At 65.3% G+C, this 115343-nt stretch carries 99 protein-coding genes (2 of these 99 running past the window's edge); 43 read left to right on the top strand and 56 right to left on the bottom strand.

Features of this window, described 5'->3' with window-relative positions:
* Positions 1 to 101, top strand: the final stretch of a protein-coding gene (locus PMO31116_RS04975) for a LysR family transcriptional regulator (protein WP_150565742.1). Its footprint begins 808 nt before the window's first position; 101 of the gene's 909 nt are visible here — the last part of the coding sequence; the start codon falls outside the window, past its left edge; the stop codon is at positions 99 to 101.
* Positions 102 to 163: 62 nt separating this feature from the next.
* Here PMO31116_RS04975 and PMO31116_RS04970 read toward each other — a convergent pair whose 3' ends face one another.
* A complete protein-coding gene (locus tag PMO31116_RS04970; protein WP_150565741.1) occupies positions 164 to 1480 on the bottom strand; it encodes an MFS family transporter in 1317 nt (438 codons plus the stop codon).
* 193 nt (positions 1481 to 1673) lie between these two features.
* On the opposite strand from PMO31116_RS04970, the gene PMO31116_RS24250 reads away from it, so the two are divergent.
* Positions 1674 to 1802 carry a hypothetical protein gene (locus tag PMO31116_RS24250; protein WP_281350098.1) on the top strand — a complete coding sequence of 43 codons (129 nt, stop codon included), beginning with the start codon at positions 1674 to 1676 and terminating at the stop codon, positions 1800 to 1802.
* A gap of 170 nt (positions 1803 to 1972) precedes the next feature.
* Here the strand turns inward: PMO31116_RS24250 and PMO31116_RS04965 are convergent, their stop codons facing one another.
* Positions 1973 to 2845 (bottom strand): LysR family transcriptional regulator, encoded by an 873-nt coding sequence (locus PMO31116_RS04965; protein WP_150565740.1) that lies wholly within the window; start codon positions 2843 to 2845, stop codon positions 1973 to 1975.
* Between the two features lie 190 nt (positions 2846 to 3035).
* On the opposite strand from PMO31116_RS04965, the gene PMO31116_RS04960 reads away from it, so the two are divergent.
* The 6 genes from PMO31116_RS04960 to PMO31116_RS04935 are packed head-to-tail and all read left to right on the top strand — an operon-like array spanning position 3036 to position 7448.
* The gene (locus tag PMO31116_RS04960) at positions 3036 to 3896 is read left to right on the top strand and encodes a transporter substrate-binding domain-containing protein (RefSeq protein WP_150565739.1); all 861 of its coding nucleotides are present in this window, start codon (positions 3036 to 3038) and stop codon (positions 3894 to 3896) included.
* A 29-nt stretch (positions 3897 to 3925) separates the two neighbouring features.
* The gene (locus PMO31116_RS04955) at positions 3926 to 4597 is read left to right on the top strand and encodes an amino acid ABC transporter permease (protein ID WP_150565942.1); all 672 of its coding nucleotides are present in this window, start codon (positions 3926 to 3928) and stop codon (positions 4595 to 4597) included.
* Positions 4587 to 5249 (top strand): amino acid ABC transporter permease, encoded by a 663-nt coding sequence (locus PMO31116_RS04950; RefSeq protein ID WP_150565738.1) that lies wholly within the window; start codon positions 4587 to 4589, stop codon positions 5247 to 5249. The genes PMO31116_RS04955 and PMO31116_RS04950 overlap by 11 nt, the downstream gene beginning before the upstream one ends.
* A 33-nt stretch (positions 5250 to 5282) precedes the next feature.
* Positions 5283 to 6242 (top strand): agmatinase, encoded by a 960-nt coding sequence (locus PMO31116_RS04945; RefSeq protein WP_150565737.1) that lies wholly within the window; start codon positions 5283 to 5285, stop codon positions 6240 to 6242.
* Positions 6243 to 6256: 14 nt separating this feature from the next.
* The gene (locus tag PMO31116_RS04940; protein WP_150565941.1) at positions 6257 to 6985 is read left to right on the top strand and encodes an amino acid ABC transporter ATP-binding protein; all 729 of its coding nucleotides are present in this window, start codon (positions 6257 to 6259) and stop codon (positions 6983 to 6985) included.
* 49 nt (positions 6986 to 7034) lie between these two features.
* Positions 7035 to 7448 carry a RidA family protein gene (locus tag PMO31116_RS04935; protein WP_150565736.1) on the top strand — a complete coding sequence of 138 codons (414 nt, stop codon included), beginning with the start codon at positions 7035 to 7037 and terminating at the stop codon, positions 7446 to 7448.
* Between the two features lie 154 nt (positions 7449 to 7602).
* Here the strand turns inward: PMO31116_RS04935 and PMO31116_RS04930 are convergent, their stop codons facing one another.
* The 5 genes from PMO31116_RS04930 to PMO31116_RS04910 all read right to left on the bottom strand — a co-directional run bounded on the left by PMO31116_RS04930 (position 7603) and on the right by PMO31116_RS04910 (position 11855).
* Positions 7603 to 8193, bottom strand: a complete 591-nt coding sequence (locus tag PMO31116_RS04930; RefSeq protein WP_150565735.1) for a hypothetical protein — start codon at positions 8191 to 8193, stop codon at positions 7603 to 7605.
* Between the two features lie 265 nt (positions 8194 to 8458).
* Positions 8459 to 8794 carry a DUF6587 family protein gene (locus PMO31116_RS04925; RefSeq protein WP_150565734.1) on the bottom strand — a complete coding sequence of 112 codons (336 nt, stop codon included), beginning with the start codon at positions 8792 to 8794 and terminating at the stop codon, positions 8459 to 8461.
* Between the two features lie 17 nt (positions 8795 to 8811).
* Complete coding sequence (gene feoB / locus PMO31116_RS04920; RefSeq protein WP_150565733.1) at positions 8812 to 10674, bottom strand: ferrous iron transporter B; 1863 nt, start codon at positions 10672 to 10674, stop codon at positions 8812 to 8814.
* A gap of 5 nt (positions 10675 to 10679) precedes the next feature.
* A complete protein-coding gene (locus tag PMO31116_RS04915; protein WP_150565732.1) occupies positions 10680 to 10916 on the bottom strand; it encodes a FeoA family protein in 237 nt (78 codons plus the stop codon).
* Between the two features lie 204 nt (positions 10917 to 11120).
* The gene (locus PMO31116_RS04910) at positions 11121 to 11855 is read right to left on the bottom strand and encodes a PA3715 family protein (protein ID WP_150565731.1); all 735 of its coding nucleotides are present in this window, start codon (positions 11853 to 11855) and stop codon (positions 11121 to 11123) included.
* 238 nt (positions 11856 to 12093) lie between these two features.
* Between PMO31116_RS04910 and PMO31116_RS04905 the strand changes: the two genes are divergently transcribed.
* Both PMO31116_RS04905 and PMO31116_RS04900 read left to right on the top strand, forming a co-directional pair.
* The gene (locus tag PMO31116_RS04905; protein ID WP_150565730.1) at positions 12094 to 13413 is read left to right on the top strand and encodes an MFS transporter; all 1320 of its coding nucleotides are present in this window, start codon (positions 12094 to 12096) and stop codon (positions 13411 to 13413) included.
* Positions 13414 to 13552: 139 nt separating this feature from the next.
* Positions 13553 to 14536 carry a M14 family metallopeptidase gene (locus PMO31116_RS04900; RefSeq protein WP_150565729.1) on the top strand — a complete coding sequence of 328 codons (984 nt, stop codon included), beginning with the start codon at positions 13553 to 13555 and terminating at the stop codon, positions 14534 to 14536.
* A gap of 119 nt (positions 14537 to 14655) precedes the next feature.
* On the opposite strand, the gene PMO31116_RS04895 is transcribed toward PMO31116_RS04900, so the two are convergent.
* From PMO31116_RS04895 to PMO31116_RS04885, 3 genes are all read right to left on the bottom strand, one after another.
* On the bottom strand, positions 14656 to 16104 hold the full coding sequence (locus PMO31116_RS04895; protein WP_150565728.1) for a GntP family permease: 1449 nt from the start codon (positions 16102 to 16104) through the stop codon (positions 14656 to 14658).
* On the bottom strand, positions 16105 to 17223 hold the full coding sequence (locus PMO31116_RS04890; RefSeq protein WP_150565727.1) for a patatin-like phospholipase family protein: 1119 nt from the start codon (positions 17221 to 17223) through the stop codon (positions 16105 to 16107). It lies immediately after the preceding gene.
* Between the two features lie 112 nt (positions 17224 to 17335).
* Positions 17336 to 17785, bottom strand: a complete 450-nt coding sequence (locus PMO31116_RS04885) for a winged helix-turn-helix transcriptional regulator (RefSeq protein WP_246185148.1) — start codon at positions 17783 to 17785, stop codon at positions 17336 to 17338.
* A 171-nt stretch (positions 17786 to 17956) separates the two neighbouring features.
* Between PMO31116_RS04885 and PMO31116_RS04880 the strand changes: the two genes are divergently transcribed.
* Positions 17957 to 18958, top strand: coding sequence for an LLM class flavin-dependent oxidoreductase (locus PMO31116_RS04880; protein ID WP_150565726.1), 1002 nt, complete (start codon positions 17957 to 17959; stop codon positions 18956 to 18958).
* A 191-nt stretch (positions 18959 to 19149) separates the two neighbouring features.
* Here PMO31116_RS04880 and PMO31116_RS04875 read toward each other — a convergent pair whose 3' ends face one another.
* Positions 19150 to 20418 (bottom strand): NAD(P)/FAD-dependent oxidoreductase, encoded by a 1269-nt coding sequence (locus tag PMO31116_RS04875; protein WP_150565725.1) that lies wholly within the window; start codon positions 20416 to 20418, stop codon positions 19150 to 19152.
* An 83-nt stretch (positions 20419 to 20501) separates the two neighbouring features.
* Positions 20502 to 21335 carry an aldo/keto reductase gene (locus PMO31116_RS04870; protein ID WP_150565724.1) on the bottom strand — a complete coding sequence of 278 codons (834 nt, stop codon included), beginning with the start codon at positions 21333 to 21335 and terminating at the stop codon, positions 20502 to 20504.
* A 579-nt stretch (positions 21336 to 21914) separates the two neighbouring features.
* On the opposite strand from PMO31116_RS04870, the gene PMO31116_RS04865 reads away from it, so the two are divergent.
* Entirely contained in the window at positions 21915 to 22487 is a 573-nt protein-coding gene (locus PMO31116_RS04865; RefSeq protein ID WP_150565723.1) for a cytochrome b, read from the top strand.
* Positions 22488 to 22655: 168 nt separating this feature from the next.
* Here PMO31116_RS04865 and PMO31116_RS04860 read toward each other — a convergent pair whose 3' ends face one another.
* From PMO31116_RS04860 to PMO31116_RS04830, 7 genes are all read right to left on the bottom strand, one after another.
* Positions 22656 to 24746, bottom strand: coding sequence for a TonB-dependent receptor family protein (locus tag PMO31116_RS04860; RefSeq protein ID WP_150565722.1), 2091 nt, complete (start codon positions 24744 to 24746; stop codon positions 22656 to 22658).
* 253 nt (positions 24747 to 24999) lie between these two features.
* Positions 25000 to 25497 (bottom strand): DUF2946 family protein, encoded by a 498-nt coding sequence (locus PMO31116_RS04855; RefSeq protein ID WP_150565721.1) that lies wholly within the window; start codon positions 25495 to 25497, stop codon positions 25000 to 25002.
* 225 nt (positions 25498 to 25722) lie between these two features.
* Positions 25723 to 26415: an OmpW/AlkL family protein gene (locus tag PMO31116_RS04850; RefSeq protein WP_150565720.1), complete on the bottom strand. Its 693-nt coding sequence runs from the start codon at positions 26413 to 26415 to the stop codon at positions 25723 to 25725.
* Positions 26416 to 26555: 140 nt separating this feature from the next.
* On the bottom strand, positions 26556 to 27185 hold the full coding sequence (locus PMO31116_RS04845; protein ID WP_150565719.1) for a LutC/YkgG family protein: 630 nt from the start codon (positions 27183 to 27185) through the stop codon (positions 26556 to 26558).
* Positions 27182 to 28627 (bottom strand): lactate utilization protein B, encoded by a 1446-nt coding sequence (locus tag PMO31116_RS04840; protein ID WP_246185147.1) that lies wholly within the window; start codon positions 28625 to 28627, stop codon positions 27182 to 27184. Before PMO31116_RS04840 ends, PMO31116_RS04845 begins: the two co-directional genes overlap by 4 nt.
* On the bottom strand, positions 28624 to 29391 hold the full coding sequence (locus PMO31116_RS04835) for a (Fe-S)-binding protein (protein ID WP_150565718.1): 768 nt from the start codon (positions 29389 to 29391) through the stop codon (positions 28624 to 28626). Before PMO31116_RS04835 ends, PMO31116_RS04840 begins: the two co-directional genes overlap by 4 nt.
* A gap of 72 nt (positions 29392 to 29463) precedes the next feature.
* Positions 29464 to 31161: a lactate permease LctP family transporter gene (locus PMO31116_RS04830; protein ID WP_150565717.1), complete on the bottom strand. Its 1698-nt coding sequence runs from the start codon at positions 31159 to 31161 to the stop codon at positions 29464 to 29466.
* 278 nt (positions 31162 to 31439) lie between these two features.
* Between PMO31116_RS04830 and PMO31116_RS04825 the strand changes: the two genes are divergently transcribed.
* From PMO31116_RS04825 to PMO31116_RS04815, 3 genes are all read left to right on the top strand, one after another.
* Positions 31440 to 32201, top strand: coding sequence for a FadR/GntR family transcriptional regulator (locus PMO31116_RS04825; protein WP_425494763.1), 762 nt, complete (start codon positions 31440 to 31442; stop codon positions 32199 to 32201).
* Positions 32202 to 32355: 154 nt separating this feature from the next.
* Positions 32356 to 35004 (top strand): penicillin-binding protein 1A, encoded by a 2649-nt coding sequence (locus PMO31116_RS04820; protein ID WP_246185163.1) that lies wholly within the window; start codon positions 32356 to 32358, stop codon positions 35002 to 35004.
* 156 nt (positions 35005 to 35160) lie between these two features.
* A complete protein-coding gene (locus tag PMO31116_RS04815) occupies positions 35161 to 36015 on the top strand; it encodes a class I SAM-dependent methyltransferase (RefSeq protein WP_150565715.1) in 855 nt (284 codons plus the stop codon).
* Between the two features lie 221 nt (positions 36016 to 36236).
* On the opposite strand, the gene PMO31116_RS04810 is transcribed toward PMO31116_RS04815, so the two are convergent.
* The gene (locus tag PMO31116_RS04810) at positions 36237 to 36956 is read right to left on the bottom strand and encodes a glutathione S-transferase N-terminal domain-containing protein (protein ID WP_150565714.1); all 720 of its coding nucleotides are present in this window, start codon (positions 36954 to 36956) and stop codon (positions 36237 to 36239) included.
* A gap of 410 nt (positions 36957 to 37366) precedes the next feature.
* Between PMO31116_RS04810 and PMO31116_RS04805 the strand changes: the two genes are divergently transcribed.
* The gene (locus PMO31116_RS04805) at positions 37367 to 38194 is read left to right on the top strand and encodes an alpha/beta fold hydrolase (RefSeq protein WP_150565713.1); all 828 of its coding nucleotides are present in this window, start codon (positions 37367 to 37369) and stop codon (positions 38192 to 38194) included.
* A gap of 69 nt (positions 38195 to 38263) precedes the next feature.
* On the opposite strand, the gene PMO31116_RS04800 is transcribed toward PMO31116_RS04805, so the two are convergent.
* From PMO31116_RS04800 to hppD, 3 genes are all read right to left on the bottom strand, one after another.
* On the bottom strand, positions 38264 to 39463 hold the full coding sequence (locus PMO31116_RS04800; RefSeq protein WP_150565712.1) for an amino acid aminotransferase: 1200 nt from the start codon (positions 39461 to 39463) through the stop codon (positions 38264 to 38266).
* Positions 39464 to 39705: 242 nt separating this feature from the next.
* Positions 39706 to 41091 carry an amino acid permease gene (locus PMO31116_RS04795; protein WP_150565711.1) on the bottom strand — a complete coding sequence of 462 codons (1386 nt, stop codon included), beginning with the start codon at positions 41089 to 41091 and terminating at the stop codon, positions 39706 to 39708.
* A 190-nt stretch (positions 41092 to 41281) separates the two neighbouring features.
* A complete protein-coding gene (hppD, locus tag PMO31116_RS04790; protein WP_023597628.1) occupies positions 41282 to 42355 on the bottom strand; it encodes a 4-hydroxyphenylpyruvate dioxygenase in 1074 nt (357 codons plus the stop codon).
* A 369-nt stretch (positions 42356 to 42724) separates the two neighbouring features.
* On the opposite strand from hppD, the gene PMO31116_RS04785 reads away from it, so the two are divergent.
* A complete protein-coding gene (locus PMO31116_RS04785; protein ID WP_150565710.1) occupies positions 42725 to 43198 on the top strand; it encodes an Lrp/AsnC family transcriptional regulator in 474 nt (157 codons plus the stop codon).
* A gap of 349 nt (positions 43199 to 43547) precedes the next feature.
* The gene (gene leuA / locus PMO31116_RS04780; protein ID WP_150565709.1) at positions 43548 to 45260 is read left to right on the top strand and encodes a 2-isopropylmalate synthase; all 1713 of its coding nucleotides are present in this window, start codon (positions 43548 to 43550) and stop codon (positions 45258 to 45260) included.
* A 182-nt stretch (positions 45261 to 45442) separates the two neighbouring features.
* On the opposite strand, the gene pcaF is transcribed toward leuA, so the two are convergent.
* The 3 genes from pcaF to PMO31116_RS04765 form a co-directional block, all read right to left on the bottom strand.
* A complete protein-coding gene (gene pcaF / locus PMO31116_RS04775) occupies positions 45443 to 46645 on the bottom strand; it encodes a 3-oxoadipyl-CoA thiolase (protein WP_150565708.1) in 1203 nt (400 codons plus the stop codon).
* 74 nt (positions 46646 to 46719) lie between these two features.
* A complete protein-coding gene (locus PMO31116_RS04770; protein WP_023597624.1) occupies positions 46720 to 47370 on the bottom strand; it encodes a CoA transferase subunit B in 651 nt (216 codons plus the stop codon).
* Positions 47371 to 47394: 24 nt separating this feature from the next.
* Entirely contained in the window at positions 47395 to 48072 is a 678-nt protein-coding gene (locus PMO31116_RS04765) for a 3-oxoacid CoA-transferase subunit A (protein WP_023597623.1), read from the bottom strand.
* 351 nt (positions 48073 to 48423) lie between these two features.
* Here PMO31116_RS04765 and PMO31116_RS04760 point away from each other — a divergent pair, with 351 nt between their 5' ends.
* Positions 48424 to 49224, top strand: a complete 801-nt coding sequence (locus PMO31116_RS04760; protein WP_150565707.1) for an IclR family transcriptional regulator — start codon at positions 48424 to 48426, stop codon at positions 49222 to 49224.
* Between the two features lie 97 nt (positions 49225 to 49321).
* Here PMO31116_RS04760 and PMO31116_RS04755 read toward each other — a convergent pair whose 3' ends face one another.
* From PMO31116_RS04755 to PMO31116_RS04745, 3 genes are all read right to left on the bottom strand, one after another.
* Complete coding sequence (locus PMO31116_RS04755) at positions 49322 to 49540, bottom strand: DUF2783 domain-containing protein (RefSeq protein ID WP_150565706.1); 219 nt, start codon at positions 49538 to 49540, stop codon at positions 49322 to 49324.
* A gap of 66 nt (positions 49541 to 49606) precedes the next feature.
* Positions 49607 to 51340: an FAD-dependent oxidoreductase gene (locus PMO31116_RS04750; protein WP_150565705.1), complete on the bottom strand. Its 1734-nt coding sequence runs from the start codon at positions 51338 to 51340 to the stop codon at positions 49607 to 49609.
* Between the two features lie 120 nt (positions 51341 to 51460).
* Positions 51461 to 52420, bottom strand: a complete 960-nt coding sequence (locus PMO31116_RS04745; protein ID WP_023597619.1) for an MBL fold metallo-hydrolase — start codon at positions 52418 to 52420, stop codon at positions 51461 to 51463.
* A gap of 257 nt (positions 52421 to 52677) precedes the next feature.
* On the opposite strand from PMO31116_RS04745, the gene PMO31116_RS04740 reads away from it, so the two are divergent.
* From PMO31116_RS04740 to PMO31116_RS04715, 5 genes are all read left to right on the top strand, one after another.
* Complete coding sequence (locus tag PMO31116_RS04740; protein ID WP_150565704.1) at positions 52678 to 53505, top strand: IclR family transcriptional regulator; 828 nt, start codon at positions 52678 to 52680, stop codon at positions 53503 to 53505.
* Positions 53506 to 53546: 41 nt separating this feature from the next.
* On the top strand, positions 53547 to 54380 hold the full coding sequence (locus PMO31116_RS04735) for an IclR family transcriptional regulator (protein ID WP_246185162.1): 834 nt from the start codon (positions 53547 to 53549) through the stop codon (positions 54378 to 54380).
* A 230-nt stretch (positions 54381 to 54610) separates the two neighbouring features.
* Positions 54611 to 56119 (top strand): histidine-type phosphatase, encoded by a 1509-nt coding sequence (locus PMO31116_RS04725; RefSeq protein WP_150565702.1) that lies wholly within the window; start codon positions 54611 to 54613, stop codon positions 56117 to 56119.
* Between the two features lie 232 nt (positions 56120 to 56351).
* The gene (locus PMO31116_RS04720) at positions 56352 to 57389 is read left to right on the top strand and encodes an alpha/beta hydrolase family protein (protein ID WP_174970861.1); all 1038 of its coding nucleotides are present in this window, start codon (positions 56352 to 56354) and stop codon (positions 57387 to 57389) included.
* The gene (locus PMO31116_RS04715; RefSeq protein ID WP_246185146.1) at positions 57386 to 57856 is read left to right on the top strand and encodes a MarR family winged helix-turn-helix transcriptional regulator; all 471 of its coding nucleotides are present in this window, start codon (positions 57386 to 57388) and stop codon (positions 57854 to 57856) included. The genes PMO31116_RS04720 and PMO31116_RS04715 overlap by 4 nt, the downstream gene beginning before the upstream one ends.
* A 24-nt stretch (positions 57857 to 57880) precedes the next feature.
* Here the strand turns inward: PMO31116_RS04715 and PMO31116_RS04710 are convergent, their stop codons facing one another.
* The 3 genes from PMO31116_RS04710 to PMO31116_RS04700 all read right to left on the bottom strand — a co-directional run bounded on the left by PMO31116_RS04710 (position 57881) and on the right by PMO31116_RS04700 (position 61839).
* Positions 57881 to 58306, bottom strand: coding sequence for a hypothetical protein (locus tag PMO31116_RS04710; protein WP_150565700.1), 426 nt, complete (start codon positions 58304 to 58306; stop codon positions 57881 to 57883).
* A gap of 263 nt (positions 58307 to 58569) precedes the next feature.
* Positions 58570 to 59949: an MFS transporter gene (locus PMO31116_RS04705; RefSeq protein WP_150565699.1), complete on the bottom strand. Its 1380-nt coding sequence runs from the start codon at positions 59947 to 59949 to the stop codon at positions 58570 to 58572.
* 342 nt (positions 59950 to 60291) lie between these two features.
* Positions 60292 to 61839 (bottom strand): glucan biosynthesis protein G, encoded by a 1548-nt coding sequence (locus PMO31116_RS04700; RefSeq protein WP_281350106.1) that lies wholly within the window; start codon positions 61837 to 61839, stop codon positions 60292 to 60294.
* A 295-nt stretch (positions 61840 to 62134) separates the two neighbouring features.
* On the opposite strand from PMO31116_RS04700, the gene bglX reads away from it, so the two are divergent.
* Positions 62135 to 64462, top strand: a complete 2328-nt coding sequence (gene bglX, locus PMO31116_RS04695) for a beta-glucosidase BglX (RefSeq protein WP_150565938.1) — start codon at positions 62135 to 62137, stop codon at positions 64460 to 64462.
* Positions 64463 to 64540: 78 nt separating this feature from the next.
* On the opposite strand, the gene PMO31116_RS04690 is transcribed toward bglX, so the two are convergent.
* On the bottom strand, positions 64541 to 65449 hold the full coding sequence (locus tag PMO31116_RS04690; protein WP_150565937.1) for a LysR family transcriptional regulator: 909 nt from the start codon (positions 65447 to 65449) through the stop codon (positions 64541 to 64543).
* 115 nt (positions 65450 to 65564) lie between these two features.
* On the opposite strand from PMO31116_RS04690, the gene PMO31116_RS04685 reads away from it, so the two are divergent.
* Positions 65565 to 66674, top strand: coding sequence for a tartrate dehydrogenase (locus PMO31116_RS04685; RefSeq protein ID WP_063598924.1), 1110 nt, complete (start codon positions 65565 to 65567; stop codon positions 66672 to 66674).
* A 42-nt stretch (positions 66675 to 66716) separates the two neighbouring features.
* Here PMO31116_RS04685 and PMO31116_RS04680 read toward each other — a convergent pair whose 3' ends face one another.
* Positions 66717 to 67640, bottom strand: a complete 924-nt coding sequence (locus PMO31116_RS04680; RefSeq protein WP_023597607.1) for a LysR family transcriptional regulator — start codon at positions 67638 to 67640, stop codon at positions 66717 to 66719.
* Positions 67641 to 67797: 157 nt separating this feature from the next.
* Here PMO31116_RS04680 and PMO31116_RS04675 point away from each other — a divergent pair, with 157 nt between their 5' ends.
* On the top strand, positions 67798 to 68904 hold the full coding sequence (locus PMO31116_RS04675; RefSeq protein ID WP_150565698.1) for an NADH:flavin oxidoreductase/NADH oxidase: 1107 nt from the start codon (positions 67798 to 67800) through the stop codon (positions 68902 to 68904).
* Positions 68905 to 68956: 52 nt separating this feature from the next.
* Here the strand turns inward: PMO31116_RS04675 and PMO31116_RS04670 are convergent, their stop codons facing one another.
* The 4 genes from PMO31116_RS04670 to PMO31116_RS04655 all read right to left on the bottom strand — a co-directional run bounded on the left by PMO31116_RS04670 (position 68957) and on the right by PMO31116_RS04655 (position 75118).
* The gene (locus PMO31116_RS04670) at positions 68957 to 70207 is read right to left on the bottom strand and encodes a sensor domain-containing phosphodiesterase (RefSeq protein ID WP_150565697.1); all 1251 of its coding nucleotides are present in this window, start codon (positions 70205 to 70207) and stop codon (positions 68957 to 68959) included.
* A 272-nt stretch (positions 70208 to 70479) separates the two neighbouring features.
* Positions 70480 to 71811 (bottom strand): MFS transporter, encoded by a 1332-nt coding sequence (locus tag PMO31116_RS04665; RefSeq protein WP_150565696.1) that lies wholly within the window; start codon positions 71809 to 71811, stop codon positions 70480 to 70482.
* 254 nt (positions 71812 to 72065) lie between these two features.
* Positions 72066 to 73397 carry an MFS transporter gene (locus tag PMO31116_RS04660; RefSeq protein ID WP_150565695.1) on the bottom strand — a complete coding sequence of 444 codons (1332 nt, stop codon included), beginning with the start codon at positions 73395 to 73397 and terminating at the stop codon, positions 72066 to 72068.
* A 50-nt stretch (positions 73398 to 73447) separates the two neighbouring features.
* Positions 73448 to 75118: a GMC family oxidoreductase gene (locus tag PMO31116_RS04655; RefSeq protein WP_150565694.1), complete on the bottom strand. Its 1671-nt coding sequence runs from the start codon at positions 75116 to 75118 to the stop codon at positions 73448 to 73450.
* Between the two features lie 351 nt (positions 75119 to 75469).
* On the opposite strand from PMO31116_RS04655, the gene PMO31116_RS04650 reads away from it, so the two are divergent.
* Positions 75470 to 76342 (top strand): IclR family transcriptional regulator, encoded by an 873-nt coding sequence (locus tag PMO31116_RS04650; protein ID WP_150565693.1) that lies wholly within the window; start codon positions 75470 to 75472, stop codon positions 76340 to 76342.
* 4 nt (positions 76343 to 76346) lie between these two features.
* Here the strand turns inward: PMO31116_RS04650 and PMO31116_RS04645 are convergent, their stop codons facing one another.
* On the bottom strand, positions 76347 to 77135 hold the full coding sequence (locus tag PMO31116_RS04645; RefSeq protein ID WP_048806823.1) for an IclR family transcriptional regulator: 789 nt from the start codon (positions 77133 to 77135) through the stop codon (positions 76347 to 76349).
* Positions 77136 to 77347: 212 nt separating this feature from the next.
* Between PMO31116_RS04645 and PMO31116_RS04640 the strand changes: the two genes are divergently transcribed.
* Positions 77348 to 78334 carry an AAA family ATPase gene (locus tag PMO31116_RS04640; RefSeq protein WP_150565692.1) on the top strand — a complete coding sequence of 329 codons (987 nt, stop codon included), beginning with the start codon at positions 77348 to 77350 and terminating at the stop codon, positions 78332 to 78334.
* Positions 78331 to 80070 (top strand): cobaltochelatase CobT-related protein, encoded by a 1740-nt coding sequence (locus tag PMO31116_RS04635; protein ID WP_150565691.1) that lies wholly within the window; start codon positions 78331 to 78333, stop codon positions 80068 to 80070. Before PMO31116_RS04640 ends, PMO31116_RS04635 begins: the two co-directional genes overlap by 4 nt.
* 13 nt (positions 80071 to 80083) lie before the next feature.
* Here the strand turns inward: PMO31116_RS04635 and PMO31116_RS04630 are convergent, their stop codons facing one another.
* The 5 genes from PMO31116_RS04630 to PMO31116_RS04610 form a co-directional block, all read right to left on the bottom strand.
* A complete protein-coding gene (locus PMO31116_RS04630) occupies positions 80084 to 80851 on the bottom strand; it encodes a sulfite exporter TauE/SafE family protein (RefSeq protein ID WP_150565690.1) in 768 nt (255 codons plus the stop codon).
* Positions 80848 to 81888 (bottom strand): phosphate acetyltransferase, encoded by a 1041-nt coding sequence (pta, locus tag PMO31116_RS04625; protein WP_150565689.1) that lies wholly within the window; start codon positions 81886 to 81888, stop codon positions 80848 to 80850. The genes PMO31116_RS04630 and pta overlap by 4 nt, the downstream gene beginning before the upstream one ends.
* 74 nt (positions 81889 to 81962) lie before the next feature.
* On the bottom strand, positions 81963 to 83795 hold the full coding sequence (gene xsc, locus PMO31116_RS04620; RefSeq protein WP_425494762.1) for a sulfoacetaldehyde acetyltransferase: 1833 nt from the start codon (positions 83793 to 83795) through the stop codon (positions 81963 to 81965).
* Positions 83796 to 83971: 176 nt separating this feature from the next.
* On the bottom strand, positions 83972 to 84361 hold the full coding sequence (locus tag PMO31116_RS04615) for a nuclear transport factor 2 family protein (RefSeq protein ID WP_023597594.1): 390 nt from the start codon (positions 84359 to 84361) through the stop codon (positions 83972 to 83974).
* Positions 84362 to 84396: 35 nt separating this feature from the next.
* Positions 84397 to 85830, bottom strand: a complete 1434-nt coding sequence (locus PMO31116_RS04610; RefSeq protein WP_023597593.1) for an NAD(P)/FAD-dependent oxidoreductase — start codon at positions 85828 to 85830, stop codon at positions 84397 to 84399.
* Between the two features lie 300 nt (positions 85831 to 86130).
* On the opposite strand from PMO31116_RS04610, the gene PMO31116_RS04605 reads away from it, so the two are divergent.
* From PMO31116_RS04605 to PMO31116_RS04575, 7 genes are all read left to right on the top strand, one after another.
* On the top strand, positions 86131 to 86331 hold the full coding sequence (locus PMO31116_RS04605) for a DUF3311 domain-containing protein (RefSeq protein WP_023597592.1): 201 nt from the start codon (positions 86131 to 86133) through the stop codon (positions 86329 to 86331).
* Positions 86332 to 86451: 120 nt separating this feature from the next.
* Positions 86452 to 87870: a sodium:solute symporter family protein gene (locus PMO31116_RS04600; RefSeq protein WP_150565688.1), complete on the top strand. Its 1419-nt coding sequence runs from the start codon at positions 86452 to 86454 to the stop codon at positions 87868 to 87870.
* A gap of 98 nt (positions 87871 to 87968) precedes the next feature.
* Positions 87969 to 89564, top strand: a complete 1596-nt coding sequence (locus PMO31116_RS04595) for an amidohydrolase (RefSeq protein WP_246185161.1) — start codon at positions 87969 to 87971, stop codon at positions 89562 to 89564.
* Between the two features lie 5 nt (positions 89565 to 89569).
* A complete protein-coding gene (locus tag PMO31116_RS04590; RefSeq protein ID WP_246185145.1) occupies positions 89570 to 90592 on the top strand; it encodes a CobW family GTP-binding protein in 1023 nt (340 codons plus the stop codon).
* Positions 90593 to 90712: 120 nt separating this feature from the next.
* Positions 90713 to 91867 carry a hypothetical protein gene (locus PMO31116_RS04585; RefSeq protein WP_150565687.1) on the top strand — a complete coding sequence of 385 codons (1155 nt, stop codon included), beginning with the start codon at positions 90713 to 90715 and terminating at the stop codon, positions 91865 to 91867.
* Positions 91868 to 91986: 119 nt separating this feature from the next.
* Complete coding sequence (locus tag PMO31116_RS04580) at positions 91987 to 93282, top strand: hypothetical protein (protein ID WP_150565686.1); 1296 nt, start codon at positions 91987 to 91989, stop codon at positions 93280 to 93282.
* Positions 93279 to 94490 (top strand): hypothetical protein, encoded by a 1212-nt coding sequence (locus tag PMO31116_RS04575; RefSeq protein WP_150565685.1) that lies wholly within the window; start codon positions 93279 to 93281, stop codon positions 94488 to 94490. The genes PMO31116_RS04580 and PMO31116_RS04575 overlap by 4 nt, the downstream gene beginning before the upstream one ends.
* Here the strand turns inward: PMO31116_RS04575 and PMO31116_RS04570 are convergent.
* From PMO31116_RS04570 to tauA, 4 genes are all read right to left on the bottom strand, one after another.
* On the bottom strand, positions 94432 to 95835 hold the full coding sequence (locus PMO31116_RS04570) for an amino acid permease (protein WP_150565684.1): 1404 nt from the start codon (positions 95833 to 95835) through the stop codon (positions 94432 to 94434). The genes PMO31116_RS04575 and PMO31116_RS04570 overlap by 59 nt on opposite strands.
* 250 nt (positions 95836 to 96085) lie before the next feature.
* Complete coding sequence (locus tag PMO31116_RS04565; RefSeq protein WP_150565933.1) at positions 96086 to 96901, bottom strand: ABC transporter permease subunit; 816 nt, start codon at positions 96899 to 96901, stop codon at positions 96086 to 96088.
* Between the two features lie 123 nt (positions 96902 to 97024).
* A complete protein-coding gene (locus PMO31116_RS04560) occupies positions 97025 to 97849 on the bottom strand; it encodes a taurine ABC transporter ATP-binding protein (protein WP_150565683.1) in 825 nt (274 codons plus the stop codon).
* Between the two features lie 80 nt (positions 97850 to 97929).
* Entirely contained in the window at positions 97930 to 98988 is a 1059-nt protein-coding gene (gene tauA, locus PMO31116_RS04555; RefSeq protein WP_150565682.1) for a taurine ABC transporter substrate-binding protein, read from the bottom strand.
* A gap of 297 nt (positions 98989 to 99285) precedes the next feature.
* Here tauA and pdxR point away from each other — a divergent pair, with 297 nt between their 5' ends.
* Complete coding sequence (pdxR, locus tag PMO31116_RS04550; RefSeq protein WP_150565681.1) at positions 99286 to 100821, top strand: MocR-like pyridoxine biosynthesis transcription factor PdxR; 1536 nt, start codon at positions 99286 to 99288, stop codon at positions 100819 to 100821.
* 47 nt (positions 100822 to 100868) lie between these two features.
* On the opposite strand, the gene dkgB is transcribed toward pdxR, so the two are convergent.
* Positions 100869 to 101675, bottom strand: coding sequence for a 2,5-didehydrogluconate reductase DkgB (gene dkgB / locus PMO31116_RS04545; RefSeq protein WP_150565680.1), 807 nt, complete (start codon positions 101673 to 101675; stop codon positions 100869 to 100871).
* Positions 101676 to 101837: 162 nt separating this feature from the next.
* Between dkgB and PMO31116_RS04540 the strand changes: the two genes are divergently transcribed.
* Both PMO31116_RS04540 and PMO31116_RS04535 read left to right on the top strand, forming a co-directional pair.
* Positions 101838 to 102764 carry a LysR family transcriptional regulator gene (locus tag PMO31116_RS04540; protein WP_150565679.1) on the top strand — a complete coding sequence of 309 codons (927 nt, stop codon included), beginning with the start codon at positions 101838 to 101840 and terminating at the stop codon, positions 102762 to 102764.
* 171 nt (positions 102765 to 102935) lie between these two features.
* Entirely contained in the window at positions 102936 to 104429 is a 1494-nt protein-coding gene (locus PMO31116_RS04535; protein WP_150565678.1) for an alpha/beta hydrolase, read from the top strand.
* A gap of 96 nt (positions 104430 to 104525) precedes the next feature.
* On the opposite strand, the gene PMO31116_RS04530 is transcribed toward PMO31116_RS04535, so the two are convergent.
* Genes PMO31116_RS04530 through PMO31116_RS04515 form a run of 4 tightly spaced genes read right to left on the bottom strand, consistent with a single transcriptional unit; the run spans position 104526 to position 107992 of the window.
* Positions 104526 to 105272, bottom strand: coding sequence for an ABC transporter permease (locus PMO31116_RS04530; RefSeq protein ID WP_150565677.1), 747 nt, complete (start codon positions 105270 to 105272; stop codon positions 104526 to 104528).
* 12 nt (positions 105273 to 105284) lie between these two features.
* Positions 105285 to 106055, bottom strand: coding sequence for an ABC transporter permease (locus PMO31116_RS04525; protein ID WP_150565676.1), 771 nt, complete (start codon positions 106053 to 106055; stop codon positions 105285 to 105287).
* Positions 106056 to 106088: 33 nt separating this feature from the next.
* Complete coding sequence (locus PMO31116_RS04520; RefSeq protein ID WP_217424716.1) at positions 106089 to 107006, bottom strand: ABC transporter ATP-binding protein; 918 nt, start codon at positions 107004 to 107006, stop codon at positions 106089 to 106091.
* Positions 107003 to 107992, bottom strand: coding sequence for an ABC transporter substrate-binding protein (locus PMO31116_RS04515; RefSeq protein WP_150565675.1), 990 nt, complete (start codon positions 107990 to 107992; stop codon positions 107003 to 107005). The genes PMO31116_RS04520 and PMO31116_RS04515 overlap by 4 nt, the downstream gene beginning before the upstream one ends.
* Positions 107993 to 108480: 488 nt before the next feature.
* Between PMO31116_RS04515 and yddG the strand changes: the two genes are divergently transcribed.
* Positions 108481 to 109404: an aromatic amino acid DMT transporter YddG gene (gene yddG / locus PMO31116_RS04510; RefSeq protein ID WP_150565674.1), complete on the top strand. Its 924-nt coding sequence runs from the start codon at positions 108481 to 108483 to the stop codon at positions 109402 to 109404.
* A 92-nt stretch (positions 109405 to 109496) separates the two neighbouring features.
* Here yddG and PMO31116_RS04505 read toward each other — a convergent pair whose 3' ends face one another.
* Positions 109497 to 110942, bottom strand: a complete 1446-nt coding sequence (locus PMO31116_RS04505) for an NAD-dependent succinate-semialdehyde dehydrogenase (RefSeq protein WP_150565673.1) — start codon at positions 110940 to 110942, stop codon at positions 109497 to 109499.
* Positions 110943 to 111043: 101 nt separating this feature from the next.
* Entirely contained in the window at positions 111044 to 112183 is a 1140-nt protein-coding gene (locus tag PMO31116_RS04500; RefSeq protein WP_150565672.1) for an iron-containing alcohol dehydrogenase, read from the bottom strand.
* Between the two features lie 121 nt (positions 112184 to 112304).
* Here PMO31116_RS04500 and PMO31116_RS04495 point away from each other — a divergent pair, with 121 nt between their 5' ends.
* Both PMO31116_RS04495 and PMO31116_RS04490 read left to right on the top strand, forming a co-directional pair.
* On the top strand, positions 112305 to 113243 hold the full coding sequence (locus tag PMO31116_RS04495; RefSeq protein WP_150565671.1) for a LysR family transcriptional regulator: 939 nt from the start codon (positions 112305 to 112307) through the stop codon (positions 113241 to 113243).
* A 176-nt stretch (positions 113244 to 113419) separates the two neighbouring features.
* The gene (locus PMO31116_RS04490; protein WP_150565670.1) at positions 113420 to 114763 is read left to right on the top strand and encodes an MFS transporter; all 1344 of its coding nucleotides are present in this window, start codon (positions 113420 to 113422) and stop codon (positions 114761 to 114763) included.
* 100 nt (positions 114764 to 114863) lie between these two features.
* Here the strand turns inward: PMO31116_RS04490 and PMO31116_RS04485 are convergent, their stop codons facing one another.
* Positions 114864 to 115343: the 3' portion of a LysR family transcriptional regulator gene (locus tag PMO31116_RS04485; protein ID WP_150565669.1), read on the bottom strand. 405 nt of this gene lie beyond the right edge of the window; 480 of the gene's 885 nt are visible here — the last part of the coding sequence; its start codon lies beyond the right edge, outside the window; its stop codon occupies positions 114864 to 114866.

Raw genomic sequence — 115343 nt, 5'->3', positions numbered from 1 at the left:
TCGGGTTCGACATCGCGCTTTATCGCCGCGCTCACCAGCCGCACAACGTGCTCGACGCCATCTGGCAGAGCGCCCGACAGGTGTCAGGCGAGGACGCCTGACACCGCCAGCGAGCCAGCGAGCGCAAGGCCGGAGCAGCGAGCGCTCGCCCCGGCTAATGCGATCAGTGCTCGTGGTGCAGGTACTTCGCCTGACGGGGCAGGCGCAGGCTCACGAGGAACGCCACGATCATCATGCCGGTGACGTACCAGTAGAAGGTCGGCTCCATGCCGGCCTTCTTGAGGCCGAGGGCCACGTATTCGGCCGAACCGCCGAAGATGGCGTTGGCCACCGCGTAGGCGAGGCCCACGCCGAGCGCGCGGACTTCGATGGGGAACATCTCGGCCTTCACGATACCGCTGATCGACGTGTAGAAACTCACGATCGCCAGCGCCAGGCAGATCAACAGGAATGCGGCGGTCGGGCTTTGCACGGTCTTGAGCGCGGTCAGGATTGGCACCGTGGCGATCGCGCCGAGCGCGCCGAACAACAGCATGTTGTTGCGGCGACCGATCTTGTCCGAGAGCATGCCGAAAATCGGCTGCATGCACATGTAGACGAACAGGCAGCCGGTCATCACGTAGCTGGCCGTCTTGATCGGCATGCCGGCCGTGTTCACCAGATACTTCTGCATGTAGGTCGTGAACGTGTAGAAGATCAGCGAGCCGCCCGCGGTGTAGCCGAGCACCGTGAAGAACGCCGCCTTGTGATGACGGAACAGACCCGCGAGCGTGCCCGCCTCGCTGTTGCTGCGGCTCGCTTTCGTCGACGTCTCATGCAGCGTGCGACGCAGCATCAGCGCCACGACGGCCGTGACCGCGCCGACCACGAACGGAATGCGCCAGCCCCACGCCCTGAGCTCGGCGTCGGACAGCAACTGCTGAAGAATCACGACCACGAGCACGGCAAGCAACTGTCCGCCGATGAGCGTCACGTACTGGAACGAGGAGAAGAAGCCGCGGCGGCCCTTGAGCGCCACTTCGCTCATGTACGTGGCCGTGGTGCCGTACTCGCCGCCCACCGACAAGCCTTGCAGCAAGCGTGCGAGCAGCAGCAGCGCGGGCGCCCAGGTGCCGATACTGGCGTAAGTCGGCAATGCCGCGATCAGCAGCGAGCCGAAGCACATCATCATCACGGAGATGACCATCGAGTTCTTGCGGCCGTTGCGATCCGCGATACGGCCGAAGAGCCAGCCGCCGATGGGGCGCATCAGGAAGCCGGCGGCGAACACCCCGGCGGTGTTGAGCAATTGTGCCGTGGGATCGGCGCTCGGGAAAAATGCGGGGGCGAAGTAGATCGCACAGAACGCATAGATGTAAAAGTCGAACCACTCGACCAGGTTCCCGGACGATGCCGCAACGATCGCGAAAACGCGTTTGCGAACTTCTTCGGGGGTGGGTGGCGTGTCGATTCCGGCGGGGGTTGTCGCTGTGTCTCTCATTTCTACTGGCGATGGGGCATCGCGTTAATTACTGCGTTTGCAACATGACGCACCGGCGGTTCGCCGCATCCAGCCCATATATACATTTCATATATGAAGGAGGCAGGCGCCGACGCGTCGCGGGGGCGGGGCCACTATAGCGGGTCGGAACGGGGACAGACAATGCCCGCAGTGCGTTTCGATTATTGTGAATATGGAAACAATCGTCTCGATTGTTGCGTTGCAGCATGGTGATGGCGCCCGCCGGGCGGGCGTTCGCGTGATCGTGGCGCTTGTTTCGGTGACCGCGACGGGCAAGCAGAAAACACCAAAATATTTTTGATCGCATACCCCCGCCGGCTCAGCCGCCGTCGTCTTCCTTGGCGAACTGAAGCGCGACGGTAGAGCCGTCGGCGACGGCCACCCGCGCTGATGCGTCGCCGGGATCGATCTTGGGGCACGCGGGGCTCGCCTGTCATCCTCCGAGGGGCGGGCAAAAGACAACTTGCCCATTTACACCGGCCGATGACACTGTGCCAGAAGGTCGAGAAAGAGATCCAGCGCCCGCGTTCTCGGGCGCGACGCTTCGGTAATCGCGCTGATGGCATTTTCGTACTCCGGCCCGCCGGGCACGCGCACGAGCGCATGGCGCTTCGCGAACGACGCGGCGTAGTACTGCGGCAACAGGCCGACGTAATGGCCGGACAGCACCAGCATCGCCACCGCTTCGAGCCCCGAGGCCATGGGCCCGCGTGCGAGGCCGAGCGCGTTGAGCGCTTCGTGCACGAACGGCTGCGTCCGATAGACGAGCGGCAGTCCGGCGGCCTCCTTCAGACGGTGCCGCGCGACATACAACTGGTGACGTTCGATGAACAGCGGCTGGTAGCGAAATCCGGCCTCGCGCCGGTACATGCCGCGAATGGCAATCTGCACGCGGCGTTCACGTAGCGCGAGATCCAGTTCGTTGAACGTCATGACGGTCAGTTCCACTTTCACGTCCGGCGCCTGCGCCTTGAGCTCTGCGAGCGCTTCCGGGATGTGGCAGCCGACGTCCGACACGATGTGCTCGACCATGCCGATGGACAGCGTTCCGGAGAGCACGCCGCGCACGGCGTCGATCTCGGGCCGAATCCGCTCGAGCGACTTCAGTGCGTCGCGTGCCAGTTCCAGCGCGACCTTGCCCGCATGCGTGAGCACGAATCCCGAGGGCCCGCGTTCGCACAAACGTGCCCCAAGGGTCTCCTCGACGTCCCGGATGTGGCGACTGATCGACGCCTTGGACATGTTCAACTGCTTTTCCGCCGCAGCGAATCCGCTGGCTTGCGCCACGGCGCAGAAGATGCGCAACGAGCGCAGGTCGCGCTCATTGAATTCCCGATTCGCCACGATCCGCTCCCCGGTCGGCAGGCGCCGGAGACCGGCCGGGCGGCGCATGCGCAAAAGGTTTCGTTTTTTGAAACCATACCAATAAAAAAATCATTTTTCATGCTCTTTTTGCCCGCATACATTGGGTTCACGAGGCCCGTCGCGACGATGCGCCCGAACGACTCGAAACCCACACCACGCGAGGCAAGCGATGAAGACCTGCTCCAGACGATCCTTTGTAAAGGCGACGCTCGTATCGGGCGCCGCACTGGCCCTCCCGGCCGTTTCCTCGCGGGCCTTCGCCGAAGGCGGCACGCTCGCCGACATCAAGAAGCGCGGCAAGCTCGTCGTGGGAACCGAGGCGGCCTACGAGCCGTTCGAATTCGTGGAAAACGGGCAGGTGGTGGGGTATGGACACGACGTGCTCGAGCTGATGGCCGCCAAACTCGGCGTTCGGCTCGAACAGATGAACCTGCCGTTCCAGGGGTTGTTGCCCGGCCTCATGTCGCACAAGTTCGACTTCGTGGCCACGAGTGTGGGTATCACACCCGAGCGCGCCAAGCGCTTTGCGTTCAGCCAGCCGGTCGGCGTGGTGCGCTCGGTGCTGATGGTGCGGGCGGACGACGCGGCCATCAAGCAGGACATGGACATCGCGGGCAAGACCATCGGCACGCAGATGGGCTCGTCGTCGCAGCCGGTAGCCGACGAATTCGAGAAGGAACTCAAGGCGAAGACGGGCAAAGGCTATGCCGGTACGCGCCTGTTCCAGGCCTATCCGGACGTATCCAACGCCTTGGCGAACAAGACTATCGACGTCGCGCTCATGCCCTCGAACATTGCGGCCGTCCAGATGCGTCGGCAGCCCAATGTCTTTCGCATCGCGGGAACGATCGGGCAGCCCAAGCTGCTCGCGTGGGTCGCCAATCCGAACGATCTCGAGATTCGCAAGTTCATCAACGACTCGTTCGACGAATTCCGCGCGAGCGGCAAGCTCGCGGCACTGCAGAAGAAGTGGTTCGGTGCGCCGATGGAGACGCCGCACGACAACTATCTGCCGCAGGGGGCGATTTGACGGCGGCGGCGCTGATCGACGGGCTCGGCATGGGCAGCATGGCGGGCGTGATGGCGCCATTCCTCGATGGCGTCGTATCGGGCACGGCGATCACGCTCGCGGCGTCGGCCGCGGCGTTCGCGATCGGCCTGGCACTCGGGATCGTGCTGCTGCTCATGCGCATCTCGTCCATCGCACCGCTGCGTGCCGTGGCGGTGCTGTGGGTGAGTCTGATCCGCGGCACGCCGGCGTTGATTCACATGCTGATCGCGTACTACATGGTGCCGGCGCTGTTCGATATCTCGATCTCGCCGATCACGGCCGGCATTGCGGCGCTTGCGTGCAACACGAGCGCATACATCGTCGAGATCCTGCGCGGCGCGCTCGGCACGCTCTCGCACGGGCAGCGAGCGGCGGCGTACGCGATGGGCATGCGCGCAACGCAGGTCTGGCGCCATGTGCTCCTGCCGCAGGTCATCTACCGTGCCATTCCGCCGCTCACCAGCGAGTTCACGATCCTGCTCAAGGCGTCGTCGCTGATGTCGATCATCGCGGTGCCCGAGCTGGCCACGGTGGCGCGCAACGCCACCTTGCAGACCGACATGCCGCTACAGGTGTTCGCGATTACTGCCGCGGTGTATTTCATTGCGCTGTTCTGCATATCGGCCGTCTCGCGCGCATGCGAGCGCCGAGTCTCGAGGATGCTGCCCCATGGCCATTGATTTTTCCATCGTGAGGGAAGCGGTCCCGGTGCTGCTCGAAGGACTGCGCGTGACGGCGCTCGTGAGCGTCATCGGCATTCCTCTGGGGATCCTGATCGGCATCGTTGCCGCGTATTCGGCGCAGTCGCGCACGATCCTGCGTCCCGTCGCGCTGGGCTACGTCGAACTCGTGCGCAATATCCCGTACCTGATCCTCGTCTACCTGTCGTTCTTCGGTCTGCCGAAGCTAGGCGTGAGCGCGTCGGCCATGGCCGTGGCGGTGGGCTGCACGGCCTTCTACACCGGCGGATATTTCTGCGAAATCCTCCGGGCCGCGTTGAGAAGCGTCGCGCGAGGGCAGACCCACGCGGCGCTCTCGCTCGGCATGACCTATTGGCAGACGCAGCGGCATATCGTCGCGCCGCAGTTGTTCGGCTTTCTCATTCCGCCGACGACCAGCCTGGTGATCATGATGTTCAAGGACTCGGCGATCTTCTCGGTGATGAGCCTGCCGGAGCTGACCTACCAGAGCAATCTGCTTACCGCAAACACGTTCGCCTACGTCGAAGTGCTCGGCACGACGGCGTTGATCTACTGGGCCAGCAGCGTCTTGCTGGCCGGCGTGGGGCGGCGTCTCGAGAACGTGGTCGGGCGACGTACCCGGCACGTATGACGCCTGCCCGGAATTTCACCAAAGGACACTGACATGACGACTTATACCGTGGCACCCCGAACCGGCCATCCGACGCTGCTGTACTCGGAGCTCGATCTGGACATCGACAACCTCAGGGCCGACATCGCCGTGCTGGGCATGCCTTACGGCGCGCCCTACGCCGCGTCGGACTTCAGCAACGATCAGACCAACGCGCCGTCGGCCATCCGCCAGGCGACCGATCGCGTGGTGCGTCGCCCGGGGCACTACGACTTCGACATCGACGGCCCGCTGCTGCAGGGGCGCACCGACATCCGGTTCGTGGACTGCGGTGACATCATTCCCGATCTGACGCAGCCCGGCGAGCACTACGCGCGCGCCGAGGCGGCGGTGCGCCGGATCGCGGCCGGCGGCGCCATGCCGATCGTGCTGGGCGGCGATCACGGCATCACCACGCCCGTGCTGCGAGGGCTCGATCACAAGGGACCGATCACGCTCGTGCACATCGACGCGCACCTGGACTGGCGCGACGAAGTCAACGGCGTGCGGGAGGGATTGTCGAGCCCGATCCGGCGCGCCTCGGAGATGGCGCACGTCGAAGGTATCGTGCAGATCGGTCTGCGCGCCCAGGGCAGCGGGCGTCCGGAGGAGCTTGTGGCGGCGCGCGCGTACGGTGCGCAGATCGTAACCGCGTACGAGTTGCACGACATCGGCATGGACGCCGTGTTGGCGCGCATTCCCGACGGCGGCAATTACTACCTCACCATCGACGCCGACGGCCTCGATCCGTCGACCATGCCCGCCGTGGCCGGCCCCGCGCCGGGCGGCGTGACGTTTGTACAGGCGCGCAAGCTGATTCACGGGCTCGTACGCAAGGGCCGGGTCGTGGGGATGGACATCGTGGAGATTCAGCCTGCAAAGGACGATGCGAACCAGATCTCCTGCATCACCGCCGGTCGATTGATTCTCAATCTCATCGGCGCATCGATTCGCGCGGGACACTTCGACAAATGAGTACCGCGCAACCCATCATCGAGATACGCGACGTCGACAAGTGGTACGGCGCGCATCACGTGCTCAAGCAGTGTTCCACGCAGGTCGCGAAAGGCGAGATCGTCGTGGTGTGCGGGCCGTCCGGGTCGGGCAAGTCGACGCTGATCAAGACCGTCAATGCGCTGGAGCCGATCCAGAAGGGCGACATCGTCGTGGCGGGCATTTCACTGATGGCGGCGTCCACGAATCTGCCGAAGCTTCGCAGCAAGGTGGGCATGGTCTTTCAGCATTTCGAACTGTTCCCGCACCTGGATATCACGCGCAATCTCACGCTGGCCCAGCAGATCGTGCTCGGCCGGGACGCCGGGACCGCGCGCGCCAAGGCGCGCGCGCTGCTCGACCGCGTCGGCCTGTCGGCACATGCCCACAAGTATCCGGGGCAGCTCTCGGGTGGCCAGCAGCAACGTGTGGCGATTGCGCGGGCCTTGTCGATGGATCCCATGGCGATGCTCTTCGACGAACCGACCTCGGCGCTCGACCCGGAGATGGTCAACGAAGTGCTGGACGTGATGGTGGAGCTCGCCCGCGAGGGCATGACGATGATGGTCGTCACGCACGAGATGGGCTTTGCCCGCCGCGTGGCGAATCGGGTCGTGTTCATGGAGGACGGCGCCATCATCGAAGACAGTCCGACCGACAGTTTCTTCAACGACGCGGCGAGTCCCGCCGCCAAACGTTTCCTTTCCAGGATTCTCGCGCACTGAATCGCAGCGCGCGGCATATGACGTTCAACCGATAACCTGACGAGACACCATGATGCACACCCGAATTCGCAAGTTCAATACACGCGACACTTATCCCGAGCAGAACCTCGACAACGACCTTTGCCAGGCCGTGATCGCCGGCAACACGATCTATCTGCGCGGACAGATCGGCCAGGACCTCGATACCCGCGAGTCGGTCGGCATCGGCGATGTCGCCGCGCAAACCGAAAAGGCAATGGCGAATGTCGCCATGCTGCTCGACGAGTGCGGCAGCCGGCTCGCCGACATCTGCAAGGTCACGGTCTATATCGTGGACCCGCGCTATCGCGAGGCGGTCTACAACGTCATGGGGCGCTGGCTCAAGGGCGTTTTCCCGGTGTCGACGGGTATCGTCGTGCAGGCTTTGGCGCGGCCGGAATGGCTCGTCGAGATCGATGTGACGGCCGTGAAGCCGGCGGCTTGAGCCCGGGCGAAATGCGCGATGTGGTGTGCGGAATACGTGATGCGCAACGCGCAGTACGCCGTGCAAAGCGCCGGGTGGCGGTCACGCGTGGACCGTGCCGTGCGCCTGTCGGCATGTCGGGGCGGGGGACGAATGCGGGCGCCCGGGCCGGAGGTCAGAACCGTCGTTTGACGTAGACGGTAGCGCCGATGGCACGCTGGCCGAGCAGCGGGATACGCGCGGTCGCGGAGACGGTCCAGGCGTCGGTCTTGAGTGCCAGCCCCCGCTTCGGGTCGGACCCCAGCTTGTCGTCGGCGTTGTTCCATTGCACGAACGACAGTGTCGGCGACGAGGACGGGCCGATGAAAAGATAATGCTGCGTCGCTTGCGCGGCCGTGGTTTCGTTCGGCGCGCCGATCCAGTCGGCGAGGTGGTTGTCGTGGCCCGCGATGGCACCGTTGAGCGCGTCGATGCGCGTGTAGAGCAATGCGCTGTCGTCGGCGAAGCGGGTCGCGTCGACGCGATCGCCGCTGGCGGCGATGTCCTCGCCGGCGCGCCCGAACGGATAGACCGTGACGGGCACGGGCGGCACCACGGCGACGGAGACCGGCGCGGGTGGGGCGGGGACGTGGATCGGCAGGGGCGCCGGGCCAAGATTGGCCAGCATCATCTGTTCGGATGACCCCGGGGTGGCGCCATCAGCGATCGCCACGCTGCTCAGCGTGACAACGCAAGCGCCTATCATCCATTTGTTCAGGCACGTCATGGACATGCCTCCCATAAAGGAATGGCAACGCTAAGTCGCTGGCCCCACTTTGTCTGCGCATGACGCGCTTCGCATTACAAACTTTCTGAAATCCCTGCACCGTCTTGTGCGGTGTTTGCGCGCCGTATGCATTTAGGAAGTGTAGTCAGACATTTGCGTCCCGCCACCCTTATTTGCACCGAGTGTGATCGGGCGCAAATGCACGCTCGCGCACAGGCCCGCCGGAGCGGGCCCGGCGGACGTTCCATGGCGCGCGCTCTCGGGTTTATCCTGAGGGCGGCTGATGGCGCACCGAATCCGCGGTTCGCTCGGTCCTCGCCCGTCCTGCCATGTCGCGATGCACCGTGACCGTGACCGTGGACGTCCGTTCCGGCGTGGCGCATTGCGACGTGGAGCAACCGCCACAACCGCTCGCGCATCCGGAGGCGGGCGCGGGGGCCTGTCGCCACTTGCGCGGCACGGGCACGCCTCGTCGCGCCAGGGCGTCGAAAAGTCGGCGGCCGACCGCCCGGGTCTGACGCGGCAACAGATGCCGCAGCACCGACAACGCACTGGCCGCGACGATCACGGCGACGACGACGTATTGAACGGCAGGGGACATGGGGGTGGCTCCTTGTCTCAGATCAGCCAGAGCGCAAGGCGATACGTGACGAACGACACGATATAGGCCAGGGCGAACATATAGCCGAACGAAATCAGCACGTAGCGCCACGACTGCGTTTCCCGGCGGATCATCGCGAGCGTCGACATGCACTGCGGCGCGAAGGCGAACCACGCGAGCAGCGACAGGGCTGTGGCTACTGAAATGTTGGACGACAGCGCGCTCGCCAGTCCGGCCGCGTCCTCGGCGCCGCCGGCGACCGCGTAGACCGTCGCGAGCGCGGTCACCGCCGTCTCGCGGGCCGCGAAGGCGGGAACGAGGGAGAGGCTGATCTGCCAGTTGAAGCCCAGCGGCGCGAAGATGACCTGAAGCGCCCGGCCGATGTATCCCGCGAACGAGTAGTCGATGGCCGGCCCGGTGGCGCCCGCTGGCGGCGACGGGAACGTCGAGAGGAACCACATGAGGACCGTGAGCGCGAGGATCACCCCGGTCAGGCGCCGCACGAAGATCCAGCCGCGCTCCCAGAGACCCAGTGCCAGATTGCGGACCTTCGGCATGCGATACGACGGCAGTTCCATGAGCAGTGCCGGCTGCGAGCGTGCACCGCGCAAGCGTCGGGCAATCCATCCCACAGCCATCGCCCCGAGGATGCCCGCGGCGTACATCGCGAAGAGCACCAGCCCCGGCAGCTTGAAGACGCCCAGCACGGGCCGGTCGGGAATGAACGCGCCAATGAGCAGCGCGTATACCGGCAGGCGCGCCGAACAGGTCATCAGTGGCGCGACAAGGATCGTGGTGATTCGTTGACGAGGATCGGCGATGCTGCGTGTGCCCATGATGCCGGGAATCGCGCACGCGAAACTCGACAGCAGGGGAATGAACGAGCGGCCGGTCAGGCCGACCTTGACCATCATCCGATCGAGCAGGAAGGCCGCGCGTGGCAGATAGCCCGATTCCTCCAGCACGAGGATGAAGAAGAACAGCACCAGAATCTCGGGCAGGAAGCCGAGTACCGTGCCCAGGCCACCGAAGAGGCCGTCGACGACCAGACTTCGCAGCGGACCGTCGGACAGCCCGGCGCCGACCTGCTCGCCCAGCCAGCCGAATCCGTCGCCGATGGCGTCCGTCATGGGTTTGCCGATGAAGTACACCGCCTGGAATATCAGGAACATCACAGCAGTGAGCACGATCATGCCGAACACCGGATGCAGCGCGATGCGGTCCAGGCGTTCGTCGACGCCGTCAGTCATCGCGAGCGCGCTCACCGACGACGCCATGATTCGACGGACGTCGGCGTGAAGGTCGCGGTCCGCAAGATCGATCGTTGCACCGCGACTTGCCCTTGCGTCGCCCGCAACGTCATTTCGGGTGAAGTCGTCCAGTGCCTCGATCAGCGCGCGCACGCCGGTGCGGGCAATCGCCACCGTCTCGACGACGGGAACGCCCAATTCGCGCGCGAGTGTCGCCACATCGATTTCGATACCCCGTCGACGGGCTGCGTCCATCATGTTCAGCGCCACGACGGTCGGGCGCCCCAGCGCCAGCACCTCGAGCACGAAGCGCAAATGCAGGCGCAGATTCGTGGCGTCGACCACACACACGATCAGTTCGGGAACCGTCTCGCCCGGGTAGGCGCCGTGCAGGACGTCGTGCGTGACCTTCTCGTCGAGACTGGTGGCCGAGAGGCTGTAGGTGCCGGGCAGGTCGAGCACGCGGATCGTTGTCCCCGCGGGCGAGACGAACGCGCCTTCCTTGCGCTCGACGGTGACGCCGGCATAGTTGGCGACCTTCTGGCGCGCGCCGGTCAGGCGATTGAAGAGTGCGGTCTTGCCGCAGTTGGGGTTGCCGACGAGGGCGATGCTGAGCGTGGTCGATGGCATGCGGTTCACCCCAGCCGGACCTGAACGCGCGCGGCTTCGTCGCGGCGCAGTGCGAAGCGCGTCGCGCCGACCTGCACGACCATCGGGTTGCCGCCCCATGGGGCCAGCGCAACCACGCGCACCGGTTCGCCGGCCACGAAACCCAACTCGCGCAAGCGATGCGCGATGGCATCGGGTTGCCTCTGATCGACGACCGAAACCACGGTCGCGGTACTGCCCTTCTTCAACGCCGACAACTGCATGGTACGAATAAGACGCGAACGATAATTATTCGCAGTATAAGCAGGGCCGATGTCATTCCGAAGGGCGGGATAGGGGCGGAGGGGCGCGCTTCTCCGCCCGCGGTACGCCGGATCTCAATGCTGTCGGGGTGTTCGGGGCGATACCGTTCGCGGCGTCTTCCTCAACTGCGGCCATATGCCGCACCCGGCCCCCACCCTGGCGCATCAACCGCCGGTCAGGGCCTTCGGCACGACGTAGCGCGTGCCGTCGTAATCGAGGGTGACGTTCGCGCCTCGCGAGGTGCGTTCCTTGCTCGCGCAGTCGTTGCGGGTCGGCTTGTTCGTCGTGGTCGTGGTCTTTTCGCTGACGACGAGGCTGGCGTAGCCGTCCTTTCCCGGCGCGCCGACGGAAACGATGCGCGAGGTGTCGGTGAAGCTTCCGGCGCAGTTGCCGTCCCATTCGCCGCCGCTCGACTGCGTGGCGAGCCCGTCGACGACCTTGCGCAGCGTGGCGCCGTCGACGACATACAGGCTGAGCGTCGTTTGCGAGAAGGGATTGACGCGCGACGATCCTTCAAGCGTCGTGCGTGTGCCAAATGCTGTTACTTGAGGTGTCAGGCGCCACGCTGCCGTATCGAGCGCGAGTTCGCGCAGCATGATGGCATCCGAGGTGATGGCGGCCTTCTCGAAACGGTGCGCGACGATCTTGCCGCTCTGGCTGTCGGCGACGAGCACTTCCACGTCATAGACCCGGTCCTCGTCGGTGCCGCCGGGTTGCGGCAAGGGGAGCACGGCGAGCGTCCGGGCGGGATTCGCGGGCCAGACCTTGCAGGTGGCGAAGTCGGTGTCGAGCGTGCGACCGGGCTGGAGCGTCTTCGTCCAACCGGTCAGGCGATCCTTGCAATCGGCATGGGCAAGCAACGGCAGGCACAACAGGGCGGCGGCGAGGACGTGGCGCATGGAGGTCGGGACAATGGCCTGAGTGTAGGTTCGCTCATTCTACCGATGGGCTTCGGTTCGAGGCGCGGCCCCATCGCTCCAATCAGCACTTCTGCGTGCCGAAACGGCACGGAGCCGGAATTTCTGCCGCCTACACTCCGCTTCCTGAGACTGGCAGGGGGTCCGGGGCGCGCATCGAGTGCGTGCCGCGCGACCGCCAGACATTTCCAACGCCAGCAGTAATCCAGAGGAGCAGGGCATGACAGGCAACACCCAACCCCACAACCCGTGGCGTGAGATCTGCGCCGCGAGCATCGGCAACGCACTCGAGTTCTACGATCTGCTGATCTACGGCTACTTCGCCATCGTGATCGGTCAGTTGTTCTTCCCCGCGCACGATGCCACGACGTCGCTGCTGCTGGCCGTCGGCACCTTCGGTATCTCGTTCGTCACCCGCCCGCTCGGCTCGATCATTCTCGGCAGCTACGCCGACCGCGCCGGCCGCAAGGCGTCGCTTACCGTGTCCATCGGTCTGATGATGCTCGGCACGGCCATGATCGCGTTCGCACCGACCTATGAGCAGATCGGCATCGCCTCGCCGCTCATGATCATCGTCGCGCGCATGCTGCAGGGCTTTTCCACGGGCGGTGAGTTCGGCGCCGCCACAGCCTTCATGGTCGAGCACGCCGACGCCAAACGGCGCGGCTTTTTCGCGAGCTGGCAGATGTCCACCCAGGGTCTCGCCACGGTGCTCGCCGCCGGTGTCTCCGCGCTGCTGAGCCTGCTGCTGAGCGCCGACCAATTGAGCGCGTGGGGCTGGCGCGTCGCGTTTGCCGTCGGTCTGCTCATCGGTCCGGTCGGTCTCTACATCCGCCGTAACATCGACGAGACCGCCGACTTCAAGAAGCTGGGCGAGAAGCAACGCGAGACGTCGCCGCTGCGCGAAGTCTTCGGCCGCGACCGCGCGAACATGCTGCTCGGCGCCGGCGTCGTGGCCGCTGCCACGGCGTTCAACTACGTTCACAAGCTTTATATGCCGACGTACGCGGTCAAGCAACTGCACATTCCGGCCACGTCGTCGTTCATCGGCGCCGTGGTCACCGGCGTGATGCTGATGATCGCCGCGCCCGTGGTCGGGCACCTCTCGGATCGCTTCGGTCGCATTCGCGTAATGCTCTGGGCACTGATCCTCGTGGGCGCGACGACCTACCCGTTGTTCGTGTTGCTCAACAAGTACCCCACGTTCCAGACGCTGCTCATGGTGCAGGCGCTGGTCGGTTTGCTCATCGCCGTGAGTCTCGCGCCGCTGCCGGCACTGCTCGCCGACATCTTCCCGACGAGTACTCGCGGCACCGGCCTCGCCCTGTCGTACAACTTCTCGGTGACACTCTTCGGTGGCTTCGCGCCGCTCATCGTGACCTGGCTGATCGACGCCACCCACAACAAGCTCGCGCCGAGCTTCTACGTGATGGCCACTGCCGTTCTGAGCATCGCCGCCGTGATCTCGCTGGGCCGCCGCGTGCGGGCGGGCAAGATCGCGGGCGTCACGCACGGCGGCGCGCGCACCTCGAAAGCCTGATCGCCCGCGGACGATCCTGCACGAGGCCAGTCCAGCCACCAGGATTTCACCGCGGTTCTGTTTTCCGCCGCAAAGACGACGTGCGCCGTACTCGCGGTAACGCCGTCGTCTTTTTCGGCACCCTTGCGGAGCACTACTCATGACCACGCTCGAAGCGATTCGCGCCGCCCTGCCGGCGTACCCCATCGAAGTCCCGTTCCCGGATATCGCCCGCTGGCGCGAAGGCAACACCGGCGTCGACTACCTGCACACGTTCGACAGCGGCAAGCCCGGCAAGCACGTGATGATTCTCGCCCTCACGCATGGCAACGAAGTGAGCGGCGCCATCGCTGTCGACACGCTGCTCGCCGCCGGACTGTGTCCCACCTCGGGCCGCCTGTCGCTGGGCTTCGGCAACGTCGGCGCCTATGAGCAGTTCAGTGCGGAGAATGCCGATGCCACGCGCTTTCTCGACGAGGACATGAATCGCGTGTGGACGCCCTCGACGCTCGACGGTGAGCGCCAGAGCCGCGAGCTGGCGCGCGCGCGCGCGATGCGTCCGTTCATCGACACGGTCGATCTGCTGCTCGACATCCACTCGATGCACGAAGCATCGGCGCCGCTGATGATGACCGGTCCGCTGGAAAAGGCCGTTGCACTCGCCGCCGAACTCGGCACGCCCGAACACGTCATCATCGACAAGGGCCACGCGAACGGCACGCGCATGCGCGATTACGGCGGCTTTGGCGACGCAGCGAGCCCGAAGAACGCCCTGCTCATCGAGACGGGACAGCATTTTGCTGCGAGCGCGCGCGACGTGGCGCTCGACAGCGCCGCGCGCTTCCTGCTGCATGCGGGCGTGGTTGCGCAGGCCGACGTCGCGCGGTTCCTGACGCAGACGCCGCCCGCCCGGCAGAAGTTCGTCGAGATTACGCAGCCAGTCGTGGCCCGCTCGATGGATTTCCGTTTCTCGCAACCCTTCACGGGGCTGGAAGTCATCGAGAAGGCGGGCACCGAGATCGCTCGCGACGGCGACGAGGTTATCGTCACGCCTTACGACAACTGCGTTATCGTGCAGCCGTCGATGCGCCACCTTGGTGTGAATGTCACGATGATGCGCCTGGGTCGCCTGCTCGATCGTTGATCGACGCGGGGCGTTGCCGCCGACGCGGTCGGCGGCCCAGGACACGAGCGCACGGGCCGGCGGATCGCAAGATCGACGGCCCGTGCGGCTTCCGGGGCAGGGCGCACGGGCGCGGCGCGCTAGAAGGTGCCGACCAGCGAGCCGACGACGATGACGGCCACGAGCGCAATCAGTGCGCTGACGATACTCGCCATGACGATGTCGAAATAACTCTCGCGATGCGTGCTCCCGCACACGGCGAGCAGGGTCACGACGGCGCCATTGTGCGGCAGGCTGTCGAGTGTGCCTGATGCGATCACCGCCACCCGGTGCATCAGCGCCGGGTCGATGCCGTGCTGCGCGGCGAGGCTCACGTAGGCAGGGCCGAGCGCGTCGAGCGCAATCGTCAGTCCTCCCGAGGCCGAGCCGGTGATCGCCGCGAGCAGATTCGCCGACAGGGCCAGCGAGACGAGCGGCCCGCCGTCGATGGACAACACCCAGTCGCGCACGACTTCGAAGCCCGGAAGGGCAGCGATCACACCGCCATAGCCCACGAGACTGGCCGTGCACATGATCGGCAGAACCGACGCGTTCGCGCCGGCGTCCATGGTCTTGCGCAGCGCAGGCAGGCGCGGCCATTGCAGGGCGATGAGCGCCACGATCGCGCAGGCCAGCGCGATGCACACGCCCCACACGCCCGCCACGCTTTGCAGCGTCATGCCGCCCCATCTCGGTTCGGCAAGAAAGCTCGCGTCGAGCCTCGGGAAGACGATCACGTTCATCACGAAGTTGCCGCCGATCACGACGAGCAGCGGCAACGCGGCCGTGAGGATGCCCGGCAGTTCAGTGCTGCGATGTCCATGCTCGATTTCCGCCGGATCGAATTCCCGCGCGACGCTGGCGCGCTCGCGAACGACTGTCGGGTCGGGGGCCTTGTCCCAGACTTCGTGCTCCGCGTAACCATGTCCGGCGCGGCGCGCCTGCGCCTCGCGCCACGACAGCCACCACAGTCCCGCCCCGAGCATGATGGCGGAGGCCATCAGCCCGAGGCCCGGAGCGGCGAACGGCGTGGTGCCGAAAAAGGGCATGGGAATGGCATTCTGAATGGACGGCGTGCCGGGCATGGCGGACATCGTGAAGGTCGATGTGCCAAGCGCGATCGCGGCGGGCATCAGGCGCACGGGGATATCCGCCTCGCGAAACAGCGCATGCGCCATCGGTGCGAGCACGAAGAACGCCACGAACAGGCTGACGCCGCCGTACGTCACGAGCGCGCCGCCGAGCACCACGGCGAACATCGCCCGGCGAGCGCCGAGTTTGTCGGTGAGAAACGCGGCGATCGCGCGAACCGCCCCGCTGTCTTCCATCAGCTTGCCGAACAGGGCGCCGAGCAGGAACAGTGGGAAGAACTGCGCGACGAAGCGCGCGGCGTTCTGCATGAAGGTGTGTGTCCAGTGCGCAAGCATCGGCTCGCCGGAAAGCGCGGCGGCGAGCATGGCGGCCGCGGGCGCGAGCAGCAGCACGCTCCAGCCGCGGTACGCCAGCCAGACGAGCAGCCCAAGACCGATCAGGATGCCGGCGAGCTCCATTCAGATCGTCTCCTGAAGGGGGGCGAGATCGAACGACGCGCGCCGACCGAGATCGGTGCCGTGGGTTTGCAGGAATTGCTCGGCGCAACGTCGGCCCTCGTCGCGCAGCATCGCGAGGAATTCCCATTCGGCCGAGAGCTTCGACGAGTAGCCCAGCGTGGTCATCATGTCGCTGGCGATGCGGTGCATGCGCATCTGTGCCCAGCGTCGGCCTTCGCAGCTGCCCGCGTCCACGACCTGGCGCAGCACTGAGATCATGCGCAGTTCCTTGAGCAGCGTGGCATTGAACGAGACTTCGTTGACGCGGTTGAGGATTTCGCGCGCCGAACGGGGAACTTCCGCGCGTTCCACCGGGTTGACCTGCACAAGTATCGTGTCGCACGACGACGTTTCACGAATCAGCGGCGTGATCGTCGGGTTGCCCGCGTAACCGCCATCCCAATAAGGTTCGCCGTCGATCTCGATGGCGCGATACAGCATGGGCAGGCAGGCCGAGGCGAGCAATACGTCCGCCGTCATCTCCGCGTTCCGGAAGACGCGGCCGCGCCCGGTTCTCACGTTGGTCGCGGTGATGAACAATTGGATCGGGCAGGCTGCGATGCCGTCGAAGTCGATGTGATCGGCGAGCAGGCGCCGCAGCGGGTTGAATTCGAGCGGCGCGAGGTCGTACGGCGAGACGACCCGCGCGGCCAGATCGAAGAACGTGAAGAACGGGGAGTTATCCAGTGACCACCGCCCGAGCATGATGTCGAGCGGCGTGCGGCGCAAGGGACTGAATCGCCCCGCATGTGCGACGTCACGCCAGAATTGCTCAAGCGCGTTTCGTGCGCCCTCGGGGCCGCCGTGCGCGTAACCGGTGGCGAGCACCGCAGCGTTCATGGCACCCGCTGACGTACCGGAGATGCCTTCGATGTGAAAGGGGCCCCTGCTGGCGATGGCTTCGAGCAGCCGGTCCAGTACGCCCCAAGTGAAGGCGCCATGGGCGCCACCCCCTTGCAGCGCAAGGTCGACGGGCAGGGTGCCGGGCGCGGCCCGACTGGCGGTGGCAGGGGCGTCGGCGGCCGTACGGCTGGCAGCGCTGGCGCGTGGCCGGCGTGGATTGCGTTGAATGCGTGGCATGATCCCTCGGCGATGCGACGCGGCTCCGGCAGGGGCCGGCCGCGGGGGGCGTTACGAGAGTACGCTTGCAGGCGGCACGCAAGTTGCGCTGCAACATGACCACTGTCTCAGATTAAGAAGAAATCGGCAACCTTGCGCGGCGATCGCCGCGCTTTCCCTGATTTTCCTGACCGTCCTGATCATCCTGATCGGCGGTCGGCGATGGCTTGCCGCGTCGCAGGCTCAGTTGCGCGAGCACGTCAGCGTGCTCGTTGCCCCAGCGGTAAAGCATTTCGATCGGTTCGATGAACAACTCGCCGAGCGGTGTGAGCGAATACTCGACCTTGGGAGGCACCACGGCATAGACCTCGCGGTGAATCAGCCCGTCGCGTTCGAGTTCGCGCAGCGTCTGCGTGAGCATCTTCTTGGAAATGCCGGGCAACCGGCGCTGCAATTCGCCGGTGCGCGTGGTGCCGCATTGCAACGCGTAGAGGACCATGCTTGTCCACTTCACGCTGAAGAGTTCGAGTACGCGGCGCGGCACGCAGGTCTCTTCGAAGACGAACGGCTCGGGCTTGTTCATGGTAACCAAATGGTGACTATCTAACGAAAGGGTGCCTACTGGGGATTTCGACCCTTCGTCACTATACTTTGTGGCGATAGTGCGCGTCACCCGAAAGCGCCATTCCGGCCGCGCGGCGGATTGCCGGAGGTGCGCCCCGGACATGACGCGCGCAGACCAATGGAGAATCCCATGAGCAGTTTGTCGAAGACGGCCATCTCGATGCTGGACCTGGTGCCGGTGCGTGCCGGCGGCACGGTGGCCGAGGCCCTGAAGCAATCCACGGAGCTCGCGCAACACGTCGAGCGTCTCGGTTTCACGCGTTTCTGGCTGGCCGAGCACCACAACATGGACGGCATCGCGAGTTCCGCGACCGCATTGCTGATCGGCCACATCGCGGGCAAGACGTCGCGCATTCGTGTCGGGTCGGGAGGCGTCATGCTGCCGAATCATCCGCCGCTCGTCGTGGCAGAGAATTTCGGCACGCTGGCCGCGTTGTATCCCGGCCGTATCGATCTGGGGCTGGGGCGCGCTCCGGGCGCGGATCAGACGACGATGCGTGCATTGCGCCGAGACCGGCTTTCCAACGGCGACGACTTCCCGGAGCAGGTTGCCGAGCTGCGCGCGTTGCTGGCGCCGGCTCAGCCCGGTCAGCGGCTGGTGGCGACGCCGGGCGCCGGCAGCGAGATTCCTGTCTGGCTGCTGGGCTCGTCGCTGTTTTCGGCGCAGCTTGCCGCCCATCTGGGTCTGCCCTACGCCTTTGCGTCGCATTTCGCGCCGCGGTTCCTGTTCGATGCGATACGTCTGTATCGCGATCTTTTCCGCCCGTCGGCCGTCCTCGACAAGCCGTACGTGATGGTCGGCGTACCGGTTGTGGCCGCGCCGACCGACGAGGAAGCGAGGTTCCTCGCCACGTCGTCGCAGCAGAAGATTCTTGCGTTGATGCGCGGTCAGAGCCTGAAGCTCCAGCCGCCGGTGACCGACATGGACGAGCGCTGGGATCCGGCCGAGCAGCATTCGGTGGAAGCCTTCCTCGGGGTGGCGGTGGTTGGCGGGCCCGAGCGCGTGAGGGCGGGGCTGTCGGATCTCGTCGAGCGCACGCAGGCTGACGAGCTGATGCTCGTGACCGACATCTACGACCCCGCACTGCGGTTGCGTTCGTGCGATATCGTGGCCGCCGTCTGCAAGGACTGACAGCGCGCGGCGCGCGGTGCCCTCGAGCGGGCGCCGCACCTTGCATGCCGTGGAATGTCGTCGCGGGCGCTTGCCCGAACGCGCGTCCCACGGACGGACGGCAGTGGTTCCGGCGGCGATTGGGGGGGGCGGTGCACCAGCTCCGGAGGCGTGAGCCTGGGGCTGGGGCCTCGGGGCAAAGGCCCAGCCGACTATCGGAAGCGACCGATGGAGAACGGCGACAGGTCGATCCCGGGACGTTCGCCCGACACCAGAGCGGCGATCGTGCGACCCGTGGATGCCGCGGCCGTCAGACCCACGTGTCCATGGCCGAAGGCATAGAACGCATTCGGCACTTTCGATGCGGCGCCGACGACCGGCAGCGAGTCGGGCGTGCTCGGCCGGAATCCCTGCCAACGTGCGCCGTCGACCGATTGGGACGGCTTGGCGCCCGCCACGGCGCCGGGGAACATCTTGTGCAACTGATCGAGGAGCAGGTCGGCGCGTCGCCAGTTCGGCGGCGCTTGCAGTCCGGCCAATTCGACCGTTCCTGCGCCGCGAAGCCGCCCGTTCATCGGCGTGGCGAACAACTTTCCCTCGGCCCACATGACCGGTCGCGAGGGCATCGTCTGCGGCGACGCGATCTCCACGTGGTAGCCGCGCTCCGTGTCGAAGACGATGCGGTCGCCCAACTGCCGGGCGAACGGGGCGGACCATGCGCCCGCGGCCACGACGACCGCGCTGGCCGCCTCGCGCCCCGCGTCCGAATGCACGGCCACCGCGTGTGCGCCGTTGGTCTCGATCGCCGTTGCGCTGGCGTCGACGACGCGTCCCCCGCGCGCGATCACGTGCGCGGTCAACCGCGCCAGCAGGGCGCCGGGATCCAGCGTATGTCCGGTCTCGTCGATATATCGGGCACCGATGAAATCATGTGAAAGCGTTGGCTCGAACTCGCGCAGCGCCGCGGCATCGAGGGTTTCAATGTGCACGCCGTTCTCGCGGCGCAGCGCCATGCCCCCCTCGTCACCGCGCATGCCGCGCTCGCTCGAGTAGGCGATCAGATAGCCGCGTCGCGTGACCAGATCGTTGGCCTGTGCATCATCGAGCAACGGCTGGTAGGCGTCGAGCGCCGGGCCAAGCAGCGCCCGCAGTGCGTGCGCCTGAGCCGAGACGCGTGCAGGCTGACTCGCCGCGACGAAGCGCATCAGCCAGGGAACCATGCGCGGCAGGTAGGACCAACGCAGCACGAGCGGGCCGTCTGGTTGCATCAACCATCCCGGCACCTGCCACAGCACACCCGGCATGGCAATCGGCACGACCGACGACCCGTTGATGCAGCCCGCATTGCCCAGCGAGGCCGCCTGGCGCGCGGACTGCCGATCGACGATCACCACGGCATGCCCGGCGCGTTGTAGATAGGCGGCGGTACACACGCCGACCAGACCGCCCCCGATGACGACGACGGGACGTGAATCGTTCATAAGGCGTCCTGCGGAATTCGAAAGCGCCTAGTGTACTGTGTTGCGCGTGGGCGACCGAGCACCTTCAAAATTCCCGGACGGCCTCAGATCATCTCGAGCGGACGCTTTCGTGAGGGCGCTTCGAAATGATGGTCGAGCAACGCCAGCTCCTGCTCGGTGAGTACGATATCGTGAGCGGCGCGATTGGCCCGCACGTGCGCCTCGGTGCCCGCCTTCGGAATGGCGATGACGCCCGGGCGGCTCAGTACCCAGGCCAATGCGATCTGCAGCGGTTCGACGTGGCGGGCCCGGGCGATGTCGCCAAGCACGCCCTTCGTCGGCAATCGGCCCTGCTCGATGGGGGAGTAGGCCATCATCGGCAAACCGTGCCCGGCGAGCCACGGCGCAAGATCGTACTCGGGGCCGCGTCGAGACAGGTTGTAGAGCACCTGGTCGGTGGCGCATGCGTTACCACCGGGCGTGGCAAACAATTCGTCCATGTCGTCGGTGTCGAGATTGCTCACGCCCCAATGGCGGATCTTTCCGGCCTCGCGCAAAGCCTCGAAGCCTGCGATGGTTTCCTCGAACGGTTCGTCGCCGCGCCAATGCAGCAGATAAAGGTCGAGTCGATCGGTGCGAAGGCGCTTCAGGCTGCGCTCGCACGCAGCCACCACGCCGCGTCGCGAGGCGTTGTGGGGATACACCTTGCTCACCAGGAAAACCTCATCGCGAAGCCCGTCGAGCGCCTCGCCGACAAGCGTTTCCGTCGCGCCCTCGCCATACATTTCTGCCGTATCCACAAGCGTCATGCCGAGCGATACGCCAAGACGCAATGCCGCGATTTCCTCGTGACGCCGCTCCGGCTTCTCGCCCATCATCCATGTGCCCTGACCGAGCACCGGCACGGTGTCGCCTTGGGGAAAAGAGATGCTTCGCATGATGTGTCCTCCTGGATTTTTGCTTCCATTATCGGCCCCCGAGTCGACCGATGACCAGCGGAGTGAGGGCTTCGCGCAACACTTCGCGGCGCGCGCCTACGTTTCGGGACAGACTCGTCCTAACCATGGATCGGACAGGCCCGCTATTGCGTTCGTACGGTGATTCTCTCGGATAGTTCACAGGCCTTTGCGAATGTCCTCGCGATAAGCTGGATTGACCGATGCGCACGGCGAATGTTGCTCTGCAGCGAGACGGCTCAGTGACGGCGCATGCCGTGTGCATCGGCCCGGCGACGAAGGCCGGTGAGCGATCGATTTCGTCGCGGACAAAAAGAAGCCCCGCGAGCGGGGCTTGAAGGCCGACCTGGCGAGCGTCGGCCAAGGAGGTGTGTTAGCGGGGGGCATAGGGCCACGGGACGGCTGTGCTCCGTATTGTCGACACGGGGCAAAGACGGTGGGGAAGGAGGAGTCCGAATATCGAACGGAAACCTGGAGTAACAAATGTGACAATTTCCGACCTTTTCGCGTAACGGAGCGCGAGGGATAATGGGGCGCCCCATAAAAAACAGGAAGCCGTCAATGGATGACGCGATCAAGTTTCGCTCCCCTGGAGCTTCGTTGTCGCCGCCGAGCCGCTACGCGCCGCCGGCGATCTTCTTTCACTGGGCGGTGGCACTGCTGATCGTGGTGGCCTACGCGGCGGTCATCACCAAGGGGTACCTGCCCAAGGGCAGCGCGTCACGCGCGCTTTCGATGACGGTTCACGAATGGGCTGGCGTGGCAGCGCTCACGCTCGCGGTGCCGCGCCTCCTGTGGCGGTTGATCAAAGGATCGCCGGGCGCGCTGCCGGGGCAGGCGTGGGTGGTTCGCGCGTCGTCCTCGCTCGTGCATCTGCTGCTGTATCTGTTCATGTTCACGCAGCCGGTGCTTGGCTATCTGGCGCTCAACGCGGGGGGGCACGTGCTCACGATTCCCGGGCTGGATATCGCGTTGCCTCAACTTGTCGGACAGGACGACGCGCTTCGCAGCTCGATCAAGGAGATTCACGAGACGATCGGTAATGCGTTCTATTGGGTGATCGGGCTGCACGCGCTGGCCGCGCTGTGGCATCACTATTTCCGCCGCGACGATACGTTGCGTCGCATGCTTTGAACTCGCGAATCAGGGGCGAGGGTCAGGGCCCGCGCCGGCCCGAGCGCGCCGTCGGCTGCCTATGCGCGACGCTGTCGCGAAGGCGCCGAGTCCAGGGTGAACCTGCGCGGCGCATGAGCGATGCGCCGCGCGCCGAAGGCGGGCGAAATACCCACCCAGCGGATGCGGTCAGAACGCGAACCGAACGCCCGCGAACACGCTACGGCCGTCTCCCGGATAGAAGACGGCGGTGTTGGCGGTGCGCGCGTCGGTCACCGTGCTGAAGTCGGTAACGTAGCGCTTGTCGGTCAGATTGCGCGCGTCGACATAGACCGTGACACCACGCTGCACCTGATAAGACGCCTGCACGCCGACCAGCGTGTAGCCGGGCACGCGCATGGTGTTCGCGTAATCGACCCATGCGCCGGTCGGTACCCAATCGAGCGATGCGGCGATCTGCAATCGGTTCGACACGGCATAGCCGAGTGTCGTGCGCAACACATGGGTGGGAATGCCGGCAATGCGATTGTTGCCGTACTGGGGATCGTCTCGGAAGCGGAAGTCGCTGTAGTTCCAGAGTTGTGACAGCGTGATGCGATCTCCGGTGGCGGCGAGGTTCCTGAAGAGGTCGACCGACGCGCCGATCTCCACACCCTGGAGCACGGTCTTGTTGGCGTTGAAAGTCGACGCGGGGATGTCGGCGGACGTGGTGTACTGAAGCAACTGGTCGCGCACCAGCGATCGGAAGGCGGTCACATCCCATGCCACGCGATCGACTTTGCCTCGGGTGCCAGCCTCGATCGTCCAGGCGTGCTGCGAGGCGAGTGGCACGAAGCGCGAAGTGGCGCCGAACGTCTGCGACAGGTCGGTGAAGTCGGGGACGTCGGCACTGCGTGTGACATCGACGAATGCCTGAAGGTCCTTGCCGGGCTCCCAAAGCAGGCCGATCTTCGGGTTCACCCCCGAATAGGCCGCGCTCGTCGACCGGTAGTTGGGGTCGCCGGCCAGACCGCCGTAGTCGAAGTATTGTCGCTCGTCTCGAAAAGCCTTGGCGCCCACCATCAGGCCGAGCGTCGGCAGGAAAAACCACCGGTTCTCGAAGTAGGCCTCGTAGTTGTACGCGCTCTGGCGGGCGTCGAGCGTCTGGGCGCCGCGATTGCCGTTCACGTTCACGTACTGGTTGGCGCGCGTGTTGCCGCCGAAGAAGCGCGCGCCCACGATCAGGTCGTTACGCATGCCCGCGAGCGTGAGGTTGGCGGTGTAGCGAGGGGCCACGCCATATGTCCAGCCGTCCTGATCGATGACCTGAAAGATCGGGTGATAAAGGCTCTTGTGGATCACCCACGAAGCGATGTCGAGTTGGCCGGTCGCGAAGCGAACCGTCGTCAGGTTACCCAGCCGTTCGGTGCGCGTGTTGCGTGCCTGATCGCCGGAGACGGCCGATGCGGCTGCCTTCGTCGGGTGGTTCATGGCATCGAACAGCGACAGCGTGCCCGGAAGTTTCTGGTCGACGACGTAGGCGCCGAAGAAAAAGCGGGTTTCGACGCGCGGCGAGAACTGGTAGCCGACATTGGCGTTGATCTGGGCGTAGTTACCCCTGTCGTGATCGCGATAGCCGTCGGCGCGATTGACGGTCACAGTCGCGAGCGCATCGAGGGGGCCGAAGACGCGCGACATCTGACCGCTCACGCGTGCAGTGCCGAAGCTGCCGCCATCGACGCGCAACTGGTTGGGCGCTTCCGCGGTATAGGCGGTGGGCGTGACGAAGTTGAGCGCGCCGCCCAGCGTGGTCGCACCGTAGGTCAGACCGTTGCCGCCCTTGTAGACCTCGGTCGAGCGCAGGCCCAGCGGATCGATCTGGTAGTAGTCGCCACTGCCGTCCGCGGCGTTCGTTGGAATGCCGTCCTGCAGGATCTCGAGTCCGCGAGCATGATAGCCGCGGGCGATCCCCGAGCCGCGAATCGAGACACGCATTTCCTGCCCATAGCGGTTCTGCACGTAGACACCGGGGCTGTCCTTGAGAATGTCGCGCAGATTGAAGGCGTAGGTGTTCTGGTACGCGTCGGCGTCGACGAAGCCGACGGCGCCGACCGTCTGGAACAGGTCGGCTTTTTGCACTTCCACGCTCGGTGAAGTGAGTGATTCGGGCGGAGCGGTCACTACGGTCACGGGCAACGTGGCCTCGGGGGCGGTCGTCAGTGCGTGCGCTGCACTGCCGAGGGAGGCAAGGGCGAGCGCGATGGCCGTTTGCAACGGCTTCTGCGTCTGGAAACGCGACATGGAATTCTCTCTCTCGTGCGACCGCGCCGGGCGGTCGCCTGATGTACGTGTACGGCCGCACGCGCATTGTGCGAAGTCTTGTCAAATGCCGGGTGCGGTGGACGCACGGCGCGTTCGTTGCATCGTGAGAGACGCAAGGCGACGGGCGACGGGCGACGACGTGCGTCGTCGCGCAGCGCGCGAGCGATCGCACGAACCGGCCAGGCATGGCGCGTTCGGCAAGCTTTACCGGTCGAGACCGGCTCGTGAAGGATCAGGCGGCGCCGACTGGCGGTGCGCGCGCGAGGGCGGCGCGAAAGCCGGTGCGCGGGTAGTACGGCACCCGTACCCGGGGGGGCGGGTCGATGTTTGACTGCGCGGCGCGCGGGAGGGTAAGAACGTCGGTCGTGACGAGCGGCTGGTGCGCCCAGAGCGTGCAGTAGCCGCACTTCTCCCAGTGGTCGGCCGATGCGAGCGAATGATCGGCACCACCGTGAAGGCCGTGTTGCTCAGTGGCGCGAGACGGCGCGGGCGGTGCCTGTGCGTCGTCGTGTCCGGAGTGGCCGTCGTGGGCGGGTGCTCGCTGTGCATCGGCGCGCGCTGCCGTGTTCGTGCCGAGCGAGGCCTGCGTGCCTTGCGCCGTGCAGTAGATCGCGAAGGGGTCCTGCTGAACGGCGGCCCGCCACTGCGCGATCGCAGGCATGAGCGCCGCCAGCAGGATCGCCAGCAAGGCGATCCCGATTGCGACGCGTTGCTGTCGGAGCTTGCGCATGCCTGGGCCGGGGGAGTGACGACGTGAGATTCACGGAACCAGGCATTGTAGGCGGGGTCTTCGGGCAACGTAAATGCTTTGCGTTCTCATGTAGGGAGGACGCGACAATTTGACGCATCGCCGGACGTCACGTGCGTGTTGCCAACGTGGACTTGCAGCAGCCCGGACACTCATGAAAAGGGAGCGCCACCGCCCGACAGGCATCAGTGGCGGTCCACATCGGAATCAGAACTTCATGCCGAGGCCGACGCCCACGATGAGCGGGTCGATGTGAAGCGTGCCGAGATCGGCGCCGGCAAGCGAGGTGTCGGTCTTCATCCAGATCTTCTTGATGTCGACGTTGAAGAAGAGGTTCTTCGTCATCTGGATGTCCACGCCGGCTTGCAGTGCGGGACCGACGCTGTGGTTCTTGATCGAGATCGGTGTGCCGCCCGCATTCAGGCTGCTGTTCCAGAAGCGCGTGTAGTTGACGCCCGCGCCGACGTAAGGCCGAACCTTGCCTGCGTGGTTGAAATGGTATTGCAGCAGCAGCGTCGGCGGCAGTACGTTCACACCCCCGAGATGTCCGAGGCTCGACGTGAGCTGATGACGGGACATGCCGAGAATGAGCTCCACGCCCACGTTGTCGAGAATCATGTACGTGAAGTCGAGTTCGGGCACGATGGCATTGTTGACGGTCACCCCCAGCGTCGGCAGCACGCTGCCGCTTGCATGCGAGTCCGGCATGATGCCGATGGCGCGCACGCGCGCAAGGATGTCGCCGGCGTAGATCCCCTGTGAGCTGTCCTTGATGAAGCCGAAGGTCTTCTGCGCTTCGGGCGCCCCTTGTGACGATTGCGCGTTGGCGCAAGTGCTGGAAAAGGCGATGCCGGTGAGCAGTGCGGCGGCGATCGCCGTGGCGCCGAGAGAGTGCTTCATGATGTTGTCCAAAGTCGTGAGTGAGCACGGACGATGGTAGAAGCGGGGCGCGCAGGCGTACTTGATGCGCGTCAAGCGCGGGGAAACACGAGCGCGTCATGCGACAAACTGTCGCGCGCTCGCGTGGCATTCCGATGCAATCAGTCTCGCGGCAGCAACACGACGGTGAGCGAGCGAACGCCTTGCGCGCCCTGAATGAGTACCCCTTCGATATCGGCGGTGGCCGAAGGCCCCGTCACCAGCACTGCATATCGCGCCGACGCGAAATCGGGCAGCCGGTAAATGTCCTGCAGGCCGTCGACGATGTCGCGCGGGTCGAGCAGCACGACGAGGTGTTGCACGAGATAGCCGAGCGCATTCACGCCGTACTCCTGCTCAGAGAGCCAGACCGAGCCGGTTTCAGCCACACCGAAGCGGGCGCGAACCACACCGACCTCAACGTCGTGCAACGACGCCGGCGCGCGCCTCGCGTCGAGCGGCTGCGCACCTCGGGCCTGCGGCGTCGCCGTGACCGGCGTGATGCCGGGGAAGCGTTCGGCAAGCCAGCCGGCCAATGCCGGTGCGTCGTCCAATGTCACGAGCTTGCCGCCCATGGCGACGAGTTGATGGCCGAAACGTTCGCGGCGGTCGCCGGCAGGCGTCTCGAAGACGGGGAGCGCCGGCAGGGGGAAGGGCTCGCGGCCGCCGTCGGTCGGGTGGTCGTCGTCGCGCAATGCCACACGTTGTGCGGCGCGCACGCGAACGAGGAATGCTTCGCGGGACGTATTCACAGGGTCTCCCCGGGGCTCGGTTGATCGGGATCGCTCGCCGCCGCTTCCGATACCGGATCGAGCGTGGGGCGGTTGGCGTCGTACCAGTCGCGAAACGTTTGCGACGGCGCATCGGGAAGGTCACGGCCCTTGCCCCACGTATTGAGCGGGTTATAGAGCAGCAGGTTTGGCAACCGGTGCAACGCGGCGTTCATCGACTTCACCGACGCCCGGTACAGCACCGGATTGGCGAGCAGCTTGCCAGCGACCTTGATCAGGCCGCGCTTGACGGGCGGCAGCTCGCCTTCCTCGGCCACGATCTGGCGCCACTTGTACAGCTGCTCGTGAATGTTGATGCGCACCGGGCAGACGTTCGAGCAACTCCCGTTCATCGTGGATGCGAACGGCAGCGCGCTGTAACGTTTGAGGTCGTATGCGGGGTTGAGGATGGCGCCGATCGGCCCGGCGTAGGTGCTGCCATACGACAGCCCGCTGCTGCGACGGTAGACGGGGCACGTGTTCATGCATGCGCCGCAGCGGATGCACTTGAGCGAGTACCAGAAGTCGTCCATTGCCAGGCGGGCGGTGCGGCCGTTGTCGACGATGACGAAGTGCATTTCGGTGCCCGGACGAGGCGCACGGAAATGCGAGGTGTACTGCGTGATGGGAGAGCCCAGCGCGCTGCGCGAGAGCAGGCGCACGAACACGCCGAGATCGGCCATGCGCGGAATGAGTTTTTCGATGCCGAGCGACACGATGTGTACCGGCGGCACGTTCGCCGACAGATCGGCGTTGCCTTCATTGGTGCAGACCACGACGGTGCCGGTCTCGGCAATGGCGAAGTTGCAGCCGGTCATCCCGGCGCCCGCCTCGAGAAAGGCGGGGCGTGTCGTGCGGCGCTGGCTTTCCGCCAGATAGTGCACATCGTCGTTGTTGGGGTCGGTGCCGAGGGTGCGCCCGAACAACTGTGCCACGTCGCCGCGCAGCTTGTGCACGGCTGGCACGACCACGTGCGACGGTGGCTGCCCGTCGAGTTGCTGGATGCGCTCGCCGAGATCGGTCTCCATCACCCGGATGCCGCGCGGTTCCAGGTATTCGCGAAGCTCGCACTCGTCGGTCAGCATGGACTTGCTCTTGACGAGCGTCTTGACGTCGTGCGCGGCCAGAATGCCGTGCACGATGGCGTTGTGCGCGGCGGCATCGAGCGCCCAATGCACTTTCACACCGTTGGCTTCGGCCCGCGCGGCGAACTGTTCGAGATAATCCCCCAGCCGGGAGAGTGTGTGTTCCTTGATCTGCGAGGCGAGTGTGCGCAGCGTCTCCCATTCGTCGATGGATGCCGCTTGCGCGTCGCGCTTCATGCGCAGGTCCCAGAGTCGCTTGTCGTGGAACGCCACATGTTCCGTCTTGGCGAGAAACGCCTCCGCGTTTTTCGCGTGATCGACGCGTGTCGTGCCGCTCATGCCGGGACCTCCTCGCGCGCGCCGCCGTCTACCCCATTGAGGATCTGTGCGATATGCAGGAAGCGCATGTGGGTTCGGGTGCGGGCCGCGCAGCCCTTCTGATGCATCAGGCACGACATGTCGGCCGAGACGATGAACTGCGCGCCCGCGTCGAAATGGTCGCGAACCTTGTCCTGCCCCATCTTGACGGAGACGGCCTGCTCCGACACCGAAAACGTGCCGCCGAAGCCGCAGCACTCGTCCGGTCGGCGCGGGGCGGCGAAGCGGATGCCGGGCACGCCTTCGAGCAGCGTGCGCGCCTTCGACCAAGGCTCGCCGGGAATCTCGCTCGCCGAGGCCGCATGCAGGTGACGGATGGCGCTGCAGCTGTTGTGCAGCCCCACCGTGTGAGGGAAGTGGGCCCACGGGAAGTCGCGGACTTGCAGAATGTCGTGCAGGAATTCCGTGAGTTCGTACGTGTTGGCGCGAACCGTCGCAACGCGCTCCGACTCGCCTGCCGCGCTCAGGTGCTTGCGCACGTGATGCACGCAGCTCGAAGAGGGCGACACGATGCAGTCGTAGCCGGCGAAGTTCTCGACGAAGAGCGCTTCGGTCCCGGCTGCGTCGGCTTCGCAGCCATTGTTGGCGAGCGGTTGCCCGCAGCAGGTCTGACGGCGCGGGTAATCGACTGTCACACCGAGTTTCTCGAGCAGTTCCAGGGTGGCGATGCCCACTTCGGGGAACAGCGCATCGATGAAACAGGGAACGAACAGGGCCACTTTCATGGGGGTCTCCTACGGGGGACGACACGTCCGCCGCCGTGTGGCCGGCGACGGACGCTGCTACGGGAAATGGCTTCAGTGCACCAGCATCCCCGTGAGCCAGTAAGCCTGCACGAGCGTGATCAGGCCGGCGAGCACCACGAACATGAGGCTGTGCCAGACCGTGAAGCGGAACAGATCGGCTTCCTTGCCAATCAGCCCGGTTGCCGCGCACGCCACGGCGATCGACTGCGGGGAAATCATCTTGCCGGTCACACCGCCAGTGGTGTTGGCGGCGACGAGCAACGTGTTGGATACGCCGATCTGCTGCGCGGTGGTGCTTTGCAGGCCGGAAAAGAGCGCATTGGACGAGGTGTCCGACCCCGTCAGGAACACCCCCAGCCAGCCGAGTAGCGGCGAGAAGAACGGAAAGGCCGCGCCGGTATGGGCGAGCAGTAGCGCCAGCGTCGTCGACATGCCCGAGTAGTTCATGACGAACGCGAACGCGAGCACCAGACCGATGGCCAGCACGGGCTTTTTCAGCTCGGCGACCGTTTCGAAGAAGCTTTTCACGCCGTCGGTGGGCTTCATGCGAAGCAGGGCCATGGACAGCAGCGCCGCGATGAAGATGGCGGTGCCAGTGGCCGAGAGCGCGTCCCATTTGAAGAGGGCGTCCATCGGCGTGGGGTTGGCGACGATCGGCGCCGCCTTGGCAACCAGGCGATCGAGACCGGGCACGTGCAGGGCCGGCACCGTCCAGGCGAGCACGGCACCCTTGGCGAAGAGTGCCTTGAACGCAGGCAGGCTCCAGATCGTGACCATGCCGGTGAGAATCAGGAACGGCGACCATGCGCGCAGAATCTGGGCGCCGGTGTATGGCGAGGGTTGACGGCTGCGCGGCGTGCCGCCGCCGAAGCCACCCAGCGTCGCGGCGCCACCCGAGGTCGTGACGGTCGCCCCGCCGCGCGCGGTCGACGTCTTCGGCTGCCAGACTTTCAGGAAGCTGGCCAGGCACACGAGCGAGAACAGCGACGAGATGATGTCCGGCAATTCCGGTCCGATGTGATTCGACGAGAAGTACTGCGCCACGGCGAAGCTGCCGCCGGCCACGAGCGCGGCGGGCCACGTTTCCTTCACGCCACGTTTGCCGTCCATGATGAACACCAGCCAGAACGGCACGAAGGCGGAGAGCAGGGGCAACTGACGCCCGGCCATGGCGCCGATGTGGAACGGGTCGATGCCGCTCACCTGGCCGGCCACGATGATCGGAATGCCCATCGCACCGAACGCCACCGGCGCGGTATTGGCGATCAGGCAAAGACCGGCCGCGTACAGCGGCTGGAAGCCCAGCCCGACAAGAAGCGCGGCGGTGATCGCCACCGGGGCGCCGAACCCGGCCGCGCCCTCGAGGAATGCGCCGAACGAAAAGCCGATCAGCAGCATTTGCAGCCGCTGGTCGTCGGTCAGCGAGACCACCGAGCTCCGAATGATCTCGAACTGCCCGGTCTTGACCACGACCCGGTAAAGGAAAACCGCCGTCACGATGATCCATGCGATAGGCCACAGGCCATAGGCAAAGCCGTACACGGCCGACATCGCGGCCATGCGCGCCGGCATGCCGAAATACGCCACGGCGATGAGCAGCGCGAGCGCAACGGTCACCGCACCCGCGACATGCGCCTTCATGCGCAGCCCTGCCAGCCCAACGAAGAAAACGACAATCGGTAACGCGGCCATAAGTGCCGCAATCCATAGCGTGCCGCCCGGCACGTAGTTCTGAACCCACACTTCCACTTACGTCTCCTCGATTTGGTGATCGATGCTTTGATGCCCGTTCGGGCTGTATGCCGTGCGCGCGTGCGCGCTCTGATGGCGGCAGGGGCACGACGGTCGGCTCGGACGTGATGTCCGGCTGCCGCGATGATCGACACCCGGGAAACGTTCGGGCAAACTGGTCGTACCAGTTGTCACGGGTGACGGCCGACGGGGCAAAATCACGGCGTGCCCGGAACATGCGCCGACGGCGTACACGGGAACGGCGACATGCGTTTGCCTCGCGATCCGTGCCACGCATGGCCGATATCAACCGCATTGGCAACGTCGCAGGAGACGTCATCGTGAGCGGTCCCAATCTGACCGAGCGCATCACGCGCGAGCTCGAAACCCGATTGATCGAAGGCGTCTGGTCGCCGGGCGAACGCATCCCCAGCGAACGCGCGCTCGCGACGGCGCTCGGCGTGGCGCGCTCGACGGTGCGCGCCGCGCTTCAGCGACTGATTGCGCGCGGGCTGCTCAAGACACGCGCAGCGTCGGGCGTCTATGTCTCGGATCGGTTGCAGACGGGCTTGATTTCACCGTGGCGGCAACTCGTGGGCGATCACCCGGAGTTGCGCCCCGACATGCTGGAATTCCGGCTGATGCTCGAAGGCACCACGGCCTACCTGGCAGCGGTACGGGCCACCGATGAGGACCTCGCGCGCATAGGCGAGCTGGTCGACGGATTGGTCGAAGCCCACGCACGGGGCGACACCGTGCTCGAATCGCGCCTGGACGGCGACTTCCATACGGCGCTTGCCAATGCGTCGCACAACGCCATGCTGCGTCATTTGCAGGGCAGTGTGGTCAAGATGCTCTACGAGCACATCTCGCTCAACAATGCCGGACTGACCGAGTTGCGCGAGCAGGCCTCGGAGACCATTCTTGCGCAGCACCTCGCGCTTTGGGAGGCGATCCGCACGCGTCAGCCGGACGAGGCGCGGCGCATCATGCGCGAGCACATCGGCTTCGTGTGGCGCAAGCTGGAGCCGGAATCCCCGGTGCCGATCGTACCCTGACCCCACCCGTGGTTAATCGCGCACGCCTGTGCGCCGCCCGCGCCGCACCCGCCGCACCCGCTGGTTTTGGTAGGATGCGGACTTTGCCACGCGTTCCCCCATCGTGAAGCGCCTGATTTCGTCGTTGTTCCTGCTGTTCCAGCGTGTCGTCGCCCTGGCAGGGCGGTTCGGCCGGCACCTATGGCAACGCCTGCAGCCACATGCCGCGCGCGCGTGGCATCACGTCCGACACCCCACGCGTCGGGGTGTGCTGATCGCCATTGCGGTGCCGCCAGGCCTGCTCATCGCCTACACGTTGATCCTGATTCCGTTCACGCCGGGCATTCGCGATATTCGTCGCGCGAAGATCGACCAGCCCGCACAGGTCCTGTCGGCCGACGGCAAGCTGCTCGCCGAGTTTCGCCCGTCGAATCGCGAGTGGGTGGCGCTCAAGGACGTGTCGCCGAATGTGGTCAAGGCGCTCATCGCCACTGAAGATCACCGCTTCTATGAACATCACGGGATCGACCTGAAGCGTACGGCCGGGGCGGCGCTGCACACGTTTTCCGGCGACCGGCAGGGCGGCTCGACGCTCACCCAGCAGCTCGCCCGCAACCTGTATCCCGATGAAATCGGCCGCGCGCCCACGCTCACGCGCAAGCTCAAGGAGGCGATCACCGCGCTCAAGATCGAGGCCCTGTACACGAAGCCCGAGATTCTCGAGACGTATCTGAACACTGTGCCGTTCCTGTACAACGCCTACGGTATCGAGATGGCGGCGCGCACGTACTTCGACAAGTCCGCCGACCAGCTTGACGTGGTCGAGGCCGCCACGCTCGTGGGCATGCTCAAGGGCAACAGTTACTACAACCCGGTGATCAATCCGGAGCGCGCGCTGCAACGACGCAACACCGTGCTCGCGCAGATGGTGAAATTCGGCGATCTGGATGCGTCGAAGCTTGCTGCCCTGCAAAAGCGTCCGCTGCGCATCGACTTCGAGCGCCAGACCGAAGCGCCGGGTCCCGCGCCTCACTTCGCGCAGCAGTTGCGCAAGTGGCTCATCGGCTGGGCGGATCGCAACGACTACAACATCTACTCTGACGGCCTCGTGGTGCACACCACCATTGACTCGCGGCTGCAGACGATGGCCACGCAGGCGCTTACGCGTCAGGCGAATCAGCTGCAGGGCATCGCCGACGCGAACTGGTCGGCGCGCGGTGGCTGGCGCGACAGCACGGCGCTGGTGCAGTCGTTCGTGCGCGAGTCTGCGGAGTACCGCAACGCGGTGGCAGCCGGCGAAGCACCGGAGGCGGCAATGAAGCGTCTGCTTGCCGACAGGACTTTCATGCAGAATCTGCGGGCCACGAAAACACGTGTGCAGGCGGGCTTTCTCGCCATCGATCCGCGCACCGGCGAGATTCGCGCCTGGGTCGGTAGCCGCGATTTCACGATCGATCCGTTCGATCACGTGCAGCAGGCCCGGCGTCAGCCCGGTTCGACATTCAAGCCGTTCGTCTATGGCGCGGCCTTCGCCAAGGGGCGCAAGCCGGATGACACCATCGTCGATCAGGTCGTCGACATTCCTCTTGCGGGCGGCGAGATCTGGCGCCCCAGCGACGATTCCGCGCCGACCAACAAGCCCATGACGCTGCGTGATGCGCTCGCGCAGTCGCGTAACACCGTGACGGCACAACTCATGCAGGACGTGGGGCCTTCGCGTGTGGTCGGATTGGCGCGCGCGATGGGGGTGCGCGAAAGCAAGCTCGATCCGGTGCCGTCGCTGGCGTTGGGTACGAGCCCCGTCTCGCTCAAGGAAATGGTTGCCGCCTATGGCACGATCGCCGACGGCGGAGAGTATCGCGAGCCGACCATGGTCACCGAGATCACGAACGGCGAAGGCGAAGTGCTCGCCAGGTTTTCTCCCGCGCGTCCCGAGCGCGCGCTATCTCAGGCCGACGACTACACGTTGCTCGACACGATGCGCGCTGTCGTCAACCGGGGCACCGGGAGTGCGATCCGTACGCGCTTCGGCATTCGCGCTGACGTGGCGGGCAAGACGGGCACGACGCAGGACAACGCCGACGGCTGGTTCATCCTGATGCAGCCGCAACTCGTGGCGGGCGCCTGGGTCGGCTTCAACGACAGCCGCATCACACTGCGCAGCGACTACTGGGGGCAGGGCGCGCACAGTGCGCTGCCGATCGTCGGCGATGTGTTCTCGCGGGCGCTGCGCGCCAGGTTGATCGATCCGAATGCAAAATTCGAGGCGCCCGACAACCACCATTGGTACAGCGATTGGTGGACGAGGGCGTCGGATTGGGTGACCTCGCTTTTCGCGAAGTCTCCGGAACCGGCGTCCAGGCGCAAGGCGCCCGTGAAGCGGCCCGCCGCACCCGCGCCGTCCACCGCGTCGGTGCCCGGGCCGGAGGCGGCGAGCGACGGCGGACCGTTGCCGGTGCCCGTGGCGTCCGCGGTGCTGGCGCAGCCGGAATATGCGTCGCCTGCGAGCGTACCGCCAGCCTCGGGGGTGTCAACCGGCGCCCCATCTTCCGCGCCCTCCACGCCCTCTACACCCTCTACACCCTCTACACCCTCGCAGACGACCCCCGGCGCGCCGCACGGCAACACGATTCCCGGCGTGCCCGGCGAGTGGAACGGGCCGGGCGGGGCGGGGCCCGCGCTGAACGGCAGCCCGACGTCGCCGGGCCGCGCGGGCGCGGGAAGTGCGGGAAGTGCGGGAAGTGCCGGCACACCGATCTTCTCACTGCCCGGGTCTTCCGGTTCGACGCCATCCTCGCCGCCCACTTCCGCGTCGGGGCAATGATTGCGCCGCAGGCGTGCATTCTCGATGCGAAAAAGGTTTGACCTGAAGTCGACTTGAGTTGGCGCACTGGATAATGTGCGCAACGCCGACCGGATTGCAGGACATCATGGGGATCTATCGCGATTCGGCCCGCATACACCTTCAGGAGGTTTTCCAATGACCGCATCCGCCAACCACGATCAAGCCGAACTCTGGAATGGCCGCTCGGGCAGCGTCTGGGTGGACGAGCGCGTCGCGCTCGATCGGATGTTCGCGCCGCTCGCCAGTTTCCTCGTCGAAAAAGCTAGCCATGTGGCGAAGGGATTGCCCTCCGGGTGCGTGCTCGACGTCGGCTGCGGTACAGGCGGAACGACGCTCGCGCTGGCCGATATGCTGGGCGAACGATGGCAGGTCACCGGCGTGGATATCTCGGCCCCGATGATCGCGGAGGCTCGCTCGCGTGCCGCGCATGCTCGCAAGTCCGTCGCATTTCTGCGTGCCGACGCACAGACGCATGCGTTGCCGGGGGCGCAATTCGATCTCGTCGTATCTCGTCTTGGCGTGATGTTTTTCGATGACCCGGTCGCGGCATTTGCGAATCTGCTGACGTCGGCCAGACGCGGTGCCTCGCTGCATGCGCTGGCGTGGCGCAGCCCTGCGGAGAACCCGTTCATGACGGTGGCCGAGCGGGCCGCGGCGCCAATGCTCGACGCGATGCCAGCACGTGTGCCTGGCGCGCCCGGACAGTTCGGGTTCGCCGACGCCGCGCGCGTGGAGCGAATCCTGGGCGACGCCGGCTGGCGCGACGTCGTGCTGAGCCCCGTACAATTCGATTGCGCGCTCGCGCTTGCCGACCTGCGCACGTACGCTTCCCGTCTCGGGCCTGTCGGACTGGCGCTGACCCGGCTGGCGACGCACGAAAGAGAACGCGTGATCGACAAGGTCGTCGACGCCTTCGCGCCGTTTGTGTCCGGCAACGACGTGCGCTTTGCCGCCGCCTGCTGGCATCTCTCGGCACGTGCCCCGGCCTAGTGTCCCGTCTGGCCAGGGCGTCGAACTCACCACAGGGAACCGTATCGCGCCGCCAACGCCGCTTGAGGCGACAGGTCCCGCCGATCATCCGATCGACCGGCACGATCTTCTCGTCCAGCTCGCCGCAACGTTCATTGGCCTGAATGCGGCGACGCCGTCCGCCTCACGTGACTTCGCGCTCAACGGCCGGGCATCTCATCGATGCACCGGCCATTTCTCCCTCAGGCGGGACGCTTGGGAATGTCGAGGCCGCGAATCACCGCAGGGCGCGCGACGAAGGCATTGAGCGCGCGTTGCACGTTGCGGAATTGCTCGAAGCCCACCAGCTCGCCCGCTTCGTAGAAGCCGACAAGGTTGCGGATCCACGGGAACGTGGCGATGTCGGCAATGGTGTACTCGTCGCCCATGATCCACTCGTGCGTTTCCAGACGCTTGTCGAGCACCGCAAGCAGGCGTTTGGACTCATTGACGTAACGATCGCGAGGACGCTTGTCCTCGAACTCCTTGCCGGCGAACTTATGGAAGAATCCGAGCTGACCGAACATCGGTCCCACGCCGCCCATCTGGAACATCACCCATTGCAGCGTTTCATAGCGCGCCGCCGGGTCGGCGGGCAGCAGCTTGCCGGTCTTCTCTGCCAGGTACCAGAGAATGGCGCCCGATTCGAACAGCGGCAGCGGCTTGCCGCCGGGGCCGTTGGGGTCGAGGATTGCCGGGATCTTGTTGTTCGGATTGAGCGACAGGAATTCCGGCGAGAGCTGATCGTCGGTCTGGAAGCTGACCAGGTGCACTTCATAAGGCAGCCCGATTTCCTCCAGCATGATCGATACCTTCACGCCGTTGGGGGTGGGCAGCGAGTAGAGCTGAAGACGTTCGGGATGCGTGGCCGGCCACTTGCGCGTAATCGGAAACGAGGACAAATCGTGGGACTGATCGGACATGGGGATCGATGCAATCGGAATGAGCGGCCAAACGCACCGCGGGACACCCAATATAACGCCAAGTGCGCTGGCGTGCTGACGCACGCACCGTCGCCAGTCATGCATGCACCGCGATCGTGCGTCGAGGTGCCGCTGCGGCTTTCATGACAGCCTTGCGGCGTGTCGTGTGAATCCGGCTCATGCGCGCATCAAGCAAACTCCACTTGAACGTGCGCTCATCGCGGCATTAAATAGAGTTCCTTCGCGTGGCGCGTCATCGCCGCCCCGCGAAGTGCTGTCGCTGCGGCGGGCGCCCTGCGCAGCGCCGCGTTCCTGTCGAGACGCGGCATCCCCCGCCATGACGGCGTTGCGTCTCGTTCTTCCTCCTCCTCGTTCTTAGTTCTTATCGCGCATTGCGCAAGGATCGAACCATGAGCACGTTCAAGACGAAAGACGGCACGTCGATTTATTACAAGGACTGGGGCTCGGGCCGCCCCGTGGTGTTCTCGCATGGCTGGCCGCTCAGTGCCGACGCCTGGGACGCCCAGATGCTGTTTCTGGTGCAGCACGGCTACCGAGTGATCGCGCACGACCGTCGCGGGCACGGCCGCTCGGACCAGCCGGGTCAGGGCAACGACATGGACACCTACGCCGACGATCTCGCGGCCCTGGTCGAGCATCTCGATTTGCACGACGCCACGTTCGTGGGCCATTCGACCGGCGGCGGCGAGGTGGCACACTACCTCGGACGCCACGGTACGAAGCGCGCGGCGCAGGCCGTCCTGATCGGTGCCGTGCCGCCGGTCATGGTGAAGTCCGATAAGAATCCGAACGGATTGCCCATCGGTGTGTTCGACGAAATTCGCGCCAACGTCGCCGGCAATCGTTCCCAGTTCTATCGTGACCTCGCCGTGCCGTTCTATGGCTACAACCGGCCGAACGTCAAACCGTCGCAAGGCGTGATCGATGCCTTCTGGCTTCAGGGCATGTGGGGATCGCACCTCGGGCAATACCTGTGCGTAAAGGAGTTCTCCGAGGTCGATTACACCGAAGACCTGAAGAAGATCGATGTGCCAACGCTCGTGTTGCACGGCGACGACGACCAGATCGTGCCGATCGACGATTCGGGCAAACTGACCGCACAGATCGTCAAGAACGCCACGCTCAAGGTCTACCCCGGTGGCGCGCACGGCATGTGCACGATCGAGGCCGACAAGGTGAACGCCGATCTGCTGGCATTCCTGCGCACGGCGTCGTAGGCGGCGCGAGAAAACAAAAAAGGGACGGCATGCCGTCCCTTTTTCATGGCGTCGGTCAAGCGGTAGCGCTTAGCCGTTCTTGAGCACCTTGGCGATGCTGTCCGCTACCACGGCAACGTTCTTCTCATTGAGGCCAGCCACGCACATGCGGCCCGAGCGGATCAGGTAGACCCCGTACTGCTCGCGCAGCACGTCGACCTGCGCCGCCGACAGACCCGTGTACGTGAACATGCCGCGCTGCTCCAGGTAGCGCGAGAGCATGTTCTCCGGCACGTGAGCGCGCAACCCTTCGTGAATCGCGCCGCGCATGCGCGTGATGCGCTGGCACATTTCCGAGAGTTCGGCTTCCCACGCCTTGCGCAATTCCGGGGTGCTCAGCACCTTGGCCACGATCTTGGCGCCGTGCGTCGGCGGGTTGCTGTAGTTCGAGCGAACGGCACTCGTCAACTGACCCAGCACGCGATCGGCCGCTTCCGACGATTCGCAGATCACCGACAGGCCGCCGCAACGCTCGCCATACAGCGAGAAGTTCTTCGAGAACGAATTGGCGACGAACGCCGGCACGCCCTGACGCGCGAGTTCGCGAATCACGAACGCATCGGCGTCGATGCCCGAACCGAAGCCCTGATAGGCCATGTCGACGAACGGCAGCAGTTCGCGCTTTTTGAGCACGTCGATCAGTTGCACCCATTGAGCGTCGTTCAGATCGACACCGGTCGGGTTGTGGCAGCACGCGTGCAGCAGTACCACGCTGCGGGCCGGGAGCTTGTCGATGGCGTCGACCATCGCTTCGAACTGCAGACCGCCGGTGGCTTCGTCGTAATACGGATACGTATTCACGGTGAACCCGGCACGCTCGAAAATGAAGCGATGGTTGTCCCACGTCGGGTCACTTACCCACACCTGCGAGTTCGGGAAGTAACGCTTGATGAAGTCGGCGCCGACCTTGAGCGCCCCGGAGCCGCCGAGCGTCTGCACGGTGGCGATGCTGCCATTGGCGCGGGCAGGCGAGTCGTCACCGAAGACCAGCGCCTGCACGGCGTCGCGGTAGTTGGCGAAGCCCGCCATCGGCAGATACGGCTTTGGCCCGACTTCGGCCAGCAGCAAGGCTTCGGCCTCGCGTACGGCCTGCATGACCGGGAGACGGCCAGCTTCGTCGTAATAGATGCCGATGCTCAGGTTGACCTTGTTGGTACGCGGATCCTTGGCGAAATTCTCGTTGAGCGAGAGGATCGGGTCGCCGGGATAGGCATCGATATGTTCGAACATGGCAGTTCCTGAAAAAACGATAGAGATTCGTGACGATGTCGCTGACGCAGGCCCGGATCAGCGCCACGCCGCCGGGCGCACCCGGTGGCAAACGCTTGATGATACCGCTAGTGAGGTATCCCCGGGGATTGCCGGAATGACCGGAATTGCGGAGATGACGATTGACGCGGCAGTCGGCAGTCGGCGGGGGGCGGGGCCGCTCGCGTCGTTCGACGCGCGACCGCCCCGCCCCGCGGCCCGCGTCAGCGCGTTGCGCTTACGGGCACCGGCGCCGCGCCGCGCTTCTGGCGCAGACGATAGCCGACGCCCAGCACGACCAGCCACACCGGAATCAGGTAGACCGAGATGCGCAGATCCGGGATCAGGTACATCACCACCAGGATGCCGCCGAGGAACGCCAGGCACAGGTAGTTCGTAAGCGGATAACCGAGGCTCTTGAACAATGTCGTTTCCCCGGCGCGCGCCTTGGCGCGGCGGAATGCCAGGTGGATCACACTGATCATCGCCCAGTTGATGATCAGTGCCGAAACGACCAGGCCCATCAACAGTTCGAACGCCTTGCCGGGCATGAAATAGTTGATCACCACGCAAATGGCGGTGGCCGCCGCCGACACGCCGAGGGCCGCGAGCGGAATGCCACGGGCGTTGACCTTGAGCAGCGCGCGCGGTGCATTGCCCTGGCCGGCCAGGCCGTAGAGCATGCGGCTGTTGCAGTACACGCCGCTGTTATACACGGACAGCGCGGCGGTGAGCACCACGGCGTTGAGCACATTGGCCACGAAGTTGCTGTTGAGTTCGTGGAAAATCAGCACGAACGGACTGCCGCCGGTGACAACTTTCTCCCACGGGTAGAGCGAGAGCAGCACGCCGAGCGCGCCCACGTAGAAAATCAGAATGCGGTAGATCACCTGATTGGTCGCGCGAGGGATGGTGCGCGACGGATCGTCGGCCTCCGCGGCCGTGATGCCGACGAGTTCGAGCCCGCCGAACGAGAACATGATGACGGCCATCGCCATGACGAGGCCTGACACACCGTTCGGGAAGAAGCCGCCGTGTTGCCACAGGTTGGCCACGCTCGCCTCGGGGCCGGCGTTGCCGGAGAAGAGAAGGTAACCGCCGAAACCGATCATGCCGACGATGGCAGCGACCTTGATGATGGCGAACCAGAACTCCATCTCGCCATACGACTTCACGCTGGTGAGGTTGATGGCGTTGATGATGCCGAAGCACACGAGTGCCGAGACCCAGGTGGGAATGGCGGGCCACCAGTACTGGACGTAGATGCCGACCGCCGAGAGCTCGGCCATCGACACGAGCACATACAGCACCCAGTAGTTCCAGCCCGACACGAAGCCTGCGAATTGCCCGCAATACTTGTTGGCGAAGTAACTGAAGGAGCCGGCGACGGGCTCGTCGACGACCATTTCACCGAGCTGTCGCATGATGAAGAAGGCGACGATGCCGGCAATGGCATAGCCCAGCAGAACTGAGGGGCCGGCGGTCTTGATGGTTTGGGCGATGCCGAGAAAGAGGCCTGTGCCGATCGCGCCACCCAGCGCGATCAACTGGATGTGACGATTCTTCAGGCCGCGATGAAGCGAGCCTTCGTGTGCTGCATTGGCGGACATGTCTGTTCCTTACCCTGACTTCGATACCTTGCGACGCGGTCCTCTGCTCTCGTGCTTTCGGCACGAACCGGGACCGTTGAGCCGCCACGGTACGGCGCTCGTGACGCCGTTGCCGTGTCCTTTGGGACCCTCTTGCGAGAGAGGGTCATGCGCCCGGCAGCCCGCGGGCCGCCGAGTGTCTCCCCTGGACTCAGACCTTGAGCGTGCCCCGCTCGATCTGGTCGCGTTCGAGCGATTCGAACAAGGCCTTGAAGTTGCCTTCGCCGAAGCCGTCGTCGCCCTCGCGCTGGATGAATTCGAAGAACACGGGGCCGAGCAGCGTCTTCGAGAAAATCTGCAGCAGCAGGCGCGGCTTGCCGCCCTCGGTCGTGCCGTCGAGCAGGATGCCGCGCGACTTCAGTTCGCCCACCGGCTGCCCGTGGCCCGGCAGGCGGGTCTCGAGCGCATCGTAGTAGAAGTCGTTCGGGGCCGTCATGAGATCGACACCCGCCATTTGCAGGTTGTCGATGACCTGGATCAGGTTGTCCGTGAGGAAGGCGATGTGCTGAATGCCCTCGCCATTGAAGGCCATCAGGAATTCTTCGATCTGGCCGCTGCCCTTGGCCGATTCCTCGTTCAGGGGAATGCGGATTTTACCATCGGGCGCAGTCATCGCCTTGGACGTGAGGCCCGTGTATTCGCCCGAGATGTCGAAATAGCGAATCTCACGGAAGTTGAACAGCCTCTCGTAGAAGTTGGCCCAGTAGGCCATGCGGCCGCGGTAGACGTTGTGCGTCAGGTGGTCGATCAGCTTCAGGCCGTGGCCGACCGGATGGCGGTCGACGCCTTCGATGAATTCGAAGTCGATGTCATAGATCGACTTGCCTTCCTCGAAGCGGTCGATCAGGTACAGCGGCGCGCCGCCGATGCCCTTGATGGCCGGCAGACGCAATTCCATCGGCCCGGTCTCGATTTCGACCGGCTGGGCGCCGAGCGCCAGCGCGCGGGCGTAGGCCTTGTGCGAATCCTTCACGCGAAAGGCCATGCCGCAGGCGCTCGGGCCATGCTCGGCGGCGAAGTAGGCCGCTTCGCTTTTCGGCTCGCGATTCACGATGAAGTTGATGTCGCCCTGACGGTACAGCACGACGTCTTTCGAGCGATGGCGCGCCACCAGCGTGAAGCCCATCTGCTCGAAAATCGGTTCGAGAACATTCGGCGTGGGCGAGGCGAATTCCACGAATTCGAAGCCCATCAGTTGCATCGGGTTGTCAAAGAGGTCGGCCATGTTCGTCTCGGCGAAGTGAGGTGATTTGTGAGGTGGCGGACTCGACGAATCCGGCGAATCCGGTACAGCAGGTCAATCCGGCGCATCCGTTGGACGCTTGCACTGGAAAGTGGTTGTCACGCATCGGAGACGACGGAGCTTTTGGGAATGCAACAAAATTGTGGTTTGCTGACCGCTGGGTCGGGAAATCGACCACTGCCAGTTCCATCCGCCGGAATCCTTGCGATGACAAGCATTTCGCGTGCATTTACGATACTTTCCGGCGGTCAGTGTAAGTGCGGTGACGCAAAATAGGATTTCGTAACAACGGTAGGGAAACCCTAATTTGTGAATTAAAATTTCGTCACTCGGATTATTTTGGAAATTAAAGTGCAAAACATCGAGATTGATCGGATTGACGTACGCTTGTTGGGGATTTTGCAGTCCAATGGCCGAATTTCGAATCTGGAACTGGCCGAGGCGATCAAGCTCTCCCCGGCGCAGACACTGCGGCGCCACCGCCGGCTCGAGGAGATGGGCGTGATCAAGGGCTACGACACGCGTCTGGACGCCCAGCGCCTGGGATTCAGCGTGGTGGCGTTCGTCCACGTGACGATGGAGCGGGGGCATATCCGTGATCTGTCGAACTTCAAGGGGCTGGTCGCCGAACTCGCGCAGATTCAGGAGTGTTTCTCCGTGACGGGCGATATCGATTACGTGCTCAAGGTCGTCGCACGCGATCTGAAGGCGCTTTCCGAATTTCTGCTCGACACGCTCATGCGCATTCCCGGTGTGAGCGCCGTGAAGTCGAGCGTCTGCCTCGACGAAATCAAATGCACATCCGCGGTGCCCCTGACGGGCTGATGGCGCGCCGCTCGTTCCATCGGTGGCCCCGCCACGTTGGGAAGCGCATCGACGGGCACAACGAGAATCGCGAGGCGACACATCATGGTTGACAGCGTCGGAAAATCTGTGATCTCATGTGAAGCATGATCACCGCGCAATTCACCCTCTCGCTACGACTACTAGCCCGCTCCACCGGGCTTGGTCCGTTGCTGCGCGCGTGCATCGTCTGAATTCCTCACTGAAGCACCGCTGATTTTCCCCAGTTACGCCGACCTGAGCCCCGGTTCATTCAACCGGAGGTCGTAGCTTATCTGCGCCTGCATGCGTCGTCCGGTTGTCACTTTTTGCCGACCCACGAGACAACGCCATGCTGAAGAATCCCGCTACGAAGTACCGTCCCTTCACTCCGGTCAACATACCGGACCGACAGTGGCCGAGCCGCACCATCACGCGAGCGCCGATCTGGATGAGTACCGATCTGCGCGACGGCAACCAGGCCTTGTTCGAGCCGATGGACGCCCAGCGCAAGATGCGCATGTTCAAGGCACTCGTGGCCATCGGTTTCAAGGAAATCGAGGTGGCGTTCCCCTCCGCGTCGGATACCGATTTCAACTTCGTGCGCGAATTGATCGAAGGCGGTCATATTCCCGACGACGTCACCATCGAAGTGCTCACCCAGGCGCGCGACGATCTCATCGAACGCACGTTCGCCGCCCTCAAGGGCGCCCCGCGCGCCATCGTTCACCTCTACAACGCCACGGCGCCGGAATTCCGCCGCATCGTCTTCAATCTCGACCAGCCGGGCGTGAAGGCCCTTGCCGTGTCTGCCGCAAGGACGATCAAGCGCTGCGCCGACGCCGCGCCCGAGACGCAGTGGACGCTGCAGTACAGTCCGGAGACGTTCACCGGCACGGAGCTCGAGTTTGCGAAGGACGTCTGCGACGCCGTGTTCGACGTCTGGCAGCCGACCCCCGAGCGCAAGTGCATCGTGAACCTGCCCGCCACGGTGGAAATCGGCACCCCGAACTATTACGCCGACCAGATCGAGTGGATGCACCGCAATCTCGCGCGTCGCGATTCGCTGATCCTGTCCGTGCACCCGCATAACGATCGCGGCACGGCGGTGGCGGCCGCCGAACTCGCCGTGATGGCAGGCGCCGATCGTATCGAAGGCTGCCTCTTCGGCAATGGCGAGCGTACCGGTAACGTCGATCTCGTCACGCTGGCGCTGAACCTCTACACGCAAGGTGTGGACCCGGGCCTGGACTTCTCGAACATCAACGAGATCGCGCGTACATCGGAAGAATGTACGCAGTTGCCGGTGCATCCGCGGCATCCGTACGTCGGTGATCTGGTGTTCACCGCGTTCTCCGGCTCGCACCAGGATGCCATCAAGAAGGGTTTTGCCGCGCAAAAGGCCGACGCAATCTGGGAGGTGCCGTATCTGCCGATCGACCCGAGCGATCTCGGTCGCACCTACGACTCGATCATTCGCGTGAACAGCCAGTCGGGCAAGGGCGGCATTGCGTATCTGCTCGAGCAGGCCTACGGCGTGCAAATGCCGCGCCGTCTGCAAGTCGACTTCAGCTCGGCCGTACAGCGCTACACCGACGAAACCGGCGCCGAAGTCACCGCGTCGCAGATCTGGCAACTGTTCCAGAAGGAATACGTGAGCGCGGCCGAACCGGTTGCCTACATCGGTCACACCCTCTCGGAGCGCGATGGGCGCCAGCATATCGCCGTGACGGTCGACATCCATGGCCAGCGCACGACGGTGTCGGGAGCGGGCAACGGTCCGCTCGACGCGCTGATGAATGCGATGCGCACGCCTGTGCGCGTGCAGCACTACGAGGAGCGTGCTCTCACTCAAGGCGCGGATGCGCGCGCCATCGCTATCGCCGAAATGGCGGGCGAGGCGATTGTGGGCAGTGCGTTCGGTGTCGGGATCGACGCGAACCTGACCACGGCGTCGATCCGCGCGGTCATCAGCGGCATCAACCGCGCCTATGCCCGCAGCGACGCGCAGGCGCAGGCCGAATTCTTCGGTGGTGTGATGCGCGACGTCGCCAAGGCGGTCTGAGCGCCGCAGGATTCAGAGCAGGAGAGTACAGGAGACATTGGGCAGACGAGTCCCGCGCCGCACCGATCGTGCGGGCGGGACCCCGGGTGCGGCAGGGTGGGACTTATCCGGTTCCACATGCGCGCCCGGCCCGAAGACATCGGCGGGGGGACGGGCGTACGGGGCGTACGAACGTACGCGCGTTACACCGCTTCGATGGCGATAGCGATGCCTTGGCCGACCCCAATGCACATCGTACACAGCGCGAAGCGGCCACCGGAACGCTTGAGCTGATACATCGCCGTCGTGACCAGACGTGCGCCGCTCATGCCGAGCGGATGGCCCAGTGCAATGGCGCCACCGTTCGGATTGACGCGCAGGTCGTCGTCGGCCACGCCGAGCTGTCGCAGCACGGCAAGGCCCTGGCTCGCGAATGCCTCGTTGAGTTCGATGACGTCGAACTGATCGAGCGACATACCGAGCCGCGCGAGCAGTTTTTGTGTTGCGGGAGCCGGACCGATGCCCATGATGCGCGGTGCCACGCCTGCCGTCGCCATGCCCAGGATCCGGGCGCGCGGCGTCAGGCCGAAGCGCGCCGCGCTCGCCTCGTCTGCCAACAGCAGTGCGCAGGCGCCGTCGTTGACGCCAGAAGCGTTTCCGGCGGTCACGGTCCCATCAGGGCGTACCACGCCCTTGAGTCTGGCAAGCGCTTCCATGCTCGTGGCGCGCGGGTGTTCGTCGCGATCGACGACGATCGCCTCGCCCTTTTTCTGGGCGATGGACACCGGCGTGATTTCCTCGGCCAGCGTGCCGTTCGCTTGCGCGCGTGCGGCCTTCTCCTGCGAGCGCACGGCGAAGCGGTCCTGATCCTCGCGACTGATGCCGAACTCGGTCGCCACGTTCTCGCCCGTCTCGGGCATCGAATCCACGCCGTACTGCGCCTTCATGAGCGAATTGACGAAACGCCACCCGATGGTCGTGTCGTAGATTTCCGCCTGACGCGAAAATGCGCTTGCCGCCTTGCCCATCACGAACGGGGCGCGGCTCATGCTCTCCACGCCGCCGGCGATCATCAGTCCGGCTTCGCCCGCCTTGATGGCGCGCGCCGCGGTGCCGATGGCGTCCATGCCCGAACCGCACAGGCGGTTGAGGGTGGCGCCGGGCACGTCCTGCGGCAGGCCCGCGAGCAGCGATGACATGCGCGCCACATTGCGGTTGTCTTCGCCGGCCTGATTGGCGCAGCCGAAGATCACATCGTCGATCTGCGTCCAGTCCACGTTCGCATTCCGCGCCATGAGCGCCTTCAGGGGAATGGCGCCGAGGTCGTCGGCACGTACGGAAGACAGTGCGCCGCCGTAGCGGCCGATCGGGGTGCGAATCGCGTCGCAGATAAAGACTTCACTCATGCTGGAACCTCATCGGATGGAAAATCGCCGGGTCGCATCGAAAGGATGGCCCGGCGAGGGTGTCGTGCGAAGTGTCAGGCAACGGCCGGCGAGGGCAGCAGCGTCACACCGGTGATTCGCTGCAGCTCGTCGAAGGACAGGCCCTCGACCATGTCGATGACGCGCAGACCTTCGGGTGTCACGTCGATCACGGCGAGATCCGTATAGATGCGCGTGACGCAGCCCACCCCCGTGAGCGGATACGTGCACTGCTCGACGATCTTGCTCTCGCCCTGCTTCGTCTGGTGCTCCATCATGACGAACACCTGTTTGGCGCCGCTTGCGAGATCCATCGCGCCGCCCACGGCGGGTATCGCGTCGGGCGCGCCCGTATGCCAGTTGGCGAGATCGCCGGTCTTCGAGACCTGGAACGCACCCAGCACGCAGAAGTCGAGGTGTCCGCCTCGCATCATCGCGAACGAGTCCGCGTGGTGGAAGAACGCGCCGCCCGGCTTGAGCGTGACGGGTTGCTTGCCGGCGTTGATGAGGTCCTCGTCCTCTTCGCCCTTGGCCGGGGCAGGGCCCATGCCGATCACGCCGTTCTCGCTCTGGAGAATGATCTCCTTCTCTGCGGGAAGGTGGTTGGCGACGGCCGTCGGCAAGCCGATGCCGAGGTTCACGTAGGCGCCGTCGGGGATGTCCTGGGCGACGCGGGCGGCCATCTGGTCGCGGGTCAGTCGGTTCATGTCTTGCTCCGGTTCAGATGGGGATCAGGCGCGCGCGGCCGGCGGCACCGCCACCACGCGCTGCACGAAGATGCCAGGCGTCACCACGGCTTCCGGATCGAGCTCGCCGAGCTCGACGACTTCGCTCACCTGAACGATGGCGCATTTGGCCGCCGTGGCCATGATCGGGCCGAAATTGCGGGCGGTCTTGCGATACACGAGGTTGCCCCAGCGGTCGCCCTTGAGCGCCTTGATCAACGCGAAGTCGGCGTGAATCGGCAGCTCGAAAACATACGGCTTGCCGTCGATCACCCGCGTTTCCTTGCCTTCGGCGAGCAGCGTGCCGTAGCCGGTTGGTGTGAAGAAACCGCCGATGCCGGCGCCCGCCGCGCGAATGCGCTCGGCCAGATTGCCTTGCGGCACCAGCTCGAGCTCGATCTTGCCTGCGCGATACAGTGCGTCGAAGACCTGCGAATCGGTCTGGCGCGGAAACGAGCAGATGATCTTGCGTACGCGTCCGGCCTTGAGCAGCGCGGCAAGACCGGTCTCGCCGTTGCCGGCGTTGTTGTTGACGATGGTCAGGTCGCGCGCACCCTGTTCGATCAGCGCGTCGATGAGCGCCGAGGGCATGCCGGCATTGCCGAAGCCGCCAATCATGATCGTGGCGCCGTCGTGGACGTCGGCGACCGCGCTGGCGAGCGAGTCGTAAATCTTGTTGATCACACGTGCCTCCTGGGCAGTTCCATGGCCAGGCGGGTAAGGTTCGCAATACGCGTGCGTGATGCGCGCATCGTTCGCGTCGTTCGCGATGTGCCTCGTTCGCCCCGGCCCCGGTGGGGTGTCGCCCGACACGAATGTCTTGTCAGGCGGCATCGTCTGGGTCACAATGTTCTTATAGCGAACAAATATTCGCTATAAGAACAGCGTAAGCCTTCCATTGTCGGGCGTCAAGCGAGGCGATGCCCGACGGGCCCGTGCGTTGGCGTGTGCCGCAAGGTAGAACCGGCGGCGCAAATCCATTACGCTTGCCGTTCACCGCCCGCCAGCCTTTCCAAACGGACTCCAGCATCTCCCATGACCTCTGTGCCGAACGACGCTCCCGAACCGACCGACAAGAAGCCGGGCGACTCCTACGTGCAGTCGTTCGCGCGCGGGCTGGCGGTGGTCAAGGCGTTCAATGCCGCCCGACCGGCACAAACGCTCTCGGAAGTCGCGCAGGCGTCGGGACTCACGCGTGCGGGCGCGCGCCGCATTCTGCTCACGCTCGAAGCGCTCGGCTACGTGCGAAGCGAGGGGCGTCTGTTCCGGCTTACGCCGCGGATCCTCGACCTGGGGTTCTCCTATCTGACGTCGATGCCGCTGTGGAATCTGGCCGAGCCGTTCATGGAGGCGCTGGTTCAGCAGGTGCAGGAGAGCAGCTCGGCCTCGGTGCTGGACGGCGACGACATCGTCTATGTGCTTCGCGTGCCGGTGCGCAAGGTGATGTCGATCAACCTGTCGATCGGCAGCCGTCTGCCGGCCTGGTGCACGTCGATGGGACGCGTCATGCTCTCGGCGTTACCGGACGACGAGCTCGAGGCCGCCTTGCGGCGTGCCGACATTCGTGCGCACACGCGCCGCACGGTGACGGACATCGATGCATTGCGTGAACGGATTCTCGCCGTGCGTGCGCAAGGGTGGGCGTTGGTCGACCAGGAACTGGAGGAGGGGTTGATCTCGATTGCCGCACCGATTCGCAACCGGGCGGGGCAGGTGATTGCCGCGATGAACGTGAGCGGTCAGGCCAACCGGACGTCGGCGGCGGAGATGGAGGCGAAGTTTCTCGCGCCATTGCAGCAGGCCGCGCAAAAAATCTCGCAGATGGTGGTCGTGTAACGCATTTTCCTGCGGTTGCGCGTCGCGCCGAGGCAGGAAAAACAACGGGGCGCCCGATGTCGGGGCGCCCCGTTTGTCACGCGCGGTTGCGGCGTCGTCAGACCGCCGGATTGGCGGCGCTGCCCAACGCGCCCGCACGTGCCAGTCGAATGGCGGAGATCAGCGTCTCCTGGTCGCCGATCTGGTTGGCGAGCAGCAGAATCAGTTGCGCGTTGGCGGCCTGACTCTGCGCGTCGTCGAGATCGCGATGCATGTCGATCAGGGCTTCATAGAAGTCGTCGGGATGCGTGAGGCGCGGTTGGGTATCGAGGGCCATGAGTCTCTCCTTGCTGCGAATACGGTGTGATCTGAACGATGGCGGGCGCTGACCCCGGGCGAGGCATCAGGCCGCGCATTGCATTGGCGCGAGCTCCGGGGCCGTATGGCCGATGGCGCGTTCGCGCGCTGCGGCGATCGCTGCGGCGTCGACATTGCGCCAACGGGCGCACACGTGCTGGTCCGGACGAATCAGGTAGACCGTACCGGGCGCCGCATCGTAGCGCTGTGCGGCCAGCCCCTGGGCGTCGTGCCAGACACTGTATTCGTCGTGCGTGTCCTCGGCGGCTTCGGCGTCGGGTGTGACGAATACCGGCACGACCGGCACGCTGTCGCGGGCGAGCGCGTCCAGCGCGGCGAGGGCGGATGCGTCGAGCGACGACGGCGCACCGAACACGAGCGCGACGAAGCGTCCGCCCAGGCGCGGCAGCAGCCAGCCGTCCTGCCCCTGACGCGAGAGCGGCGCATCGACGCAGGCCGTGCCCGGCACCATGCGTGCGGCGAACGCATCGCATTCGGCGGTGTTGAGTGTGGAGTCGTGCAACACGGCGGGCACCGACAGGCGACCGCTGTTGACCAACTGGCGCGCGAAGGCGTGATCGCGAGCGAGCGTGAGTACGGCGTCGCGGAATACCCGGGACACGGGACTCTTCGGTGTGATGAAATCGGTGGAGCGCGTCGAATTGCGAATGTTCTCGTCGGCCGCGTATTCCCGCTCGCGCGCGTAAGTGTCGAGCAGGGCATCGGGCGCGTGGCCGGCGAGCACCAGGGCGAGCTTCCACGCGAGATTCTCGGCATCCTGCACACCGCTGTTGGCGCCGCGCGCACCGAACGGCGACACCCCGTGCGCCGAGTCGCCGGCAAACAGCACGTGGCCGTGACGGAAGTCGTCCATGCGCAGGCACGAGAACGTGTACACGCTGACCCACTCGAGCGTGAACTTGGCGTCCGGGCCGAGCAGCGCCTGCACGCGAGGGATCACCCGCTCGGGGGCCTTCTCCGCCACGGGATCGGCGTCCCATCCCAGTTGGAAGTCGATGCGCCAGACGTCGTCCGGCTGGCGATGCAGCAACACCGATTGATTCGGATGGAACGGCGGATCGAACCAGAACCAGCGCTCGGTCGGGAAGTCGGCCGTCATCTTCACGTCGGCGATGAGGAAGCGGTCCTTGAACGTACGGCCGTGGCTGTCCACGCCGATGAGCTTGCGCACGGGACTGCGCGAGCCGTCGGCGGCGACCACGTAGCGCGCCGTCGTTCGGTATTCGCCGTCGGGCGTCTCGACCGTGAGCGTCACGCGCGCGTCAGGCGTGCCCGGCGTGCCTTGTTGCTCGAGACCGACGACCTTGTGCTTCCAGCGAATCTCGATGTTGGGCAACTCTCGCGCGCGATCGAACAGGTAGCCCTCCACGTAATACTGCTGAAGGTTGATGAAGGCGGGACGATGGTGCCCGGCCTCGGGCAGCAGATCGAAGTTGTAGACCTCCTGATCGCGCAGGAACACACGACCGACGTTCCAGCGCACGCCCTTTTGCACCATGCGCTCGCCGCAGCCCAGACGATCGAAGATGTCGAGCGTGCGCTTGGCGAAGCAGATGGCGCGCGAGCCGGTGGACAGCGTGCAGTCGTCGTCGAGGACGACCACGGACACGCCCTGCTGCGCGAGGTCGATGGCGGTGGCCAGCCCGATCGGGCCGGCGCCGACCACGATGACCGGATGCGTGACCTGCGCGCCGCTATTGCCCTGTTCCGCGCACGGGCGATAGTCGAACGTCAGGCGCTGGTAATCGATGCTGCTCATGCAATGTCTCCATCGTCGACACCGCGCCGGCGCTCAGGCGCCGGCGGGTTTCGTTTATTGTTATTGCGATTTGCAACGGGTGCCGCAGTGACTGCCGCACCCGGGAACGACGTGTCGCGCTCAGTCCTGCAGCGCGGCCCACATTTCCTTGTCGCGCTGTGCCGTCCAGATGCGCGGGTGCGTAATGCCGCTGGCCTCGTCGAAGGCGCGCGTCACGTCGAACGGCAGGCAGTGTTCGTAAATGAACACGTGGCCAAACTTCGGATCCATCTGGCTGCGCGTGAGTGCCATGGCGCCCTTCAGATCGAGCTTCTGTTCGACGGCCTGCTTGCCCGCTTCGAACAGCGTCGTCACGAAGTCCTTGGTGTAGGCGAGGCCCTTGGCGACTTCGTCCGGCGTGGTCAGGGCCGGGCCGCGTCCGGGCACGAGCTTCTCGGCGCCCAGGGCCGCGAGCGCATCGAGCGTGGCCGGCCATTCGGCGAGCTGCGCGTCGCCGGTGTAGCAGGCGGCGTCGTACTCGACGAGGTCGCCCGAGAACAGCACTTTCTGCGACGGCAGCCACACCACGGTATCGCCCTTCGTGTGACCCGACCCGAGGTGCGCGATTTTCACTTCGAGCTTGCCGAGGAACAGCGTGATTTCCTTGTCGAAGACGAGCGTCGGCCACGTGAGGCCGGGCACCGTTTCCACGCCGGCGAACAGACGCGGGAAGCGCTCGATCTCCGACTTCATGTCGGCCTCGCCGCGCTCGACGATCATCTCGTAGGTGCCGCGGCTCGCAATGATCTGCTGGGCACCTTCGGCGAAGTAGGCGGACGCGCCCAGCACGCGCACGGCGTGGTAGTGGGAGAGCACCACATACTTGATCGGCTTGTCGGTAATCGTGCGGATCTTCGCGATCAGGTCCTGTGCCATGGCCGGCGTGGCCGTGGTGTCGACGATCATCACACCGTCGTCGCCGATGATGACACCGGAGTTCGGATCGCCCTCGGCGGTGTAGGCCCAGGCGTTTTCCGACAGTTGGGTGAACGTGACCTTCTTGGCTTCCAGGTCGGCTTGCGAGGCGAATGCTTTGGCCATGCTTGTCTCTCTCTTTATCTCGTCTGCGGGGAAGGATGCTGCGGATGAAGGCATCTTACGAAACGCCTCAATTATTTGTCAATGACAAATCTTATTGTTATTTGCTAATGTTGCGGCGAGATCGATCGGCGCGTGTTTTGTGCGGGTCGAAGTGCCGGGTTTACCCTGTGGCAATACCGGGTTGGCGCACCAGGCGAGACGCCGACATGTATAGAATCTAGGCCATTTTCATTGAGGAGCCGGGCTCCCGAAATCGCATGAACCGAATTCCGAAGGACGGCGCTGCCGACGTGAGCGGCCAACCGGGCCGGGCCTCGCGCGGCGTGCAGAGCGTGGACGTCGCCGCGCGTCTGCTCCAGGCGCTGGCGCACGCGCGCCGGCCGCTGGGGCCGGGGGACCTGGCCGCGCTCGCGGGGCTGCCGGCCGCACAGGCGCATCCGTATCTGGTGAGCCTGACGCGGCTTGGCCTGCTCAAGCGCGACCCGATGTCGGGGGACTACGCGCCGGGTCCCATGACGTTGCGTCTTGCACTGCTGCATCTCGAAAACGATCCGGCGTATCGGGCGGCGGTGCCGCGCGTCGTCGCGCTGGCGCGGGAGACCGGCTTCTGCGTGGCGATCTGCGCGGCGGCGCCGCAAGGCCCGCTCGTGGTTCATTTCGAGCGGGCGGCGTTCCCGTTGCACGTGAACCTGCATGTGGGGTCGGTGATGTCGCTCACGACCACGTCGACCGGGCGCGCCTTCTGTGCCTTCACCCCCGACGCGCAATGGCCGCAGCCCTGGCGCGAACAGGTGCCGGCCGTTGCCGACGAACGCGCGCGATTCGAGGCGTTGCTGGATGAAACGCGCCGGCACGGCATGGCGCGCAGCGTGAACACGCCGAGCCCGTCGGTGAGCAGTCTGTGCGCGCCGGTGTTCGATGCGAGCGGTCGTCTGCGCCTTGGGCTGACGGCCATCGGCCCGACGGCGGCGCTCGACGTGGCTTGGGAGGGCGAGGCCGCTACCGCATTGCGAGCGACGGCGAGCGGCATCGCCGCACAGGTGAATGCGGACGAGGGCCGCGGCAGGGAAGGAGAGGACGCATGAGCGCGACGCGACATCGCACCGAAGACGTGACGATAGCCGGGATGACGCCGGACGACGCGGGCGCCACGTCCAGGCCGCAGCGCGGCATCCAGGCGCTCGAGAGTACCGGCGCATTGCTCGAGGCGCTGGTGAGCGCGGGGCGCTCGCTGCCATTGAACGCACTTGCGCGCGAAGCGGGCATGGCGCCGGCAAAGGCCCATCCCCACCTTGTGAGTCTCCAGCGCGCGGGCCTGCTCGCGCGCGACGCGAACGGCAATTTCGAGGCGGGCGTCCTCGGCCTGGAGCTCGGGCTGATGGCGCTGCAACGGCTTTCCCCAACGGGAGAGGCGGAGCCGGAGATCCTCGCGCTCGCGCAGGCGACCGGCCTGTCGGCGGCGATGTCGGTGCTCGGCCCCGTGGGACCGACGGTGGTCCGCCTGGAGGAGGCGATGCGACCGCAGCACGTGAGTTTGCGCATCGGCACGGTGCTTTCGCTGGTGAACACCGCGATTGGACGCACGTTCGCCGCTTTCCTGCCCGAGGCGGTGCTGGGCGGCATGCTCTCGCAGGAACCCGTGCGAATGGCGGGCATGGGGGCGGAAGGGCGCGCATCGACGCCGCCTTCGGACTATGCCGCCCGCCTTCGAACGATTCGCGAACAGCAGTTCGATACGGCACTGAGCAATCCCGTGCCCGGTATCGATACGATGGCGGTGCCGGTGTTCGACCATACGGGGGAAGTCACGCTGGTGCTGGCGCTCATGGGGTCGGCGGGCAGCTTTGAGACGGCGTCCGACGCCGCGCCCGCGCAGGCGCTCGTGGCCGCGGCACACCGATTGTCGTGGCGCTTCGGCGCGATCGGTCGCGCACCGACGGCAACCTCGCAAGCCGCATAAGCCACATAAGCCGCATAAGCCGCATAAGCCGCATAAGCCGCATAAGTCGCTCCAGGTGCATGAGCTGCGCGATTGTGGGCGTATCCGGCGCCGTGCGCGTATGGACTCGCCGGTGCGCGCCGCGCGATGCATTGGCGCTCCGGCGGCGCTTCGTCTTGGGGATGTCGGACGCGCACGGTAAGATGGATGTCGATCCCGTACCCCGCCGTCTCCGTCACCCCGATTTGCCCATGACATTTGCCATGCTCCGCGTGATGACCCGTGAAACCGTTCGCACCCGCATCGCTGCGCTCGCCATGCGAGCGTGCCTGGCGCCTCTGTTGCCCGCCCGACAGATTCGACTTGGGCGACGCGGCATGCGATGGCGGGCTGGCGCGGCGACACTTGCCGTGGCCGGCGTACTGAGTGCTTGCACGACGGCCACGCCGCCCGCACCGGGGGCGGCGAAGCCACCGGAGTCGGCCGCGCGCATCGACGGCATGCCTGCCGACTGGACCCTGGTCTCGACGGTGATCGTGAGCCGACACGGCGTGCGCGCGCCAACGCATGCGCATCCTCCGCTGGACAAACTGACGCCCGATGCCTGGCCGGGGTGGCCCGTGCCGGCTGGCTACCTGACGGCGCGCGGTGGCTCGCTGGCCGAGCGCATGGGTCGCTACTATGGCGACTGGTTGCGCGCACGTCGCGTGTTGCCCGACAACGCGTGCCCCGCACCGGGCACGGTGTACGGATGGGCGGACATCGACCAGCGCACACGCGAGACGGGCAACGCGCTGCTCCAGGGCATGGCGCCGGGATGCGAGATGCGTACGGCACACCAGGCGGATCTCACGACCTACGACGCGGTCTTCTCGCCGATGGCCGCGGGCGATTGCCCGCTGGATCCGGGGGCGGCGCGCGGCGCGATCGAGGCGCGGCTCGCACCCGACGGCGTTTCCGGGCTCAACAAACGCTATGTCGCGACGCTCGCTCGCATGAGCGAAGTGCTCGACTACGGACAGAGTCCGGCGTGCGGTGCGCAGGGCGGATGCAAGCTCGAAGACGAGCCGACCCGGCTGCGCGTGGAGGGCGACGGCAGCGGCGTGACGCTGCGCGGGGCGCTGGGCAGTGCCGCGACGGCTGCGGAAGTCTTTCTGCTGCAATATGGCGAGGGCTTGCCCGACAACGACGTGGCATGGGGACGGATTCGCGACGAAAAGGACTGGGCGCTCCTGCTCGAAGCCCGCAATGCACGACGGGACCTGCTCAATCGCACACCTTATCTCGCGGCCACCAACGGCACGCCGTTGCTTGCCGTGGTGCTCGACGCCCTGACGCGCGCCGAGCAGCAAACGGGGGCGCCGCCGCCCGCGCCGGTCCATGGACCGGTGTTGCCGGTGGGCAATCGCGTCTACGTGCTCACCGGTCATGACACGAACGTCGCCAATCTGGCCGGCATGCTCAAGCTGGACTGGCAGTTGCCCGATCAGCCCGACAACACGCCGCCCGACGGCGCGCTCGTCTTCAGTCTCTGGCGTAGCCCGGCGGGCGAGCCGTTCGTGCGGGTCGAGTTCGTCTACCAGTCGATGCATCAGATGCGCCATCTCACCACGCTCTCGCTCGACGAGCCCGCCCGGCGCGTCACGCTTTCCGTCCCCGAATGCACTGACGGCCCGGATGCCAAAGCCTGCCGCTGGCCCGCTTTCGCGCGGCGCGCGCGGGCGGCGCTCTTGCCGGCGTGTCTGGACGGCGTTCGATAGGCGTCAGGCCTCGAACGCGAACCCATGCGTGGCGCGCCGGGGCGAGGCGAGCCGCCCGTGAGCGCCACGCCATCCACCTTCGCTTCCCCGCTCTCGTAGTGCGCCTCTAATTTATTTCGTGCACGAAATAAATTGGCGGATATACTTCGTGTGCGAAATAAATTTCGAAGCTGTCTAACCGACAGGCGCCGTGCATCTTCCTTTGGGAGGGCGAGCGCCGGGGAGTTGTGTCATGTCGTCGTTTGCCGTCGAAATTCCAGCGGTCGACGGGTATCCGCTGGGGGGGCACGTCTGGTATCCCGAATCGTTGCCAGCACTTGGCGTCGTGCTCGTGCATCCGGCTACCGCCGTTCCCGAGCGCCTCTACTTCGCGTTCGCGCAATACATCGCGCGTCGGGGCCTGATCGCCGTCACTTACAGTTATCGCGGAGTCGACGGATCGCGACCGCCCAGACTGCGCGGCTTTCGGGCGCGCATGCGCGATTGGGCCGATCTGGATGTGGAAGGCGTGACACGCTGGGCGACATCGGCCTATCCGTCGTTGCCGTGCTACGCGGTCGGCCATAGTTTCGGCGGCCACGCGATCGGGTTGTGCGAGAGTTCGAACCGGCTGGTCGCCGCGGTACAGGTCGCGTCGCATGTCGGCGCGATGCGCGTGGTGAGTCATCGCCCCGAGCGACGACGCATCACGCTCCTGATGCACTGGATCGCGCCACTGCTCACGCGCCTTGCCGGGTACATGCCGGGCAGCAAGTTGGGCATCGGCGAGGATCTTCCCGCGGGCGTTCTGCTCGAGTGGAGTCGCTGGACCCGCCTGCCGAACTACTTTTTCGACGATCCGACACTCGACGCGGACGCGCGCTTCGCCCGCGTGCGCACGCCGATCCTGTCGCTCGGGTTCGACGATGACCTGTGGGCCACGCCGATGGGCATCGCACTGCTGGTGTCGCGCTTACGCAATGCCCCCGTGACACGCCGCGAGATCGCGGCGGTTCGTTCGGATTCCGGATCGATCGGGCATATGGGATACTTCCGGCAACGTTCCGGAGGGTTCCTTTGGCCCGAAACCATCGACTGGCTGTTGTCGGCGGGATCGGCGCAAACCTGGGCGGGCTCGCCCCACTCCGGCATGCCGGGAACCTCGTGGTCATCCACGTCGGCCGACCTGGCTGCGGCGATGCGATCTGCCGCCACAATGCAATCACCACGATCCGACCAGACCGAATGCCAAAACGCCAACCGTCCGCCGCCCCTGCCGAGCCCACCGTGACTGCCGGAGAGCCGCGCAAGGGCAAAGTCAGGGGGGAGGCCGCCGACCGCCGGCTGTACTTCCTGCTCACCGTCGGCCAGCGCCGCGTGCAAAGGTGGATCGATGCGCACGCGGGCGACTCCGCAAGCGTGAGTGCCGCGCAGGCAGGCGTGCTGTTCTACCTGCTGCGTCACGAAGATGCCCTGGTGGGGGAAGTGGGGGCGGCATTGCAGCTCTCGCCGTCGTCGATGACGGGGCTGGCCAATCGCATGGTCAGCGCCGGGCTGTTGACGCGGCGTGCCGACGCGGAGGACGGGCGTGCCACGCGATTGCGGATCACGGCAGCCGGGCACAAGGCGGTCGCCCGCGCCCGTGACATTCTTGCCGAGCTCAACGCATTGCTGCACGACGACTTCACCGAAGCCGAATTGAACGTCGTCGCGCGCTGGCTCTCCAACTTGCAGAACCGCTTTCCGGCGGATATCTGAATCGATCCCGCGCCGGGCGGGCGCTCAGTGAATCGCGAGTGCGTTTGCCTGAGCGTTGGCGGCGCCTGCCACCACGTTCACCCCGATATTGCCCGATGCACCCATCAACGCGCGCTCGCCGAGCGATGCGCTGGTGGCGCCCGTCACGCTCGCCGCGTTGCGAATCGTCTGACGGGTGTCGACGCTCACATGCGATGCGGTCGCCAGCACGAGCTGGTTCGACTGCATATTGAGCGCACCGGCGGCCACGTTCGCACCGAAGTTGCCGTGGGCATTGCGCAAGGCGTCGTTGCCGAGGGTGGCGACGGGTGCGCCGCCGAAAACAGCGGTACCGGTCGCGACTTGAAGGGTGGAGAGTCGAACGACGGTGGCGTCATTCGGTTGGCCGGCGAGGGCCGATGCGCTGACGGCAGCCAGCATGAGAGAACTCAGCAGAGCAAGGCGCGGCATAGGGGAGGGTCTCCAGACGTTCCGTTGGGACGGGACGGATATCTGGTTAACGGCGCCTGAGGCGCTCGGGTTGAATGATTTTTCGTGTGTCGCGCATGCATCAGGCGATGTCGGTCTGCCCCCGCCCCGACGCATCGCTTCACCGAAAGCCGCCGTCTTTCCCATGACGGCCGCGGCGCGAATTCTCTCACGGCGGCGCCCCCTTTGCGCCGCCGTGTCATCGCTACGCCTCTTACGGTTTCAGACGGTCTTGACGCGCGAGATCACGCAGGTTCTCCCGCGCCCTTCGCGAATTGCGCCGAGGTGTCGCGCGATTGCGCCGCCGCTTGCTGCTGTACAGTGGCCGACTTCTTGTGGTCGATGAGCAACACGGCGATCACGGCGATGACCGCCGGAATGGCGATCGCCATAAAGTTTTGCTGCAACGGCAGCGACATGCTCACCAGCACACCGATCACGATGGGCGCGAGAATGGCGCCGCTGCGTCCCACGCCCGAGGCCCAGCCGATGCCGGTGCCGCGCGCGGCCATCGGATAGAACTGACCAGCGTAGGCATAGGTGACGATCTGCGTGCCGATGGTCGAAGCGCCGGCCAGCCCGACCAGCACGAACAGCACCGGTGTGGGCACTTTCACCCCAAGCAGGGTGATCGACACGGCAGCGAGGGCGTACATGCCGACGAGCACGTATTTGATGTTGAAGCGGTCGGCGAGCCACCCGCCGCCAATGGCGCCGAGCATCGCGCCGAAGTTCAGCACCAGCACGAAGGTGAGTGCGGAGCCGAGGCTATAGCCCGCGCTGGCCATGAGCTTGGTGAGCCACGAACTGAGCGCATACACCATGAAGAGGCACATGAAGAAGGCCACCCACAGCATGACTGTGCTGAAGCCCCGGCCGTCCTGGAACAGGCGTGAGAGCGGGGCGGCCTGTTTGCGGTCCGTTGCAGGCAGGGCGAACTGGTCGCCGGGCTGCGCGGCATAGGCAGGGGCGAGTCGCGCGAGCACTTGCTTGAGGGCGTCGTGGCGACCGGTGCGAATCAAGAACGGCATGGACTCCGGCAATGCCTTCATCGCGAACGGCACGAGCAGCGCCGGCAATGCGGCCGCGAAGAAGACGGACTGCCATCCGTACGACTCGATCAGCCCCTTGCCCAGCAACGCCGCGAGCATGCCGCCGACCGAATAGCCCGAGAACATCAGCGTGACGAGGGTGCCACGAAGCTTGCGCGGCGAGTATTCCGTCATCTGCGCGACCACGATCGGCATCACGCCGCCGATGCCGACACCGGCGAAAAAGCGCGTGACGGAGAAGCTGATCGGCTCGTGCGTGAGACCGGCCGCCGCGGTGAAGAGCGAGAACATCAGCACGCAAATCGCAATGGCTTTGCGTCGCCCGATGCTGTCCGCGACCATGCCCATGACGATGGCGCCGAACATCATGCCGAACAGCGCCGAGCTGACCATGAAGCCGGCGCTCGTGGCGTCGACGTTCATCGCTTTCATGATCGACGGCAAGGCAATGCCAGCGACCGCGAGGTCGTAGCCGTCGAAGATGATGATGAGTGCGCACCAGAGCAGAATGCGGCCGTGATAGCCGTTGAAGCGCGCTTCGTCGGCCAGATGATGTACGTCAATGTGTCGCATGCGGAGTCTCCATAACGTATCCGCCCTCCGTCGAAACGCGGAGAGTCTTGGGATGCCTTGACCGACACCGGCGCCACTTGGCCGAGCCTCACGGGCGGGGCTCGGCGGCCGCGTCCCATGAAACCAACCTCCGCTTTCCGGTTGGAAAGGGGGTTGCTTATGCAATATTGTGCATGCAGTAAACGCGAAATGATCGTCGACTGCAAGCGCAAATTGCAGGTGCTAGGGTTTTACATGAGAAAACACGTCACGTAAGTGGCTGTTTAATTGGGGGGATTCCGGCGTGAGGAAGAGGGTGTGCGGCGACCGAACGCCGCCGCACGCTTCAGGCAGGGGTGCAACTTATTGCTTGGCAACCGAATACGGCGGGAGCTGATAACTCCATGTCTCGCTGACGGCCTTGCCGCCGGAGATCAGCGCGGCACGCAACTCGGTGACCTTGGCCGGATCCTTGACCATTACGCGGAGGTTCAGGCGCAGGCCGTGTGTCACGGGGTTGGGCTGCAGCGTCTGCTCGAGGATCGTGGCGTTGTCGCTCGCACTCACCTGGGGGGTGACCGATCCGGCCGGCAGCGACGCCAGCGGACCGCCGTCGAAGTCCACGATGAGGCCGGTGCTGCCGTCAAAGTGCCGGATGAGATTGGCTTGCGTGATCTCGCCGGCGGTGCGCAGCGTCTGCTTCACCCATGCCAGTCGTCGGTCGATGATGCCGCGCTCGTTCATGGTCCAGCGAATCGAATAGTCGGCCTTGAGCGGCGTGCCCTTGGGCGGCAACTGATCGGGCGTCCAGAACGCGGCGATGTTGTCGTTGGTTTCGTCGGGCGACGGAATCTCCACGAGTTCGACATGCCCCTTGCCCCAGTCGCCTTGCGGCTCGATCCACGCGCTCGGGCGCAGGTCGTAGCGGTCCTTCAGGTCTTCGAATTTCGAGAAGTCGCGCCCGCGCTGGAGCAGGCCGAAGCCGCGCGGATTCGTCACCTGGAACTGGCTGATAGCGAGATTGCGCGGATTGTTCAGCGGGCGCCAGATCCATTCGCCGTTGCCCGCGTGAATCGCGAGGCCGTTCGAATCGTGCAGCGCCGGACGGAAGTTGTAAGGATCGCGCTGCTGGTTCGGTCCGAAAAGGAACATGCTGGTGAGCGGTGCGATGCCGAGTTTGGTCACCTTGTCGCGCATGAACACGCGCGCCTGCACTTGCAGCACGGAGTCATCGCCGGGCGTGAGATCGAAGCGATAGGCGCCCGTGGCGCGCTTCGAGTCGAGCAGCGCGTAGAAGACCAGGTGTTTGTCGCCCGCGTTCGGGCGTTCGATCCAGAACTCGCGAAACGCCGGGAATTCCTCCGCGATCGGCAGGCCCGTGTCGATCGCCAGGCCGCGCGCCGACAGACCGTAGACCTGGCCCTTGCCGATCACGCGGAAGTAGCTGGCACCGAGCACGCTCATGATTTCGTCGAGCTTGCCGGGTTCGTTGATCGGATACAGTACGCGAAAGCCGGCATAGCCGAGATTTTGCGTGGCACTGCGGTCCAGTTTGAGGTCGCCGAAGTCGAAGCGATGGCTGTCGTACTTGATTTCGTCGATTTTCGCGTTGCTGCCGCTGCCGACGATTTCGTTGATTTTCACGGGCGTGCTGAACTGCATGCCCTGATGATAGAAGCCGAGCCTGAAGGCCGTGGGCTGATCGTTCCATTCGAACGCGTCGCGCCGCGGCTGGATCTTGATGTAATCCCCGAACTGCATCTTCGCGAAGGCAGGTGTGAGGTTGCTCACCGGCGCTGTGTAGGGTTTGTCGGCGAGCGCCCTGGCGCGAGCGGTGACGTCGTCCAGGGAGAAGGCGTTGGCATGCGCGGCGCCTAGCAGGGCGACGCCCGCCACGAGTGCGGGGGCCAGGGCGCGCACGCGTCGATGCCACGATGCAGCGAAAGGAGCAACTGAAAGCGAAACCACAAATCTCTCCAAAATGAGGGGGCGCAGCAGGTTTGAGATACGGTTTGTTGCACTTTTGGCGCGCGAATTCCGCAAGCGACCCCGACGCATTGTGGCAAAGTATCGCATTTCGCGTCGTTCACCTGGCGAATGCCCGCGTGCTCGGCACCAATCGACATGACGGCGGGGCAGGCCGGTCGAATCACACCGTAATTTCCGTGCCCGTCGTCGCGCCACATTGGATCGCTATCCCATGAGAATGTTCTCTGCACTGGCCGTCGCCGCCAGCCTCGCCTGTCTGAGTGCCGCTTCGGCCTTCGCCGCCACCGATGGCGCGGGCAACGGCAACCCGGCCGTGGCCATGCCCTCCGCATCCGCCAAGCAGGCCTTCATCGACAACCTCATCCGGCGCATGACGCTCGACGAGAAGATCGGGCAACTGCGATTGATCAGCATCGGGGCCGACATGCCGGCGCCGAAGCTCATGGAGGAGATCGCCGCGGGCCGCGTGGGAGGTACGTTCAACTCGGTCACGCGGGCCGACAACCGTCCGCTGCAGGACGCTGCCGTCAAGCACAGCCGCCTGAAGATTCCAATCTTCTTCGCCTACGACATCGTGCACGGTCACCGCACTGTGTTCCCGATCAGCCTCGGCCTGGCGTCGAGCTGGGACATGTCGGTCGTGAAACACGCCGCGCGCGTGGCCGCCGAGGAAGCCAGCGCCGACGGCCTGGACGCTACATTCGCACCGATGGTGGACATCTCGCGCGATCCGCGCTGGGGGCGCACGTCGGAGGGTTTTGGTGAGGACCCCTATCTGGTTTCGCAGAGCGCGCGCGCCAGCGTGCAGGGATTCCAGGGATCGTCGCCGGCCAATCCGGACAGCCTGATGGCGTTCGTGAAGCACTTCGCGCTGTATGGCGCCGTGGAGGGCGGGCGCGACTACAACGTGGTGGACATGAGTCCGATGCGCATGTACCAGGACTACCTGCCACCGTATCGCGCCGGGATCGACGCCGGTGCGGGGGGCGTGATGATCGCGCTCAACTCGATCAACGGCACGCCGGCCACGTCCAACAAATGGTTGCTGCGCGATCTGCTGCGCGACGAATGGGGATTCAAGGGCGTGACGGTGAGCGACCACGGCGCGATCGAGGAACTGATGCGTCATGGCGTGGCCAGGGACGGTCGCGAGGCGGCGAAGCTGGCCATCGAGGCGGGCGTGGACATGAGCATGGCCGACGTGCAGTACCTTAAGCAGTTGCCGGATCTCGTGAAGTCGGGCGAGGTGCCGATGCGCGACATCGACGGCGCGGTGCGGGAGGTGCTCGGGGCGAAGTACGACATGGGGCTGTTCGCTGACCCGTATCGCCGCATCGGCGCTGCCGCGCAAGACCCGAAGGATGTGAATGCCGAGAGTCGTCTGCATCGCGATGCCGCGCGCGACGCCGCGCGCAAGTCCATCGTGCTGCTCGAAAACCGGCACGACACGCTGCCGCTCGCGAAGACGGGCAAGGTCGCCGTGATCGGTCCGCTGGCGGACGCGAAGATCGACATCATGGGCAGCTGGTCGGCCGCGGGCGTGGCGGGGCAGGCGGTCACCCTGCTGCAAGGCGTGCGCGACGCGCTCGGCGCGAATGCTCAGGTCACGTACGCGCGCGGCGCGAACATTACCGACGACCCGCGTGTGGTCGAGTACCTCAACTTCCTCGACTGGGACAATCCGGAGGTCGTGCAGGACAAGCGCACCCCGCAGCAGATGATCGACGAGGCGGTGCAGGTCGCTAGGAGCGCCGACACACTCGTGGTTGCCGTGGGCGAGTCGCGCGGCATGTCGCACGAGGCGTCGAGCCGCACGAGCCTGTCGCTGCCGGGCAGCCAACTGGCGCTGCTGCAGGCGCTCAAGGCCACGGGCAAGCCGCTGGTCGTGGTGCTCATGAACGGTCGCCCGCTCGATCTGAACTGGCCCAAGGCCAATGCCGACGCCATGCTCGAGACCTGGTACACCGGCACGGAAGGCGGCCATGCGATCGCGGACGTGCTGTTTGGCGACTACAACCCGTCGGGCAAGTTGCCGATCTCGTTTCCGCGCTCCATCGGCCAGATTCCCACGTACTACAACCAGTTGCGCATCGGCCGTCCGTTCACGCCGGGCAAACCGCCGAACTACACCTCGCAATATTTCGAAGAGGACTCCGGCCCGTTGTATGCGTTCGGTTACGGCCTGAGCTACACCACATTCGACGTCTCGAAGGTCAACCTGTCGGCCGGCACGCTCGCACGCGGCGGCAAGCTCGATGCGAGCGTGACCGTGCGCAACACCGGCAAGCGCGAGGGGGAAACCGTGGTGCAGTTGTATTTGCAGGACGTGGCGGCCTCGATCGTTCGGCCGGTCAAGGAACTCAAGGGTTTCCGGAAGATTGCGCTCAAACCGGGCGAGTCGCGCACCGTGCACTTCACCATCGACGAGGGCCTGCTGAAGTTCTACAACGCCAAGCTGCAATACGTGGCCGAACCCGGCGATTTCAACGTGCAGATCGGACTCGATTCGCAGCACGTCGGCCAGGCGACGTTCACGCTGAAGTAAGCGGCAAGCGTTTCGCTGCGGTGCCCACGGCGCTCGCAGCGAAAACTCTCTCGGCAGGCGCCTGTCCCATCGTCCGCGTCACGCCTGCGTTCGGTGCGTTCGGAATTCCCCGGCAAGGAATTCCACGCAGGCGCGCACCTTCGCCGATGCCGCCACACGAGACGGGTACACCGCCCAGACGTTGGCCGGCTGGGTGACGTCGGGTAACACCTGTATCAGCGCTCCGCGCGCGATCAGCGCGCCCACATCCCACATCGAGCGCAACACGATACCTTGCCCGTCGAGCGCCCACTGCACGGCCACTTCCCCGTGATTGGTCGACAGCGGCCCCGTCACCTTGAGCGAGACGGCCTCGCCGCGCTGTTGCAGGCGCCACATGCCGAACGGGTGATCGCGTTCCTTGATGACGATGCACGCATGCCCGGCGAGATCGCTCAGCTGACGCGGCGTACCGTGCGCGTCGAGATACGCCGCCGACGCGCACAGCACGCGATGGTTGTCGGCAAGCTTGCGTGCGATCAGATGGGGTGCGATGTCGTCGCCGATGCGCACGTCGAGGTCGTAGCCCTCGGCCGCCACGTCGACGATCCGGTCGAACAGATCGAGCCTCACGTTGAGCTGCGGATGCAGCGCGCGCAGGCGCGACATGGCCGGCGCCACGACGTGCCGCCCGAATCCGAAGCTGCTCGACACGCGCAACGTGCCGCGCGGCACCTGTCGCGTGCTGGAGACGTCTTCGATCAGATGGTTCACGTCGTCGAGGATCTTTTCCGCCCAGGCGTAGACGCGCTCTCCCGCGTCGGTAATGGCCACGCGGCGGGTCGAGCGATGCAGCAGCCGCGTGCCGAGATCGGCCTCGAGCATGCCGACGCGCTTGCTCACATAAGCGGGCGAGACCCCCAGTGCCTCGGCCGCCGCCGAAAAGCTGGCGCGACGGGCCACCTGGCAGAACACGCGCAGGTCGTCGAGATTCGGATTGACGGGCAGGGTTTTATTCACGATTCGTGGATAGTCGATTAACCGAATAGGGGATTTTATCCGCGATGGAATGGAATAACCTAGGATCAAGACAGGCATTACCGTTAACCAGGAGAGACTCACCATGACCGACACGTCCCAGCGCCCTCAGCGTCCGTTCAAGATCGCCGTGATTCCCGGCGACGGCATTGGCAAGGAGGTGATGCCCGAAGGCCTGCGGGTGCTCGACGCGGCCGGCAAGCGCTTCGGCATTCCCCTCGAGTACCGTCACATCGAATGGGCGAGCTGCGACTACTACGCCAAGCACGGCCAGATGATGCCGGACGACTGGAAGCAGCAGCTCGACGGCGTGGACGCGATTCTGTTCGGCGCCGTGGGCTGGCCCGAGACGGTGCCCGATCATATTTCGCTGTGGGGCTCGTTGCTGAAATTCCGTCGCGAGTTCGACCAGTACATCAATCTGCGTCCGGCGCGCCTGTTCGACGGCGTGCCGTCGCCGCTGGCGGGTCGCGCGGCGGGCGACATCGATTTCATGATCGTGCGCGAGAACACGGAAGGCGAATACTCGTCGGTCGGTGGGGTGATGTTCGAGGGCACGGAGCGCGAGTTCGTCGTGCAGGAGTCGATTTTCACGCGTCACGGCACCGAGCGCGTGCTGAAGTTCGCCTTCGACCTGGCGCAGCAGCGCGCGCGCAAGCACGTGACGGTGGCGACGAAGAGCAACGGCATTTCGATCTCGATGCCGTGGTGGGACAAGCGCGCCGCCGAGACGGCCGCGAAGTACCCGGACATCACCTGGGACAAGCAGCACATCGACATTCTCTGTGCGCGCTTCGTGCTCAATCCGGATCGCTTCGACGTGGTGGTCGCGTCGAATCTGTTCGGCGACATCCTGTCGGACCTCGGCCCCGCGTGCACGGGCACCATTGGTATCGCGCCGTCGGGCAACCTCAATCCGGAAGGACGGTTTCCGTCATTGTTCGAGCCGGTGCACGGCTCGGCACCGGACATCGCGGGCAAGAACATCGCCAATCCGATCGGCATGATCTGGACGGCCGCGATGATGCTCGACTTCCTCGGCAAGGGGGAGGGGCGTGTCCGCGAGGCGCATGACGCGATCCTCGCGGCGATCACGCAGGTGATCAAGGACGGTCCGCGCACCGGCGACATGGGCGGGCGCGCGAACACGACCGAAGTGGGTCAGGCGATCGCCGCCGTGGTTGCCGGCAACTGAGCGCGATCGAGGCGAGCGAGGCGACGCAGGGGGAAGAGCACCTCAGGCGCGGGCGCGCTGCAGCACGCGCTCGCCGCCGAACGCTCGCGGGCGCGGCGCGTCAACGCGCTCGCGCAGTAGCGCGACGGCACGCTGCGCCCGAGCCGAGAGCGGCCATTCCGCGCGGTGAATCAACCAAAGCGTATCGACCACCGGCGGGCCGCAGTCGACCACGCGAATCGCATCCTGCGACGCAAAGGCCTGTCGTGCGTATTGCGGAATGATCGTGAAACCGAGTCCGCGTGCGACGTATTCGAGCACCAGACTGATCTGATTCGTACAACCCTTGCCCGGGAGACTGCGCACGCCCGGATTGCCGGGAAACCGGCGGCTCAGCAGCCGCGTCGACATTGCTTCGCCGTCGGGATGGTCGATGAACCCGATGCGCTTCAGGTCCTCCCACCTGTGCACGTCTTCGCCTGCCGGCACCACAAGTTCGAGCGGCTCCTGCGTGAACGGGCTGGCGCTCAGCCGCGCGTCTTCAGGGCGCAGTGTCACCAGGCCCAGCTCGAAGTGGTTCTGCAACACGCCCTCGAGCACCTCGCGATCGGGCGCGAAGCGATGCTTCACGACCATCGCCGGATTGGCCTGTTGCATGTCGAGCAGGATGGGACACAGGTACAGGCCGATGCTGCCGGGCGTGATGAGCGTCACTTCGCCGCACTCGTCGTCGGCGTCGTCCAGTCGCGAGCGCAGGTGCCGTGCCGCACATTCCACTTCGCGGCAGTAGGTGAGCAGCGCCTGACCGCCGGGGGTGAGCTCGATGGCGCGCGGCCGACGCACCAGCAACGGACCGAATTCCTCTTCCAGATGCTTGACATGCTGACTCACGGCGGCCTGCGTGAGGCCCAGGCGATCGGCCGTACGGGTGAAGTTGCCAAGCTCCGCGAGCGTGGCGAACGATTTGAGCCACTGAGGATTGACCATAACGAAGTGTTATCGAATTGATAATGTGCGGGTGGTTTTTATTATAGCGATATGCGGCTACCATGGCTTGCGTCGACCCTGTCCGGTCGAGGCGCCGCCGGAGCCGAGGGCTTGCCGGGGCGAGCGCCGCATTCACTGACATCACCGAGATTTCTTCATGTCCGCCTTGTTTTCCCCCTTTGAACTGAAACGCGTCAAGCTGCGCAATCGCGTGGCGATTCCGCCCATGTGTCAGTACAGCGCCGTCGACGGCGTGACCAACGACTGGCATCTCGCCCACTACAGCGGGCTCGCGCGCGGTGGCGCCGGGCTGGTCATCGTCGAGGCGACCGCCGTCTCGCCGGAGGGGCGCATTTCGCCGGGATGCACCGGTCTGTGGAACGACGTGCAGGCGGCCGGCATGGCGCGCATCGCATCGGCCATCAAGGCGCATGGCGCCGTGCCCGGCATTCAGATCGCCCATGCGGGACGCAAGGCGAGCGCCAACCGCCCGTGGGAGGGCGACGACCATATCGCCGAGGACGATCCGCGCGGTTGGCCGACGATTTCACCGTCGGCCGTGGCGTTCGGCAAACATCTTGGCAAGGTGCCCAGGGCCATGACGCTCGACGACATCGCTCGCGTGAAGGCCGACTTCGTGGCGGCTGCGCGTCGTGCGCTGGCCGCCGGTTTCGAGTGGCTGGAGTTGCACTTCGCCCACGGCTATCTGGCGCAGAGCTTCTTCTCGGTGCATGCGAATCATCGCGAGGACGCCTACGGCGGGGACGCCGCCGGTCGTGGTCGCTTCCTGCTCGAGACGCTCGCGGCGGTACGCGAAGTGTGGCCCGAGCATCTGCCGCTGACCGCGCGTTTCGGTGTGATCGAGTACGACGGCCGTGACGAGCAGACTCTCGCCGAGTCGATTGCGCTGACGCGTCAGATGCGCGAGGGAGGCCTCGATCTGCTCAACGTGAGCGTGGGCTTTTCGACGCCTGACGCCAAGATTCCCTGGGGCTCCGCGTTTCTCGCGCCGATCGCCGAGCGTGTGAAGCGCGAGGCCGGCATTGCCGTGGCGTCGTCGTGGGGGATCGACGACCCGCACGCGGCCGAGCGCGTGGTGGCGGACGGCCAGATGGACCTCGTAATGGTCGGACGTGCGCTGCTCGCCAATCCGCACTGGCCTTATCACGCCGCGCGCGAACTCGATGTGGCGCGTCCGTCGTGGGTGCTGCCCGCGCCTTACGCGCACTGGCTCGAACGCTACCAGGTGCAGCGCGCCGCCTGAGTCACGGCAACGCGCGACGCGCTGCCGCCGCGTGGCGGCAGCGTTTCGCAAGCTACCAGTTGATGTCGACGCAGAGCACGTGCAACCCTTGCTTCGCGGGTGACGCAATCGATGCCGTCACGCACAGGTGCGCTTCGTTGATGGAGAGATAGGGTGGGGTGAAATGCACTTCGCCGGGCGCGCGCATGGCCTCGATGAAGTACGGCCGTCGCGCCCAGTTCGCGCCTTCCGAATGCAGCAGCGGGCGAAAACGCTTGGCGCGCTGCGACGAATGACTGTGCGGCAGCACGTTGTCGCCGATCTGGCGTCCGGCGGCGTCGAGCAGGAAGCATCGTGCCGCGTCGGGCAGTGCCAGCAGGTCGTGCGTGGCCGTGCGCAGATCCTGGCCCTGCGCCATGCGCGCGGCGGCCGCCTCGATGCCGGCCACGTACGGCGCCAGGCGCGCATGCTCGGCGCGCTCGCGCTCGACCAATTGCGTGCGCAGCGACGACGAGAGGGCGTCCATGCGTTCGGCGGCGACCTTGGGCGGCACCGGGTCAACGTCAGGCGCCGCGAAATATTGCCCCTGCACGAAGTCGACGTTGCACTCCAGTGCGATCAGCGCTTCGCGATCGGACGTGAGACCGCCCATCATCACGAGTTGCCCCGATTCGTGCAGCAGCGACACGAGCCCGGGCAGTACCCGCGCCAGGTGTGTCTGCTCCGCGGCCTGCGCGAGAATGCCCCGGTCGAGCACCACGATATCCGGACGCAGATCCCACACCCGGTCGATGTTGGAATGCTTCGCCCCGAAACCGCCCAGCGCGATCAGGAATCCCGCCTTGCGAAGACTCCCCACGATGGCGCCGAAGCGCGGTGTGTCGCCACCAGCCTGCTCCGGCACTTCGAGCACCACGCGCTGCGGCGACAGACCCGTGGCCTTGAGCGTGGCGATGAGCGCGTCGCCGTAGACGGTATCCATCAGCGCGGCCGGATGCAGGTTCAGGAAGAGCCACGCGTCGCGGCTGTCGAATTCGTGAAAGTTGCCCAGATGCAGCGATTCGGCCAGCCGGCCCAGCTCCAGCATGTCGCCGTGACGCGCCGCCAGCGTGAACACTTCATGCGACGGCACATGGCGGCCCTCGGCGTCGTGCGCGCGTAGCGAAGCGTGATAGCCGATGGCGCGTCGGTGCGACACCGAGAACACGGGCTGAAAGACGCTGCAAATCGTGAAGTCGCCGTAGATGACGATGCGCCGGCCGTCGTCGGCCGCCGTCATGCGGGGGGGCAGCAGGCCAGGGGCGTCGAGATCGGTCATGTGCATGGTGGAAGCGGGCGCGGGGGCGTCAGTGTTATGTACAGGATAGGAGAGCAAGAACCGTGCTCAAAGGCGTCCGGCGGCGCCCGCGCTATTGTCCGCGATTTTTCGCCGACGTTGTGACGCATCGCACCACACCACGGCGTGGTCGCACCAAAGTGGGGCCGGGCGCCGCCCTCCGCGCCGTCATGCCCATGCGTTGTCGTACCGCGGCGTGCGTGGTGCCGTCCGCATCGCTCGTGGGCGCCCGCGAGCGCCCATCATCGCCGGGTGCCCGATCAGGGCGCGAGCACCTGTGCCCGTCGCGCCACGCGAGCCAGCGCGAGCGCGCAAGCGACATTGAAGACGTGCAGCCCGCCGGGGCCGAGGAGCGTCACGAATATCGACGCGATCATCGGCCCGAGTATGCCGCCGACCGAGAACAGGATGAGCAGCGTGGCGCTGACTGCGACCCGCCGTTCCGGCTCGGTGCGGTCGTTCACATGCGAGACGATCAGCCCGTACTGTGTGAAGTTGGCGGCGGAAAAGAGAAACATCAGCACGAACACGAGCCAGTGCGCCTGAATGACGATCAACGGCACGCAGAACGCCGCGGCCGCGAGTGCCAGCCGGCGCGAGAGGGTGCGGCGGTCCATGCGATCCGACAGGCGTCCCACTGGCCACTGCATGAGCAGCGCGCCGAACAGGGCGACGCCCATCAGCGTCGACAGGCTGCTGATAGAAAAGCCGATGCGAGTGAGGTAGATCGGCATGATCGCGTAGAAGGCGCTGTACAGGAACCCCGCCAGAATGCAGCCGGGGATGGCGATCGGCGTGGCGCGCGCCATCTCCGCAATGCTGTCGAACAGGCTGACGGCGGGCTGCTTGACGAGCCGTTCGTCGGCCACCCGCGTGGGCCAGCCCTGCATGAGCGTGATGGGCAGAATGGCCGCGACGAACAGGCCCGCGACGAGCAGGAGCTGGCCCTCGCTGCCCGCTTCGCCCACGTTGAGCAGAAACTGGCCGGCGCTCACGGCGAGATAGTTGATCGTCAGGTAGGAGCCGAACACGCGCCCGCGCATGGTGTTGGGCACCGAGCCGTTGAGCCAGCTCTCGACGGTGGTGTACATGCCCATGAGGGCGAAGCCGGTCCCCAGCCGAAGCAGACACAGCATCGGCACTGATTCGCTCACGGCGAATCCCATCACGAACAGCGCGGCGAGGGCGGTGAACGCCACGAAGGCTCGATGCTGGCCGATACGCTCGATGAGCGTACGGTTGTAGAACGCGCCGAGCAGGAAGCCGCCGTAGTAGCACGACTGGATCACGCCGATGGACAGTGTCGATGCGCCGAACTTCAGGGCATGGAAGGGCACGGCGGTGACGAACAGGCCGTTGCCGACCACGAGTACGCCATAGGCCAGCAGAATCCCCAGGAGCGCCGGGTAGACGCTGATGGGCAGCGGCACGGCGTCGGCGGGCGCCGGACCGGGCGGCGTGGGCGGCGCGCCCAGCAGCGACGCCTCGGAGAGCGGGCCGGGACGGTCGGGTGCGTCCTCGGTCTGGCCGATCGTCGTGGCCGGGGCGGCCAACGTTTCCAAAATGTCGTCGGGCGACGGATCTCGCTGCATGCTGTCTTGCGGGCTGGAGAGTGGGGGCAACGGCGTTCACGCGTGCCGCCGGCGTCGCAATGCTATGCACTGCAAAGCAACTTCGCTCGCGGCCTACGTGAGCGATACCCCCGTATCTTCGCACGAGATCGGTCGCGGGCACGTCAAGCGACAAATGACAAAGGGCGTGTCCTGTTACAGGACACGCCCTTGTGCGTTGGCGAATTTCGTGCTTCGCGCCGAAGCCTCACATCTCACGGGCGCTCATCGACGGCTCACGAATGCTCCGTCGCGCCGGCGCCATGCCACACCTGCTGCCGGCGCTTGCGGCTGCCGATCCACGCGGCGGACAGTGCGCTGACAAGGCCCGAGCAGAGCACGTAGATGCAGATCATCCAAGGGTCGCCGCCGTTCTTCTGTAGCAAATAGGTGGCGATCACCGGCGTGAGGCCGCTCGCGAAGATGCCCGAGAACTGGTAGACGAACGAGATGCCGGTGTAGCGCACCTTGGCGTCGAACAGCTCGGCGAAGAGCGCCGCTTCCGGGCCATAGATCGACGCGTAGATGACGCCCAGCGGAATCACGATGGACAGCCAGACGAGCATCACACTGCCCCCGCTCGCCTTCATCAGCCAGAACCCGGCGAACGACGACAGGCCGGTTGCGAGCGAGCCCCAGAAGTAGATGCGCGTGCGTCCGATGCGATCCGACAGCTTGCCGAAGAAGGGGATCGTAAAGATCATCACGAACGCCGCGGCCATCACGCCGGTAAGCGCTTCCGTTTGCGAGAGCTTGAGCGTCTGCGTGAGATACGCGATCGAGAACACGCCAAAGATGTTGAAGAACACGCCGTCGATGAAGCGCGCGCCCATGCCGGCGAGCACGTTGCCCGTGTTGCGCGTGAGCACCTCCGCGATCGGCATCTTGATTTCGGCGCCGGCCTTCTTGATCTTCGAGAATTCAGGCGTCTCCATCACGTTCAGGCGGATGTACATGCCGATGGCCACGAGCGCGACCGACAGGAAGAACGCCACTCGCCAGCCCCACGCCAGGAATTGCGCATTGGTCAGGGTGTAAGAGAGCACCGCGACGACGCCCGAGGCGAGACACAGGCCGAGGGCGAGGCCGACTTGCGGGATGCTCGCGTAGTAGCCTCGCTTTTCCTTCGGCGCGAATTCGAACGCCATGAGCACGGCGCCGCCCCATTCCCCGCCGAGCCCGATGCCCTGCAGCACGCGAAGCAGGAGCAGCAGCACCGGCGCCCAGATGCCGATCTGCGCGTAGGTGGGCACCAGGCCGATGAGCATCGTGGCGATCCCCATGATGGTGAGTGTCATCACGAGCATGCTCTTGCGCCCGAGCTTGTCGCCGAAGTGTCCGAAGATCACGCCGCCGAGCGGCCGGCTCAAAAAGCCCACGGCGAACGTGCCGTAGGCGAGCATCGTCGAGATGAGCGGGTCGCCCGACGGGAAGTACAGTTTGTTGAACACGATGCCGGCGACAACGCCGTAGAGGAAAAAGTCGTACCACTCGATGGTGGCGCCGATGAGGCTGGCGACGACGACACGGCGCATCTGCCGCGCGTCGGTCTGGGTCGATGCATTCATGGAAGTCTCCGGATCTTGTAATGGTGTTGGGCTGACGCGAACATCCCTGGCTAAATCGTTACCGCAACGTTTGCCACCTCCGCCGGCGCCTCCTCGCTGCCGCGGATTTCCTGCATGCCCGACGCCTGCTTCCTGTCTTCGAGAATCATGTCGGCCGCTTTCTCGGCGATCATGATGGTCGGTGCATTGGTGTTGCCCGACACCAGTTCGGGCATGATCGATGCGTCCACGACGCGCAGCCCCGCGAGACCGTGCACGCGCAGGCGGTCGTCCACCACCGCCATGGCGTCGTGCCCCATCTTGCAGGTGCCTGCCGGGTGGTAGATCGACTGGCTGAACTGGCGCGCTGCCGCGAGCAGTTCGTCGTCGCTCTGGTACTTCGCGCCAGGGATGAACTCGCTCGTGATATGGGGCGCCAGCGACGGCGCGGCAGCGATGCGGCGCGCGACCTTGATGCCGTCGATCACCACGCGATGATCGCGTTCGTCGGACAGATAGTTGGCGTGGATCGCCGGGTATTGCAGCGGATCGTTCGAGACGATTTCCACGCTGCCACGGCTGAAAGGGCGCAACTGACACACGGACGACGTGAATGCCGAGAAGCGATGCGCGCCCTGGCCCGGCTTGTCGGCCGAGAGCGGCTGCATGTGGAACTGGATGTCGGGGCGCGTCAGACCGGGGCGCGAACGCGTGAAGATCGTCACCTGGCTCGCGGCCAGCGTGAGGGGGCCGGTGCGAAACAGCGCGTATTGCAGTCCGATGAGCGCTTTGCGCAGCGGGTTGTTGACCTCGTCGTTGAGCGTGCGCTCACGCGTCTTGAACACCAGGCGCACTTGCAGGTGGTCCTGCAGGTTCATTCCGACGCCGGGCAGCGCGTGACGCAGCGCCACGCCAGCCTTGGCCAGCACCGTGGTCGGGCCCACGCCGGAGTTCTGCAACAACTGCGGCGACCCGATGGCGCCTGCCGCGAGAATCACTTCGACGCGGGCGCGGGCCTTCTTGCGCTGACCGTTCTGCAGATACTCGATACCCACGGCACGCTTGCCCTCGAACAACACGCGGCAGGTCTGCGCGCGGGTCTCGACAATCAGGTTGCGACGATCGCGCACGGGCTTCAGGAAGCCTTTGGCGGTGCTCCAGCGAAAGCCCCTGAAGGCCGTTTGCTGGAAGTAGCCCACGCCTTCCTGCGTCGCGCCGTTGTAGTCCGGGTTGAAGGGAATGCCGATGTCCTTCGCGGCGGCAATGAAATGTTCCGCGATGGGACGGCGCAGCCGCAGGTCAGAGACCTTGAGCGGGCCACCGACCCCGTGGTATTCGCTCTCGCCGTGCTCCTGATCCTCCGACTTGCGGAAGTACGGCAGCACGTCGGCATACCGCCAGCCGTGGTTGCCCAGCGCGGCCCAGTGATCGTAGTCCTCGCGTTGACCGCGCACATACAGCAGGCCGTTGAGCGAACTGGAACCGCCGAGCACCTTGCCGCGCGGCCAGTCGATACGGCGGCCTGCGACGTTCGCGTCCGCTTCGGTGCGATAGCACCAGTCCAGCTCCGGATCGTGCATCGTCTTGAAATAGCCGACCGGGACATGAATCCATGGATTGCTATCGGCGCCGCCGGCTTCGAGCAGCAGCACCCGGTTCGCGGGATCCGCGCTCAGGCGGTTGGCTAGCACGCAGCCTGCCGAGCCCGCACCGACGATCAGATAGTCGACCTCATGTTCCATACCGCCTGCCTCCTGCCTCGTACTTCGTCGAATGGATGAAACGATTCGTTTCGGATTGTTTCGATCCAATGTCGACGAGCGCCGCGAAAATGCCAAGAAAAATTCGGCGAGCGCGGGCGAATTGAAACGGATTTCGCGCTTGCTGTCTCAGAAAAAGGCAATTGCTGCGCCGCATCTGCGGGGTTTTACTAGGGTGGCGAAACCGATGCGACAACCCTCGTAGCCGGCATCGGACGCACGCTGTTCGCGTTCGTCGCGGGTTATCCCGAGGCTGATGATTGTAAAAAAATTGGTATATTTTGTTTCTTTTATTGTGTGCGACGGTGTTGGGCGACGGACCAGGGAGGCGCGATGCGCGAGACGGTGACGCTGGACGACGGGGATTTGCGGGCGAGCGAGGAGGCGCGCAATTTGCGCGCGCTCGCCGTCATCGAGCGATTGGCGATGGCGGGGCAACCGTACACCCTGTCGCAACTCGCTACGCGCTTGTCGATTCCGAAGGCCACGCTCATGCGTCTGATCGAGGCGCTCGAAGTTTGCGGTTACGTGTCGCACGTGCCGGATTCGCGTGGCTCCGAACGCGGTCTGTCGCTCGGGCCGCGCGCCGCGCGGCTGGCGCTCGTCACGCTCGCCAACAACAATTTCACCCGTGCCGCGCGCTCACTGTTGCGCGCACTGGTCGACCGGGTGGGAGAGACCGTCAATCTGACGGCCCTTGACGGCGACGAAATTCTCTACATCGAACGTGTGGAGACCAGCGAACCGCTGCGCATGCAGATGCACCCGGGCATGCGCGTGCCGTTGCACTGCACGGCCAGCGGCAAACTGTTCCTCTCGCAAATGCCGGCGGCCGAGCGACGCGCGGTGCTCTCGCGACTGACGCTCAAGCGCATGACGCCGCGCACGATCACCGACGTGAGCCTGCTCGAAGCCGAGCTGGATCGGCTGGCGGCGCGAGGCATCGGCATCGACAACGAAGAGTTCGTGCGCGGCATGGTGGCCGTGGGCGTTCCCGTGCGGGCGCCGGAAGACGGCCACATTCGCGCGGTGCTGGCCGTGCATGGGCCGACGGCGCGCGTCACGCTGGAGCAACTGCTGGGTATGGTGCCGACATTGCGCGAGACCGCAACGGCGCTCGCACCGCTGCTCGACTGGCAGCGGGCAAGCAAGATCGAGGCGCTGGCGAAGAAGGCGGAAGCGGAGCGGGAGAAAGAGAAAGCCTGAAGCGTCAGAACGTTCCTGCCAGTTCCTTCGCGGCTTCCTGCAGACGCGGCACGAATTCCATCGCCTTGGACAATGAGGTGCGCGAGACCGGCGCATGCACGGCCACGGCGGCAATGCACGTGCCGTCTTCCTTGAGGACGGGCGCTGCCACGCAGGCGATGCCCAGCACGAACTCCTCGTTGTCGACCGCGATGCCCTTGTGTGCAATGCGGTCGAGTTCGCTCTCCAGCAGTTCGGGATCGGTCAGCGTGTTCGGCGTAAAGCGTTGCAGCTTCATGGCGCGCAACAAAGCGCCGCGCTGCTCGCGCGGCATCATCGCGAGCAACAGCTTGCCGCTCGCGCTGCTGTGCGCCGGCACGTGGGAACCGGGCTTCAGATCGAGACGCAGCGGCCACGGCGCTTCCATGCGGTCGAGGTAAAGCACCTCGGTTTCGTGAAGCATTGTGAGATTGCAGGTCTCGCCGAGATCGGCCACGAGGCGTCCGAGAATCGCATGTCGCATGCGGCGTGCGCCTGCCTGCATCATCACGCCCAGGCTCAGCTGCGCCAGGCGCGGACCGATCACGTAGGCATTCTTCTGGCCGGGCTCGCGAATCACCAGTCCGCCGGCTTCGAGCGAGCCAAGCATGCGATGCAGCGATGCCTTCGGCATCTGAATGTCGTGGGCCATGTCCGCGAGCGAGACGGGAGCGTCGGCGGCGACGAGATATTCGAGCAGCGCGAAGGCCCGCAGGGTCGGGGTGTCCGCCTTGTTGTCGGCCGGGTTGTCGTGCTGAGTCGCTGCGTCGTTCATATGCGCCGTTCCGGAAAATGGATCAGCGGTATTGTACCCAAACGGGTTCTCGAACGGCATGGGCAAGGTTCCAATGCGTTTCAGTTCGCCCGAATGTAGACGAGCGTCCCGGCATCGTCAATCAGTGTTTTAATTATTCGGAACGAATTGTTTCTAAAAATGGTTAACGTTATGATGCCTTGAAACCGCATTTGAACCAGGAGATGGACGTGATGGAGACCGCCACCCAACAACCGGATCGCACGGTCGACGCCCGCGCCGTATTCGGCATCGATACCGACCTGCAGGTCCCGGCGTTCAGCGAGCGCGACGATCACGTGCCCGAGATCGACACGGCCTACCGCTTCAACCCCGATGTGACGCTGGCGATTCTGGCCGGCTTCATGAACAACCGGCGCGTGATGGTGCAGGGCATGCACGGCACGGGAAAATCCACGCACATCGAACAGGTCGCCGCGCGGCTGAACTGGCCGTGCGTGCGTGTGAATCTCGACGGCCATATCAGCCGGCTCGACCTGGTGGGCAAGGACGCGATCGTTGTGCGCGATGGCCATCAGGTCACCGAATTCCAGGAAGGGATCGTGCCGTGGGCGTTGCAGCGCCCGGTGGCGCTGATCTTTGACGAGTACGACGCGGGGCGTCCCGACGTGATGTTCGTGATTCAGCGTATTCTGGAGCGCGACGGCAAGTTCACGCTCCTGGATCAGAACCGAGTGATTCATCCGCACCCGGGCTTCCGCATGTTCGCCACGACGAACACGGTGGGCCTGGGTAATCTCAACGGCCTGTACCACGGCACCCAGGTGCTCAACCACGCGCAGATCGACCGCTGGAACGTGGTGGCCACCCTCAACTATCTCTCGCGCGAGGACGAGGCCGGGATCGTGCTGGCACGCGTGCCTGCGCTCGACGACGAGGCGGGTCGCACGCTGATCGATTCGATGGTGAGCGTGGCGGAACTCACGCGCAAGGGCTTCGCCACGGGCGATCTTTCCACGCTCATGTCGCCGCGCACAGTCATCAACTGGGCGGAGAACGTCGGCATCTTCCGCGATGCCGGACTCGCCTTCCGTCTCACGTTCCTGAACAAATGCGACGAAGCGGAGCGCGCGGTGGTGGCGGAGTACTACCAGCGGGCGTTCGGTCACGAGTTGCCGGCAAGCGGGGGCGGGCGCTCGCTGCTGGCTGATGCGTCATGACGATCTCCGAGCGCGAGGCGGCCCGCCGTGCCGCGCGTGGCGAAGCGCTGTGCGCCGCGACCGTGCGCGCGCTGACGGGCGACGCCGCGCTGCATTACAGCGGCGCGCGTCTGTGCCGGAACATGCGTCCGCTACCGCTGCATGCCCCGCATTTGCAGACACTGCCCGGATCGTCCGACCCGTTGGCGACGCTGCGCGGTGCCGCCGACGGCGCCGCGCTTCGATTGCGCCACAGCGACGCCGGATTGCATCGCCGCCTGCAGCCGGAGCCGCCGTTGGAGCGGTTGATTTTCGAATGGCTCGAGCAGTTGCGATGCGAGACGTTCATTCCGCCCGGCATGCCGGGCGTCGCGCAAAATCTGCGCGAGCGCTTCGAGGCGTGGTCGCGCGCGATGCATGTGACGGGCGTGGCCGACAGCCATGTGGGGCTGCTGCTCTATACGGTGGCGCAGATGAGTTGGTCGCGGCTCACGGGCCATCCGGTGATCGAGGACACGGAGGGGCTCATCGAGGCGACCCGCATGGCGATCGCCCCGCGCATCGGCGGCGCGCTGGCGGGCATGCGTCGCATGCGCGCCGACCAGGCGGCTTATGCGGTCCACGCGCGAGCGCTGGCCGCCGACATCGCGGGGCTGATTCGTGCGGCGGGCGGCGAACACGCACGCGATGAGTCTCGGGACGAGGAAGACGAAAAGGGCGTGCGCAACGCCTTTTCGTTGTTCCTCGACTTCGATGAGCAGGAAGACGACGGCATCACGCTCGCCCACTCCGGCGACAGTCGAGTGCTGAAAGCTTCGGCCCAGGGATATCGCGTTTTCACGACTCGCTACGATCGGGAGTTGTATGCGGGCACATTGGTGCGTCGCGCACTGCTGACCGAGTTTCGCGAACGACTCGACGAGCGCATCGTCGCGCAGGCCATCAACGTGCCGAGGCTGGCGCGAGCGCTCAAGGCCGCGCTGGCCGTACCGCAACGAGACGGCTGGTCGTTCGGCGAGGAGCACGGGCGCATCGACGGCCGCCGGCTGGCGCAACTGGTCAGTTCGCCCGCGGAGCGACGCCTGTTCCGGCTCGAGAAGCACACGCTGATCGCCGAGTCCATGGTCACGTTCCTGATCGACTGCTCAGGTTCGATGAAGGCGCAGATCGAAGCCGTGGCGATGATGGTCGACGTGTTGTCCCGGGCGCTCGATGCGGCGGGTGTGACCAACGAGATTCTCGGCTTCACCACGGGCGCCTGGAATGGCGGGCGTGCCCGCACCGACTGGCTTGCGTGCGGCAGGCCGCCATACCCCGGTCGTCTGAACGAAGTCACGCATCTCGTGTTCAAGGACGCCGTGACCAGTTGGCGTCGCGCGCGCACCGACATCGCGTCGCTGTTCAAGGCCGACCTGTTCCGCGAAGGCGTGGACGGCGAGGCGGTGGCATGGGCGTGCGATCGCCTGCGTTCGCGCGCCGCCAACCGCCGTTTGCTGGTCGTGATTTCCGACGGCAGTCCCATGGACGCCGCCACCAACCAGGTCAACGATGCGCATTATCTCGATCATCATCTACGCGAGGTCGTGGCACAGCAGCAGGCCCCGGGCGACGTGGAAGTGCTGGGGCTCGGCGTGGGACTCGATCTGAGCCCGTACTATCGCAACTCGCTGGCGCTGGACCTGACGTCGCCGCCCGACATGACGCTGTTTTCGCGGCTGGTCGAATGGATCGGCAGCGGCGGGCGCCGCGGGGGCTGACGCCCGCGCAGCATCACCGCATTTCCAGCAGCGCGCTGACGATCAGGTGGGCGCCAAGCAGCATGAGCGTCAGGAAGGCGAGACGCCGCGTGGTCACGCCGGAGAGCGGCGGCGGGTGACGACGTGCGAAGAGCGTGGCGAACGTCACCACCGGAAGCGCGACCGCCGCCTGCCACCACATCGCCGCCGGCAACTGGCCGGCGAATGCGCTGTACGCCGTGCGAATCGATGCCGTGACGGCGAACAGCAGGATCAGCGCGCAGCGAATCTGCGCCATGGTGAGCGGTTGCCGATAGAAATAGAAGATCAGCGGCGGGCCCGAGATGCCGAACATCCCACTGAGCAGTCCGCCGAAGATCCCGCTGAGGAAGAAGCCCGCGTCGCTCGATCGTTCGGCTCTGGGGGCCGGGCGCAGGGCAGAGCCGATGCCGCCGTACAGCACCACGGCCCCAAGCAGCAGATGCAGCACATTCGAGGCCGTGCCGTTCAGATAATCGAACAGCAGTACGCCAACGACCACGGACGGCACGATGCCGAGCGTGGCCGCGCGCACGGCGCGCCAATCGATCTGGTCGAGTGTGCCAGGCAGTGCGAGTGCGCTGTTCACGAGCGTGACCAGGCTCACGAGAATGGCCACGCTCGCCACGGGGGCGAGACCGAACCCGCTGGCCCCTCCCAGAACGATCATGCCGAGCCCGAACCCCGTCACCGTCTGAAAATACGTGGCGAAGCCGAGCAGCAGCAACAACGGCAGATAGCTCTGGACCACCTGCAGGGTCATGGCCGCATGGCCGGCGGCGGGGTTCCGGTGAGCTTCGCGCGTGCGGCCTGTGCCTGAACACAGGTCACGCCGATCACGTAGTAGATGTCGTCGGCACTGCAACCGCGCGACAGGTCATTGGCAGGGCGATTCAGTCCTTGCAGAAGGGGCCCGATGGCCTTGGCCCCACCGATGCGCTCGGCGAGCTTGTAGCCGATGTTGCCGGCGTCGAGGCTCGGGAATATCAGCGTGTTGGCGTGTCCTTCGACCTGCGAATGCACGACCTTGCGCTGTGCGATCTCGGAGACGATGGCGGCGTCGAGCTGCACGTCGCCGTCGATGGCGAGTTGCGGACGCGCCTCCTTGACGAGCCGGGTCGCTTCCACGACCTTGTCGACGGCGGCGTGTTTCGCGCTGCCGCTCGTCGAGAACGACAGCATGGCCACGCGCGGCGGCTCCATGAGCAGCGCGGCGGCGCTGTCGGCCGCGGCCAGTGCAATCTGCGCCAATTGAGCCGCGTCGGGATCGACGACGAGGGCGCAGTCGGAGAAGATCAGGCCGCCCTTCATCGTATGGAACGGTTCGCAGAGCATCATCAGAAAGAAGCTCGACACGAGCCGGAACGACGGTTCGATGCCGATGATCTGGATCGCCATGCGCACCACGTCGGCCGTGGTGTTGACCGCGCCGGCGACCGAGCCGTCCGCGTGCCCGAGCCGCACCATCATGTTGGCGAAGCCCAGCGGCATGCGCATTTCCTCGCCTGCCTGTGCACGTGTCATGCCTTTCCTGGCGCGCATTGAGAGCCACATTTCCGCGAAGGCGTCGGTCATGTCCGAGGTGGCGGGGTCGACCAGTTCCATGCCGGTCAGGTCGATGCGGGCCGTGTCGGCGGCGCGCTGCGTCTTGCCGATATCGCCCACGAGCACGATGCGCGCGATGCCGTCGCGCGTCGCGCGAGCAGCCGCATGCAGCACCCGCTCGTCTTCGGACTCGCACAGCACGATGCGCATCGGTGCGCGGCGCGCGGTATCGATGATGCGATTGATGGCTTTCATGATGTCGAAAAAGAAAAAAGCGCCCCCGGCACCCACAGAGCCGGGAGCGCTGTCACACGACTGACGTCAGGCGCTCAGACGTAATCCTTGTACTTGTCGAGCATGCGCACCGGCTTCGAGAGCGCGTCGCGGCGGAACGGATCGCCCAGCTCGCGGGTGCACATGATCTCGATGATGGTCGTCTTGCCGTGGTTCATCTGCAGGTCGATGGCCTTCTTGAGCGCGGGACCGACGTCTTCCAGACGATCGACGACGATACCCTCGGCGCCCATCGCGCGGGCGATGTTGGCGAAGCTCGGGCTGTCGAGTTCGCCGGCGACGAAGCGACGGTTATAGAAGTCCACCTGGTTCTTCTTCTCGGCACCCCACTGACGGTTGTGGAACACCACGGCCGTGACCGGAATGTTGTGACGCACGCAGGTCAGCGTTTCCATCAGGCTCATCCCCCAGGCGCCGTCGCCGGCGTACGAGATGGCAGGACGGTGCGGCGCGGCCACCTTGGCGCCGATGATCGTCGGGAAGGCGTAACCGCAGTTGCCCCAGCTCATCGCGGCGAAGAAGCTGCGCGGCTTGTTGAAGCGCAGGTAGCTGTTGGCGACCGAGTTGATGTTGCCGATGTCGGTGGAGACCATGACGTCTTCCGGCATCGCTTTTTCCAGTTCACGCAGCACCTGGCGCGGGTGCAGGTACTCACCCCCGTTGAACGTCTTCTCGTGCTTCTGCTCCTCGATCATGTCGAGGCTGTACGGGTCGCGCTCGTGGGTCCACTCGTCGAGTTCCTTCTCCCAGGCGGCCTTTTCCGAGGCGATCTGGTCGGCACGCGCGGCGCGCGTGGCGTCGCAGACGAGGGTGCGTCCCGCCAGGCGTTGCGACAGCGCGATAGCGGCAGCCTTCGCGTCGCCGCAGATGCCCACCGAGATCTTCTTCACCAGGCCGAGCATCTTGTGATCGGCGTCGATCTGGATGATCTTGGCCTGCTTCGGCCAGTAGTCCATGCCATGCTGCGGCAGCGTGCCGAACGGTCCGAGACGCGAGCCGAGCGCGACGACCACGTCGGCCTGCGACAGCAGCTTCATGGCAGCCTTCGAGCCCTGGTACCCGAGCGGGCCGCACCACAGCGGATGATTGGCGGGGAACGAGTCGTTGTGCAGGTAGCTGTTGACGACCGGTGCGCCCAGTCGTTCGGCCAGGGCCTTGCACTCCTCGACGGCGTCGGCCATGACCACGCCACCGCCCGAGATGATGACCGGGAACTTGGCGTTGGCCAGCAGCTCAGCGGCCTCATTCAGGCGCTCTTCACCACCCGCGCCGCGATCCAGGCGCTGCGGACGCGGAATCTCGGCCTTGATCTGACCGTAGAAGTAATCACGCGGAATGTTGAGTTGCGTCGGGCCCATTTCGGCCATGGCGCGGTCGAAGCAACGGCCCGTGAATTCGGCCATGCGGGCCGGGTGAGTCACATGGCCCTGATACTTCGTGAATTCCTGGAACATCGGCAGCTGCTTGGCTTCCTGGAAGCCGCCCAGACCGATGCCCATCGTGCCGGCTTCGGGCGTCACGATCACGACCGGGCTGTGCGCCCAGTACGCGGCGGCAATGGCCGTCACGCAGTTGCTGATGCCGGGACCGTTCTGGCCGATCACGACACCGTGGCGGCCCGACACGCGGGCATAGCCGTCGGCCATGTGACCCGCACCTTGCTCGTGGACCACCGGAATCAGACGAATGCCGGCCGGTGCGAAGATGTCCATTGCATCCATGAAGGCCGAGCCCATGATCCCGAACATTTCGCTCACGCCGTTGGCGACCATCGTTTCAACGAATGCCTCCGAGGGCGTCATCGTTTGCGGACCGGCGTCGGACGCGGTCATTTGCTGGGTGGCCGTAGCCGGATCTTTGGCGTTCATGGGTGTCTCCAGTAAAAATTAAACGGAACAAATTATTCCGATTTCGTTGCTTAGGTGGAAATCTAGGCGATCTAAGTGTTATGGTCAATCAGTATTTTTATTATTTGGTACGTTTTGTATTAAAAAATGAGATTGACCGTCGCCGTGGCGGACTTCCACGATGTGCCGGGGGGATATCAGAACGCCGGACGGTCCTTCCGGAACGCGTTCTTCACTTCGATCTTGCCGTCGCGCAGGGTGAAGACATCCACCATGCGGGCTTCCACGCGCGAGCCGTCTGCCTTGGTGCCCCGGAAGGTCGACTCGGAGACGCCGCGATCGCCGGTGACGAAATGCACGCCCTCCGTCCACGAGGCGTCGGGGAAGTTCTCCCAGGCCGACTGGAAGGCCGCGCGTACGGCGTCGCGGCCTTCGAAGGTGCGCCCGAGCATGTCGGGCCCGGCCACCGCATGGAACACGCAGGTGTCGGTCATGCAGGCCATGAGGGCGTCGATGTCGTGACGATTCCAGGCGTCGTTGAAGGTCTTGAGCAACTGGAGATCGGCGGATTCGTTCTGAGTCGTCATTGCAGTTTCCGGATAAGGCAAGGGAGAAATAGGGCTCAACGCGCTTCGTCCTGCGCGTGGTACCGCTGGTAGAGGAAGCGTTGGCCGATGCGGCGGAACGGTGCGAAGCCCTGCCACTGCACGGCGCCGAACACGTTCGGGTATTGGAGTGCCGAGTCGTAGATCGGCAAGTTCCACGACGGATCGCGTTGACCGGCGATGCGCTGGGCGAGGCGGCGCCCGGCGTGCGCGGAAAACGACACGCCGTTGCCGCCGTAGCCCACCGCATAGAACAGGTTCTGGCGCGGATCGGGTTGCGTCACGCGCGGCATCATGTCGTGGCTCACGTCGACCCATCCCCACCACGAGTAGTCGATGCGAATGCCCTTGAGGGCGGGGAATTTGCGATGCAGCCCTTCGACGAGCACGGCCATGTGTTTCGGATTTTGCGCATCGGCGCCCGTGATCGAGCTGCGGCTGCCGATCTGCAGGCGGTTATCGGGCAGCAGCCGGTAGTAGTAGCGCAACGTGCGCGTATCCGTAATGACTTCGTGGGTGCGGAAGTTCGTCGCGGCGATCTCGTCGGGGGTGAGCACGCGCGTGACGAGCGAGTTCGACAGGATCGGCATGATCTTGGCGCGCAGGGCTTTGGTGACATCGTTGCGCGTATACCCGCCCGTGGCGAACGCGACCGCCTTGGCGCGCACCACGCCGCGCGGCGTGCGCACGTGATGCACGCCATTGATCGTCTCGACGCTCAGGACCGGCGTGGACGGATGCACGCGGGCACCGAGCGCGCGCGCCATGCGCAGGTAGCCGAACGCGAGCTTGAGCGGATGCACGCCGATGCCATCGGGCTCGTGCAGCGCGCCGCAGTTCTCCTGATCGTCGACGTACTGTTCGCTCACGTCGGCGCGCGAGAGGATGCGAGCGTCGTAGCCGAACACGTCGCGCATGACCTTGGCTTCGTTGCGCAGGAACTCCATCTTGCGTTCGCGATGCGCGATGTACAGGTGGCCGCCCGGCTGCGGTTCGCACTCGGGGACTTCCGCGATGAGCGACTTGAACGTGTTGAAGCCCTCGCGGATCTCGGCGTCCAGGCGAAGCGCGGTTTCCTTGCCCCAGCGCGCGATCCATTGCGAGCGATACAGGCGCCCGCTCGCGTTCTGCCCCTGACCGCCGTTGCGGCTGGTACATCCCCAGCAGGTGCGGTTGGCCTCGAGCACGGTGGCGCGAATGCCGTGCTCCCGGGCAAGGAAGAGTGCGGTGGACAATCCGGTGAAACCGGCGCCGACGATGACCACGTCGACATCGGCGTCGCCGACGAGCGGACCGTCGTCTTCCGGCGGTTCCCCGGCGGTAGCGACCCAGTAGGTGGGCGCATAGTCCATCCCGAGACCGGGACCGGACGAGACAAGCGGATCGTAAAGCGGATCGTATGGCGCGGCTTCGGCGCGACGATCCAGCGTGAAGGATTCAATCGTACCCACGGTAGGCTCCCTGACGGAAATGAGCCAATACTGCCAAGAACATTTTCCGGGGATTAGTACCACCGCCGCTTTGTGATGGTGCCAGCAGGAGACGGCCCCGCAGTGGCCTTTGCGCAGGGGGGCGTCCTCATTGCTGGCACCAAAGTTTTCTGCCATGTGGCTCTAAACGGCACGATTTTTGGCCGGGGATACTGGGCCAGACAACCGACCCCGCACGTGCGTCACGCCGATGGGTCTCGCGGGCACTGGCGCCGTGCACCCCCGCACGTCGAACCACGACTCGCGAAACGGAGACAGGACATGCTCAGATTGTTGATTGGCCTTGGGGTGCCGTATCTCGGCGTCGTCGGACTGCTGCCCTGGGCGGCGTCCGTCGAGCGCTACATCCTCGGCGTGCCGTTCATCTACGGCTGGATATTTCTGTGGTTCGTGCTCACGTCCGGCTGCCTGTGGCTGTGCTGGACGCTCTTCGACCGGCACACCGCCGAGGAACCCGCCTGACGGTCCGCGGCCGTCTTCGCGCGGCGAATTCCCGGCACACGCCGACCTGCGTGATGTCGCCGATGGCGCGCCCGACCGCAATCGAGCGCGCCCCGTTCCGAGATTCCGGAGATTGCGTCAATGGCAACCCTCATCTTTGCCGGCTTCATTCTGTTGTCGGTCTATCTTGCTTTGCGTGCGCGCGGTGGACGCGGTCCGCAAAGCGTCCATGACTTTTTCGTGGCGTCGCGCCAGTTCGGCGCGTGGCTGGTGTTCTTCCTCGCGGCCGGCGAAATCTACAGCATCGGCACAATGGTCGGCTTCCCGGGCGGCATCTATGCCAAGGGGCCGACCTATGGCGTGTGGTTCCTCGGCTACATTCTGCTGGCGTACCCGGTCGGCTACTTCCTCGGCCCGAAGATATGGGACGCGGGCAAGCGCTACAACGCCATCACGCTGCCCGATCTGTTCAAGGGGCACTTCAACAACCGCTTCCTCGAACTGGTCGTGGCGATCACGGCGATCGTGTTCCTGCTGCCGTGGGGCCAGTTGCAGTTCACCGGCCTGGTCGCCGCGCTCAAGGGGTTGGGGTGGAATTTCCAGCCGTTGTGGCTGATCTGCTTCTCCGCCATGCTGGCGTTCGTCTATATCGCGATTGCCGGGGTGCGGGCATCGGCCTATATCGCGGTGCTCAAGGACGTGCTGATGGTCGCGGCGATCGTCATCACCGGCGTGGCCGTGGCGTGGGAGTCGGGCGTGACGCCGGTATTCCAGGCCGCGAGCCAGCACGTGAGCAACGCGATGAACACGCAGCAGCTCACGTTTGCCATGACGACCATCGTGTTCCAGTCGCTGGGCATGTACGTGATGCCTTTCGGCGTGCAGAACTTCTTCACGGCCAAAAGCGCTTCGACGATCCGTCGCACGCAGATCGCCATGCCCCTTTACATGCTGATGTATCCGTTCCTGGTGCTCGCGTCGTACTACGCGATCGCGCAGAACATCACGCTCGCCTCGCCAAACGAAGCGTTCTTCGCCGCCGTAACGCAGCTGTTGCCGTCGTGGCTGGTCGGACTCGTTGCCGCCGGTGCGGCGCTGTCGGGCCTGCTGGTGCTTGCGGGCATCTGCCTCGCGCTGGGGCCCATCGTCACGCGAAACATCCTGTCCGGCATGCCCGAGCACCGTCAGAAGGCCAGCTCGAAGGTGGTGATCGTGCTGTATCTGCTCGGCTCGATCGTGCTGACGCTGCTCACGCCGAATCTCATGCTCACGCTCATCAACATGGCGTACTACGGGGTGACGCAGTTCCTGCCCGGCGTGATCGCGGTGGTCTTCCGCATGCGCGTGCGGGCGACGGCCGTCGCGGCGGGCGTGCTGGCCGGGCAGGGGCTTGCGCTCGTGCTCTACTACAAGAATCCGGACCTCGGCGGGGTGAACCTCGGGCTGATCTGCCTGGTGGTCAACGTCGTGGTGATGTCGGTGCTCAACGTGATCCTCGGCGGCCGCCGCGTCGAATCGATGGACGCTCGCGTGGGCACGCTTTCCACCTACAAGAAGTGAAGATGACAGACAGAGAAGACAGAGACGACAGCGCAGCGCGCAACGCCACGGCGCGCCGAGACGACATCCGCGTCTACGTGGCGCGCAAGATCCTGACGATGAACCCCGCCCAGCCGGTCGCGACGCACGTGGCCGTGTGCGACGGACGCATCCTTGCCGTGGGCGGACGGCAGGAGATGCGTCGCTGGACCGACGCCGCACCCATCGAGGCGCTGCACGACAAGGTGCTGATGCCGGGTCTGGTCGAGGGCCATTGCCATTTGATGGAAGGCGCGATGTGGGACGCGGTTTATGTCGGCTACTACGACCGGCGCGGCCCCGATGGGCATCTCTGGGAGGGGCTGAAGACGCCCGTGGCGGTGCTCGACCGCCTCAGGGCGGCGCTGCAACGCATGACCGATGACCACAAGCCTTTGCTCGCCTGGGGTTACGATCCGATCTTCTTCGAAGACACGCCACTGGTCGCGCGCGATCTCGATGGCGTGTCGGTCACGCGTCCGATCGCGATCCTGCATGCCAGCGTGCATTTGATGAACGTCAACACGGCAATGCTCGAGCTCGCGGGTATCGACGGCGACACTGACGTCGAGGGCGTCGTGATGGGGGAGGACGGCGAGCCGACCGGCGAGCTCCAGGAGTTCGCCGCCATGTTCCCGGTGTATCGCGTGATCGGCGAGGGGTTGTCGATTGCGGCGAGCGAGAGCACGCGCGCCATCTGGAACTTCGGGCGCGTGGCGCAGCTCGCCGGCGTGACGACCGCGACCGATCTGGTCAACGATCTCACGCCCACGGGTAACGCCAACCTGCACGAAGTCACCCGGGACCCGGCGTTCCCGATCCGCATCGTGCCCGCGTTCGCGCCGCAGCGCTGTCCGGAGGGCGGACCGCAACGGGTGCTGGAAGCCCGCGAGGCCAACACCGACAAACTGCATTACGGCCCGGTGAAGTTCATCGTCGACGGATCGATCCAGGGATTCACGGCGAGGTTGCGATGGCCCGGCTATCACAACGGCAAGCCCAATGGCCTGTGGCTGATCCCACCGTCGCAACTCGTCGAGACATTCATGCCGTTTCATGCGGCAGGCCTGCAATTGCACATCCACACGAATGGCGACGAGGCGACGGAAGTCGTGCTCGATGCGCTCGAAAAGTTGCTCGAGCTGCATCCGCGCACCGATCATCGCCACACGTTGCAGCACTGCCAGATGGCGGACCTGGCGCAGCTCACCCGTGCGCAACGCCTCGGCTTGTGCGTGAACTTCTTCGCGAACCACGTCTACTATTGGGGCGATGCTCACTACCAGCAGACGATGGGACCGGACCGTGCGAACCGCATGGACGCGGCAGAGATCGCCCGCCGGATCGGTTTGCCCTTCGCATTGCATTCCGACGCACCGATCACGCAGCTCAGCCCGCTGTTCACTGCGTGGTGCGCGGCAAAGCGCGAGACGTCGTCGGGCCGCTTGCTCGGCGAATCGCTGCGGCTGCCGGTCGACGACGCGTTGCGCGCCATCACCATGGGGGCGGCGTTTTCGTTGGGAATGGACCATCTGATCGGCAGCATCGAAGTCGGGAAATATGCGGACTTCGCGGTGCTCGACGCCGATCCTTACGAAGTTCCGCTCGACGACCTGCGACAGATGCCCGTATGGGGCACCGTGCTCGGCGGCGAGATCTTCCGCGCGCCGGCGTGAGGCCGATGCGACACGATGACCGTGCGGGGATGGCGTCGGCGGCCGCGACACACGCCGCCGATCCGGGAGCGAGGGCCCCGCGCCCGCCCATTCCGATGATCGTGCTGGGCGGCTATCTTGGCGCGGGCAAGACGACAATCGTCAATGCACTGCTGCGCAACGCCGACGGCTTGCGCGTGACGGTGCTCGTGAACGACTTCGGCGCGATCAACATCGATGCCTCGCTGATTCGTGAGCGCGGCGACGACGTGATCGGTCTCGAGAACGGCTGTGTCTGCTGCACCATCGGCGGACGCCTCGTCGAAACGCTGATCGCGCTTGGCGAGCGCGAGGTGCGCCCCGATCTGCTCGTGATCGAGGCGAGCGGCGTGTCCGACCCGATGCGTATTGCACAGGTGGGGTTGCTCGATCGCGCCTTTCGCCTGCACGGCATTGTCGTGGCCGTGGATGCGAGCGGCATTGACGACACGCTCGACGACCGTTATGTGGGCGATATCGCGCGCAGGCAGATCGCGGCGGCGAGTACGCTCGTGCTGACCAAGGCCGATCTCGCCACTTCGGACGAACAACGGCGAGTGAGGGCGCGACTGTCGGCGCTCGGGGCGACACGGATCGTCGTGACCGCGGACAACGGCGTGGTCCCGCGCGAGATTCTGCTTCCGGACGACGCGCTCACGATGCCAGGTCTGCTCAGCCCCCGGCCATTGCGTGGGTCTCGCGACGCGCTGCCCGAGGGATTGCGCGCCTTCGACTGGCAGACGGACGGCCTGATCGACCGCGAGCGATTGAAGGCGGCGCTGGCGTTGTGCCCGGGCAAGCTCCTGCGGGCCAAGGGGTTCGTGGCGCTCCCTGGCGAGCGCATGAGCGAGATGCATGCGGTCGGCGCCCGCGTGGCGTTCACACGACGACCGGAGATGTCGCGCCGCCCGTCGCATATCGTCGTCATCGGCGTGCTGACCGACGAGGAGATCGTGCAATTGCGATCGGCATTTCGGGCGTCGACACTTCCCGGCGACGCCGCCGCCTGACGAACCGCCTGCGGTGAGTTCGGTTGGGGGAAATCGCAGACGGTGCCGGATCATTCCTGCAATCGGTCCTTCGGCATCGGGCAGAGACTGGACATCTCCCGCTCTCCCGAGGATCTCCGCATGATCAATGCCGACGTACAGTCCGTCTCGACGTTCCCGTTTCAGGGCTACCCCGCGTCCCAGCTGAGCGCGCGCCGTCTCGCGGTGCTCGATGAGTTCGACGCGGCAATGGATACCGGCGCGGCACCCCGCCACGCGATCGAAACCTTTCTGAAGTCGTTCACGTCCATGGGGCCATGGGACAGCTTCAAGGACTGGTTCGCGCACGGCGGTACGAAGCAGGACGTCCTCGTGGCCGTTGCCCGATGCCACGTGGCATCGTTCGAGGAGGGACAATGCTTCTTTGCGGGCGGCGACGATCGCGATAGCGTCAACGTGGATTCGCTCACGGTGTTGCGCGAACTGAACCCGGACGTCAGAAGCGCCATTCTGGCGAGTCCCACGCTGGGGGCGAACCAGCAGATTCACTTCTTCCTGCCGGGCACGTCGTTGTGCGTGCCGCTCGGCACGGCCTGTCTGGGCGACGGTGACGGCGCGCTCACCCGTGAGGAAGCCGTGGGTGTTCTCACGCGAGGTGTCGAAGACGCCGGGCCGCTGCTTGCGCAGTTCATCGCCAGCGAGCGAAGCAGCCGGTTCCTGGTCGTATGGCGCGATCTGCTCGAACGAGCGCGCCACGAGAATGGCTGGAAAGAAGCCATGACGCCAGAGAACGTCGAGCGCGTCGGCTTCGTCTGCGAGCATATCGCCAGCCAGGCCGAATCGTCGGCACTGGGCGGCTTGTGGTACCGACACGGCGCCGAGGCGTTCTGCGAGGCGGACAGCCACGAGAATGCGGCGCGCGCGTTCGTCAATGCGGCGAGCGTGTTCAGTGGCGCGCACGACGAAAAATCGGCCAAAACGGCATCGCGCAACGCGGGCTACGCGTTCACGCGTCAGTTCGACGAGATGGATGGCGGCCAGACCGATCGCGGCATACGAGTGCTGCGCGATGCCTTCAACGCATTCGATTACGCCGGCGCATATGACTCGGCGCTCTGGACAGGGATGACACTGCATCGTCATCTCTGCGACGGCGGGCAAGCGGAAGCGGCGGCGGAAGTCGCCAGGCAGATCGCTGCCGTCATGCGCCGCAACGGACTCCCGGGGCAGGCTGTCGGTTGGGAAGCCATGGGGGCGGAGCCCTCGAACGCCGGGCAAGTGGCGCGGAACGAATAGCCTGCGCACCCGATGTAGAGCGGGTCGCGCGAACCCGCGTCGGGCCACGTTGGCAGCGCCGTCCCGACGCCGTCGCGCGCTTGCAATGCGCATCCTCCACGTCTTCGAACCGAACGCCCATGCCATCGATCACGTCGACGACTGCCACGAATTTTCCACTGGTGGCCTATCCCGCGCAGCGTCTCAGCGAGCGGCGCCTGGCAGCGCTCTCTGCCTTCGAGCGACGCATGATGTCTGCCGTGGCGCCCGTACCGGACGAGGTGTTTCGGACGTTCATCCAGGAATTCACCAGCATGGGGTGCCGGGACAGTGCACTCGACGGTCTTGCGCGAGGGCGCGGAAAACGCATCAGTCTCCTGGCCGCGGCGCAGTCCCACATCGCGTCGTATACCGCGGGACAGGCCTATCTGCTTCGCGATCCCGATCGACGCTTCGACGCGTCGCGCTATCTCCTCGATCAACTCGGCAGCGAAGCGCGCCGCGCGATGCTGGCGAACCCGGCGTTGTCCGAGAGCGGGCGGGTCGTACTCTGCTTTCCTAATTCATGCCTGCGGCTTGCGCTGGATGCAACGTGTTTCGGCACGGGGGACGGGGCCATCACGAGCGAAGAAGCGCTTGCCTTGCTGCAAACGCGTGACGACACGCTGCAAACGTTGATCGGTCGACTCGTCACGCTGATGCCGGACAACCCCGGCGATCTGACGGGCAAGCAGAATTTCCGCGATTGGCGCGCGCTGCTTGAGGCGGCGCAAGTGGCCTGCCATCGGGACAAGGACCACGGGGCGGACGGCGGGTTCGATACGTTCGATATCGACGCGGACCTCGCGAGCGGCTTCCTGCATCTGTCGAAAATGGCGGATTGCCAGGACGATGCCAAGCGCATGCTGGTCGCCTGTGCCCGTCAGCACACCGATTCCGGATTACCGCGCAAAGCCGCGCAGGCCTGGCGTCACCTTGGCGAATTTCTCGAAACGTGGCGGACCGATACGGGGTTGCAGGAGCCTGCGCCACGCGCATGGCAGGCGTCGCTGTCCTCGGCGTCAAAAGTCGTTGGGCGTGGTGTCGCGGGCGAAGCCGGGGCCGGCATCGGCGCATGCCGCGAACTGCGCGAGCAATTGCGACGCGAGACCGCCGACGCGTTTCTTCAGGCGGCCGGTCTTCTCCTGGAATGTGGGGAAACGGAGGATGTCCGCGGTTGCCTCGACCGCGCGCGCATCTTGTTCGATGGTGCGATGACGAGCGCCAACTGGTTGTCCGCGGCGCATATCGGTGCAACGCTCTACGAGCAATACCGAACCGCCGGATGGCCTGAGGAGGCGCGGGCGATCGCGCGGCAGTTGATTGCGCCGCACCACGTAATGGGGGACGGCGACGAGACCCGGAAATGGGAACGTCGCGCGATATCGGTTGAGTGACCAAGATGCCCGCCATTACGCCTGTTGCGCCCCCCAATTTTCCCGTTGCCGATTATCCCGGCGCATGCCTGAGCGAGCGTCGGCTGAGCCGACTCGACGAGCTGGACCGGGCGCTTGCCGACAATGCGTCTCCGTCCGAGGCGATTTTCAACGCGTTTCTCGACAAGTTTCGGTACATGGGCCCGCTGGACATCTTCTACGACAAGTTCTGTCGAGGGGGCGTCAAGGCCGATCTTCTGACGTGTGCGGCGTACTGCCACGTGGGATCGTACCGTTCAGGCCGCGCGTATCTGGCGGCGCAGAAACTGATCAAGCGCGTGAGCGGAGATGCGTTGTCGCTGATCGCCGCGATTGCGCCCGAGGCCCGGCAGGGGATTCTCGATACGGCCGTACTTGGTGATGGCGGACAGATCGTGCTGATCGTTCCGCAGTCGGGCTTGCGCGTGCCGATCGGCGCGGCATGTTTCGGCGACGGCAAGGGGGCGATCAGCGCGGCCGAAGCCGCGAGATTGCTGCTGCACTGCGACACTGAAGGGCGAACCTTGCTCAATCGTTTCGTCGTCGAGCTCAGGGGGATTCCGTACGATCCGGACGCCGCCCTCGTCCTGCCGTCTTGGTATGCGCTGCTGCGGCGAGGCAGAGACGGCCTCTCCGGGCAGGATCTGGCACACATCCACGCGCATCTGACCGACATGGGGGCGGCCTTCCGCGAACTGGCGCAAGGCGCGCTGGCAAATCCGCGGCGCCGTACGCTGCCGCTGATTCCCGCGTTGACGGCGAGCGCGGCGGCCTACCATTCCGCCCGGGGCTTTGCGAGTGAGGCGCAGATGTGGCGGGAAGTCGCCAGACATCATCGGGCTGCCGGCGACTTCGACGCGGCGCGTGTCGCGCAAGGTTGCGCGGGCGCCGCGTTCGTTGCGGCGGCCAACGAGGCGGCGGACCCCGCATACAGCGCCGAGATGCGTTTGCTCGCCTCGGCGTTCGACGCCTTCGCGGCGGCGCCCGATCCCTCGGCGATGGTGACGACGGGACGCGCGCTACTCCGCCACTATGCGCAGCGCGCCATGTTGCCGGAAGCGACGCGAATCGCCCAGGCGACGGGGCTCGATTTGCCGATGGAGCTCCGTCGCCAGGTTCAACCGCCCTGCGTCAAATCTCGAATCCCGGATCAGGCGAGCGCAACTTACGCCAAATCGAACGAACCGTGAACGCCACCAGCAGTACCGTCAGGCTGACCACGCCCAAGGCAAGCGGCGTGCGTTGGTCGGGGATGAACGCCATGGCGCCGACGATCGACAGCATGCCGATGATGGCGACCCAAGTGAGATACGGAAAACCCCACATGCGCACCTTGAGCTTGCCCGGTGATTCGCGCTCCAGCCGCTTGCGCAGCTTCAACTGCGAAAAGGCGATCAGTACGTACACGAAAATCGCAACCGTCCCGTAAGAGTTCACGAGAAAGGCGAACACCGTATCCGGCGACACGTACGACATTACCACCGCCGCGTAGCCGAACAGCGTGCCCACGAGAATGGCCCGGACCGGCACGCCGCGCGTGTTGAGCTTGGCGAGCGAACGGGGGGCGTCGCCCCGGCGCGTGAGCGCGAACAGCATGCGCGACGACGCGTACAGACCCGAATTCAACGCCGAAAGCACCGCCGTGAGTACCACGGCATTCATGATGTGCGCCGCGGCGGGTATGCGCATCGCTTCGAGTGCGCTCACGTACGGCGTGGCCATGCTCGCCGAATTCCAGGGCACCAGCATCACCACCAGCAGGATCGAGCCAATGTAGAAGAACAGCACGCGGCCGATGACCGAGTTGGTTGCCCGTGCCACGGCCTGCTGCGGTTCGGCGGCTTCGGCGGCGGCGATCGTCACGATCTCCGCGCCAAAGTAGAAGCCGGTGGCGGCTACTGCCCCCGCCATGACCGGGCCGATGCCGTTGGGCATGAACCCGCCGTGCGAGAGCAGATGCCCAGTGCTCGCGACTGCGCCCGGCCACATGCCGAACACGAAGAGCGCGCCGAGGAACAGGAACACCACGATGGCGGCAACCTTGATCGAGGCGAACCAGAACTCGAATTCGCCGTACGATGCCACCGACACCAGATTCGTCAACGTGAGCACGACCAGCAGCGTCAGGCTGATGGCCCAGGCGGGGATGTCCGGCAGCCAGAACTGGATCAGGTTGGCGCCCGCCACGGCCTCGACAGCCACCACGATCACCCAGAAGTACCAATACATCCATCCGGTCAAAAAGCCGGCGAGCTCGCCGCCCACGGGCTTGTCGTTCCAGGCGAGACGCGCGTATTCGTAGAACGACCCGACGGCCGGCAGGGCGCAGGCCATCTCACCGAGCATGCGCATGACGAGCACCACCAGCGCCCCGGTGATCAGAAACGACAGCACGGCAGCGGGGCCTGCCGCATGCACCACCACGCCGCTCCCGACGAATAGACCCGCACCGATCACGCCGCCCAGCGCGATCATGCTCATGTGCCGCTGCTTGAGGCTCGACTGGAGATGCGCGCCGCTGTCACGATTGGCCATGGCGACCTCCGATGACGGGCATCGCCGTGGTGTGCAACGCGCGAACGATGCGGTGCGGACGGGGGGATGAAACGATGCGGGGGGAAATACGCGGAAATGTGCGCAAGGGAATGCGCGTGGGAATGCGCAGGATTACGACGCTTGTCTCGACTACCACACAACCTCCTGAATGCCTTGTTTGACGTCAGGTGCGGCCGGGGGAAGCCGCCCTGCGTCTCTTTTTGATGACCAACGGACCGCGACTGCCTTGTCAGACCTTGCCTTTCCAGGGCACCAGCACGCGCTCGAGATAGCGCATGATCAGATCGAACCCGAAGGCGAAGAAGCCGATCACGATGATCCCCATGATCACGATGTCCGACGCGAGGAACTCCGCCGCGTTGAGCACCATGAAGCCGAGGCCGCTCGAAGCCGCGACCATTTCGGCGGCCACCAGCGTGGTCCAGCCCACGCCGATGCCGATTCGCATGCCGGTGAAGATCTCCGGCAGTGCGGACTTCACGATCACGTGCATCACGATCTGGCGCGGGGATGCGCCCATCGAGTACGCCGCGTGAATCTGTTCCATCGATACCGAGCGAACGCCGGCGCGCGCCGCGATTGCCAGCGGTGCGAAGATGGCCAGGTAAATCAGGAAGACTTTCGAGAACTCGCCAATGCCGAACCAGATGATCACGAGCGGCAGGTATGCCAGCGGTGGCAGCGGACGATAGAACTCGATGGGCGGATCGAATACGCCGCGCGCAATGCGCGACACGCCCATCAGGATGCCAACCGGGATGGCGGTGACGCAGGCGAGCGCGAACGCGCCGAACACACGGTACAGACTCGCGAGCGTGTGTTGCCACAGCGTCGAACCCGCGAAGCCTTCCGTCGCGACCTGCAGGAATTTCTCGACGATCGCACGCGGTCCCGGCAGGAACAGCGGTTTGATCATGCCCGACGAGGTGATGGCGATCCACAGGAGCAGAAGCGCCGCGACCGTCACGATGCTGATGACGAGGCTTGGACCCTGGCCGGGCGCGCCGAACGACTCGCCCGCCTTGACCGGGCGCGGGGCAAACATCCTGGCGAACAGGCCGCGCTGGCGCGGCGGCCGGGGTGAGGGGGGCGACAGCGACGCGGGGTGCTGCACGCCGGTGCCGGGGGTGGTGACAGGTTTGGTCATCATGATGGCAACGTCTCCGAATCAGGCGGCAACCGCGCTGGCGCCAGACGTCGCTGTCTGTCCCGCGCGCTCGTCGCCGTAAATGATGCTGAGCACGGTCTCGCGCATGGCGATGAAATCCGGACTCGACTTGATGGCGCGGGCATCGCGGCATTCGAGATAGCGCTTGTTGAAGTCGAGTTCGTAGGTGTGCGTGATCCGGCCCGGGCGCGGCGACATCACGATCAGCCGGCTTGCCAGGAAGAGGGCTTCTTCCACGCTGTGCGTGATGAAGAAAATCATCTTCTGCGTCTCGCGCCACACGTCGAGCAGCAGCTCCTGGATGGTCTCGCGCGTGAGTGCGTCGAGTGCGGCCATCGGCTCGTCCATGAGCAGCATCGACGGATTGCACGTGAGTGCACGCGCAATTCCCACGCGCTGCTGCATGCCGCCGGAGAGCTGGTAGATCATGTGGTTGTGGAAGTCCTGCAGCCCGACGAGCGCCAGGTTGCGCGCCGCGCGCTCGCGACGCTCTGTCTTCGGCACGCCTTGCAGCTTGAGGCCGAATTCGGTGTTTTCCATCACGCTCAGCCACGGCAGCAGTGCATGCTTCTGGAACACCACGCCGCGGTCGGCGCCGGGGCCTTCGATGGGCGCGTTGCCGAGCAGCAATTCACCCGACGTGGGCGCGATGAAGCCGGCCATCAGACTGAGCAGCGTGGTCTTGCCGCAGCCCGAGGCACCGAGCGCCACGACGAAATCGCCGGGCGCGATGGTCAGATCGACGTGCGCGAGCGCCTGTACCTGCTCGCCGGGCCGCCGGCCGGGATATACGACGCTGACGTCGTTGACGATGAGTTGTTCCATGAAGCCCTTCTCCTGTCGATCGAGCGATCGGGGAAGGGCCGTGGCGCCGAACCCTGTCGACGCAACGGCCCCGGTACGGCTTACTTCAGTTTGAGTGCGGCGTCGACATATCGCGACGTGACGTACGGGGTGTAATCCGCCTTGACGGCGTTGATCTTCTGCTGACCCTTGAGGAACTCCGCCGTATCCTTGAGCGCCTTGGCCGCGCGGCTGTCCTTGCCACCGCCCAGCCATTCCGACGACGCTTGCTGTTGCGCGGACGGGAAGGCGTACAGCGAGAGCGCACCCGGCACGTCTTCCGGCTTGCCGCCGATCATCTTCACGATGGCCTTGACCTGCGGCGACGTGGGCGTCCACGCGGCATGGTTCTGACGGTACGCCGCGTCGGCGTCGGCGATCACCTTGACGAACTTCGCCATGAAGTCGGCGTTCGCCTCGCCCCACTTGCGATCGACAGCAATGCCGTCAAACGTCGGCTTGCCCTGTTTCGACAGCTCGCCGGACGTGATGAGCACGTGGCCGCTTTGCTTGATCTGCGCGAGCGCCGGATCCCACACGTAGGCCGCGTCGATGTCGCCACGCTCCCAGGCCGCGACGATCTGGTTGGGCTGCATGTTGAGCACTTGCACTTCCGTGGGTTTGATTCCCCATTGCTGCAGCGCAAACATGGTGTGGTAGTGGGTCGTGGAGACGAACGGCACACCGATCTTCTTGCCCTTCAGGTCGGCCGGCGTCTTGATGTTCGACGCATTGCGCACGACCATGGCCTCGGCCTGGTTGATGTCGTCGAGGATCCAGAACAGTTGCAGGTCCAGTCCCTGGGACACCGCCGCCGCCATCGGGCTCGAGCCGAGCACGCCGATCTTGATGTCGCCCGACGCCAGCGCCGTGGCCACCTTGGCGCCGGATTCGAACTGGCGCCAGTGGATTTTGTAGCCCGTGGCCTTTTCGAACTCGCCGCTGGCGATGGCCGTGAGCCACGGATCGACGATCTGCTGGTAGGCGATCGTTACCTCCTTCTCCTGCGCCTGTGCCGTGGCCGGCAACGTCAATCCGAGCGTAAGCGCCGCGGGCAAGGCCGCCGCTGCCAGTGCTGTGGCGGCGAACACCCGTCGCAGCCGGTTCGGAAGTCCATTCATGGTTCACCTCTAGTCGGGAAGTTTTTCGATGGAACACTCGGGGTTGACGCAATTGGCGTGTCGAATCGGCGTCAAGTGTCTGCATCATTGCCGCCAGCATTTTTGTTCGTTAGAGCCAGTTGGCCGCATTTGATGATGCCAACTGGTCCAGCGACCCCCTTCCTCGTCCGCAACCCGCATGGATGCTCGAATCTGCGGTGATTCGACGGAACTGCGGATAAACCCCAATTCGGAATTAACGTCACCGCCTGATGAGTAATAATTGACGTTCTAGAAGTGACAGGGTGAGGGGGTGTGATGTCGAGCCGGATTTCAGCGGCGATGTGGAACCAGTTGTTTCTGATGTCGGCGCGCGCCGGCATGAGTCTGCAGAGCCAGATACGCCAGATGCTCGTCTCGGCGATTCTGGACGAGCGGCTCATGCGTGGCGCCGCGGTGCCGTCGTCGCGCGAGCTGGCCGAAGGACTGGGCGTGGCGCGCAACACGGTCGTGCTGGCCTATCAGCAACTGGTCGACGAGGGCTACCTGATCGCACGGGAGCGGCGCGGGTACTTCGTCAATGGCGACATCCTGGCGCCGCGCGTCGGGGCGCAAGCCGTGCCCGCGCGGGACTTGCCAGCGCCTGCCGCTGGCACCATCGCACCGCTCGATCCCGCCACGCCGGACTGGGAGGGACGCTACGTGGTGCGGCCGTCGGGCCAGCGCAACATCGTCAAGCCGATCGACTGGCAGCAGTACCAGTACCCATTCATTTACGGGCAGTTCGACCCGTCGATGTTCCCCACGGCCGATTGGCGCGAGTGCTGTCACAAGGCGCTGACCGTCATGGAAATTCGCGATTGGGCGCCGGACATGATCGCCCGCGACGACGAGACGCTGATCCAGCAGATTCGCACCCGGGTGTTGCCGCGTCGCGGGGTGTGGGCAGACGCCGACGAAATCGTGCTGACCAACGGGGCGCAGCAGGCGTTGTATCTGCTGGCGGATCTGCTTGTCGGGGCGCGCACGACTGTCGGTATCGAAGACCCCGGTTATCCGGATGCGCGCAATATCTTCGCGATTCGCACGCCGAACCTGGTGGGCCTGCCGGTCGACGAACACGGCCTGCCGGTCGACGAGCGCCTGTCGCAGTGCGACTACGTCTACGTCACGCCGTCGCACCAGTGCCCCACGACCACGACCATGCCGCTGGCGCATCGCGAGGCGCTGCTGCGCCGCGCCGAAGCCGACGATTTCGTGGTGATCGAGGACGATTACGAGAGCGAGAACAGCTATTCGGATATCCCGATCCCGGCGCTCAAGAGCCTGGATCGCAGCGACCGGGTCATCTACATCGGCAGTCTGTCGAAATCGTTCGCACCGGGGTTGCGGCTGGGCTACATCGTGGCGCCGGCGGCGCTGGTGGCGGAGTTGCGCGCGTTACGGCGCCTGATGATTCGCCACCCGTCGGCCTTCATCCAGCGCTCGTTTTCGATGTTCCTGGCGCTGGGGCATCACGACGCGCTGCTGCGGCGTCTTGCCGACACCTATGCCAAGCGGGCCGAGGTGCTGAGCGCGGCCCTGGCCACGCACATGCCGGAAGTGTCGTTCGTGCAGGTCAAGGGCGGGGCGTCTTGCTGGGTGCGCGGGCCGGAGGCGCTCAACGCCAATGTGCTGGCCGCCCGGGCGAAATCGCGAGGCATTCTCATCGAACCGGGCGACGTCTTCTTCATGGGCGATGCGCCGCCGCGCAACACCTTCCGGCTGGGTTTCTCGTCGATTCGTCTCGAGCATATCGAGGCGGGCATCGTCGCACTCGCCGAAGTGATGCGCGAGACGTTGGCGGCGCAGTAGGCGAGACCGGCGTCAGGGCGTGCCGTTGCGTCCGTGCACGCACGCCATCAGTCCCACTGCGGCGCCAGACCGTCCGGCTTGACCTCGCGGCCGTTGCGCTCGAGTGCGGCGATGCGGGCCATGTCGTCGTCGGTAAGGCGCAGCGTTTGCGCCAGCAGGTTGCTCGCAAGGTTCTCCCGTTTGGTGGACGACGGAATCACCGAGAAGCCGCGCCGCAGCGCCCAGGCGAGCGTCACCTGCGCCGGTGTGGCCTGGTGGCGCCGTGCGATATCGCCGATCACCGGATCGCCCAGCACCTTGCCGTAGGCGAGCGTCATGTACGAAGTCACGTGAATGCCTTCCTGTGCGAGGAATTCGACTAACCGGGCGTTTTGCAGGTAGGGGCTCAGCTCGATCTGGTTGGTCGCGATGGCGTCCTTGCCGACGGCGGCGATGGCCTGCTTCGTCAGTGCGATGTTGAAGTTCGATATGCCGATACGGCGTGTCAACCCACGGGCTTTGGCCTCGGCCAGCGCATGCATGAATTCCTCGAGAGGCACACCGTTGTTGGGCGCGGGCCAGTGAATCAGCGTGAGGTCGACGTAGTCGGTGCGCAGCTTGGCGAGACTCTGTTCCAGGCTCGGCGCGAGCTTTTCGCGGGCGTAGTTGTCGACCCATATCTTGGTGGTCAGAAACAGGTCGCCGCGGGAAATGCCCGATTCGGCGATCGCCTGTCCGACCTCGGCTTCGTTGCCATAGATCTGCGCGGTGTCGATCGCGCGATAGCCAAGCTCGAGGCCGTTTCGTACGGAATCGATCACGACCCGATCCTTCAGGCGGAAGGTGCCCAGGCCAAATGGAGGAATGTGGTTCATCCTGTAACTCCTGTGTTGAGTGATGCGCTGAAGCATCGGGGATCACTGTCGCGGCGCGTGAGGTGGCATCCCGGTTTCCTTGAGGGTAGTGCGTAGTTTGCCGCCTTTACTTTTGATGAAAAAGTAGCGTATAAGCGAAATTATTTTGATTTCAAATCAATAATGAAGGTCACGCTCGACGAACTTCAGGCGTTTGCCGCCGTGGTCGACACCGGCTCGATCACGGCCGCCGCGCAGCAGCTCGGCCTTACCGTGTCGGCGACCAGCCGCACGCTCGGGCGTCTGGAAGAGAAGTTGAAGATAACGTTGCTGCGCCGCACGACACGGCGCCTGGCGCTCACGGAAGAGGGCGAGGCGTTTCTGCAAAATGCCCGCTCGATCATCGACGCCGTCGAGAATGCCGAAGCGCAAATGATCACCCGGCGGGAGAAGCCGTCGGGGCGCCTGCGGGTCGATGCCGCCACGCCATTCATGCTCCATGTGATCGTGCCGCTCGTGGCGGGCTATCTCGAACGCTATCCGGAGGTGGAGCTCGAGCTCCACAGCAACGAAGGCATCACCGACTTGCTGGAGCGGCGGACCGATGTGGCGATTCGCATCGGGCATCTCAAGGATTCCACGTTGCACAGCCGTCTGATCGGTCACAGTCGCGTGCGAATCCTCGCGAGCCCCGCCTATTTGCAAGCTCACGGAACGCCACGCAAGGCAGAGGACCTCGCAAGGCATTCGCTGCTGGGATTCAGTCAACCCGAATCGCTCAACGCATGGCCGATTGCCGGCGCCGACGGCGAGCCCTACCGGATCGCGCCGGACATCGTGTCGTCGAGCGGCGAGACATTGCGCCAATTGGCGATCGAAGGTGCCGGAATCGTGAGTCTGTCGGACTTCATGACGGTGCGTGATCGCGAGGCAGGCCGTCTTGTGCAGATTCTCGCGCGCCAGACGCTCGACGTGCGCCAGCCGGTTCAGGCCGTCTATTACCGAAACACGGCGATATCGTCGCGAATCGCGTCGTTCGTGGACTATCTGGTGGTCGCGCTCGGCGAACAGGCAACGCAAGGCAAGGGAAAATCGTGGGCGGCGTCCTGATGGCGAACCTCGCGGCGCCTTGGCGCGAGTCAGTCGCCGACGTCCCAACGCCGAAATACGTCGCCTTCGGCGCTTCGCACGTCTAATATTTCACCGAGGCGGCGTGCACCGCGATCCGGGAAGACTTGCCTGGCCGATGCACGGACGCGACACAACACGCCGGGAGTCGTCATGCAGGCAAACGTTCGCGGTTGGGTCTGGAAATGGAGCCGGCGGGGGCTGGTGGGGTTGCTTCTTGTCCTCGTAACACTCCTGGCGCTTCGCATTTACGACACGCAACGCGGTCCGGGGCTGTCGCTGTGGCATACCTATGTGCCGCCCGACTGGCATGCGGCGCAGATCGACCACGCCACATGGAGCGCCTATCTCGAACATGAGAACGCGTTGTTCGACGACGTCCGGGAGCACGTGAGCGAACAACTGCCGCCCGACGAGCGGGTCGCGAGCAACCGGTTCAATCCGCGAAGTGCCATCTATCCCGAGCATTTCAAGCAGGACTGGAACCGTTCCTACACGCTGATGCCGCAGGGCACGCCGCGTGGCGTGGTCGTGCTGCTGCACGGCCTGACGGATTCACCTTACAGTCTGCGGCACATCGGTCGGCGTTATCGGCGCGACGGCTTCGCCGTGGTGGCGATCCGCTTGCCCGGTCACGGCACGGTACCGGCCGGGCTGACCGATGCGACGTGGGAGGACTGGCGCGCCGCCACGCGGCTGGCGGTCCGCGAGGCGCGCGCGCTCGTGCCCGCGCCCGCGCCGCTGCATCTCGTCGGGTTCTCGAATGGCGGCGCGCTCGCGATGCAGTACGCACTCGACGCGCTGGAGAACGACACGCTGGCACGACCCGACCGGCTGGTGCTGATCTCTCCGATGATCGGCATTACCCGCTTCGCGCGCTTCGCCGGGTTGGCCGCCTTGCCCGCGTTCTTGCCGCCGTTTGCGAAAGCGGCCTGGCTTGGCATCGTGCCCGAGTTCAATCCGTTCAAATACAACTCGTTTCCCGTGAACGGTGCGCGCCAATCGTACGCGCTTACCCAGGCGCTTCAGGCGCAGATCGCGCGCATGTCGCGGCAGGGCGTGCTCGACGGTGCGCTCCCGCCGGTGCTGACTTTTCACTCCGTGCTGGATTTCACGGTCAGCACGCGCGCCGTGGTCAGTGCGCTATACGAGCATTTGCCGGCGAACGGCAGCGAACTGGTGTTGTTCGACATCAACCGCTCGGCGAAGATGACGCCGTTCTTCCGCACGGCGGCATCCGATGCCATGCTTCGACTCCTGCCTTCGGGGCACCGGTCCTATCGCACGACGGTCATTACCAACGCCGGCAACGATTCGCCGGACATGGTGGCGCAGGTGACCGAGCCGGGCAGCACCGAGACTGTCTCCCGGGCGATCCCGTTCCAATATCCGCCGGAGATCTTCTCCTTGTCTCATGTGGCGCTGCCCTTTCCGATGTCCGACACGCTGTATGGCCTGCACCCGGACGAGCCTGAAAACTACGGCGTGCATCTCGGCGCGATGTCGGTGCGTGGCGAGGTGGGGTTCCTCGTGATCGGCTCGGACACTTTCCTGCGGCTCTCGTCGAATCCGTTCTATCCGTTGATGGCGCAATACATCGATGGCCTGACCGGCGCGGCATCGCAGCAGGCGGCCTCGCGGCCCTGACGGCTGTGGGCGAATGCCGGTGACGCCGTCGGAGCCCGGCCCCGGCGGCGGCTGGTCAGGCGCCGTCGGAAGGCAATGGCGCGGTGTGCCCGTGGATCAAGCCGCAAGCGTGCCGTATCGCCGGCTCATCGCCATGAGCAGCGCGTTGCCGGCCACGGCGAAGAGCACGAGAAAGAGTGCGACGGCCATGATCGTGTCGATGTCGCCGAGGTTCATTGCGTTGGCGATCTGATGTCCCAGCCCCTTCTGCGAAGCGAACATCTCGCCAATCAGCACCCCTAGCAACGACAGCGAAAACCCCAGCCGGACACCGGCGAACACCTCGGGTAGCACCGTGGGCAGGACAACGTGCAACGCGATCTGTCGGCGCGAGAGATGCATGGCATGCGCCGCACGGAAATACACGGGACGGATCTGCCGGATGCCGTTCATCGTGAAGATCAGAACCGGCATGAGGCCGTGCATGACCCCGAACGCCACCTTGGCCGCGAGCCCCAGACCGAAGATCAGCAGCACCAGCGGGTACAGCGTGACCTTGGGCAACGCGTACAGGTTGACGAGAATCGGCTCCGCCACGTTTGCCGCAAGTCGATTCGCGCCGAGTACGAGGCCCAGCGCAACGCCCCCGGCGATGGCGATCGCCAGCGAGTAGACGAGCGCCCGACCGGTTTGCGCGGCATCGTCCCAGAACGCCGCCGTGCTCATCATGCGCCACAGCCCCTGCACGGTCGTGGCGGGCGAACCCAGGGCCGCGGGGTTGAGCTGGTGCACGGCCAGCCACAGAACCAGGAGCCCGAGCAGGACGGCCAGCGTACCGAGGGGATTGGCTTGCTTCGTTTCCATGCGATGGCCCCGTCAGCGTCGCCGACTGGCGACGTTGCCGCGTCGCGCCCGAAAGCGCGCGTCGACGTGATTGAGCACGCCGTTGACCAGTGTCACGGCAATCAGCACCATGAGCATCAGCGCATACATGTCGGCATTCTCGAAGTTGTTGTAGGCGTAGCCGATGGCGTATCCGATGCCCGCGCCCGACAGAATGAACTCGGACGCGATCACCCCGATGAAGGCATGCGAGACCGCGAGTCGCACCCCACCGAACAGGTGCGGCAGGGCGGCGGGCAGCTTCACATGCCACACGGCCTGCCAGCGGGACAGCCGCATCGTTCGCGCGGTTTTCGCGTACACGCGAGGAATGCGATCGAGCCCGTTCATCGTTGCGGTCACCATCGAGACCACGGCGAGCAGGGTGGCAATGACAATGATCGGCAGCACGCCGACGCCGAACATCACGATGAATACGGGATAGAACGCGAATGTCGGCACGGCGTAATAACTTGCGATGAGTGGCTCGAGCGCGCGGCGCACGCCAGGCATCGCGTGGATGGCGAGCCCGGCGCCGCAACCGAGAGCGATGGCGCACAGCGAGGCGACGGCGATGCTCCCGAAGCTCGTCGCGATGTCGTGCGTGAAGCGGCCTTCGCGCAACAGATCGATGGCATGCCGGGCCATGGCGCTCGGGGCAATCAGGACGGTGCCCGGAATCGTGCCGCTGCGGCACAGCCATTCCACCAGCAGGATCAGGCCGGCGACGATGCCCATGCGGATGAGGCGTTCAGTGCGAATCATGACCACGGCGTTTCCACGTTCTGCGCGGCTCGCTCATCGACCGCGAAGGCCGGGGCGGCGTACGCCGCTGTCGCGCGGGGGCTGGCCGGCCTGCATCGCCTTGAGCGACTCGTCGCGCAACGTCGCCCAGAGGCGGGCGGTAATGTCGCCGAAACGCGGCGCGGCCACGCCGTGACTGTCGCGATGACGGTCCCAGCCGGTCTCGACGATGTCGATGAAGCGGCCCGGACGCGACGACATCACGCCGACGCGATCCGAGAGTACTGCCGCCTCGTCGAGCGCGTGCGTGATGAGCAAGACGGTAGCCGACGTTTCGCGCCACAGCCGCAGCAACTCGTCGCCCATGAGCATGCGCGTTTGCTGATCGAGCGCGCCGAATGGCTCGTCGAGCAGGATCAGGCGCGGGGCGATGACGAGCGTTCGTGCGATGCACATGCGCTGACGCATGCCGCCCGAGAGCTGCGCGGGGCGGGCGTTGGCGAAGTCGCGAAGGCCCATGAAGCCGAGGGCGTAGTCCACGCGACGACCGATCTCCGCGCTGTCGACTCCGGCCATGCGAAGGCCGAAACCAATGTTCTCACGCACCGTGAGCCACGGGAACGAGGCGTCCTCCTGAAAGACGACGCCGACCCCGTCGGGCACGCCGCCGTTCACCGGTCGCCCTTCGAACAGCACGGTGCCGGTGGTCGGCGCCGCGAGTCCCGCGATCACTTCGAGCAGCGTCGACTTGCCGCATCCCGACGGGCCGACGACCGAAAGGAATTCCCCGCGACGCAGCGTCAGATCGATGGGGCCGAGGGCCTGCATCTGCACTTTTCGCGATGTGTTTTCGCTCGGCGTGTCGAACACCTTGGTCACCGCCGACAGCACGGCGTGCGGCTCGTGGCCCGTCGACGAAGCGCCAGCGACGTCAACCAGATGCAGGTGCGGGCCCGTTCCATGGGAGGTCATGGCTGACCCTTCGCGCGGACGTCCGCCGGCAGGAAGCGGGCGTCGATGAGCTTCGCCCAGTTCACGTCTTCCCGGATCTCGCCGATGAGCTTGAGTCCGTCGGCCACGCGATCGAGCTCCGCACGGTCGAATTGTCCCGGGCTCCACATATGTGCGCGGATCATGTTGTCGACCGCTTCCCGGGCGATGTCGGGTGGCAGCTTGAATTGCGCGGCGAGCAGTTTCGCGGCGCCCGCGGGGTCGGCGTAGGTCGCGTCCACGCCGGCGCGACGCCCCGCGATGATGGCGCGCAGCGTGTCGGGATGCGACTGCGCGAACGCGCGTGTGGTGATTCCCACGGACGTGGTCATCGGCTTGAGGATGTCGCCCGCGCGATACAGCGTGCGGTACTTTGCCTTGCGCACGAGGGAGAGCGGCTCGATGGCGACCGCCCCGGCCACGGCGCCCTGCTCGAGCATCGTCATGCCGTTGACGTATCCGCCGGAGGCCACACGGGTGATCTTCGAGGCATCGACGCCCTTTTCGCGCAGCACCATCAGGAAGAGCATTTCCGACACGCTCTTGGGCGATGTGATCGCCACCTTCTTGCCGACGAGATCGTTGAGCGAGCGGACCGGGCTGTCGGGCATCGTGACCATGGACGCCTCGGCCACGCTGCGCGTGCCCACGTTGACGATCACGATGTCCAGGCCCTGGCGCGCGGCTGCAAGCGCGGCCGATACGGCCACTTCGCCGTAGGGAGTCTTGCTCGCGAGAATGTTGCGCACGGTGGTGCCGCCGCCGCCCGAGCCAAGAATGCCCGTGATGTCGACGCCCGCTTTCTTGAACAGTCCGCGATCCATCGCCATTGCATAGGGCAGCCCGTACAGGCTGCTTCCCCATTGCGTGACGGAGATTTCTTCGGCCTGCGCGACACGCGAGGTCGGCAGCCACACGGCGCATGCCAGGGCAAGCAGGGGAACGAGGCGCAACAGCCTTTTCATCATCGACTCCGGGTCAAACCAGCCGGCGCATTACCAAACGCCGGGAAAGAATCAAACATCAGCGCACCCTGGGGCGCGAGCATCGGACCGATCGCCTGCCTGAGGGCAGGGGCACGGGTTGCCGCGCGTCATCTCGCGGCGGCGATTTTCATTCGACGTCAGGAAGCGCTCGATCATACGCTGTCGCTGTGCTGTCGGGACATCATGGACGAAATGCAGCAGCACAATATGGCGAATCGGGACGGAGCCGCAGTCCCGCCCGGTAACGGTACGCGCTCGCCGAGCGTCGATGCGCCCGAGCGGGCGCATGGGGCGAGGCGGTGCAAAGGGCGCTGGACAGGGTGCGACGCCGCGCCGGAAAGTCACATGATGAAGCATTTTGGTTTTTCGCGCCGGTGGCGGCGCTCTGCGATCGCTATACTGCTGCCCACGGCCGGCTGGCGACGCACAGGCGCCTTCCGGGCCGCTTCGTCAACGAAAGCAGGCAGGGCATGGACAGCAAGCGAAGGAATCGGGCGACGCTCGTCGGGTTGGTGGCAGTGGTGCTGTGGAGCGCGATTGTCGGGTTGATTCGCGGGGTCAGCGAAAGCTTTGGGCCGACCGGCGGCGCCGCGATGATGTATACGGTCGCGTCCGTGTTCCTGTTGCTCAGCGTTGGCTTCCCCGACCTGAAGACATTTCCGAAACGCTATCTGTACCCGGGCACGCTGCTATTCGTCGTCTACGAGCTGTGCCTGTCGCTGTCCATCGGCTACGCGAATACAGCGCGTCAGGCCATCGAAGTCGGCATGGTCAATTACTTGTGGCCGACGTTCACGATGCTCGCGGCAATCGTCTTCAACCGGCAGCGTGCCAGCTTCTGGGTGGTGCCGGGATTTCTGCTGTCCATGCTCGGCATCTGCTGGGTGCTCGGCGGCGACCAGGGGTTCGACGTCGCGCGGATGGCAGGCAATGTGCTCGACAATCCGCTGAGCTACGCACTCGCGTTCGCCGGGGCGGTGATCTGGGCCGCTTATTGCACGTTGACCGCGCGCTACGCCGACGGCAAGAACGGTGTGACGTTCTTTTTCATGCTGGTGGCGATCGCGCTATGGGCGAAGTACTGGCTCGGGGACCCGGCGCCGATGCGGGTGAGCATGTCCGGCGTTATCTATCTGTTGCTGGCGGCCGGGGCGATGGGTTTCGGGTATGCGGCCTGGAACGTCGGCATTCTGGGGGGCAACGTGACGCTGCTCGCGGGGGCCTCGTACTTCATTCCCGTGTTCTCCGCGGTGCTCTCGGCCGCGCTGCTGCGCACTGCACTGCCCTATGCGTTCTGGCAAGGCGCGGCGATGGTTTGCGGCGGTTCGCTGCTCTGCTGGCTGGCCACCCGAAACCGGGGGCGCGCGGTGCGCCGCTCCGGGGCGGGGGATTGAAGGCGTGCGGCTCGCCGGTCCGGTGGTCGTTACGAGCACCGGACCGGCGACGTGATCGCCCGGATCAGGCGGTCACGCTCCAGCGGCCATGATCAGGCGGCCATGACCGACACGGCCTTGGTCACGAGATAGGCTTCCATGGCCTCCGGGCCGCCTTCCGAGCCGTAGCCCGAATCCTTCACGCCGCCGAACGGCATTTCGGGCGACGGTGCGGCCGGTTGGTTCACCCACAGCATGCCGACCTCGAGTTGCTGCGAGAGCAGATGCACGTTGCGGAACGACTGAGTGAACGCGTAGCCCGCGAGCCCGAACGGCAGGCGGTTGGCCTCGGCGATGGCGTCTTCGAGCTTGTCGAAGCCACGAATGGCCGCCACGGGACCGAACGGCTCGTTGTTGAACACGTCTGCCTCGAGCGACACGTCGGTCAGCACCGTGGGCGCGAAGAAGTTGCCCGATGTGCCCACGCGCTCGCCACCCGTTGCCACCGTTGCGCCGGTCTTGCGCGCGTCCTCGATCACGCGGCTCATCGCGGTGAGACGACGCGCGTTGGCGAGCGGCCCCAGGGTCGTGCCCTCGGCCAGGCCGTCGCCGAGCTTCAGGCTCTCGGCGTGCTTGACAAGGGCCTGCGCGAACGCGTCCTTGATGCTGTTGTGCACGAGAAAACGCGTGGGCGAGATACAAACCTGACCGGCATTGCGGAACTTGGCGCCACCGGCTGCCTTGACGGCGAGCGCGAGGTCGGCGTCTTCGGCCACGATTACCGGCGCATGGCCGCCCAGTTCCATCGTTGCGCGTTTCATGTGCAGGCCCGCCAGCGAGGCGAGCTGCTTGCCGACCGGCGTCGACCCGGTGAACGTGATCTTGCGGATCACCGGGTGCGGGATCAGGTAGCTGGAAATCTCGGCCGGGTCGCCGAAGACGAGGCCCACCGTACCGGCCGGGACGCCCGCGTCCACGAACGCCTGAAGCAGCGCGGCGGGGGAGGCCGGGGTCTCTTCGGGTGCCTTGACGAGGAACGAGCAACCGCAGGCGAGCGCGGCGCTCAGCTTGCGCACCACCTGGTTCACCGGGAAGTTCCACGGCGTGAACGCCGCCACCGGACCGATCGGCTCCTTGAGCACCATCTGCTGGGCATTCAGGTTGCGCGAGGGCACGACGCGGCCGTATACGCGCATGCCCTCGTCGGCAAACCACTCGATGATGCCGGCCGCGGCGAGCACTTCGATGCGGGCCTCGGCAAACGGCTTGCCTTGCTCCTGCGTCATCAACCGGCCAATGGCGTCGGCACGCTCGCGCACCAGTGCGGCCGCCTTGCGCATCGTGGTGGCGCGCTCGACGGCGGGAATCTTGCGCCAGGCGTTGAAGCCGCGCTGCGCGGCTTCGAGCGCCCGGTCGAGATCGGCAACGCCCGCATGCGCGACTTTTCCGATCGGATTGCCGGTAGCCGGGTTGATGACGTCGATCGTCTTGCCGCTCGCAGCATCGCACCACTCGCCGTTAATCAGCAGGCGGGTGTCGGTATAACCTGATGTGACCATGGTCGAATTTCCTGGAATGAAGAATGAAGACTCAATGTCAGTGAGAGGAGATCCAGAGTGAGACGCGGCCGGTGTCGACACCGGCCGCGTACCTCGCCACTTTACAACGATGCGACGAGCATCGTGCGGTAGTCCTGCTCGCTGGCGTCGCGCGGATTGGTCTTGTGGCTGTGATCCTTCAGGGCGCCGTCGATGATGCGCGGGAACCATTCCTCCGTGACCCCCAGTTCCCCCAGGCCGCGCGGCAACCCCAGTCGCTGTGTCATGTCGGCGATCGCCGGGCCGACCGCTTCGCCCGACGACAGCCCCATGGCCTGTGCCATGCGATCGAGTTTGGCGTCCTGCTGCATCGTCGGCGATGCGCGGTTGAACGCGATGACCGCCGGCAGCAGGATGGCGTTGAGCGTGCCGTGGTGCAGGCGCGGATTCAGGCCGCCGAGCGAGTGGCTCAGGCTGTGCACGCAGCCCAGCCCTTTCTGAAACGCGAGCGCTCCCTGCATCGAGGCGCTCATCATGTTCAGTCGCGCGGTGCGGTCGCCCGGATCGCGCGTGGCGCGCTCGATGTGACGCCAGGCACGCCACAGGCCGTCAAGCGCGATGCCGTCGGCAGGCGGGTTGAACGCCGGCGCCATGAACGTCTCCATGCAGTGCGCGATGGCGTCCATGCCGGTAGCGGCAGTGAGGCCCGGCGGCAGCCCGAGCGTGAGCGCGGGATCGCAAATGGCCACGCGCGGCACGACATGCGGCGAGATGACGCCCACCTTGCGACCGTCGTCGAGAATCAGGATCGCGCCGCGCCCGACCTCGCTCCCCGTGCCGGCCGTGGTCGGAATGGCGATGACCGGAGCCGTCGCCGATGTAATGCGCGCCGCCCCGCCTTCGATCACGGCGAACTGCTGCAGCGGACCGTCGTGCGTGGCGCAGACGGCCACCCCCTTGGCCAGATCGATCGACGAACCGCCGCCCAGCGCGATCACACCGTCGCAGCCGTTGGCTTTGTACATCGCGACGGCGTCTCGCACCACCGACTCGTTCGGGTTGGGCGGTGTCTGATCGAACACCGGCACGGGCGAGGTGGCCCCCAATGCGGCGAGCACGGTGTCGAGCAGGCCCGCCGCGCGAATGCCCGCGTCGGTCACGATCAGCGGACGACGAACGCCGATCCGCTCGCATTCGCCCGCCAGAAGGCGAATCGCATCGAAGCCGAACTGGATCTGCGTGATGTAGTTGATGAGGGACATGATGGATGACGAAAAGTTATAGGGAAGCTATGCTGCTGCGAGGTCATGGCAGTTTATGGTGCATTCCGTCGCGCCGATATTGACAGCATTTGATAGTGATATAACTTTTCATCAATCCAAGATGCCCCCAACGCTCAACTCGATCATCTCCCGCCTGCACGTCAAACAGCTCCGATTGCTGATCGCCATTGAAGAGCACGGTTCGTTGCTTGGCGCGGCCAGGCAACTCTCCATGACGCAGCCCGGCGCGAGCAAGGCGTTGCATGAGATCGAGACGACCTTCGGCGCGTCGCTCTTCGAGCGATCGAACCGTGGGCTGGAACCGAACGCCGTCGGGCATTGCGTGATCCGGTATGCGCGGCTCATTCAGTCGGATCTGGCGCATCTGCGCGAAGAGATGGTCGGCATCATGCGCGGTCACGGCGGCCGGGTATCGGTGGGCGTGATCATGGGCGCGGTGCCGCTGCTGACCGATGCGATCACCGCCGTGGGCGAGGCGCAGCCCGACATGTCCATCGAGATCGTGGAAGACACGAGCGCGACGCTGCTCAGCCTGATCGACGCCGGCCGCCTCGACCTCGCCATCTGTCGCACGAGCGTGAGCCAGACGCCCTACCTCTACGACAGCGCGTTCGTACAGGACGAGACGCTTGCGGTCATCGCCAACGCGGCGCATCCGCTGGCTCGCGCCGATCGTGTTTCGCTGAGCGAACTGGCCGATTACCGCTGGGTGGTCTATCGCGCGAACATGCCGATGCGGCGGTTGCTCGAGCGGGAGTTCCACGACGCCGGGCTGCGTTTTCCGTCTCACCTGCTGGAAACGACTTCCGCCTTCGCAACGGTTTCGTTGCTCCAGAAGAATCCGTCGCTCGTGGCGCTCGTATCCATCGACGTGGCGCGCTTTCATACGGCGCACGGCGTGGCGTGCACGTTGCCGCTGCAACTGTCGTCGCTCAGCGAGCCGTACGAACTCGTGACCCGGCGCGGCGCACCGGTGTCGCACGGGGCCCGGATGCTCATGGACGCCATCGTTGCACGCGGCGCGACGCAGGACGCCTGACCGAAACCGTCGCGTCGCCTGGTGTGAGGCGGAGTATGTGCGTCTCGCATGCCAGCGTTCGGCGTGGCCGTTCGTTGGCATAGCGAAAAGTTATATCGCTAACGCCAACCCTCAGTGTACGGTTGCGATCCGCCTTTGTAGACTTCGTTCGTTCGCAAAATAACGAGGTGGAGACAATGAGCGGAATTGCGCCCAACAGCGCCGGACATGCCGGGCTGACGGCTGATATCAAGGAAACGATGGTTCCCGATGCCGAGCGTCGGCGCGCGTTGCTGGGCAGCGCGGTAGGCAGCACGATCGAATGGTACGACTACTTCCTGTACGGAACGATGGCGTCCATCATCTTCGCAAAGCAGTTCTTCCCGAGCACCGATCCGTTGGTCAGCCAGTTGCTGGCGCTCGCCGCGTTCGCGCTGGCCTTTGTGATTCGTCCACTGGGCGGCGTGATTTTCGCGCACATCGGCGACCGCGTCGGGCGCAAGAAGACGCTGGCCATCACGCTTTCGATGATGGGGATGTCGACGGTGTGCATGGGATTACTGCCCAACTACGACCAGATCGGCGTGTGGGCGCCGATCCTGCTGTCGGTGCTGCGCCTGATGCAGGGCCTGGCGCTGGGCGGCGAGTGGGGGGGCGGTGTGCTGCTGGCCGTGGAATATTCGCCGCGCCATCGCCGTGGCTTCTTCGGTGCGGTGCCGCAAACCGGCGCCGTGCTCGGGCTGGCGCTGGGCAACATCATCACGTCGCTGCTGAGCAATGCGATGAGCGACGCGGACTTCCAGAGTTGGGGATGGCGCATTCCGTTCGTCGGTTCGATTGTGCTGGTGCTGATCGGGATGTGGATTCGCAACGCCGTTGGGGAGACGCCGTCGTTCAAGAAGATTCTCGCCACGCGCAGCCACGCGCGCATTCCGCTCAAGGAGACGCTCCAGGACCACTGGCGCGTCGTGCTGATCGCGATTGGCGCCAAGGTGGTGGAGACCTCGACCTTCTTCCTTTACGCCACTTACACGGTCTCGTACATGATCGGCCACGGCTTCCAGCGCTCGGACATTCTGAACATCGTGCTGGTCTGCGCCCTGATTGCTTTCCCGTTCATGTTGTATTTCGGGCATCTCTCGGACAAGATCGGCCGCAAGAAGGTGTTCATTTACGGCAGTCTCGCCTTCATTGCGTGGATCGGGCCGTTCTTCTGGCTGCTGAATCAGAAATCGATCGTGCTGGCGGCGCTTGCGGTGGGGGTCGGCCTCAGCGTGATCTGGACGACCTACGGCTCGATGATCGGCACGCTGCTGGCCGAGGCATTTCCGGCAAGCATTCGTTACACAGGCATGTCGCTGGGCTACCAGATCGGCGCGGCGCTCGTGGGCGGGCCAATGCCGCTGATCGCCACGGCGCTGGTCGCCTACTTCGGCGGCAGCTACGTGCCGGTGGTCGTCTTCATGATGGGGTGCGCATTGGTGTCGATCGTGGCGGTCGCCTTCGCCAAGGACCGCAGCGGCCTGCCGCTCGACGACTGATCGTCGCCGGGGGGGGCGCCGATCTCCGTCGGGCGCCGGCGGCTTCGAAGTTCCGGGACTGCCCGACGGATGACTTGGCCAGATGCCTGCACCGCCGTATCTATGCCACGCGCAAGTCCCAGAGCACATCCAGCACGTGTTGCGTGGCACGCTCCACATGACCTGCGCGATGGGCGATGCCGAGACGACGCCAAAGCGCGGGTCGCAGCGGGCGCATGACGATACGGTTGTCGGGCACCGGTGTCGTCGCCTCGTTGGGCAACAGCGCCGCGCCATATCCGGCGGCCACGAGGCTTTTGATCGCGTCGTTGTAGTTCAGCTCGATGCGCGGCACGGGGCGGTGCCCGCTCGTGGCGAACCACTCCGAGGTCAGCCGTGAGAGGCGGGTGGTGGCGTCATTGAGAATCAGCGGCTGCGCCGCCAGCCATTCCGGCGTGATGCGTGCCGGACACTGCCAGTGCGCCGGCACGAACGCCATCACCGGGTCGCGTCGCCACGGCTTGATGACCAGACCGGCAACCGGCGGTTGCGGCAGCGCCACCAGCCCGATGTCCAGGGTGCCGTCCACCAGTCGAGCGAG

Source organism: Pandoraea morbifera (genome assembly GCF_902459575.1).
GTDB lineage: Bacteria > Pseudomonadota > Gammaproteobacteria > Burkholderiales > Burkholderiaceae > Pandoraea > Pandoraea morbifera.
This window is presented reverse-complemented; position numbering and strand designations above follow the sequence as displayed.

Bases quoted from the DNA above. Each gene is read 5' to 3' on its own strand.
- PMO31116_RS04630 (WP_150565690.1), bottom strand. From the start codon at position 80,851: ATGACCCTGCAGGTGGTCCAGAGCTATCTGCCGTTGTTGCTGCTGCTC.
- PMO31116_RS04945 (WP_150565737.1), top strand. From the start codon at position 5,283: ATGACGACTTATACCGTGGCACCCCGAACCGGCCATCCGACGCTGCTG.
- PMO31116_RS04605 (WP_023597592.1), top strand. From the start codon at position 86,131: ATGCTCAGATTGTTGATTGGCCTTGGGGTGCCGTATCTCGGCGTCGTC.
- PMO31116_RS04835 (WP_150565718.1), bottom strand. From the start codon at position 29,391: ATGAAAGTGGCCCTGTTCGTTCCCTGTTTCATCGATGCGCTGTTCCCC.
- PMO31116_RS04865 (WP_150565723.1), top strand. From the start codon at position 21,915: ATGGATGACGCGATCAAGTTTCGCTCCCCTGGAGCTTCGTTGTCGCCG.
- PMO31116_RS04495 (WP_150565671.1), top strand. From the start codon at position 112,305: ATGCCCCCAACGCTCAACTCGATCATCTCCCGCCTGCACGTCAAACAG.
- PMO31116_RS04560 (WP_150565683.1), bottom strand. From the start codon at position 97,849: ATGGAACAACTCATCGTCAACGACGTCAGCGTCGTATATCCCGGCCGG.
- PMO31116_RS04815 (WP_150565715.1), top strand. From the start codon at position 35,161: ATGACCGCATCCGCCAACCACGATCAAGCCGAACTCTGGAATGGCCGC.
- PMO31116_RS04615 (WP_023597594.1), bottom strand. From the start codon at position 84,361: ATGACGACTCAGAACGAATCCGCCGATCTCCAGTTGCTCAAGACCTTC.
- PMO31116_RS04645 (WP_048806823.1), bottom strand. From the start codon at position 77,135: ATGAACGACGCAGCGACTCAGCACGACAACCCGGCCGACAACAAGGCG.
- PMO31116_RS04520 (WP_217424716.1), bottom strand. From the start codon at position 107,006: ATGACCTCCCATGGAACGGGCCCGCACCTGCATCTGGTTGACGTCGCT.
- PMO31116_RS04950 (WP_150565738.1), top strand. From the start codon at position 4,587: ATGGCCATTGATTTTTCCATCGTGAGGGAAGCGGTCCCGGTGCTGCTC.
- PMO31116_RS04530 (WP_150565677.1), bottom strand. From the start codon at position 105,272: ATGGAAACGAAGCAAGCCAATCCCCTCGGTACGCTGGCCGTCCTGCTC.
- PMO31116_RS04875 (WP_150565725.1), bottom strand. From the start codon at position 20,418: ATGAACGATTCACGTCCCGTCGTCGTCATCGGGGGCGGTCTGGTCGGC.
- yddG (WP_150565674.1), top strand. From the start codon at position 108,481: ATGGACAGCAAGCGAAGGAATCGGGCGACGCTCGTCGGGTTGGTGGCA.
- leuA (WP_150565709.1), top strand. From the start codon at position 43,548: ATGCTGAAGAATCCCGCTACGAAGTACCGTCCCTTCACTCCGGTCAAC.
- tauA (WP_150565682.1), bottom strand. From the start codon at position 98,988: ATGAATGGACTTCCGAACCGGCTGCGACGGGTGTTCGCCGCCACAGCA.
- PMO31116_RS04570 (WP_150565684.1), bottom strand. From the start codon at position 95,835: ATGGCCAATCGTGACAGCGGCGCGCATCTCCAGTCGAGCCTCAAGCAG.
- PMO31116_RS04710 (WP_150565700.1), bottom strand. From the start codon at position 58,306: ATGCCGCGCCTTGCTCTGCTGAGTTCTCTCATGCTGGCTGCCGTCAGC.
- PMO31116_RS04760 (WP_150565707.1), top strand. From the start codon at position 48,424: ATGACCTCTGTGCCGAACGACGCTCCCGAACCGACCGACAAGAAGCCG.
- PMO31116_RS04650 (WP_150565693.1), top strand. From the start codon at position 75,470: ATGCGCGAGACGGTGACGCTGGACGACGGGGATTTGCGGGCGAGCGAG.
- PMO31116_RS04860 (WP_150565722.1), bottom strand. From the start codon at position 24,746: ATGTCGCGTTTCCAGACGCAGAAGCCGTTGCAAACGGCCATCGCGCTC.
- PMO31116_RS04930 (WP_150565735.1), bottom strand. From the start codon at position 8,193: ATGACGTGCCTGAACAAATGGATGATAGGCGCTTGCGTTGTCACGCTG.
- PMO31116_RS04935 (WP_150565736.1), top strand. From the start codon at position 7,035: ATGATGCACACCCGAATTCGCAAGTTCAATACACGCGACACTTATCCC.
- PMO31116_RS04535 (WP_150565678.1), top strand. From the start codon at position 102,936: ATGCAGGCAAACGTTCGCGGTTGGGTCTGGAAATGGAGCCGGCGGGGG.
- PMO31116_RS04635 (WP_150565691.1), top strand. From the start codon at position 78,331: ATGACGATCTCCGAGCGCGAGGCGGCCCGCCGTGCCGCGCGTGGCGAA.
- PMO31116_RS04770 (WP_023597624.1), bottom strand. From the start codon at position 47,370: ATGAACCGACTGACCCGCGACCAGATGGCCGCCCGCGTCGCCCAGGAC.
- PMO31116_RS04720 (WP_174970861.1), top strand. From the start codon at position 56,352: ATGTCGTCGTTTGCCGTCGAAATTCCAGCGGTCGACGGGTATCCGCTG.
- PMO31116_RS04960 (WP_150565739.1), top strand. From the start codon at position 3,036: ATGAAGACCTGCTCCAGACGATCCTTTGTAAAGGCGACGCTCGTATCG.
- PMO31116_RS04870 (WP_150565724.1), bottom strand. From the start codon at position 21,335: ATGCGAAGCATCTCTTTTCCCCAAGGCGACACCGTGCCGGTGCTCGGT.
- PMO31116_RS04805 (WP_150565713.1), top strand. From the start codon at position 37,367: ATGAGCACGTTCAAGACGAAAGACGGCACGTCGATTTATTACAAGGAC.
- pdxR (WP_150565681.1), top strand. From the start codon at position 99,286: ATGTCGAGCCGGATTTCAGCGGCGATGTGGAACCAGTTGTTTCTGATG.
- PMO31116_RS04515 (WP_150565675.1), bottom strand. From the start codon at position 107,992: ATGATGAAAAGGCTGTTGCGCCTCGTTCCCCTGCTTGCCCTGGCATGC.
- PMO31116_RS04755 (WP_150565706.1), bottom strand. From the start codon at position 49,540: ATGGCCCTCGATACCCAACCGCGCCTCACGCATCCCGACGACTTCTAT.
- PMO31116_RS04675 (WP_150565698.1), top strand. From the start codon at position 67,798: ATGTCCGCCTTGTTTTCCCCCTTTGAACTGAAACGCGTCAAGCTGCGC.
- PMO31116_RS04705 (WP_150565699.1), bottom strand. From the start codon at position 59,949: ATGCGACACATTGACGTACATCATCTGGCCGACGAAGCGCGCTTCAAC.
- PMO31116_RS04970 (WP_150565741.1), bottom strand. From the start codon at position 1,480: ATGAGAGACACAGCGACAACCCCCGCCGGAATCGACACGCCACCCACC.
- PMO31116_RS04915 (WP_150565732.1), bottom strand. From the start codon at position 10,916: ATGCAGTTGTCGGCGTTGAAGAAGGGCAGTACCGCGACCGTGGTTTCG.
- PMO31116_RS04660 (WP_150565695.1), bottom strand. From the start codon at position 73,397: ATGAATGCATCGACCCAGACCGACGCGCGGCAGATGCGCCGTGTCGTC.
- PMO31116_RS04895 (WP_150565728.1), bottom strand. From the start codon at position 16,104: ATGGAGCTCGCCGGCATCCTGATCGGTCTTGGGCTGCTCGTCTGGCTG.
- bglX (WP_150565938.1), top strand. From the start codon at position 62,135: ATGTTCTCTGCACTGGCCGTCGCCGCCAGCCTCGCCTGTCTGAGTGCC.
- PMO31116_RS04500 (WP_150565672.1), bottom strand. From the start codon at position 112,183: ATGTCCCTCATCAACTACATCACGCAGATCCAGTTCGGCTTCGATGCG.
- pta (WP_150565689.1), bottom strand. From the start codon at position 81,888: ATGAAAGCCATCAATCGCATCATCGATACCGCGCGCCGCGCACCGATG.
- PMO31116_RS04640 (WP_150565692.1), top strand. From the start codon at position 77,348: ATGGAGACCGCCACCCAACAACCGGATCGCACGGTCGACGCCCGCGCC.
- hppD (WP_023597628.1), bottom strand. From the start codon at position 42,355: ATGGCCGACCTCTTTGACAACCCGATGCAACTGATGGGCTTCGAATTC.
- PMO31116_RS04655 (WP_150565694.1), bottom strand. From the start codon at position 75,118: ATGGAACATGAGGTCGACTATCTGATCGTCGGTGCGGGCTCGGCAGGC.
- PMO31116_RS04505 (WP_150565673.1), bottom strand. From the start codon at position 110,942: ATGGTCACATCAGGTTATACCGACACCCGCCTGCTGATTAACGGCGAG.
- PMO31116_RS04900 (WP_150565729.1), top strand. From the start codon at position 13,553: ATGACCACGCTCGAAGCGATTCGCGCCGCCCTGCCGGCGTACCCCATC.
- PMO31116_RS04880 (WP_150565726.1), top strand. From the start codon at position 17,957: ATGAGCAGTTTGTCGAAGACGGCCATCTCGATGCTGGACCTGGTGCCG.
- PMO31116_RS04795 (WP_150565711.1), bottom strand. From the start codon at position 41,091: ATGTCCGCCAATGCAGCACACGAAGGCTCGCTTCATCGCGGCCTGAAG.
- PMO31116_RS04595 (WP_246185161.1), top strand. From the start codon at position 87,969: ATGAACCCCGCCCAGCCGGTCGCGACGCACGTGGCCGTGTGCGACGGA.
- PMO31116_RS24250 (WP_281350098.1), top strand. From the start codon at position 1,674: ATGGAAACAATCGTCTCGATTGTTGCGTTGCAGCATGGTGATGGCGCC.
- PMO31116_RS04810 (WP_150565714.1), bottom strand. From the start codon at position 36,956: ATGTCCGATCAGTCCCACGATTTGTCCTCGTTTCCGATTACGCGCAAG.
- pcaF (WP_150565708.1), bottom strand. From the start codon at position 46,645: ATGAGTGAAGTCTTTATCTGCGACGCGATTCGCACCCCGATCGGCCGC.
- PMO31116_RS04750 (WP_150565705.1), bottom strand. From the start codon at position 51,340: ATGAGCAGCATCGATTACCAGCGCCTGACGTTCGACTATCGCCCGTGC.
- PMO31116_RS04490 (WP_150565670.1), top strand. From the start codon at position 113,420: ATGAGCGGAATTGCGCCCAACAGCGCCGGACATGCCGGGCTGACGGCT.
- PMO31116_RS04910 (WP_150565731.1), bottom strand. From the start codon at position 11,855: ATGCGCCACGTCCTCGCCGCCGCCCTGTTGTGCCTGCCGTTGCTTGCC.
- PMO31116_RS04540 (WP_150565679.1), top strand. From the start codon at position 101,838: ATGAAGGTCACGCTCGACGAACTTCAGGCGTTTGCCGCCGTGGTCGAC.
- xsc (WP_425494762.1), bottom strand. From the start codon at position 83,795: ATGAACGCCAAAGATCCGGCTACGGCCACCCAGCAAATGACCGCGTCC.
- PMO31116_RS04840 (WP_246185147.1), bottom strand. From the start codon at position 28,627: ATGAGCGGCACGACACGCGTCGATCACGCGAAAAACGCGGAGGCGTTT.
- PMO31116_RS04665 (WP_150565696.1), bottom strand. From the start codon at position 71,811: ATGCAGCGAGATCCGTCGCCCGACGACATTTTGGAAACGTTGGCCGCC.
- PMO31116_RS04670 (WP_150565697.1), bottom strand. From the start codon at position 70,207: ATGCACATGACCGATCTCGACGCCCCTGGCCTGCTGCCCCCCCGCATG.
- PMO31116_RS04590 (WP_246185145.1), top strand. From the start codon at position 89,570: ATGCGACACGATGACCGTGCGGGGATGGCGTCGGCGGCCGCGACACAC.
- PMO31116_RS04600 (WP_150565688.1), top strand. From the start codon at position 86,452: ATGGCAACCCTCATCTTTGCCGGCTTCATTCTGTTGTCGGTCTATCTT.
- PMO31116_RS04740 (WP_150565704.1), top strand. From the start codon at position 52,678: ATGAACCGAATTCCGAAGGACGGCGCTGCCGACGTGAGCGGCCAACCG.
- PMO31116_RS04685 (WP_063598924.1), top strand. From the start codon at position 65,565: ATGACCGACACGTCCCAGCGCCCTCAGCGTCCGTTCAAGATCGCCGTG.
- PMO31116_RS04680 (WP_023597607.1), bottom strand. From the start codon at position 67,640: ATGGTCAATCCTCAGTGGCTCAAATCGTTCGCCACGCTCGCGGAGCTT.
- PMO31116_RS04580 (WP_150565686.1), top strand. From the start codon at position 91,987: ATGCCATCGATCACGTCGACGACTGCCACGAATTTTCCACTGGTGGCC.
- PMO31116_RS04925 (WP_150565734.1), bottom strand. From the start codon at position 8,794: ATGTCCCCTGCCGTTCAATACGTCGTCGTCGCCGTGATCGTCGCGGCC.
- PMO31116_RS04585 (WP_150565687.1), top strand. From the start codon at position 90,713: ATGATCAATGCCGACGTACAGTCCGTCTCGACGTTCCCGTTTCAGGGC.
- PMO31116_RS04745 (WP_023597619.1), bottom strand. From the start codon at position 52,420: ATGGCCAAAGCATTCGCCTCGCAAGCCGACCTGGAAGCCAAGAAGGTC.
- PMO31116_RS04565 (WP_150565933.1), bottom strand. From the start codon at position 96,901: ATGTTTGCCCCGCGCCCGGTCAAGGCGGGCGAGTCGTTCGGCGCGCCC.
- PMO31116_RS04825 (WP_425494763.1), top strand. From the start codon at position 31,440: ATGGCCGATATCAACCGCATTGGCAACGTCGCAGGAGACGTCATCGTG.
- PMO31116_RS04885 (WP_246185148.1), bottom strand. From the start codon at position 17,785: ATGAACAAGCCCGAGCCGTTCGTCTTCGAAGAGACCTGCGTGCCGCGC.
- PMO31116_RS04800 (WP_150565712.1), bottom strand. From the start codon at position 39,463: ATGTTCGAACATATCGATGCCTATCCCGGCGACCCGATCCTCTCGCTC.
- PMO31116_RS04850 (WP_150565720.1), bottom strand. From the start codon at position 26,415: ATGAAGCACTCTCTCGGCGCCACGGCGATCGCCGCCGCACTGCTCACC.
- PMO31116_RS04955 (WP_150565942.1), top strand. From the start codon at position 3,926: ATGGGCAGCATGGCGGGCGTGATGGCGCCATTCCTCGATGGCGTCGTA.
- PMO31116_RS04525 (WP_150565676.1), bottom strand. From the start codon at position 106,055: ATGATTCGCACTGAACGCCTCATCCGCATGGGCATCGTCGCCGGCCTG.
- feoB (WP_150565733.1), bottom strand. From the start codon at position 10,674: ATGCCATCGACCACGCTCAGCATCGCCCTCGTCGGCAACCCCAACTGC.
- PMO31116_RS04735 (WP_246185162.1), top strand. From the start codon at position 53,547: ATGACGCCGGACGACGCGGGCGCCACGTCCAGGCCGCAGCGCGGCATC.
- PMO31116_RS04890 (WP_150565727.1), bottom strand. From the start codon at position 17,223: ATGCCACGCATTCAACGCAATCCACGCCGGCCACGCGCCAGCGCTGCC.
- PMO31116_RS04855 (WP_150565721.1), bottom strand. From the start codon at position 25,497: ATGCGCAAGCTCCGACAGCAACGCGTCGCAATCGGGATCGCCTTGCTG.
- dkgB (WP_150565680.1), bottom strand. From the start codon at position 101,675: ATGAACCACATTCCTCCATTTGGCCTGGGCACCTTCCGCCTGAAGGAT.
- PMO31116_RS04905 (WP_150565730.1), top strand. From the start codon at position 12,094: ATGACAGGCAACACCCAACCCCACAACCCGTGGCGTGAGATCTGCGCC.
- PMO31116_RS04725 (WP_150565702.1), top strand. From the start codon at position 54,611: ATGACATTTGCCATGCTCCGCGTGATGACCCGTGAAACCGTTCGCACC.